General features: G+C 36.2%; 91 protein-coding genes (1 of these 91 only partly in view). 38 read left to right on the top strand and 53 right to left on the bottom strand.

Translation table 11 applies throughout. From position 1 onward, the window contains the following. Positions 1 to 365: 365 nt before the first annotated feature. The 4 genes from C9J51_RS13155 to C9J51_RS13140 all read right to left on the bottom strand — a co-directional run bounded on the left by C9J51_RS13155 (position 366) and on the right by C9J51_RS13140 (position 6,575). Positions 366 to 1,895, bottom strand: coding sequence for a cytochrome c peroxidase (locus C9J51_RS13155; protein WP_107275209.1), 1,530 nt, complete (start codon positions 1,893 to 1,895; stop codon positions 366 to 368). 311 nt (positions 1,896 to 2,206) lie between these two features. Further along, complete coding sequence (locus C9J51_RS13150; protein ID WP_045039883.1) at positions 2,207 to 3,574, bottom strand: sensor histidine kinase; 1,368 nt, start codon at positions 3,572 to 3,574, stop codon at positions 2,207 to 2,209. 39 nt (positions 3,575 to 3,613) lie between these two features. Beyond that, a complete protein-coding gene (locus C9J51_RS13145) occupies positions 3,614 to 4,279 on the bottom strand; it encodes a response regulator transcription factor (protein ID WP_045039882.1) in 666 nt (221 codons plus the stop codon). Between the two features lie 964 nt (positions 4,280 to 5,243). Next, positions 5,244 to 6,575 carry a S1 family peptidase gene (locus C9J51_RS13140; protein WP_045039881.1) on the bottom strand — a complete coding sequence of 444 codons (1,332 nt, stop codon included), beginning with the start codon at positions 6,573 to 6,575 and terminating at the stop codon, positions 5,244 to 5,246. Between the two features lie 340 nt (positions 6,576 to 6,915). Between C9J51_RS13140 and C9J51_RS13135 the strand changes: the two genes are divergently transcribed. After that, entirely contained in the window at positions 6,916 to 7,488 is a 573-nt protein-coding gene (locus tag C9J51_RS13135; protein ID WP_107237460.1) for a PhnA domain-containing protein, read from the top strand. 77 nt (positions 7,489 to 7,565) lie between these two features. On the opposite strand, the gene C9J51_RS13130 is transcribed toward C9J51_RS13135, so the two are convergent. From C9J51_RS13130 to C9J51_RS13095, 8 genes are all read right to left on the bottom strand, one after another. After that, positions 7,566 to 8,000: an RDD family protein gene (locus C9J51_RS13130; RefSeq protein ID WP_045039880.1), complete on the bottom strand. Its 435-nt coding sequence runs from the start codon at positions 7,998 to 8,000 to the stop codon at positions 7,566 to 7,568. Next, the gene (locus C9J51_RS13125) at positions 7,993 to 9,426 is read right to left on the bottom strand and encodes a coniferyl aldehyde dehydrogenase (RefSeq protein ID WP_107237459.1); all 1,434 of its coding nucleotides are present in this window, start codon (positions 9,424 to 9,426) and stop codon (positions 7,993 to 7,995) included. Before C9J51_RS13125 ends, C9J51_RS13130 begins: the two co-directional genes overlap by 8 nt. 84 nt (positions 9,427 to 9,510) lie before the next feature. Next, entirely contained in the window at positions 9,511 to 10,422 is a 912-nt protein-coding gene (locus C9J51_RS13120) for a helix-turn-helix domain-containing protein (RefSeq protein WP_045038091.1), read from the bottom strand. Positions 10,423 to 10,593: 171 nt separating this feature from the next. Continuing rightward, the gene (locus C9J51_RS13115; RefSeq protein ID WP_045039879.1) at positions 10,594 to 10,815 is read right to left on the bottom strand and encodes a hypothetical protein; all 222 of its coding nucleotides are present in this window, start codon (positions 10,813 to 10,815) and stop codon (positions 10,594 to 10,596) included. Beyond that, on the bottom strand, positions 10,805 to 12,013 hold the full coding sequence (locus tag C9J51_RS13110; protein WP_107275208.1) for an FMN-binding protein: 1,209 nt from the start codon (positions 12,011 to 12,013) through the stop codon (positions 10,805 to 10,807). The genes C9J51_RS13115 and C9J51_RS13110 overlap by 11 nt, the downstream gene beginning before the upstream one ends. 28 nt (positions 12,014 to 12,041) lie before the next feature. Beyond that, positions 12,042 to 13,193: a tetratricopeptide repeat protein gene (locus C9J51_RS13105; RefSeq protein ID WP_107250175.1), complete on the bottom strand. Its 1,152-nt coding sequence runs from the start codon at positions 13,191 to 13,193 to the stop codon at positions 12,042 to 12,044. A gap of 62 nt (positions 13,194 to 13,255) precedes the next feature. Next, positions 13,256 to 13,567: a hypothetical protein gene (locus C9J51_RS13100; protein ID WP_045038087.1), complete on the bottom strand. Its 312-nt coding sequence runs from the start codon at positions 13,565 to 13,567 to the stop codon at positions 13,256 to 13,258. Next, positions 13,567 to 15,111 (bottom strand): 4Fe-4S dicluster domain-containing protein, encoded by a 1,545-nt coding sequence (locus C9J51_RS13095; RefSeq protein WP_045038086.1) that lies wholly within the window; start codon positions 15,109 to 15,111, stop codon positions 13,567 to 13,569. The genes C9J51_RS13100 and C9J51_RS13095 overlap by 1 nt, the downstream gene beginning before the upstream one ends. A 214-nt stretch (positions 15,112 to 15,325) precedes the next feature. Between C9J51_RS13095 and C9J51_RS13090 the strand changes: the two genes are divergently transcribed. Continuing rightward, positions 15,326 to 15,985, top strand: coding sequence for a glutathione S-transferase (locus tag C9J51_RS13090; RefSeq protein WP_045038085.1), 660 nt, complete (start codon positions 15,326 to 15,328; stop codon positions 15,983 to 15,985). A gap of 66 nt (positions 15,986 to 16,051) precedes the next feature. Here the strand turns inward: C9J51_RS13090 and speG are convergent, their stop codons facing one another. Then, positions 16,052 to 16,576, bottom strand: coding sequence for a spermidine N1-acetyltransferase (gene speG / locus C9J51_RS13085; RefSeq protein WP_045038084.1), 525 nt, complete (start codon positions 16,574 to 16,576; stop codon positions 16,052 to 16,054). A 138-nt stretch (positions 16,577 to 16,714) separates the two neighbouring features. After that, positions 16,715 to 17,614, bottom strand: a complete 900-nt coding sequence (locus C9J51_RS13080; RefSeq protein WP_107237456.1) for a LysR family transcriptional regulator — start codon at positions 17,612 to 17,614, stop codon at positions 16,715 to 16,717. A 136-nt stretch (positions 17,615 to 17,750) separates the two neighbouring features. On the opposite strand from C9J51_RS13080, the gene C9J51_RS13075 reads away from it, so the two are divergent. Together C9J51_RS13075 and C9J51_RS13070 are read left to right on the top strand one after the other, a co-directional pair. Next, complete coding sequence (locus C9J51_RS13075) at positions 17,751 to 18,284, top strand: NADPH-dependent FMN reductase (RefSeq protein ID WP_045039875.1); 534 nt, start codon at positions 17,751 to 17,753, stop codon at positions 18,282 to 18,284. A gap of 164 nt (positions 18,285 to 18,448) precedes the next feature. Further along, entirely contained in the window at positions 18,449 to 19,831 is a 1,383-nt protein-coding gene (locus C9J51_RS13070) for an endonuclease/exonuclease/phosphatase family protein (RefSeq protein ID WP_107237455.1), read from the top strand. A gap of 66 nt (positions 19,832 to 19,897) precedes the next feature. Here the strand turns inward: C9J51_RS13070 and C9J51_RS13065 are convergent, their stop codons facing one another. Then, positions 19,898 to 20,227 (bottom strand): hypothetical protein, encoded by a 330-nt coding sequence (locus tag C9J51_RS13065; RefSeq protein ID WP_045038081.1) that lies wholly within the window; start codon positions 20,225 to 20,227, stop codon positions 19,898 to 19,900. A gap of 211 nt (positions 20,228 to 20,438) precedes the next feature. Between C9J51_RS13065 and C9J51_RS13060 the strand changes: the two genes are divergently transcribed. The 3 genes from C9J51_RS13060 to C9J51_RS13050 all read left to right on the top strand — a co-directional run bounded on the left by C9J51_RS13060 (position 20,439) and on the right by C9J51_RS13050 (position 23,358). Further along, positions 20,439 to 20,798, top strand: a complete 360-nt coding sequence (locus C9J51_RS13060; RefSeq protein ID WP_107237454.1) for a VanZ family protein — start codon at positions 20,439 to 20,441, stop codon at positions 20,796 to 20,798. A gap of 533 nt (positions 20,799 to 21,331) precedes the next feature. Continuing rightward, entirely contained in the window at positions 21,332 to 21,994 is a 663-nt protein-coding gene (locus tag C9J51_RS13055) for a potassium channel family protein (RefSeq protein ID WP_045039874.1), read from the top strand. Continuing rightward, complete coding sequence (locus C9J51_RS13050; RefSeq protein ID WP_045039873.1) at positions 21,991 to 23,358, top strand: TrkH family potassium uptake protein; 1,368 nt, start codon at positions 21,991 to 21,993, stop codon at positions 23,356 to 23,358. Before C9J51_RS13055 ends, C9J51_RS13050 begins: the two co-directional genes overlap by 4 nt. Positions 23,359 to 23,458: 100 nt before the next feature. On the opposite strand, the gene C9J51_RS13045 is transcribed toward C9J51_RS13050, so the two are convergent. The 5 genes from C9J51_RS13045 to C9J51_RS13025 all read right to left on the bottom strand — a co-directional run bounded on the left by C9J51_RS13045 (position 23,459) and on the right by C9J51_RS13025 (position 27,284). After that, positions 23,459 to 24,115, bottom strand: a complete 657-nt coding sequence (locus tag C9J51_RS13045) for a YdcF family protein (protein ID WP_045039872.1) — start codon at positions 24,113 to 24,115, stop codon at positions 23,459 to 23,461. Between the two features lie 331 nt (positions 24,116 to 24,446). Further along, a complete protein-coding gene (locus C9J51_RS13040) occupies positions 24,447 to 24,989 on the bottom strand; it encodes a YaeQ family protein (RefSeq protein ID WP_045038076.1) in 543 nt (180 codons plus the stop codon). 78 nt (positions 24,990 to 25,067) lie between these two features. Next, positions 25,068 to 25,355: a GIY-YIG nuclease family protein gene (locus C9J51_RS13035; RefSeq protein WP_045038101.1), complete on the bottom strand. Its 288-nt coding sequence runs from the start codon at positions 25,353 to 25,355 to the stop codon at positions 25,068 to 25,070. A gap of 113 nt (positions 25,356 to 25,468) precedes the next feature. Then, positions 25,469 to 26,128 (bottom strand): YceH family protein, encoded by a 660-nt coding sequence (locus C9J51_RS13030; protein ID WP_045039871.1) that lies wholly within the window; start codon positions 26,126 to 26,128, stop codon positions 25,469 to 25,471. 181 nt (positions 26,129 to 26,309) lie between these two features. Further along, positions 26,310 to 27,284 carry a GGDEF domain-containing response regulator gene (locus tag C9J51_RS13025; RefSeq protein WP_045038074.1) on the bottom strand — a complete coding sequence of 325 codons (975 nt, stop codon included), beginning with the start codon at positions 27,282 to 27,284 and terminating at the stop codon, positions 26,310 to 26,312. Between the two features lie 211 nt (positions 27,285 to 27,495). Here C9J51_RS13025 and C9J51_RS13020 point away from each other — a divergent pair, with 211 nt between their 5' ends. The 4 genes from C9J51_RS13020 (at position 27,496) to C9J51_RS13005 (ending at position 31,416) form a co-directional block, all read left to right on the top strand. Further along, a complete protein-coding gene (locus C9J51_RS13020; RefSeq protein ID WP_045038073.1) occupies positions 27,496 to 27,948 on the top strand; it encodes a DUF3069 domain-containing protein in 453 nt (150 codons plus the stop codon). A 406-nt stretch (positions 27,949 to 28,354) separates the two neighbouring features. Continuing rightward, a complete protein-coding gene (locus C9J51_RS13015; protein ID WP_107237449.1) occupies positions 28,355 to 29,608 on the top strand; it encodes a winged helix-turn-helix domain-containing protein in 1,254 nt (417 codons plus the stop codon). A 384-nt stretch (positions 29,609 to 29,992) separates the two neighbouring features. Next, positions 29,993 to 30,949 (top strand): SPFH domain-containing protein, encoded by a 957-nt coding sequence (locus tag C9J51_RS13010; protein WP_045039870.1) that lies wholly within the window; start codon positions 29,993 to 29,995, stop codon positions 30,947 to 30,949. A 14-nt stretch (positions 30,950 to 30,963) separates the two neighbouring features. Further along, positions 30,964 to 31,416: an NfeD family protein gene (locus C9J51_RS13005; protein WP_045038070.1), complete on the top strand. Its 453-nt coding sequence runs from the start codon at positions 30,964 to 30,966 to the stop codon at positions 31,414 to 31,416. An 87-nt stretch (positions 31,417 to 31,503) separates the two neighbouring features. Here C9J51_RS13005 and C9J51_RS13000 read toward each other — a convergent pair whose 3' ends face one another. Further along, positions 31,504 to 31,824, bottom strand: coding sequence for a hypothetical protein (locus tag C9J51_RS13000; RefSeq protein ID WP_045038069.1), 321 nt, complete (start codon positions 31,822 to 31,824; stop codon positions 31,504 to 31,506). A gap of 183 nt (positions 31,825 to 32,007) precedes the next feature. Between C9J51_RS13000 and C9J51_RS12995 the strand changes: the two genes are divergently transcribed. From C9J51_RS12995 to C9J51_RS12980, 4 genes are all read left to right on the top strand, one after another. Continuing rightward, on the top strand, positions 32,008 to 32,754 hold the full coding sequence (locus C9J51_RS12995) for a hypothetical protein (protein WP_107250180.1): 747 nt from the start codon (positions 32,008 to 32,010) through the stop codon (positions 32,752 to 32,754). A gap of 271 nt (positions 32,755 to 33,025) precedes the next feature. Next, complete coding sequence (locus C9J51_RS12990; protein ID WP_244907447.1) at positions 33,026 to 33,520, top strand: hypothetical protein; 495 nt, start codon at positions 33,026 to 33,028, stop codon at positions 33,518 to 33,520. A gap of 113 nt (positions 33,521 to 33,633) precedes the next feature. Further along, positions 33,634 to 34,353: a sulfite exporter TauE/SafE family protein gene (locus tag C9J51_RS12985; protein ID WP_045038066.1), complete on the top strand. Its 720-nt coding sequence runs from the start codon at positions 33,634 to 33,636 to the stop codon at positions 34,351 to 34,353. Positions 34,354 to 34,399: 46 nt separating this feature from the next. Next, positions 34,400 to 35,329 (top strand): LysR family transcriptional regulator, encoded by a 930-nt coding sequence (locus C9J51_RS12980; protein ID WP_107237445.1) that lies wholly within the window; start codon positions 34,400 to 34,402, stop codon positions 35,327 to 35,329. A 73-nt stretch (positions 35,330 to 35,402) separates the two neighbouring features. Here the strand turns inward: C9J51_RS12980 and C9J51_RS12975 are convergent, their stop codons facing one another. Next, positions 35,403 to 36,062 (bottom strand): nitroreductase family protein, encoded by a 660-nt coding sequence (locus C9J51_RS12975; RefSeq protein WP_107237444.1) that lies wholly within the window; start codon positions 36,060 to 36,062, stop codon positions 35,403 to 35,405. Positions 36,063 to 36,320: 258 nt separating this feature from the next. On the opposite strand from C9J51_RS12975, the gene C9J51_RS12970 reads away from it, so the two are divergent. Together C9J51_RS12970 and C9J51_RS12965 are read left to right on the top strand one after the other, a co-directional pair. Next, positions 36,321 to 38,435: an FUSC family membrane protein gene (locus C9J51_RS12970; protein WP_244907446.1), complete on the top strand. Its 2,115-nt coding sequence runs from the start codon at positions 36,321 to 36,323 to the stop codon at positions 38,433 to 38,435. Positions 38,436 to 38,573: 138 nt separating this feature from the next. Then, the gene (locus C9J51_RS12965) at positions 38,574 to 39,182 is read left to right on the top strand and encodes a DUF3157 family protein (RefSeq protein WP_107275207.1); all 609 of its coding nucleotides are present in this window, start codon (positions 38,574 to 38,576) and stop codon (positions 39,180 to 39,182) included. 79 nt (positions 39,183 to 39,261) lie between these two features. On the opposite strand, the gene C9J51_RS12960 is transcribed toward C9J51_RS12965, so the two are convergent. The 6 genes from C9J51_RS12960 to C9J51_RS12935 form a co-directional block, all read right to left on the bottom strand. Then, positions 39,262 to 40,074 (bottom strand): endonuclease/exonuclease/phosphatase family protein, encoded by an 813-nt coding sequence (locus C9J51_RS12960; RefSeq protein WP_045039865.1) that lies wholly within the window; start codon positions 40,072 to 40,074, stop codon positions 39,262 to 39,264. A gap of 90 nt (positions 40,075 to 40,164) precedes the next feature. Further along, on the bottom strand, positions 40,165 to 41,787 hold the full coding sequence (locus C9J51_RS12955; protein WP_045039864.1) for a PTS transporter subunit IIBC: 1,623 nt from the start codon (positions 41,785 to 41,787) through the stop codon (positions 40,165 to 40,167). Positions 41,788 to 41,846: 59 nt separating this feature from the next. Further along, the gene (locus C9J51_RS12950; RefSeq protein WP_045039863.1) at positions 41,847 to 43,580 is read right to left on the bottom strand and encodes an alpha-glucosidase; all 1,734 of its coding nucleotides are present in this window, start codon (positions 43,578 to 43,580) and stop codon (positions 41,847 to 41,849) included. A gap of 92 nt (positions 43,581 to 43,672) precedes the next feature. Then, a complete protein-coding gene (locus C9J51_RS12945) occupies positions 43,673 to 44,638 on the bottom strand; it encodes a LacI family DNA-binding transcriptional regulator (protein ID WP_045039862.1) in 966 nt (321 codons plus the stop codon). Between the two features lie 216 nt (positions 44,639 to 44,854). Then, positions 44,855 to 45,394, bottom strand: a complete 540-nt coding sequence (locus C9J51_RS12940; RefSeq protein ID WP_107275206.1) for a redoxin domain-containing protein — start codon at positions 45,392 to 45,394, stop codon at positions 44,855 to 44,857. Between the two features lie 203 nt (positions 45,395 to 45,597). Continuing rightward, positions 45,598 to 46,032 carry a DUF6789 family protein gene (locus C9J51_RS12935; protein ID WP_045038058.1) on the bottom strand — a complete coding sequence of 145 codons (435 nt, stop codon included), beginning with the start codon at positions 46,030 to 46,032 and terminating at the stop codon, positions 45,598 to 45,600. A gap of 886 nt (positions 46,033 to 46,918) precedes the next feature. Between C9J51_RS12935 and cyoA the strand changes: the two genes are divergently transcribed. The 8 genes from cyoA to C9J51_RS12895 are packed head-to-tail and all read left to right on the top strand — an operon-like array spanning position 46,919 to position 53,487. Next, positions 46,919 to 47,806, top strand: a complete 888-nt coding sequence (cyoA, locus tag C9J51_RS12930; protein ID WP_045039861.1) for a ubiquinol oxidase subunit II — start codon at positions 46,919 to 46,921, stop codon at positions 47,804 to 47,806. Continuing rightward, a complete protein-coding gene (gene cyoB, locus C9J51_RS12925; RefSeq protein ID WP_045039860.1) occupies positions 47,796 to 49,883 on the top strand; it encodes a cytochrome o ubiquinol oxidase subunit I in 2,088 nt (695 codons plus the stop codon). Before cyoA ends, cyoB begins: the two co-directional genes overlap by 11 nt. A gap of 15 nt (positions 49,884 to 49,898) precedes the next feature. Next, positions 49,899 to 50,543, top strand: coding sequence for a cytochrome o ubiquinol oxidase subunit III (cyoC, locus tag C9J51_RS12920; protein ID WP_107237493.1), 645 nt, complete (start codon positions 49,899 to 49,901; stop codon positions 50,541 to 50,543). Then, positions 50,543 to 50,911 carry a cytochrome o ubiquinol oxidase subunit IV gene (gene cyoD, locus C9J51_RS12915; protein ID WP_045039859.1) on the top strand — a complete coding sequence of 123 codons (369 nt, stop codon included), beginning with the start codon at positions 50,543 to 50,545 and terminating at the stop codon, positions 50,909 to 50,911. The genes cyoC and cyoD overlap by 1 nt, the downstream gene beginning before the upstream one ends. Positions 50,912 to 50,924: 13 nt before the next feature. Then, complete coding sequence (gene cyoE / locus C9J51_RS12910) at positions 50,925 to 51,842, top strand: heme o synthase (protein ID WP_045039858.1); 918 nt, start codon at positions 50,925 to 50,927, stop codon at positions 51,840 to 51,842. Continuing rightward, on the top strand, positions 51,839 to 52,459 hold the full coding sequence (locus C9J51_RS12905) for an SCO family protein (RefSeq protein WP_045039857.1): 621 nt from the start codon (positions 51,839 to 51,841) through the stop codon (positions 52,457 to 52,459). The genes cyoE and C9J51_RS12905 overlap by 4 nt, the downstream gene beginning before the upstream one ends. A gap of 9 nt (positions 52,460 to 52,468) precedes the next feature. After that, positions 52,469 to 52,972 (top strand): copper chaperone PCu(A)C, encoded by a 504-nt coding sequence (locus C9J51_RS12900; RefSeq protein WP_045039856.1) that lies wholly within the window; start codon positions 52,469 to 52,471, stop codon positions 52,970 to 52,972. Positions 52,973 to 52,986: 14 nt separating this feature from the next. Further along, entirely contained in the window at positions 52,987 to 53,487 is a 501-nt protein-coding gene (locus C9J51_RS12895; protein WP_045039855.1) for a hypothetical protein, read from the top strand. 111 nt (positions 53,488 to 53,598) lie between these two features. Here C9J51_RS12895 and C9J51_RS12890 read toward each other — a convergent pair whose 3' ends face one another. Continuing rightward, entirely contained in the window at positions 53,599 to 53,880 is a 282-nt protein-coding gene (locus tag C9J51_RS12890; RefSeq protein ID WP_045039854.1) for a hypothetical protein, read from the bottom strand. A 256-nt stretch (positions 53,881 to 54,136) separates the two neighbouring features. On the opposite strand from C9J51_RS12890, the gene C9J51_RS12885 reads away from it, so the two are divergent. Further along, a complete protein-coding gene (locus C9J51_RS12885) occupies positions 54,137 to 55,804 on the top strand; it encodes an RluA family pseudouridine synthase (RefSeq protein WP_045039853.1) in 1,668 nt (555 codons plus the stop codon). A gap of 444 nt (positions 55,805 to 56,248) precedes the next feature. Here C9J51_RS12885 and C9J51_RS12880 read toward each other — a convergent pair whose 3' ends face one another. The 4 genes from C9J51_RS12880 to murQ all read right to left on the bottom strand — a co-directional run bounded on the left by C9J51_RS12880 (position 56,249) and on the right by murQ (position 63,271). Next, positions 56,249 to 58,084 (bottom strand): DUF2357 domain-containing protein, encoded by a 1,836-nt coding sequence (locus C9J51_RS12880; protein ID WP_107275205.1) that lies wholly within the window; start codon positions 58,082 to 58,084, stop codon positions 56,249 to 56,251. 13 nt (positions 58,085 to 58,097) lie between these two features. After that, positions 58,098 to 60,575: an AAA family ATPase gene (locus C9J51_RS12875; RefSeq protein ID WP_107275204.1), complete on the bottom strand. Its 2,478-nt coding sequence runs from the start codon at positions 60,573 to 60,575 to the stop codon at positions 58,098 to 58,100. A 304-nt stretch (positions 60,576 to 60,879) separates the two neighbouring features. Next, the gene (gene murP, locus C9J51_RS12870) at positions 60,880 to 62,334 is read right to left on the bottom strand and encodes a PTS N-acetylmuramic acid transporter subunit IIBC (protein WP_045039852.1); all 1,455 of its coding nucleotides are present in this window, start codon (positions 62,332 to 62,334) and stop codon (positions 60,880 to 60,882) included. Positions 62,335 to 62,365: 31 nt separating this feature from the next. Next, positions 62,366 to 63,271, bottom strand: a complete 906-nt coding sequence (murQ, locus tag C9J51_RS12865; RefSeq protein ID WP_045039851.1) for an N-acetylmuramic acid 6-phosphate etherase — start codon at positions 63,269 to 63,271, stop codon at positions 62,366 to 62,368. Between the two features lie 251 nt (positions 63,272 to 63,522). Here murQ and C9J51_RS12860 point away from each other — a divergent pair, with 251 nt between their 5' ends. Next, positions 63,523 to 64,374, top strand: a complete 852-nt coding sequence (locus tag C9J51_RS12860; protein WP_107275203.1) for an SIS domain-containing protein — start codon at positions 63,523 to 63,525, stop codon at positions 64,372 to 64,374. 140 nt (positions 64,375 to 64,514) lie between these two features. Here the strand turns inward: C9J51_RS12860 and C9J51_RS12855 are convergent, their stop codons facing one another. The 4 genes from C9J51_RS12855 to C9J51_RS12830 form a co-directional block, all read right to left on the bottom strand. Beyond that, positions 64,515 to 64,715 (bottom strand): hypothetical protein, encoded by a 201-nt coding sequence (locus tag C9J51_RS12855; protein ID WP_107275202.1) that lies wholly within the window; start codon positions 64,713 to 64,715, stop codon positions 64,515 to 64,517. A gap of 1,418 nt (positions 64,716 to 66,133) precedes the next feature. After that, the gene (locus tag C9J51_RS12845; protein WP_146144927.1) at positions 66,134 to 66,457 is read right to left on the bottom strand and encodes a DDE-type integrase/transposase/recombinase; all 324 of its coding nucleotides are present in this window, start codon (positions 66,455 to 66,457) and stop codon (positions 66,134 to 66,136) included. Between the two features lie 473 nt (positions 66,458 to 66,930). Continuing rightward, positions 66,931 to 69,894 (bottom strand): transglutaminase-like domain-containing protein, encoded by a 2,964-nt coding sequence (locus tag C9J51_RS12835; RefSeq protein WP_045040942.1) that lies wholly within the window; start codon positions 69,892 to 69,894, stop codon positions 66,931 to 66,933. 13 nt (positions 69,895 to 69,907) lie between these two features. Next, positions 69,908 to 75,148 carry a choice-of-anchor A family protein gene (locus tag C9J51_RS12830; RefSeq protein ID WP_164838182.1) on the bottom strand — a complete coding sequence of 1,747 codons (5,241 nt, stop codon included), beginning with the start codon at positions 75,146 to 75,148 and terminating at the stop codon, positions 69,908 to 69,910. Between the two features lie 281 nt (positions 75,149 to 75,429). Here C9J51_RS12830 and C9J51_RS19735 point away from each other — a divergent pair, with 281 nt between their 5' ends. From C9J51_RS19735 to C9J51_RS12815, 3 genes are all read left to right on the top strand, one after another. After that, the gene (locus tag C9J51_RS19735) at positions 75,430 to 75,594 is read left to right on the top strand and encodes a tyrosine-type recombinase/integrase (protein ID WP_082301469.1); all 165 of its coding nucleotides are present in this window, start codon (positions 75,430 to 75,432) and stop codon (positions 75,592 to 75,594) included. A 577-nt stretch (positions 75,595 to 76,171) separates the two neighbouring features. Further along, complete coding sequence (locus C9J51_RS12820; protein WP_107275200.1) at positions 76,172 to 76,729, top strand: hypothetical protein; 558 nt, start codon at positions 76,172 to 76,174, stop codon at positions 76,727 to 76,729. Then, entirely contained in the window at positions 76,726 to 78,753 is a 2,028-nt protein-coding gene (locus C9J51_RS12815) for a DNA phosphorothioation-associated putative methyltransferase (protein ID WP_045039849.1), read from the top strand. Before C9J51_RS12820 ends, C9J51_RS12815 begins: the two co-directional genes overlap by 4 nt. 45 nt (positions 78,754 to 78,798) lie before the next feature. Here the strand turns inward: C9J51_RS12815 and C9J51_RS19665 are convergent, their stop codons facing one another. Genes C9J51_RS19665 through dndA form a run of 3 tightly spaced genes read right to left on the bottom strand, consistent with a single transcriptional unit; the run spans position 78,799 to position 80,691 of the window. After that, entirely contained in the window at positions 78,799 to 79,197 is a 399-nt protein-coding gene (locus C9J51_RS19665; RefSeq protein ID WP_280124441.1) for a restriction endonuclease, read from the bottom strand. Between the two features lie 21 nt (positions 79,198 to 79,218). Continuing rightward, complete coding sequence (locus C9J51_RS19660; RefSeq protein ID WP_244907444.1) at positions 79,219 to 79,560, bottom strand: winged helix-turn-helix domain-containing protein; 342 nt, start codon at positions 79,558 to 79,560, stop codon at positions 79,219 to 79,221. A gap of 6 nt (positions 79,561 to 79,566) precedes the next feature. After that, on the bottom strand, positions 79,567 to 80,691 hold the full coding sequence (gene dndA / locus C9J51_RS12805) for a cysteine desulfurase DndA (RefSeq protein WP_045039848.1): 1,125 nt from the start codon (positions 80,689 to 80,691) through the stop codon (positions 79,567 to 79,569). A 113-nt stretch (positions 80,692 to 80,804) separates the two neighbouring features. On the opposite strand from dndA, the gene dndB reads away from it, so the two are divergent. Genes dndB through dndE form a run of 4 tightly spaced genes read left to right on the top strand, consistent with a single transcriptional unit; the run spans position 80,805 to position 86,204 of the window. After that, positions 80,805 to 81,899, top strand: a complete 1,095-nt coding sequence (dndB, locus tag C9J51_RS12800) for a DNA sulfur modification protein DndB (protein WP_107275199.1) — start codon at positions 80,805 to 80,807, stop codon at positions 81,897 to 81,899. An 8-nt stretch (positions 81,900 to 81,907) separates the two neighbouring features. Then, positions 81,908 to 83,872: a DNA phosphorothioation system sulfurtransferase DndC gene (dndC, locus tag C9J51_RS12795; RefSeq protein WP_107275198.1), complete on the top strand. Its 1,965-nt coding sequence runs from the start codon at positions 81,908 to 81,910 to the stop codon at positions 83,870 to 83,872. Beyond that, on the top strand, positions 83,869 to 85,839 hold the full coding sequence (dndD, locus tag C9J51_RS12790; RefSeq protein WP_107275197.1) for a DNA sulfur modification protein DndD: 1,971 nt from the start codon (positions 83,869 to 83,871) through the stop codon (positions 85,837 to 85,839). The genes dndC and dndD overlap by 4 nt, the downstream gene beginning before the upstream one ends. Further along, entirely contained in the window at positions 85,836 to 86,204 is a 369-nt protein-coding gene (dndE, locus tag C9J51_RS12785) for a DNA sulfur modification protein DndE (protein WP_045039847.1), read from the top strand. Before dndD ends, dndE begins: the two co-directional genes overlap by 4 nt. A 12-nt stretch (positions 86,205 to 86,216) precedes the next feature. Here the strand turns inward: dndE and C9J51_RS12780 are convergent, their stop codons facing one another. The 8 genes from C9J51_RS12780 to C9J51_RS12745 form a co-directional block, all read right to left on the bottom strand. Beyond that, positions 86,217 to 87,497, bottom strand: coding sequence for a DNA sulfur modification protein DndB (locus C9J51_RS12780; RefSeq protein ID WP_107275196.1), 1,281 nt, complete (start codon positions 87,495 to 87,497; stop codon positions 86,217 to 86,219). Between the two features lie 24 nt (positions 87,498 to 87,521). Beyond that, positions 87,522 to 88,106 (bottom strand): hypothetical protein, encoded by a 585-nt coding sequence (locus C9J51_RS12775; RefSeq protein WP_045039846.1) that lies wholly within the window; start codon positions 88,104 to 88,106, stop codon positions 87,522 to 87,524. Between the two features lie 335 nt (positions 88,107 to 88,441). Next, positions 88,442 to 93,469, bottom strand: coding sequence for a DNA phosphorothioation-dependent restriction protein DptH (dptH, locus tag C9J51_RS12770; protein WP_107275195.1), 5,028 nt, complete (start codon positions 93,467 to 93,469; stop codon positions 88,442 to 88,444). Further along, complete coding sequence (gene dptG, locus C9J51_RS12765) at positions 93,450 to 94,763, bottom strand: DNA phosphorothioation-dependent restriction protein DptG (protein WP_107275194.1); 1,314 nt, start codon at positions 94,761 to 94,763, stop codon at positions 93,450 to 93,452. Before dptG ends, dptH begins: the two co-directional genes overlap by 20 nt. After that, a complete protein-coding gene (gene dptF / locus C9J51_RS12760; RefSeq protein WP_107275193.1) occupies positions 94,756 to 96,357 on the bottom strand; it encodes a DNA phosphorothioation-dependent restriction protein DptF in 1,602 nt (533 codons plus the stop codon). The genes dptG and dptF overlap by 8 nt, the downstream gene beginning before the upstream one ends. A gap of 390 nt (positions 96,358 to 96,747) precedes the next feature. Next, a complete protein-coding gene (locus C9J51_RS12755) occupies positions 96,748 to 99,006 on the bottom strand; it encodes an ankyrin repeat domain-containing protein (RefSeq protein WP_107275192.1) in 2,259 nt (752 codons plus the stop codon). 242 nt (positions 99,007 to 99,248) lie between these two features. Next, complete coding sequence (locus C9J51_RS19520; RefSeq protein WP_164838153.1) at positions 99,249 to 99,392, bottom strand: hypothetical protein; 144 nt, start codon at positions 99,390 to 99,392, stop codon at positions 99,249 to 99,251. Between the two features lie 104 nt (positions 99,393 to 99,496). Further along, positions 99,497 to 99,682, bottom strand: coding sequence for an AlpA family transcriptional regulator (locus C9J51_RS12745; RefSeq protein ID WP_045039843.1), 186 nt, complete (start codon positions 99,680 to 99,682; stop codon positions 99,497 to 99,499). 471 nt (positions 99,683 to 100,153) lie between these two features. On the opposite strand from C9J51_RS12745, the gene ylqF reads away from it, so the two are divergent. Next, complete coding sequence (gene ylqF / locus C9J51_RS12740) at positions 100,154 to 101,110, top strand: ribosome biogenesis GTPase YlqF (RefSeq protein ID WP_045039842.1); 957 nt, start codon at positions 100,154 to 100,156, stop codon at positions 101,108 to 101,110. A 558-nt stretch (positions 101,111 to 101,668) separates the two neighbouring features. After that, positions 101,669 to 102,829, top strand: a complete 1,161-nt coding sequence (locus C9J51_RS12735; RefSeq protein WP_197076365.1) for an MFS transporter — start codon at positions 101,669 to 101,671, stop codon at positions 102,827 to 102,829. 81 nt (positions 102,830 to 102,910) lie between these two features. On the opposite strand, the gene C9J51_RS12730 is transcribed toward C9J51_RS12735, so the two are convergent. Beyond that, the gene (locus C9J51_RS12730; RefSeq protein ID WP_045039841.1) at positions 102,911 to 103,816 is read right to left on the bottom strand and encodes an ROK family protein; all 906 of its coding nucleotides are present in this window, start codon (positions 103,814 to 103,816) and stop codon (positions 102,911 to 102,913) included. Between the two features lie 254 nt (positions 103,817 to 104,070). Between C9J51_RS12730 and rodA the strand changes: the two genes are divergently transcribed. Then, positions 104,071 to 105,162, top strand: a complete 1,092-nt coding sequence (gene rodA / locus C9J51_RS12725) for a rod shape-determining protein RodA (RefSeq protein WP_045037685.1) — start codon at positions 104,071 to 104,073, stop codon at positions 105,160 to 105,162. 144 nt (positions 105,163 to 105,306) lie between these two features. Here rodA and C9J51_RS12720 read toward each other — a convergent pair whose 3' ends face one another. The 4 genes from C9J51_RS12720 to C9J51_RS12705 all read right to left on the bottom strand — a co-directional run bounded on the left by C9J51_RS12720 (position 105,307) and on the right by C9J51_RS12705 (position 108,453). Continuing rightward, the gene (locus C9J51_RS12720; RefSeq protein ID WP_045039892.1) at positions 105,307 to 106,302 is read right to left on the bottom strand and encodes an outer membrane beta-barrel protein; all 996 of its coding nucleotides are present in this window, start codon (positions 106,300 to 106,302) and stop codon (positions 105,307 to 105,309) included. Positions 106,303 to 106,473: 171 nt separating this feature from the next. Continuing rightward, positions 106,474 to 106,710, bottom strand: coding sequence for a DUF3389 domain-containing protein (locus C9J51_RS12715; RefSeq protein ID WP_045039840.1), 237 nt, complete (start codon positions 106,708 to 106,710; stop codon positions 106,474 to 106,476). A 5-nt stretch (positions 106,711 to 106,715) separates the two neighbouring features. Next, positions 106,716 to 107,144, bottom strand: coding sequence for a hotdog fold thioesterase (locus C9J51_RS12710; protein ID WP_045037687.1), 429 nt, complete (start codon positions 107,142 to 107,144; stop codon positions 106,716 to 106,718). Between the two features lie 268 nt (positions 107,145 to 107,412). Then, positions 107,413 to 108,453, bottom strand: coding sequence for an OmpA family protein (locus C9J51_RS12705; protein ID WP_045039839.1), 1,041 nt, complete (start codon positions 108,451 to 108,453; stop codon positions 107,413 to 107,415). Positions 108,454 to 109,010: 557 nt separating this feature from the next. On the opposite strand from C9J51_RS12705, the gene C9J51_RS12700 reads away from it, so the two are divergent. Further along, positions 109,011 to 109,529 carry the 5' portion of an FAD-dependent oxidoreductase gene (locus C9J51_RS12700; RefSeq protein WP_407675586.1) on the top strand. The gene runs 972 nt beyond the window's last position, so the window shows 519 of its 1,491 coding nt (coding positions 1–519); its start codon is at positions 109,011 to 109,013; its stop codon lies beyond the right edge, outside the window.

Here is a 109,529-nt window from a genome sequence, read left to right as displayed (position 1 = left end):
TTACTATCCAACCGCGACGGTGCTGATAGTTTTTACCGTCATATGGATCATCCCCACATAAATATGCACGACGTACACAACGATTAATTACATGATAAAAAGGCGTAATTTGAGGCTCTATCAATTTTCGTCTTGAAATTGTCATTCGTTTCACCATAAGCAACGTGAAGCTTAAGTGTAGTTACTCATGGTTGATGTGCAAGGTTATGGCTGTCCTTGTAATTTTTTCGTCTATTGATGTGCAAAAATATGGCTGTCCATTGTTTGTTGTGGTTGTGATGTAAATACCTAATATTTAAAATCAGAAAACAAAAAAGCCGCCATATAACGTGGCGGCTATTATCAATCATCAGTCCACATTACATTTAGTTAAGCGACATTTCAGTAGGTAGCTTACGACCCGTCACTTGTTTCCAAACTTGATCTTTCGCGCTATTACACACTTGCTGACCATTCACATCATGGCAATTAGGGTTAGTTAATGTCTTACCCTGATACTCACCTGTCAGTGTTTTTAAATAAGCGACCATGGCTTGGGTTTCTTTTGGTGTAAAATCAGTATTACACTGATACTTCGCCATTGCATTAACCGCTTCAGATAACGTTGCCGCGCGACCGCCAGAGAAATAAGGCCCAGTTATCGCAATATTACGTAAATTAGGTACTTTAAAATAATGCATTTGCTTTTCATTATGAGTAACTAAATAACGTCCTTTATCACCCTCAATATGCTTACCTTTAAGATTATCAAAGAAGCTACTATAGACGCCCATCTTCTCGTATGACTGTCCACCCATACTTTGACCAACGTGACAAGTTTGACACCCTGTTTTTAAGAACAATTTAAAGCCTTCGATTTCTTTAGGCGTTAATGCACTTAAATTACCTTCTAAGTATTGGTCAAAACGGCTATTAGTGGTGATTAATGTTTTCTCATATTCGGCAATCGCATTGGTGATATTCGCCCCTGTCATGCCATCTTTATATGAAGCATCAAATAATTTAACTAACTGAGGATCTTGCTTAAGTTTAGCAATGATATTGCCCCAATTTTTTGATCCCATTTCAACGGGATTAAAAATAGGCCCTGCCGCTTGAGCCGCTAGATCTGCCGCACGACCATTCCAGAACTGACTCATATTAAAGGCAGAATCATAAACGGTTGGCGCATTCATAGGATCATCAAGATTATTGATACCTAAACTGGTTGGCAAATTATCTGTGCCACCGGTATGAATAGAGTGACAACTTGAACATGCATACTTATTATTAGCTGATAAGTGAATGTTATTGTAAAGCGATAACCCTAATGCAACTTTCGCTGGATCTGTTTTAAATACGGTATGAATTGGTTGAATGGCCAAATTCTTAAACTGTGGTGCTGCGGTTGGGTTCGGATAATATTGTTGGCGTTGATGCTTGATCCAATTTAACAACAACTGTCTATCTGCACTGTTGAGGTATGCTGATGGCCAGTGTATCGCTAAATATTTAGGAATTGGCATAGAGTTATTGTTAAGAACAAACTCTAATTTAGCAAGCGCGACTTGATTTACGGCTTGATGCTGCTCTACGGCCTGTACAACAGGTACAAGTTCAAACGATTGATTAGCCTTATCAATATCTGCTTGCATCGTTTGTTTCACACCAGGCACTTTGGCATAAAACGGCAGTGGACTGTTGGGCGTATGACAATCTGCACAGCCTTTTTCTGCTAACAAACGCATTGCTTGAGCCGAAAGATCATCAATATTATGCAGTGATAAAGCATCTAAGCGTTTATTTGCTAAAGCAACATCTTCTTTATGTATAATGTATACAATTGCACCATAGCCAACGATACCTAACGCTACAGCACTCACAATCGCTTTTTTTATATATTTCTTATTAATCATGATATTACTCTTTTGAAAACTTCCGCCTGCAATATATACCTATGCAGAATAATCAAAATAAATAAATCACAAAAAAACCAACTATCTTGATTTAAATCAATATCATATATCAATATATTTTATGTTGTTAATAAAAAACACACATCATAGAAATACAGTCTCAGTGTTTTTTTATGCCACCACCATTTATCGATCAAAAAGCACCCACATAATCGATAAAATAGATTAACAACCATATTTTTAATCTATTTTATCTTAAGTATAAGTTTTTCAATAGGATTCCATAAGCAATAATTATTGAATAAATATTCTTATTTATTCATTACTGGTAACAATAATTGAATTATCAATCCATGAGGCTGACGACTTTTCGCATTAACAGTGCCATTCATCACCGTCATTGCTTCTTTAACAATGGCTAAACCGAGCCCATAACCACCAGATTGTTTATCGCGCGCCCCTTCAATACGTGTAAAGGGATCAAAAATCCGTTTTAAATGTTGATCAGCAATACCATAACCGTCATCTTCTACACTTAATTGTACAAATTGTTGCCCTTCGATAACCACCAGCGCTGAATTAAGATTAATATGTGCATTTTCTCCCGCATATTTAATCGCATTGGTAAGTAAGTTATTCACAGCTCGCAAAATCAAACGAGAATCGCCCATGACGAATGGCATATTATTATCAATATCAAGCGTAAATGTTTGTTGCACACCCAATAATAGTTCGATATTAGGCACTGTCGTTAAGCACAAACTCTCAATATCAATGGGAATTAAATTAGCGTTGTCTGTTATATTTTGAAGCTGATTAAACTCTAAAATTTCACTAACCAATTGATTCATTTCTTCAGCTTCACGCTCTAGTCGATCAACGAGGTGTTGATGCTCAGACGCAACCCGTTTTCTTATTAAATGTAACGATAAATTATGCCGAGCTAATGGTGTACGTAGTTCATGTGATACATCACGAATTAAGCGTCGTTGACGTTCAGATAGCATTTGAATTTTTTCAGCCATGTCATCAAAGTCAGTCGCAAGCGATTTAAATTCAATGCTACTATCACTGATAGTATTAGCCACTCTTACGGAAAAATCACCATTTGCAAGACTGCGGCTTGCCTCACGCAAAGTATTTAACGGCCGTTGTAAATAACGCGCAATAAGAAATGAAAACATCAATAGAATTAATACTGCAATAACAACCTGAATTAAACCAAAATAGAATGAAAAATATTTGGCGGGATGTAATTGATATGGTAATTGCACCATTAATTGATTGCCCTCTTTTAACGGAATGGCAAATATAGGCTGATTAACACGAGAATCTAAAATGGAATTAATTCCACGAGCATAACTCAATTTGAAAGCAAAATGAGGATGCATTTTTCTATTCCCCATTTCATGTTGATCTTTATCAATTACAAATAAATAATACGGCTGTTGCTTTTCCCATTGACCCAATTGTTGTTTACTACCTGAATCAATTAACTGTTGCGCTTGCTCTGCCATCACGAGCATCTTGTGTTGAACGTTCTTTGGCACATGTAGCATCGTTTTAACTAATGCAATTTCAGCTAAATTTTGCAGTAATAATATTAATAACAAACTCACAGCAAAATACGAAAAAAGCCGTACAACTAAACCATGCTGTTGATAGGGCTTATACCACATTTTTCGTTGGGAAAAGCTTTCCACACGATGATCCTTTAATTAATGGTTAACACTTTCGCTATAGCTGTATCCTCGACCACGTACCGTTTTAATATGCAACTTAGACATCCCTGCTAAAACAATTTTACGGCGTATATTACTGATATGCATATCAAGGTTACGATCAAATGGACTTAACTCTTTTTTAAGCACTTGTTTTTGTAATTCCGCCTTTGACACCACAATTCCGTCATGCTTAATTAAATATTCTAATAATTCCGATTCCGTACTGGTTAATGGCAAACGTGACATCTCTGCCGCCATCTTTTCTTCACCTGAACGAATGGTATGGCGCTGACGCTCAAGCCCAACACGACGCAAAATAGCACTGATACGTGTCAATAATTCAGGCACTTTAAATGGCTTAGTAATAAAATGATCGGCTCCCGCTTGCAAACCATCAAGCATGGTTGCTTCATCACCCAATGCAGTTAACATTAAAATTGGGGTCGCAAACCGTTGACAAATACGACGTGCAACCTGCATACCATCAAGGTTAGGCAACATCACATCCAATAATACTAAATCGACACCTTTGTTTTGCAGAAACTCAATTGCTGACTCTCCACAATGGACACAACTGACATCATGGCCTTCATCTTCAAGTACTTCAGTCAATAATTCACACAACTGTATATCATCATCAACAACTAATATTTTTGACACAATCAATCATCCAAAAGAAAACCGTCGGCATAGTAATATGCTTAACATGTATATATCAACCATCTATCAACAACCACGTTATTCTCCACACCATTAGCCCACGTAAATAAGTGATTGTTGACTCAATTACGTCGGTTTTAACCACAATGTATTATTATTAGCGTTTTGTCGTAGAACTAAGGCTTCTTATAACCCCAATATTTAAACGCCAGAATCTATTGACTATCGGTCTAAAGCAGAAAGAATAAAATCACATCAGTAAATAGCACTTCTATTAATCTAGAAACAAACGTTCAACATATGAATTAGAATGACTTTTTTTTCATAGCTCAAAATTTTAAATATTAAACTTTATTTGAACACTGAATACATAAAACAAGCTTTCTGTTTGATCATTGAACTAAATCAATAAATTTATAATTATTAACAAATTTCAATTAAGTATATATTGACTTTACCAGAGGCTGCGCCAAATCTAGCTTTAGCGAATTTCCCACAGAGTTATGCACAGCTTCTGTGGATAAATATATTTTAGTGGATAAAATAATAAAACATGATGCTATTAGTTAATAACAGATTCTAAGTGACAAAATAAACCAATAACATATTGATATTAAATAAAAATAACAAAAAAAAGCGATACTGACAGATTTAAAGACTAAATAACTCAACTCTATTTTTATTTTATTTATCATTTGAAAAACCTGAAATGTTAAATATATGTAAGTTATACATTCATTTTTTATTTTTTCTTCAAACTTAGAATAACGGCATTAGTCTCTTTATTGAATCTTATAAAAACCCACCTTGAATCTTGTAAATTTAATCTATAAATAATTAATATACTGTTTAATATATAAAAAAAATGGAAGTTAGCTAAAAAAGCCAACTTCCATAACAATTATATTGCTATCTATAATTAGTACACCTTCAACATTAAATTGAATGGCTAATTATGATCAATTTAAGCTCTAAAACGTCTAATAAACGCACCGCCACAAAGCAATAATAAGCCGATAGCACCAAAACTACCGCCACCATCGCGATCTTTACCTATATTACAATTGTTCGCTGAAATGCTGTCATTGCACCCATCATCACCTGTGTCACCACCACCTGTGTCACCACCACCTGTGTCACCGCCACCTGTATCACCACCACCGGTATCACCACCACCTGTATCACCGCCACCAGTGTCACCACCACCTGTGTCACCGCCACCTGTGTCATCGCCATCTTGATCGCCGTATTTATCATTAAGAAAATCAGGAGGTGTTATAGGATATGTCGGCACTTTACTACTATTTTCAACAATCCAATCAGTATAGTTTCCTACACGAGCATAGAAACCTGGTCTAGTCATTGAACCGCAAACAGGGTTACCTGTCGTACCACCACTGACAATACCTACTTGTAACTGATTGCCCTCACTATCAATAACAAAAATAGGACCTCCGCTGTCACCATTACAAGCATCTGCACCAGTAAGATCGGCAATAACCACAGGAGGCAATGTACATAATTTAGTAATATTTGCTGGACTATCAATAATTAAGCCAGGATTATCATTAGACTCAATACGCTCATAACAAAGATTAATAGGGAAGAAACTCAACTTAGCCTGTTTAAGTGTTTTTGATGGTTTACTTCCCTCAATTGTCGTTGCTCCCCACCCTAAAACGGTAATATTTTCCGGACGATGGTCTGTAGGAATAGGATTATTGGCTTGTTCCCATTCTTGTTTTAGCTGTTCCTCAATCAACTGTGTTTGCGATAAGGTTGATAATGCAACTTTACCTAAACCAACAAACTTACGATTTACCCGAATTAGAGCAACATCGTTATCCAATGCCGAACTAACAATCTCAGTAATCACTTGATCATTAACTGTTGTCTCTTTTATCACAGCTACTGGACTATAAGCAGGGTGTATCACCACATGCGTAGCTGAAAATATATGTTTTTTTTGTGGATAGCTATTATTAAGTAACCCAGCAGTAATCGTAATATTAGACGGTGCTAATACTTCTGCGTTTTTATCACTTCCTGTTACCACGCAATGGGCTGCCGTTAATACCCACTGATCATTGATAATCGTCGCGCCACAAAAAGGGGTTTCTCCATCTTTATTATTGCGGAGTGATGCCATAAAATTTTCACTAACTGGAGTATTAGTATCAACATCACTACCACCAACGACGTAAGGTGAAACTGTTGTATCTGATGATGCACATACTGGCGTACTTATACTGGCGATAATGGCTAACATCAAAACACTATATTTATACTGGAACATCCTTTTCCCTTAAACTTAATAGTAATCGCGATAGTTTACTCTTAACATGTTGTAGGCAAAGATCGAAACAAGCACACTGCGATAAGCTTCATTTTTTCATGTAACTGTACAGAACATTACCTCATATATTATATAAGTCGTTGGCATTATCTTATGAATACCTCTGTGTCTATATTGTTAAATATGAAACAACAACCGTGTGGTTAGGTTAATAAAACAAAGCTAGCTGGATATTAAACAGTCTGTTGTACTATAAATTTCGTGATCAGGGACATGTTTGCTTTTCTTCTGTACAATAGAACGGCATAATATTGGCACAATAAATCAATGGACAATTCCCATGACTATCGAACAAGCATTAAAAACGCGTAGTGAATCAAAATGTGAGCTATGTTCTTCTGAAAATAATCTAGCGGTATACGCTGTTCCTGCTTCTGAAGACAAGAGCGCGGGTTGTTGCGTACTACTTTGTGATACTTGCCGTGGTCAGCTTGAAAATCCAGAAACAACTGACGAAAACCATTGGCGTGCTCTAAACGACACCATGTGGAGTCAAGTTCCTGCTGTTCAAGTTATGGTATATCGCCAGCTTAAACGTCTTTCAACTAAAACTGATTGGGCAATGGATCTCGTTGACATGATGTACTTAGAAGATAACGTTAAAGAGTGGGCTGAAAAAGGTCTTGTTGAAGAAGAACAAGCTTCAATTCCTACTCGCGATGCAAACGGTGCAATCCTTCAAGCTGGTGATAGCGTAACTATCATTAAAGATCTACCAGTTAAAGGTTCAAGCATGGTTATCAAGCGTGGTACGCCAGTACGTAACATCAGCTTGACTGATAACCCACTTCACATCCAAGGTCGTGCTGACGGTGTGCAAATGGTGATCATCTCAGCATTCACTAAGAAGTAATTCTTACTGTATTTGAGAATAAAGAAAGCCCCTGTTGATATTCTCAGCAGGGGCTTTCTTGTATTCTTAGTGTTCTTTTATTTCAGACAGTTAACGACAACGGTATTGGCTAATTTATCATGCCAGCCTTGCTTTCTTTTATCCCAGCCAACCCACATTAAACCAAGTCCGAACGGTATCGTTGAGACAAAATAGCCTAAATAACGTATTACCGATTGTTTAACACTGGGTTTATTACCCGTTTTAACATCAACAATCTGTGCTTTAATCACCATTTTCCCTGGCGTTGCTGATTTATAAACCCAAAATAAAATCACGCCGATAAAAGGCAATAAATAGTTAATAATGACATCCATCGGTCCAATAATGAACACATCGGTTTGTGGATGCATTTCACCATAAACAAGATACATTAATGGTGCACTAATCAACGCTACAATAGCAGTATCAATTAAGCTGGCTAACACTCGCTGCCAAAAACCCACATATATAGGCATCATTTCTTTATTCATATCGAGAAAATTTCCTATTTATAATAAAATTAATTAATCGTTTACCTATTTTCCCATAAGGTGCATACAGGTATTTAGTAGAACTTAACGCTGCTTGATGCATCACCGGACGCATTTTAGATAAGCGCTCAAATCCCTCTCGACCATGATAATGCCCCATTCCACTATGCCCTACACCGCCAAACGGTAAATCATCCTGCGCGACATGTAACATAACATCATTAATTGCAACCCCACCTGAACGTGTTTGGTCTAATACCTGCTGCTGCACCGCTTTATTATTACTGAATAAATACAGCGCTAATGGTCGTTCTCTGGCATTAATATAATCTAATGCTTGCTGTAAGGTTTTATAGGTGACAATTGGCAGTAATGGTCCAAATATTTCCCGCTGCATCACTATCATCGCATCGGTAGGCTGACAAACAAGTTGTAAGGGGAATTTACGTTGTTGCGGATCAAGCTTTGACTGAGGGATCAAATTAATGACCTTTGCGCCCTGTTCGATGGCATCTTTGACGGTATCGCATAAACGAGAAAAAGATGCATCATCAATAATCGAGGTATAATCAGGATGCTGAATATCACTAAATCGCTTTGCCATAATCGCTTGGGATTGGCGAATAACCTCATCTTCTAATGCTTGTGGGATCAACAAATAATCAGGAGCGACACAGGTTTGACCGCTGTTATAAACCTTACCACCTAAGATACGTGATAATGCCGTTTTTATATCATAATCATCCGCCAAGATAACCGGAGATTTACCGCCAAGTTCTAACGTCACAGGCACTAAATGGGTTGCAGCAGCAGCCATAACAGCCTTACCAGTGGTCGTTGAGCCCGTAAAAATAAGGTGATCGAATTTTAATTGTGAGAAAGCAATCCCTGTTTGTCCTTCTTCAGCAATAATACAAATCTGTTCATTACTAAAATCAACCTCAAATAATTGTTGTAATAGCTGACATAGATGTTGAGAATTTTCTGACATTTTAACCATGACTCGATTACCAGCAGCAAGTGCCGCTACCATTGGAGCAATAGTCAAAAAAAGTGGATAGTTCCACGGTACAATAATGCCCACAACCCCTAATGGCTGTGGAATAACCCTGTTTTTTGCGGGTTTGAACCATAAAGAAGTATGTCGACGTTGAGGCTTCATCCATGCCTTAACATGTTTAATCGCATCATTTATCGATTCTAAAGACGTAAATATTTCTAATAATGCGGTTTCACTTGCAGAGCGACAACCAAAATCAGCCGCAATCGCTTCGCAAATCTGAGCTTGATGCTGAATGATTAATTGTTTTACTTTTTTTAGGGCAGCGATACGATCTTCAACCATCGGCATCGGCTGCTGCATGAAAGCATCATATTGACGCTGACGATATTGTTCAAGTACCAATCTAGATTGATATTGGATCATATTAACTTACCATAAATAACAATCAAATAATGGTATTAATATACCTATTCCTTCTGGGTTTTACACGGAACTTAAAGAACACCATTAATAAAAAGCACGTCGAATAGTTGTTTTTTGTATTCGGCTCACACTGCGAAATTCTTTGGGTGATAATTGAGTATGTCGCTTAAAAAATTTAGCAAGATTTGTCGCTTCATCAAAACCTAAATATTCCGCCATCTCATTTATGGATATATTACTATAAGCTAACAATCGTTTAATCTCTAAAATAACCCGTGAATCAATTAACTCTTTAGCAGTAAAACCCGTTAATGCTTTACATATATGATTGATTTTTTTAGGTGTACACCCTAATGTATTCGTATAATCAGTCACTTGACGTGTTATTCGAAAATTCTCTTCTAATTGTTGTTTGAACTGTTTAATAATTATAAAATCTGGATGGTATTTTTCAGCTAATGTTGGATAAAATCGTACAATTTTTAGTAACAATACGCGTAATAAGCTCCGTAAAATTTCTTCTTTACATACGTCATCAGCAATGTTGTATTCTTGTATCAATAACTGCACATTAAGTATTAAATTTAATGCCTGTTGTTCAATTATATTGTCTACATTAAGTGACATTGTAACATGATTATGATTTTCAAATAATTGTGTGATAACAGTACGATATTGATCTTTATCATCTGAAAAAATGAGATTTTCTGTAAAGGTAAAAATATAACCATCACTCTCATTGTTTAGTTCAAAATAATGAACTTGTGAAGGTTCTAATATAAACACACTTCCAGCTTTATAATGATATTTTTTAAAATCAATATAATGGTACCCTTCACCTTCAGTTATAATAATTAACGAATAAAAATGTAATCGATGTGGAATAGTAACCGGGAGAATTTCTGTTTTTAAACATAAAGATTTTAATGTACATAAAGTAAATTCGATATCTGAATCATGATTTCCTTTAAATGCCAAATTATCAATAATTTTCATACCAATATCTATATAATAAAATAATCATACATTTTATATAAATAAAAGATTTTTCCTTTGATTGAAATTAATAAAATTACACTTATTTTAATTTTATCTCTAAGTTAACAATAATAGTAACGGTAGTAATAATATTTTTATTACTACCGTTATCTACTCATAACTGGTTACCTACCACCCTTCAGCTTTTGATGACGCTTCATTTAATTCAGCTAAACGCTTATAATCAATTTTAGCATCACTTTTCGGTAATCGTTTTTCATTACTAAACACCTGATAGTAAGGCTTATTCTGTAATGACATTTGAGATATTTCTGTCATATTTTGGTAAATATGACCAAGAATCAAACAACTAGCACTGATGTAAAACAATAGTGAAATATTAAGACGCATGGCGTTCACCTCGTTTTTTTTCTGTGAAACGAGTAGGCTTTACACTATTTTTAATCCATTTTTTCATAAATCGAATATATTCAATAAAGTGATGTACTGGACATAATGTTTGACACCATGGTTTATTAATAAATAAAGACGTTAGCACAATCAAAATAGTTAATACGAATATAAAATGCGTACCAATCATATTAAATGCCATTCCAAACGGTTCATAACTAAAAGAGGCCGAATTACGATAATATAAACCTAGAATTAAAGTAAACCATAATAGTCCCCTCGCAAACCAAATAAAGAAGTCATGTTTTGGTTTACATGCTTTTGCTTTATTCAATTTACCAATACATTCTTGCGTAGCACCGAAAGGACAAACAGTTGAACAATAAACATTTTTATTGGTTACTAATAAATAACCAATAGTTACCAACAACAACAATAAAGATGTATAACTGGCTATACCATCTAACCATACACCTGATAATACAAAACCAAGTGTATTTGCCCCATAAGGTGCCGCAGCATAGAACCCTAAAACAATGATCGAAACTCCCATCATAATACGTTTAGCAATAATTTTATGAGGAAAGGCGGGACGATTAATAACAATGGCAATGATAAAGATTAACAATGCGATACCATCAATAATTTGCGGTAATATCAATGTCGATTCGGGCAATGTTAAAGGTAGCTTAAATACATTTATACCAATATTTTTTGCCGCTTGTATGATCGAGTGATTAATCGCATTACTAGTCAATGTTGCACCTGTAATCCCATCGAGTTGCTTTAGTTTAGCGACATTTTGATCAATGAAATTATCAATTAATCCATTACTAATAACTTCTTTAAGATACGATGGTGTTTCAGCACTTTGAATAATCGCTATACCACTAATCTGCTGTTTCTCGTTAACTTGTATTATTGTTTGTAGCATACCACCATAGCCAACACTTTCAGCTCGCCCAACCCAAAGTAAATAGTCTGTTAAATTACTCTTTACAGCCGTTTTTTTAGGTTTGGCAGCCCAGACATCATGCTGTAATTCATTAAATAACATCGGTTGCTGAACGACTTGCATTAACTGTGTTGTGATATGATCTTGTTGCCGTAAACTGCCCAGCCCCCATGCTAATACAAGGCCTAATAGTGTCACTATCGCAAGTGTTTTTTCCAAGATATTCCGTTGTGATTTATTCATAAAACGCCCTTGTTTTATTTCACTTTAATTATAATTTCTGACAGCTTGGGATCTGTAAATGTTGTCGAATAGTATTCAATTCTTGCTCATAACGACTATAAGCAAGAGGATTAATTCCCACTAAGAAATAAAAACAACTTTCAGCCTCTCTATACCGTTGAAGTGCAAATAGCGCTTCAAATTTCAAACAGCAACACTCACTATCATAAGGTTCTATGGTATTCAAAAATTCAATATCGGCTAAAGCTAAGTCATAATTCTTTAACTTCATTAATACTTCAGCACGAACTTGATATAACTCAATCTCATTAGGCGTTTTATTTATTGCACTATTTAAATGATAAATAGCAGAATCATCATCACCCAGTTGTTTATAAATAATTCCGATTGTTTTATCTAATTCAGGGTGATTTTCGTGCAAAATTATTGCGTTTTTTAATGTTAATAATGCCGTTTGTGGCTGTTTAATCGCAAGATAACATTTACTGAGATTAATCCAACTACCTATATTATCAGGCGCAAGGATTGTTGCTTTTTCAAACAATGGGATAGCTTGTTCAAAATTTTCTAATTGATAATAAGTGATGCCTTTATTGTGCCATGCTCCAGGTAAATCAGGACGGCAAGCAATAGCATCATCAAACGCTTTTAGCGCTAATGCATGCTTGCCTAATTTCATATATTCATTGGCTAAATAAAAATAGGCTTGATGATCCTCTGTTGCAATTAACGCCACAGTTTGGAAACACTCAGCGGCAGCTTCTGGCATACCCATAGCTGACATCGCTAACCCACGAAGCAACATTAATTGGTTATCATCCTTACGTTGTTGCCCGCGTCCAATACACGATAATGCTGATTCAGCTAAGCCTAATTGAATCAAACCTCGAATAAATTGTTTTTGTTGGGCCATCGTAGAAAATTGATTACCTAATCCATTAATGTCATTCTCAGTGAGCCAATGATTAATCTCTGTTTGTAATGCTTGATGCTCTAACCAACTGAATAAATTAACATCTTGATGTACTTGAGATTCAAAGACACGAACGGATAATAATTGATCAGCGTGTAAGGCTACTGCTGCTACTACAGCAGCACCATCTAAAGGCTGTTTAAAAACCTCAAGACATAATTGACAGAGATCCATTATTTTTTGGTGTGTTTTGGGGGAAAGTTGCATAATTTTCTCAATATAAATAGCAAAAGAAGAGCGTTAACCACCCTCCTTTTTAAACACAATAACTATTGCACTTGACGATCACGCAGCCAAATTAAAAAAGCAGCAAGACTAAAGCCAATAATCACTAAACCTGTACCCACAACACCGAGAAAATACCAACCCGCATTGCCTTCATTTTCACCTAATAATGTGAATGCACCAGCAATGGTTAACAAGAAAGAAAACCACCAGCCAATGACGGCAGACCACTTCCAACCATTCATTTTTAATCGTAATGATTTCGCCCAATAACGCGCATTCCAAAACAAGAAAAGCTGTAACGCACCCAATCCCATCCAAAATAATGGATCTAAAATAGTTGCTTGTGGAAACATTAGAATCCCTCCCCATTACCATCGTATTGCCATGTTTTATCTACAGTAAAATAGTTTTCAGTCCGCATCCATTTGGGTGGTTGATGATAACTTGCAAGATGACCACCGTTCCAATCCCCGTGATACGCTTCAGCTTCGGGGTAATAAAACATATTATGTTGCATTGCTAATAACGCTTTACGTGTTAACCCTGTTTTATCGCGAGGATCAGCTTCACGGACAATGGTGTGGATCCAGTTATTTTTACGCGTATAAGGACAGACTGAAATACATGCTCGACATCCCATAGCCCCTGGTGTGGGGCCACTTTGCCACATTCGATAACAACTATCTTGATTGAAATCGTAACGTTTAAAACCACGAATCACCGTATCAGGATCATCGGATAATGAGATCGATCCTGAGGGACAACTGGTTGCACATATTTTACAATCACGACAAAAATGTTGCATACCAAGATCAACTGGCATATCAATCTCTAAATCAATTTCAGTAACAAGCGCAGCTAAACGGACATTAGTACCTAATTCAGGGGTCATCAATGTACCATTACGACTAGCTTCACCCAGTCCAGCCATAACGCCTAGAGGAGGGATTGTCATTTCATAATCATTACCAGGAACCTGACAACGAGAGGCATAACCTAATTCACCTAAAAATATTTGTAGTTTTCCAATCGCTAAACGACATTTATGATAAGCATCATAAGACGTTGAATAACCAATCGCGGAATACATCGGATCCCAGTTCATCGGAATACCAATAACAACAATTGACTTCCAGTGTTTAGGTATTTCATCGCCCCACGAGTCAACGCCACGCATCATATTTTTAAATATAAATTCTTCATGAACACCAGTAATACCCACGAGGCTAGCACCAAATTGATGTGCCATCGTTTTAATAAGTTCTGATGCATGTGTAGGCGATTTAAATTCCAGTTTTTTGCGTTCTTTATCTACAAAATAATAATCTGCGACTTCAGGTGGACCTTCAGGTTTAATGGGGAAATTAACCGGATGTTTATGGGTTCCGTATGCGGCTTTTTCATGTGCGGCATCATATGCCCAACCAATGGCTAATTGATCACGAATACGCTCAATGTTCTGTTCACGAATGTCGTTTTCTCTAAAAGCCCTTAACATCTCATCAAAGCGGTCAGGTATATCTTTGTAATACTCACGAATTCGCACATCAGGAAAGGTTTCAATCCCCATATCAGGGGTCCAACCAGAGATAAATGCATCACGGAAACACCCGGTTCGATTAAAAAGATGTGATGCCCACTCAGGGCGTTCAATTGTACCTACAACACGAAATGTTGGCGGATAATCAACCACAAAAGGCGTACGATCAAAAAACATATCTTTGCCTTCTTCGGTTCGTCCCCAACCTACATAACTATCAGGATCTCGTCCCAATTGAAAACCAGCACCCGCTGCGGCTCCAACAGATACCGTCGCAGCAGCAGCCCCTGTAAATTTAAGAAAATTACGTCGAGATAAGCTTTCCGGTGGAGGCGTATTTGAATGGTCATCTTTCATTAAGTAAACGTCCTAAGATATGTTGCAATTTATTGCTCTAGGATATTTATTAACTAAATGGTCAACAGGTTATTTATGGACAGAAACCGATACAAATGTGACGTTTCATAACCTAACATCACACTATTTAGATAAAAATGGTGCTAATTTATCATTTAGTCGAATTTGCACTAAACTTAATCACATTAAGGACGGAATTTTTCGGAGGGATAAAATGACGCTACCAATACTTTACACATTACGTCAATGCCCCTATGCCATTAGAGCGCGGTTAGGTCTACGCCTAGCCGAACAAGAGATAGACATACGTGACATTTCACTCACAGACAAACCCGCGGAGATGCTTAGCATTACCCCTAAAGGTACCGTTCCGCTATTAGTATTAAGTAATGGTGATTATATTGATGAAAGTTTATCTATTATGGTGTGGGCGTTAAATCAGCATGATCCGCACAATTTATTATTAGCCGATAGTACGCATTTGTTCACAGATATGATCAATCTTATTGCACGTAATGATTGTAAATACATTGCAGCATTAGAACATTACAAAGCCGATATTCGATATCATAATTCAGATAGTATGATCTACCGTAATTTATGTCAGTCGTTTCTTGATGATCTTGAACTAAGATTAAATAAACACCGCTTTTTTATGTGTGATCATCCCAGTTTAGCCGACTACGCTATTTTACCCTTTATTCGTCAATTTTCTCATGTTGAACGGCAGTGGTTTCGCCACGCGCCCTACCCTAAATTAAAAGCTTGGCTAGAGCAGCATTACCAAGATCCTATCTTTTCACAAGTCATGAAAAAGAAAACATTATGGCAATCAGAAGCTTCAACGCCATCATCTTATTACGAAACAGTATAACCTTACTAACATGCAACCATTAATATAAATCCCCCAGACAGCATTGCGATCTCTGGGGGATGAAAATTACTTATTACGACTTGAAAGGTACTCATCCTGAAGCATGTACATCCGTTTTACATCAGTATATTGGCCATCAATAAAGATCTCTTTAACTAAATGACCTTCTTCAATAAAACCACATTCTTCATATAAATAAATGGCTTTTTCATTTGCTGTTGCTACATGCAAATAGACTTTATGTAGATTCAAAATAGTAAAGGCGTAATTCAACGCACGATTAATTAGTGCGCGCGCATAACCATTACCTTGAAAATCAGGCGCAATAATAATCTGAAATTCTGCACTGCGGTGAATACTGTTAATTTCAACTAATTCAACCAGACCAATTGACTCTTTATCATTATTTTCAGCAATAAAACGTCGCTCAGTGCTGTCGTGAATATGCTTACGGTACAGCTCTTCTAGCTCATAAAATGACTCATACGGCTCTTCAAACCAATATGACATAATGGCGCGGTTATTGTTTAGTTGATGAATAAAACGTAAATCAGTTTGTTCTAAAGCACGAAGACGAATTTCATTATTCATTATGGTTATCCATTCCCTAAAATTTACTATTCTAAAATAATATACAGCTGAACTTATTAATAACTAGAAAATATCACTAAACCGTAAAAATAAAAGACGAAAAATGTAAAAGTTTACGTCAAAATATGGAAAACAAAGCTACTTACTCATTCTACGTTCTAATAAGTCAATGAATCGTCTCACCTTTGCTGATAAATGCTTACGGCTAGGATAAACCACATACACATTCACTAATGTCTTATCAAACTCAGGAAACAATATCGTTAACTCATCACGTTGTAACTGTGATTCGATATAAAACGTTGGTACATGGCAGATCCCCATGCCATCAACAGCCATCGCGACCGTCATCGGCGTATTGTTACATCGTAACTTTTGTTGAACATCAACATTAAAAACTTTATTTTCTGCATCTGTATATTGCCAACGATCGGCATGTTTTAAATTACTGTAGCAAAGACAATGATGGTGTTGTAATTCAGAAGGATGCTTTGGAAAACCATGTTGTCGTAAATATTCAGGCGATGCCACGGTATGAATATTACAACTAAATAACCGCTTACAAATTAAACTTGATTCCGCTAACGTCGCTGAAGCACGAATAACAAGATCATATCCATCAGCAACAACATCGACCGTCTTATCACTTAAATCAATATCTAACTGCATGTCTGGGTATAGCGTTAAATATTCACTAAATACCTGTTGTAAATATTGAGAACCCAACCACACCGGACAACTTATTTTAAGTAAACCTTTCGGATTCAAGCTATTTTGCGACATCAATCCAAGCGCTTGTTCTGCATCCATAACCAACTGCAAACACTCTTGGTAATACACGTCTCCTTCTGGGGTTAGCGCAACTGATCGTGTTGTACGATTCAACAACCGTACACCAAGTCGAGATTCAAGCTTATTAATCTCTTTGCTTATATAAGAATTCGAATGTCCTAAAACCTCAGCGGCGGCACCAAAACCACCGCTTTTGATAACTTGAACAAAAACGACGATACCATCAAATAGTTTATTATTAGTCATATGGAAATAGTTAAAACACTTTTAAGGCATTAATTATATTTAGTTATTAATATACACTTAATTCACGCAATCAAGGCATTTATTACTTTTTCTTAATTACCCATAAAAACGTAGCGTACGTTATAAAGGATCCCAAATGAAATTACTTACTTTTGCAGCAAGCAATAGCCGTCAATCAATTAATAAACACATTGCTACGTACGCTGCATCATTAGCAACAGGGGCTGATATTGATGTTTTAGATATTAACGATTTTGAAATGCCGCTTTATAGTATTGATCGTGAAACAGAAACAGGTATTCCCGCGCTAGCACAAGACTTCTTAAATCGTATTGCTCAAGCCGATGCTGTCATTATCTCTTTTGCAGAACATAATGGCTCATACACCGCCGCATATAAAAACCTGTTTGATTGGGCGTCACGCATCGAACCTAAAGTTTACCAAAACAAACCAATGCTATTACTTGCCACATCACCAGGCCCTGGTGGTGCGAGTAGTGTTTTAGCAACGGCGGTTAATTCAGCGCCTTACTTCAATGGCAATGTAAAGGCATCACTCTCTATTCCAAGTTTTTATGATAATTTTGATCTTGGTATTGGAAAAATAACCAATAGTGACATCAACACCGCATTAATAAATATCGTTAATAACTTAACCAATAATAAATAACACTTCATCTTATTTTGATCTTAGTTCCAGAGTTATTAATTATCTTATACTACATGCGTATTAATTGCAGGGAAGTGCTATAGCGATCACTATTATTAATAAATCCATCAGTATACTTCAAACCATTCAATGAACAGTTTGTTGCTAAATTACTGAGATTATTTATGAAATTAATTAAACGTCTTGCTGCGATTGCCATTACTTCAGCATTATTAGGTGGGTGTAATAGTCAAAATTCTAATGACATTACACCCATTGCCAACGATGTCACTATCGCAACATTTAATCTTTCGTTTGATCGTAACAGTTTTGAACAACTGGTTGATGAAATGCAAACATCACCAACAGAGCAACAAACATTAGTAGATGGTTTTAACGCCAAGACACTGAATAGTGCTCAAACAGAAAAAGCACTTAAAATCATTCAAATTCGTAATGTCGCTGCCATCATTCAAACAAAACGTCCTAATATTATTTTATTAGCTGAATTCAATAATGATGGAACAGGTGAAAATACAGCAGCACTTACTGGCTTCCAAGATAATTATTTATCCATTGGACAAAGTCCTAACAGCATTACTGGTGGCGATACATTAGAACCCATTAAGTACCCCTTCTTTGAAAGTTATGCCACTAACACTGGCTTAATGAGTGGATTAGACCTCAATAATGATGGCAAAGTAAATTCAGGTCCTAATGATGCTTGGGGCTTTGGAATATATCATGGCCAATATGGCTTCTCATTGATGTCTCAATATAAAATTGATACTGCAAAAACGCGTACATTCCAAACATTTAAGTGGAAAGATCTTCCGTCAGCTGAAAATCCTGTTATCACAAATTGTAATGATGCCAAAAACCCAATTCCAGAAGGTATGGCATGTGGTGATAAATGGTACACCGCTAATGAATGGGAACAACTGCGCTTATCATCAAAAAATCACGTAGATGCTCCTATCATTATTCCAACCGCTAATGGTGATCAAACTATTCATATTCTGATGTCACACCCGACACCGCCCGTGTTTGATACTGTGTCTCAAAATAATAAAATGAAGAACCGTGATGAAATTCAATTTTGGAATAATTACATCACCAATGGTGACTTCATTTATGATGATAAAGGCACAACGGGTGGCCTTGCGGAAGATGAGCAATTTGTGATTGTTGGCGATTTAAATGCAGACCCATATGCTGGTGACGGCTATCGTCAAACCATTGAAAGCTTATTAATGCATCATCGTGTTAACCAACAGGCAAGTGATGGCGCATTAACGCCAACAAGTTTAGGGGCTGAAACTTGCTATGCTGATAAAGAATGTCGCCAAGATAACCCCTATCCAAATCGTTTAACCAGTAACTTTGGTTTACAAGTCGATCATGCTATTCCTTCTCATAACCTACGTATCATTGACTCTGGCGTATATTGGCCTGCTAATGGTGAGCTAGGTCGCTTACTGGTAAACGACGAGCGAATTGGTAAAAAAGGCAAAGGAAAAGACGTTTCTTCTGATCACCGTATGGTATGGATAAAAGCAACGTTATAAATCTATCATTCTCTATGCAATAAAGTCACTCAGGCGCTTAATCTTTAGGGTTTAGCGTCTTTTTATTTAAAATAAACTTGGCTGAAAATTTTGTGTTGAAACCAACAGATCAATAGAACTAATCCCTTCACAATGAACAATCCATGCCATGTTGCTACGTGGAAACTCTTTTGCAATCGACTTCTTAAGTTGTTTCAGTAAGCTTGCTCTATTAAGGGTCAATGTTTGAGAATCAAAACCAAATTGCTTAAACACAAAATATTCTGCATCTTGTTTTAACACCACAATACCGCGATCTTTTTTAAATGTTCTCGCTTCTATTGCCTCACCAACCATCATAACGGACAGTGTGCGCTCAAAGGTATGAAATAATTGTGAAATAGGGACTTTAGCCATAATTAACATCATTTAAACTAACAATATGGATACATAATAGAATATTACTCTCCTCATTCTCTATTCAATTCTAATTAATACTGCTGTAAATAAATTTGATATAACGGTTATCCATTCCGTTTATGAAAAATTATCACGCCGTATTACAGTTGTTATCATTAATCAGCAACGATATAATTTACAGCTTATTTTCTCACGAGACTCATCAACTATGTCACGCATTAGCCGATTTTTTTATGACCATTGGACGCTCATTAGTATCTTGATCCTTGCCTTAATTACTGTCTTATCTTTAACCCCTCAAGCTGAATTACCTGTCGTATCAGGATCAGATAAAACCCACCACTTTATTGCTTATGCCACATTGATGTTTGCCGTTGCTTTTGTTAAACCGAAACAATGGCAATGGATCGCTGTCTTTTTCTTTTGTTGGAGTGGTGCGATTGAATTAATTCAACCTTATGTTAATCGCTATGGTGAATGGCTTGATCTTGCAGCCAATACCGGTGGGTTAATCAGTGGTTTTATTATCGCGAGAATCGCAGCGTATATTTGTCAAAAAACGAGTTAGTTGTTTATGTTTAGATGATTTTTTTATTCCCTGACTAACGGCTGACAAAATAATATGAGTTTACGTTTATTTTACTTAACACTAAATATAGCGCCCATTGATACTTCTTTAAACTAATCTAAACAATAAACGGTCGCATTATATAGGCTGATAATTCAGCATTTATTACGTAAAGATCATATTTAGAGCTAAATATAAGATTACTATTTTCAATGTTATTATTGATTATAATTTACAAAGCGAATGAAAAAACATTTTTAATCAAATAGTTACATAGTTTGCCTTGTTTTTATCCAATTAACTATAAACGAGACGAATAACTCATTAACTTGAATTACATAAAAAATACGAGCACTATCCAAAAATTATATCTAACCGGAATTTGATCTTTCTATGTGTATCGTCATAACAAAAATGACATAACGACAAGGACGCCCAGATAGCATAGTAATGACTAATTTGTTAACTTAATGTTCTTACAATCAACAACAAAACAAATAAAGCATTACACTAAAGTAATGTGGGGGAAAAAGATGAATCCTGAAGATAAACAGTTTGCTGTTATTGGTCTCGGTCGCTTTGGTATGTCTCTGTGTGCAGAGCTAAGTGAACGTGGAGCACAAGTATTAGCTATTGATATAAATGAAACCTGTGTCCGTCAAGCCGCAGATATTGCCACTCAAGCTGTCGTTGCTGACTGTTCAAATGAAGCAACAATAGCAGAGCTTAAACTTGACGATTATGATCTCGTCATGGTTGCGATTGGTGATGATATCAATGCCAACATATTAACAACCCTATTATTAAAAGATGCCGGTGTAAAAACTGTCTGGGTCAAAGCCAAAGATACCCCACATTGCAAAATCCTTTCGAAAATTGGCGCAGATAAAATCATAAGACCAGAGCTTGATATGGGTATTCGGATTGCACGAAACATGCTAGACAAACGTGTATTTGAATTTTCAGAACTAGGCAGTGGTATCTCATTAGCTGAAGTTGTTGTAACCGCTCGTAATATGGGTAAACCTATCGCTAAACATCCGTGTGCAAATAGCGATCAAACACAAGTATTAGCACTTAAACGTGGTCCTGAAGTACGTAAGGCTCCTGATATGGATATGGAAATGCAAGTTGGTGATATCCTTATTATTACAGGTCCTGAAGATGTACTATCAGAAACGTTAAGAAAGTTATGAGTTTTATCCCTAATCGGACAATGTATGTCCCAATAAAAACAAATAAGCGCGATAAACGGTGGTCTGAGCCAAAAATTATCATCTTTAGCTTTTTAGCTATATTGATCCCTGGCGCTATTTTATTAACGTTACCCGTTTTTTCTGTTTCTGGGTTAAGTTTTGTCGATGCACTTTTTACGGCTACATCTGCAATCAGTGTAACAGGACTTGGTGTTGTTGATACAGGTACTCACTTTTCCACGAGTGGTAAAGTGTTATTAATGATCTTAATGCAGATCGGTGGCCTTGGGCAGATGACCTTATCTGCTGTTTTGTTATATATGTTTGGCCTACGGGTTAGTCTACGCCAACAATCGCTAACAAAAGAGCAACTCGGGCAAGAAAAATTTATCAATATTCGCTTACTCGTCAAACACATCATTATCTTTGTGATTACCTGTGAGTTAATTGGTACCTTTTTTCTATCGTTACGTTGGGTGCCAATGATGGGATGGGATAAAGGGCTTTTTACGGCCGTTTTCCACTCAATCTCTGCCTTTAATAATGCTGGTTTTTCATTATTTTCTGATAATTTAACTCAGTATGTTGATGATCCTTTAGTGATTATTACTGTCGCTATGCTGTTTATCTTCGGTGGTTTAGGTTTTACGGTTATTTCAGATTTACACCGTAATTTACATCGTGGATTTCATTTTTTATCATTGCATTCAAAAATAATGATTATCGCAACACCGATATTATTATTATCAGGCACAGTAATGATTTGGTTGCTTGAGCACGATAACATGCAAACGCTTGGCAGCTTAAATACATCAGGTCAATGGCTTGCTGCATTCTTCCAATCAGCAACAGTGCGTACTGCGGGCTTTAATAGTGTCAATATTGGTGCTTTCACTGAACCCGGTTTACTAGTACTGATGCTATTAATGCTCATTGGTGCAGGCCCAACATCAACAGGTGGTGGTATTAAAGTGTCTACCTTTGTTGTCGCTATTTTAGCTACGTGGTCATTTTTAAAACAACGTGATCGAGTTGTACTTTTTAAGCGTACAATCTCAAATCAAACGGTAACAAAATCATTAGCCATTATTGTAGTGAGTGGCATTGTTTTATTAATCGCAATGTTTGCATTAATGCTAACAGAGAAAGCACCATTCTATGAGGTGATGTTTGAAACCATTTCCGCCTTTGCAACTGTTGGTGTTACTGCGGGTTTAACGGCAACGTTATCTGAGCCAGGTAAGTATATTATCATCGTAGTAATGATTATTGGTCGTCTTGGTCCACTAACACTGGCTTATATGTTAGCGCGTCCAAAACCAACATTACTGCGTTATCCTGAAGATAACGTGTTGACAGGTTGATCCATACCGCATAAGGGTTATTACCCGATAAAATCGGCCCTCAATAAAAAGGCGTGTTTCCTAATCAAAGAAACACGCCTTTTTATTTACTTATTATTCATTATCGAGAAATGTCTGCGACTAAATGATCATCAAATCCCGCGGCAACTAAGTACTCATAAGCTTGCCATACCTCCATTGGAACAACTTGCTCAGTTGAAAAACCTAATGCTGGATAGTAACGAATGCGCTGCAAATCCCCAACCATCACATTGACCATATCACCGTAGCTAATCACATCATTCGCAAACTCATCAAAGGTTAATGGCGGAGATGTTACTTGTGCCGTTTTACTTGGCCATAATTTTTCAAATGTGGCAAGAGTTCGACGTTCCATAAATGGCTTTTGAACCAAGATAAACCGTTGAGGATCAAGATTTTTTTCTATGAGCAATTCACGGGTTTTGATTATGTTATCGCCAGTATTCGTTGCGAGAGGTTCAATATAAATACAGGCATTCGGTACTCCCATTGCATGAGCAATATTGGCAAAATGCTCTGCTTCAGAACATGGAAACAATCCTTGTGTAATTTCACCAACATTACCAGAAAACACAATATAAGGTGCATAGCCCTTCAAAAAGAGTTGAGCAGCATATTCTGCGACTCGAATATCATTACTACACAATACTAATAAACAATCACTTTTTACGCAGGACTGATGCAATAAATGATAATCCCAAACAATTTTAGCTGAACGATAAATCCCTAAAGACATAAATAATCCTTTGTATCAATATATTACTTTAAAAATATATACGATTAAAATAACTGACCTATAAAATATAACGTTAAATACTGTCTTTCAATAACAAAAAATTAAAACAATAATTTGTAAATTGCTAATATGATAAATATTAATCTCATAATAAATCGTATTTTAATATACCTTAAACAACATACACCAATATATTACATATCAACAATGATAGTTTTTCAGAACACCATAAAAAAACAAAAAGCCATTTTAAAAATAAAAAAAGTGGAGCAAGTTTTCACTTACTCCACTCATTCGATGATCGCTATTTATATCGAGCTCTAGCTAGCAATTAACGCTGCCACCATTCAGGTAAAATCGCAATGCTCGTACCATGTTGGTCGCTTAACCACGCTTGTTCACTCTCAATCGTCAGCTGTAACTGCATTGAACGTTCAACCAATGTTTCTAAGCATTTCAGTTCTTCATCGCGAATAAAGACTACAGAGACATTCTTTAAAGCACTAATTTTAGTTTTATTTGCTTGCCACCATACAGGTGCAGCATGATCGCCATAAGCATATACAATCACTTTTTTAGCGCGATGCGATGCCTTACGAATACGTTTTTCATCGGGCAGACCCAACTCAACCCATAATTCAATTTCATCAACCAGATTTTTAGTCCATAAGTCTGGTTCTTCCGCAGAACTTACACCTTTAGTAAATTGTAAGTCTGTATCTGCATTTAATCCCCAAGCAAGCACTCGCAGCATAAAGCGTTGTAATGTCTCTGATGGATGACAAGCAACAGTATGCTGACCATCAAGATAAACATGGCGATCCATGTCTGCTACGTTCATGTTTACTTTATATATAGTGGCACTAATCGCCATCGGTAACCCTTTAAATTATTACTAAATAACCGTGTAGGCATATAGCCAACTTACCTACACAAAAATATTGATGTCACCTTAATCAGAAAATAATGTATATAACGATATATTTTGTTGAATAAGATCTTCTTTTTGTGCTTTTGTTAATCGTTTTTTAATTCGATATTCAAACTGCATCGCATCACGCTTACACTGCACTTGTTGTGACCACATTAGTGTTAAAGGACCTTTACCTTTCAGGTATTTAGCCCCTTTCTTACTGTATTGATGTTCTTCAAAACGACGAGCAACATCAATAGTAACGCCACAATAAAGCATTCCTTTATGAGTGCGAATAAGATAAACAAACCAAGGCGTGATTGACATAATAACAAGCCGTAAAATAAACAGGCCCAACATATAATGTTGAGCCTATATAAATAATGAAAGCAACTGCAATACTGGCAGAACAATCTACCAGTATTCATAAATAATAGAAACTATTCCGTTAATGATTCTAACATTAATTGTAATTCAATAACTTGTTGCTTTAATTGTTCAACATCTTGTTCTAATGCAATAATTCGTTCTTCATTAATAGCACTATTGGCTGTCATCGCTTTAGCGGGCGTATAATTATCAATATCAATCTCGCCACTAAGTAGATGCATATAACGACAATCACGTTTTCCTGATTCTTTAGGTAACTTAACAACATAAGGTCCCTTATCAGCCGATGCCAATAGCTCTAATACCGCTTCAGCTTCTTGTGTGTCAGAAAAATCACATAACCGGTTAGTTCGAGTGCGAATTTCACCAGCACTTTGTGGGCCTCGTAATAGCAATACGATAATAGCCGCTAGCTCTTGTTTGGTAAATTGCAATGAACCAAACTCGGTGTTACAGAAACGATGCTGAAACTTAGAGACACGACTACCAAAACTGGATACGTCACTCACCATCCGTTTTTCTTTAAGTTCTTCAAGTGTATCAAGCACTGTGGCTTCATCAAGCGCCATCACGGGTTCACGACTTGATTTTTGATTACATGCTGTCATCAACACATTAAGCGTTAATGGGTATTGATCTGGAGTAGTAATTTCTTTCTCAAGTAAGCAACCAATCACTCGAGCCTGTTGTTCTGTTAATTGCATATCCATGATCATCCTATTCATCTCACTTAATGGCTTTTTCATCAACGTAAGATCTCGACACTTATCACTCGAAAAGCCATTACTACAATACAGTGTCAAAATACTCTTAGCAGACTAGCACATTTATCTTTACCAGCAAGTAGTTAGGTTATCAAATATTTAATTTTTAACGACAGACAAGTAAAAATTAGTTTTCATTATGGCTCACTAAAGAATGTGGATATTCTGCGGTCACAAACTGATCTCGTCCATTTTCTTTTGCTTGATATAATAAGGTATCAACCGCTTGATATAAATTTTCAACTAATTCTAACCCAGTAGGTATCCATGAAATGGCTCCCTGACTTACAGTTAGTTGATCACTAATTAATGAATTATCATGTGGTATCGCCAACTTTTCAATCGCATCTTTTAAACGCTGACACTCTTTAGTTGCTTGTTTTTCATCGCAATTGCAGATTAATACAATAAATTCTTCACCACCATAACGACCACACACTTCCCCGGCTCTATTAAATGTTTTTTTCAATGTGGATGACAATAGTTTAAGGCAATGATCACCTTCTATATGTCCTTGATAATCATTAAATAGTTTAAAAAAATCAACATCAAGTAAAATAATAGTCAGTGGTAAATTGTTTCGTCCATGTAACGCAATAAATTCGGTCAACTTTTGATCAAGATAACGACGATTCGCAAGCTTAGTTAAAGGGTCGTTATTAGCTTGCTCTAACAGTAATTTATTTACTTTTTGTAACTGTACCGTGGTATGTTCTAACCGTTGTCTCATAACAGCAATACGGCTCATTGCTTGCATTTTAGCCGCTAAAATAATTGGATTTACAGGTTTAACCAAATAGTCATCCCCACCAACATCAATAGCTGTAGCGATAATATGAGGATCATCAAGTCCACTTAGAAAAATAACCGGTACCCACTCTGGATACTGATGTCGAATGGTATAGACCAGTTCAATACCATTTTGTTCTGGCATTTCAATATCAATTAATAACAAATCAGGTTGAAATGTTGAGTAACACTGCAATAACTCCGCACCTGATGATACTGACTTAACATGATGACCAAGGTTTGTTAAACATGCCGCTAAATATAATCGCTCACTGGCGACATCATCGGCAATTAAAATCCGCATCATTCCCATATTAAATCCCTTTGAATAACAGCATACAATATAAAACATAGTGCATTATTTATGCCATATGTTCTTTTTCTAAAAAAAAACTTAACATTGTGATTACACCATGACTATTCACTAAAATAAATTTTATTATTACTTTTATAATCATATATTGACATTTATCAGTAGGAATATAGGATTCCTCCTCTCAAAACACAATGCGTTAGGAAAAACTATGTCTGAAATTAATAACAACGAAGAGCAAATCATCGAAGAAACAGTATATACATTAGATGACTGTTCTCCAGAACTTCGCCAAGTAGTCACAGTTGAAGAAGTACCAGCAGAGTTGATTGATATGCTTGTTAACGTTTATAAGGTCTCAGAACCTACATCACGTGAAGCATGGAACGCATTACCAGCAAGCGCACAAAATGTTTTGGACAATTTTGAGCAATTTCACGCCTTAGTTGCATTAAGTCAAAGCTACTCTGGTGTTGATTTCCTTGGTGAGATGCAAGATACCAAATTCCCAGAAGACATGGGCGCAGAAGAACAAGCTGAATACAAAGCATCAATGCTTGATAAAGTTTTAGTTAACTGTGTAAAAGATATGTGTAAACAATTGAAAAAAGCACGTCGTAACCCGCCAATGAAACGCGAGTTTACTGAAATTTTTCAAAAATAAGCACTATTACTGCCAGTATTAATATAAAAAGAAAGAGTGTTCTGCTCTTTCTTTATTTTTTATAATTAACATTAATTATATTTATATATCCACAATTACATGCTTCCATTGTAAAAACCATGTCAGATACAATCAATTATTGATGAAAAACAATATCTAACAACATAAATAAGACTAAATTTAGTATATTACTGTTCATTGTTAATTTATAATTATATTATAGTTTGATACTTTTTTATTTATCAGGCAAATGACTAATAAATATAGGCACATTGTACTTTATCTCTATTGTTAATATCATTAACACAGCAATAAACATTAAATATGACTTTTAACACCTATAAGTTATATTATAACGTTTTTATGATAGAATTAAGAAATTAGTAAAAATATTTGAGGTTTATAGATGGCAAATACTGAGCAAATAAGATTTAAGACAAAAGTGTGCTTTATTGCAAGTCAAGGAGTACTTAAAACGTCTGAATCTACGCTCAAATTAAATTTGTCAGAACAATATATATTAAGTCACCTCATTGAGAACCACAGCACACCTGTAACTAAAGATGATCTACTTAAAGTTGGTTGGCCTGATCGTATTGTTACTGAAGCGTCATTATTTCAAGTCATTCGAGCATTACGTGTCAAACTCAATGAAAAAAACAAAGGTGATGTTATTGAAACATTACCTCGTGTGGGTTACCAAATTCGTGACTTTACGCGCGAAGACATCGATCTAAACGAAAAAAAAACAAATAACATTATTAGTAAAATCAATAAAAAAACCATTATTTCTCTCGGTGTTATTGCTACTGCCTTATTTAGTAGCTGTACATGGTATATGACACCATCACAAACAAAACCTACACGATTTTTAATTGAGCATGAAAATATTGGCTCAAATAATATTACTTTTATTACTAAAAATTTAGAGCAACAAGCTGATTTAAGAAGCAAGGCTAAAGCTATTTTTTCACCACAAATAAATAGCAATCAAAAAGTATATTTTTACAAATCTGATGATTTTTACTCTATTGCTTGGTGCCAAATAACATTAGACACAAATCAATGTAAACCGATGACTGATTTCAGCTATAAAATTGCACCTGATGCATGGAAACAATTCACGCATCGCATCATCAATAATAAAAAACTATTCCATGAAAATATAAATACTGAATCAGAGTTAATGCGTGAACCCTTATCTATTATCTACCGCTCATACATTGGTGATAATGGCATAATCTCGAAAATATCTAACTTGTATATCTCGCCAACAGATAAAAATAATGTCTTTGATTATTCAAAAATCAACTTCATTGCAGATAAAAAAACAGGACGCTATCAAGCTTTATCACTTTCAGCTGAATCATTAACAATGATAAAAAAAGATTCTCAATTTATTGCCACATTGAAAATAATGCCTAAAGTCTTTCATTGGACCTATCAAAATAATGCTAATTTAACGAGCAACAAAGCCGTTATTTTTTCAGATGATGATAATGAAACTGAAGTGTATAAAAATAACACACCTCATTATGATTATATTGTTGCGGCCCAAAAACGATTACAGTTAATCTTAAGTGAAAACTCTGGACTTTATTGGTTACATAGTACTAAAAATAGTCCTTTAACCTTGCTACCAGTAGAACATTATAAATAAGCGATGGTTAATTAATGAATCGATAATCCGTTCAACGCCCCTATTCAAGCGATTAAATCCAGTCAGATCCTATTGATAATAATCTTTTATTAACGTTAATCATCTCCTTTGATAAAAATGATTTGATATATGCCGTCATACGCCCATACTTAAGTCATTACATTTCTCTTCAATATCCATACCCTTCCTTTCGGTACACATCACGAATTCAATAACATATTATAAGCATAAAAAACAAGTGTGATAACATGTCACTTGTTCAATATATAAGCAATAAAAGACACACTATTGATAACTTCATTATTTTCATATTGATCTACTGCGTTTTAGTAGCACAACGCTTAAAGTGCTACTGGAAAGCTAATCAACAAAAGGAATATATAAATGCCACTCGATCTCATTACTAACTTACTCTCTAGCCCACAATTATACTTACTCATATTTATTGTTGTTACGCTTAAATTAAGTATTATTTTTGTACCTCAAAATGAAGCATGGCTTGTTGAACGTTTCGGAAAATACCGCTCCACCAAAGAAGCTGGTTTGAATTTTATTATTCCTTTTATTGACAGTATTGGCGCCAAACGAAGCCTAAAAGAAACCGCAGTCGATGTTCCTTCACAATCTGCGATCACAAAAGACAATATTAGCCTTGTTGTCGATGGCGTGCTGTATTTTCGAGTTCTAGAGCCTTATAAAGCAACCTATGGTGTTGATGATTATAAATTTGCCGTCACTCAACTTGCGCAAACCACGATGCGTTCTGAATTAGGTAAAATGGAATTAGATAAAACCTTTGAAGAGCGTGATTTACTAAATGCTAATATTGTTGCAGCTATAAATACCGCATCAGACCCTTGGGGTGTACAGGTACTTCGTTACGAAATTAAAGATATTGTGCCACCAAGCTCGGTTATGGAAGCCATGGAAGCACAAATGAAGGCAGAACGAGAGAAAAGAGCGCAAATCCTTGAATCTGAGGGTGATCGTCAATCAGCTATTAACGTCGCGGAAGGTAAAAAACAAGCTCAAGTATTAGCAGCAGAAGCAGATAAACAAGAACAGATCCTTAGAGCAGAAGGTGAAGCTGCTGCTATTTTAGCGGTTGCCGATGCACAAGCACGCGCATTACGCACAATAGGTGAAGCTGCGGATACTGAACAAGGCCAGAAAGCGATTCAACTAGAATTAGCCACCAAAGCCATTGAAGCTAAAAAAGCCATTGCTAAAGAATCATCAGTGGTTCTATTACCTGACGATTCGACCAGTGCGAGTGCAATGGTTGCACAAGGATTATCAATTATAAATTCAATTAATAAAGCTCAAAAGAATCACTCTTAGAGCTAAGGTATTGTATGTTTAACAATATTCCACAAACATTAGTGATATTAGGGTTACTGACTCTTATCATTGAAGTGTTAATACTAGGTTGTAGTACCTTTGTACTACTGTTTTTCGGCATTGCTATGTTGCTCACCAGTGGCTTAATTTACATGGGTATGATAGAGGCTAATTGGATAAGCACGATTTTAACCTTAGCCATTATAACCTTAGCATTAGCCATTGTACTTTGGAAACCATTGAAAAAATTACAAAACAAGCCTAGTAAAACCGATATCAAAAGTGATTTTGCCGTTATAACATTTAAACTAGAAAAAGATTTATCGCCATCAGAACGCTATACCTTTAATTATTCTGGTATTCAATGGCAGATTAAATCAGAAACACAAATAGAAAAAGGTGTCATGGTTGAGGTTATAAAAAAAGAAGTGGGTGTTTTATGGGTAAAACCAGTCGATAAGTCGTGAATTAACTTTTCGATTACATTTTCTCGTTATAAATAAGCCGCTAATATTATTGAGCGGCTTATTTTTTATCCAACATTATTATATCTATTAATCAACAAGATCTGTTTTTTCTAATAATTTACAAAACTGATGTTTTATTATTGTTTGACTAATATAAATCACATTGATTATGTCATTAAAATAGGTATAAGCTAACCGAAATACGGCATCTTTAGCGGCAACAATTTTATATTCATATATTTTCAAACCACCACACCGAAATTGTCTTGCTGTCTTTATTTTATCAGATCGATTAATAATCAAATAAGACAACCGCTCTCTTACATCCTGATAAATAACAGCTTGATATTGCATGTGCAAATGGAAAAATTTACGTAAATGCCTGTTTTCACTATAAGTAATATTCATAATAAATACATCTTTTTATTTTTATCATAGTATATGCCTGCATTAGAAAATATTACAGTTAGAGTAAATTAAATACTCAGTCAAAAAAAGTGAACATTATTCACAATATCGACAATCACACGGTGCATAAATCAATATCCTATACCACAATTAAACGGTACCTGCGATAAAAGGAATACGCTAATGAGTACAAGATTGAATGACACGATAAGTATTGAACTTCAGATTCAGGCTGCTGTTAGAGAAATAGTCACATTTACTGAATTAACAGCTCAATCAGCATCAGTGGATGATCGTCTGCATGAAGCTATTTTTCAAGGAAAGATTTTTTTTACGCTGTATTTAATGGTGCAATCACTCCACAGTGAGGCTAAAAACACCACCGCTCAAATATTATCACAACAACAGATTACCATCCCTGACGTTAATTTCGAAGCTGTGATCCAGCAGTGCTTTAATATGTTTTATGCATCAAATCATGATATTGCAATAAATAAAGTAAACACCTATGATCAAATCATGACAGTAACATCAAGTGATATATTGCGCTGGCAGCAATCCCCTACTTCTGAAAATCTTGAAAATATGATAGCAGCACTCGCAACTAAACACGTCAAATACCTTTCTTCATTATTCTCACAGGCCGAAGATATAGATAATGAACTATTATCTGTTTTTAGTCACGCGATGACAAATAACACTCTAGATTTAGGTATTAAATTGTCATCTAAAGCTGGAACATTATTATTGGAACAAGTGATCCACTCAAGAACAGGAATGGTATGCCTTATCTTTTTAAATATGACTAAAAATAGTGAGGAAAAACACGCCATCAGTCAATATTTAACAAATATCGATACTTTTTATAATACATTAACCTCTAATGGTTTACAGCAAGGCTTACTTTTTTTAGATAAATTATCGAAATGACTCTCTACTTTTAACTATTTACTATAAGCAGGTTATAAAAGTATTCATGAGTATATTATAACAAATAATATAAGTTACAGATAAAAAATAGGCACTATATATAAATAGCCACGCTTTGATCAATGCATTCTAGATGTATTATTCACAAAGATGATAGCAATTGATATTTTTATAATTTAAATTCCATTTCTATTACTTTTCGTTTAACTTAATATAAAATTGATAATTCATTACTATGATTAATAATCTATTATTTCTAGGATCGTCACGAGTGAAAAAACTTTCTTTGTATATAATGCCAGTACAGTTGTTTTTAGCTGCATTTTGGTTTAAAAATGGCTTTCTTGATAAAGTAGTGGGCATATCTTTAGGGATTTTACACCCTAAGACCGCATATTATGGCTTAACATGGGGAGGCTGGCATGATCATATTGTTAGCAATTGGGATAATAGCCGAATAGGGCATTTATTTTTCACACCCTTATTTGAATTTTTATTTCCAATTATTATTATTTTACAATGTTTACCAGTTTTATTTATATTGATGTCAATTATAAATAAAGAGTTTCTTGTTGGCCGTGCGCGTCCATGGTTAATGCGATCAGCAATCACATCATTTCTTGTTACAACAATAATGTTATTCAGTCAAACATTATCAAATGCCCGTGATGCTGAGTATTTATTAAACTTATTTAGTATCAGTATGATTTTAATTGTCTACCTCACAGTCGTTGATAAAATGATTGAAAAACAGCATAACAACTAACCATATTTTAATCAGCATGATTTATATCATGCTGATTAATTTCTTGATTGCATAAAAAAGCATGGTGCATAACAATAGCCACATTCTATGATTCTTAATGTGAGCACCTAATTATGACTATTGACCCAACAGCATTACTGGCAATGACAATGATCTTTTTAGGATCTTTTGTACAAACGGCTATTGGTTTTGGACTTGCTATCGTTTCAGCCCCGATTCTTATTATTATTGCACCCCAGTATGTCCCCGCCCCTATTTGTCTAGTTGCCCTCTTTATCTCATTACTTAATAGCTTAAAACATCGCAATAGTATTGAATTAGGCGGATTAAAAATGGCCATCTTAGGACGTATTCCAGGATCTATTGCAGGCGCAACACTACTCGTTTTTGTTTCAACACAAAGCTTATCATTATGGGTAGGTTTATTGGTATTACTTGCTGTCTTTATTAGTATAATGCCGTTTAGAATTGAGCCAACACCAAGAAGAATGGTTATTGCCGGATTTTTCTCAGGATTATTTGGCACTAGTTCAGCCATTGGTGGCCCACCGATGGCTATACTGTTACAGCACCAAGAAGCGAATCAATTACGGGGGAATTTGTCGGCTTTTTTTGTATTTAGTTCGATTATCTCTTTAATAACCTTAATTCCCGTTGGCTTTTTAAATATCGACAAATTATGGCTAACATTGCCTTTACTACCCGCAGCATGGGCGGGATATTGGTTAGCATTAAAAACGACCCAATCGTTGCCCAAACAAACGATTCGTTACGGTGCATTAACGCTATGCTTAATTTGTGGTTTTATTGCAATATACAAAAGTCTAGTATAGTTAATTTATTTACCCGCTTTTTCATTGGACATTGAAGGAATAAATAATGTCATTAACTACTCAATTATTATTGTTTGCTGATGTTGTTCATCAAGGTTCATTTTCAAAAGCAGCGGCTTTACATAATATGGATAATTCATCATTATCAAAAAAAATCAAAAAATTAGAACTAGAATTAGGCGTTCAGCTTTTAAACAGATCTACACGATCATTTTCATTGACATCTGCTGGTGAGAATATTCTCGAACAAACAATTAAACTTAACGATATCTTAGATGATATCCAACTTATTGCAAAGTCATACCAATCACAGCCCAAAGGTATTTTACGTATTACATCGCCAATTTACTTTGGACAAAACTACTTACAACCTGTCATTTCGTGTTTCATCAACAAATACCCTGACATTCAAATCATCCATTCACTTGATGATAGAAAAGCAGACATTATTTCAGAACAATTTGATATTGCATTTCGACTTGGAAAACTCACTGAATCTAATTTAATTGCCAAGAAAATAGCAGACACCCATTTTATTTTAATTGCTTCTTCTGCTTTTGTTCATCGTTATGGTCTTCCTCAATCACCACAACAACTAACTCAATTACCAGCTATTGTTTACAATAATATTGATGTGACGCTTGATCAATTACAGATCAAAGATAACATAGCAGATACCGATTTTATTACTTATAAAATGCAAGCTAAATATAAAGTCAGTGATGTGAAAACGATGATAAATGCAGCCAAAGATGGCTTAGGATATGCATTAATAGATTTGTCTAACTTAGAAGATTCACTTGAAAACTTAGACTTAGTACAGCTATTGCCAGAAATGACGATATCACGTTCAAACACAGCAATTTATGCCGTATATCCTCATAGAAAACAAACGATGTTGGTGAAAGAATTTATTCATGCCGTTCAAGAACACATTGGCACCCCACCAAGATGGGAAGCTTATTTACCTCAATAAGTAAGCTTATAAAAATGATAACGTTTGAATTTAGAGTCTATTCAAACGTTATCATCATGTTATGTTAGCAATATTAAATAACGGTAATAACATCAGCTTCAGCTAAACGCGCTTTTGGTAAACCAAAGTTATAATCTTGTCCTTCTAAAGGGTATCCCATAGCAAGAGCAACATCACAAACATAACCACCAAGTTCATCTTTAAAAGTTGAACCAATCAATTCTGAATCAACCCCTTCCATTGTTGTTGACGCAATACCCAAGCGAGCAAGAACATGCAATACGTTTCCTAATGCGATATAGCTTTGCGCTTTTGTCCAATGACCATTAAATCCATTTTCATCGGTATTTAATTCAGCAAAACCATAAGCGCCATCTAACATATCATTATATTTTTCTGCGGGTAAATGTCCTGATGACACCTCAACATCAACCACATGGCGGTAGTCATCTTTAGTATAAGAAGGGTTATATGCAAACAAAACAATATGTGATGCTTCTGTTGCATGGTGTTGATTGAATTGGAATTTATTTTCAAATGTTTGATAAAAGCGCTGTTTTGCCTCATCACTTTCAAGAACAATAAACTTCCATGGTTGAGAATTAATAGATGAAGCAGACAAACGAATGGCTTCTTTAATGACATCCATATTTTCAGCGCTAATTTTTTTAGTTTTATCATATTGCTTTGCAGTATAGCGGCTATTAAGATCGGTAATAATTTGATGTTGCATAATAATATCTCTATTAACTCATTGATGGCGCAATAATAAAGATAAACAGGACTTTAATAAATAGTCTATACAACCAAATATTATGGATATTTTTTACCATAATACAAACACAGTGATGGTACATTTAAGTTATACTTTTTTATGACGCTATTGCGATATATAAAAGTAAGAGAAAAAATCGGTCATCACACTAGAAAAACATACCAACAAGCGATAAATTAGAGCAATACGTGTTTCTTCTTAACTATCGTGCAGACAATGATTCAATCAAATGTTTTACTTCGTTACCCATCACTGCGAACTTTCTTTAATTTAAGAACCAATATTGCAGCGCTTAGCTTTGTAAGCTGCTCTATTCCATTATTTTTAATGGGCCATGTCACCATGGGGATTGCTTTCTCACTTGGTAGTATTAGCTGTGGCTTTGCTGATACTTCTAGCGTGACAAAATACCGCATTTTTGATTTTATGATCGCCTTGCCCCTCTTTTTCTTTATCAGTTTAGGCATCGAAGTTGTCTTTCCACATTCGTTATTATTTGTAACTTCATTGGCAATAGTCAGCTTTGCACTGTTTATGCTCGCAGTATTAACACCTCGGTTAGGGGCTATTGGGTTCTCTGCGATTCTATTGGCTATTTACGCGATGTTATTACACTTAGAAGGACGTCCAGTATGGCTAGTACCCCTTTGGCTAACAGGAGGTGCGATGTGGTATATTTTCTGGCAGGCATTAGCAATCTATTTTCTTCCAAATCAAGAATCAAAAGATATTTTATCGGACCTTTATCAAAAGTTAGCGAAAAAGCTGATGCTTCACGATCAAGCATTCATATTTGCTACAGATAAAAACCAGTTATTCATTAAATCAGCCCAGTTTCGCTCACAAATAGCGACTTTATCTCATACTCTTGAATACCGTATTCATCAGCAATTTTGTTGTGGTGAAGACAGCGCCAAGCTACAAGATATTTACCGGTTTTTAAAAATAGCAGAACGTATTAATGAACAAACACGTTTAATGTATTTCACTTCAACACCATTGTTAAAACAACATAGTCAACAATGGTTAGACAGTATTCACCATGCAGATCAACAAATTAGTCAGTATTTAGCGCAAGTTACTGTCAATAATGTACACCATTTACACCTGCCAGAAATTGACTTTAAAACATTACGCCAATATCAGGTAGCAGCAGAAGCACAAAGTGAAGCCATTACAGCACATTCATTTATTAATAAATTAGATATTATTTATCTTTTATTGCAAGAACTTAAAAACGAATCAACATCAGTAACGATAACAAATCAAATCATCTCTAAACCCATTGTTTTAACGTGGAAATGGAATGATATTGTTTCAAAACTCATCAGCCAAATGACACTGAAATCAAGTTACTTCCGTCACGCGCTGCGTGGAACATTGAGCCTTACTACTGGCCTTATTGTTGTTCGTTCGTTGAATCTTGATTTTGGCTTTTGGACATTAATGACCAGCTTATTAATATTACGTCCAAATTTATCCATGACATGGACGCGATTGTTACAGCGTCTTACCGGAACCATTTGTGGATTAATCATGGTCGGCGGTTTACTGCACTTTCAAGTATCAATGGATATTTTACCCTTTGTCTTCTGTATTGCCGCTGTCCTATTTTTTCATACTTCTGCGCGTCATTATGGGTTTGCGGTCTTCTTCGTTACCTTGTTTGTATTTGCGGGTTTCTCGCTTAATGGGCAGGGAGATAACATCATGCTGCCACGGTTAGATAACACCGTATTAGGGGTATTTATTCCTCTCATCTTTGTGTTTATTCTCACTCCTGGCTGGCAAAAGAAATCATTTCCGACTCAACTATCAGCCACTATCAAGGGTTATACTGATTACTTGATTAGCTTTCATCTTTACTTATCAAATAAAGATCCACAGCACAGCGAGAAATTACAACATCATTTCCAAGATTGTGTTGTCTACGATACCAACTTATTTGATCACTGGATGGGATATTTAGGCGAACCACAACGTAATTCACAAACCAGTGAACACATTCTTCTTTGTAGCCGTAGCTCAAATATTATTTTACGAATATTAACGCAAATCAATGAAAACAAAGAACAAATAACAATCAACAATCAAATAGAATCTGAAATAAAAAGTGCAACACATTCATTAATACAACTTCAACAACTATTACAACAAACATTAAATCATACTGAGTTATTCAAACATATTTCTAAACAAGAACAACTCATTTATCAATCATTTACTTACATTGAAGATGAAATATATCGGCTTGATAACAATCAGTTAATCGCATTACTAGCAAAAGAAATTGCCTTATTTCTTAATGCCATCGACCATCAAGCACAATAATAATTGTGGCGTCATTATTCATAATAACAGTATGTTATTTCGCTATTAAACCAGCCATAGTGCTGGTTTAATAGCGTTATTTAACGATAAGCTGTTAGAATTGCGCCCTTAATAGCATCAGAAGTTAAGGACAGAATAATGCTAAAAAAAACGCAACTGTGCGGTATTGTTATTGCTTTAATCGCTTCCAGTTCAGTATGGGCTGCGGATCAAACCATCACGCTTAAAGATGGACGCCAAGTTATTCTGCATGATAACTTTACTTGGCAATATAAAGCACAAACTAATAACTCAGTCACCAGCCCTACTCTCAAAACAACAACCGCAACAGCAACGGCAATTCCCGTTATCGCAACATCAGCGGTAGCGATTCCCATTATTAGCGCCCCCAAAGGTGTTGACGTTGAATTAGGAACCACAAAAGCCATTCAACAACTCAGTGACAGTGGTATGGATGTACTGTTAACGGCAGCACATTACGAAAATGGCACACTGATTATTCCAACCATGATGACAAACCAAAGTTCAAAATCAGTGGTTAATGTCACCATGAAAGTACGTTTAAGTAATAGTGACGGCCAAACAATAGCCACAGACGAGTTCACAGTATGGCGCTCAATTAACCGTATGCCAGATACCTATTTCCGTCCGAAGACACAACATCAAGGCAAACCGATCACCTTTGATGTACCTAAAGCTGAACGTTACTTTATTGATGCTGAAATCACTGATGTTGATATGAGATAACCATAAAATTACAATAAAAAGCTCAAATCATGGTTTAAATTTGAGCTTTTTAGTCACTAATTATGATATATCTGACAATCTATTCACTGCTAATGCTAATTTCAGTAATAATGCCAAAGTGATCTGACACCACATCATAAAAATCACCATTAAAGATCGTTTGATGCTGCTTTAATGAAACTTGTTGATTACTAAAGATATAATCTAACCGTAATAATTGGCTATTTTGCTGCCAGCCATCAATATTTTTAACAACGGTTATACCTGTATCTTTCGTTTTTGCCATGGTATAACAATCAAATAAGTGACGTTGTAACGCATAATCATAACCTTGATCGCGAAGATGACTAGGGTTATTAAAATCACCTAATAAGAAGCTCAATCGCGGTGATAACGTCGCTGTAATTCGATTTAAATGATCAGCAAACGAACCTTGTTCATCATTCCACCAGCCACAATGACAATTATAAAAATCCAACTCTTGTTGTTTGTAAGCCACTTTAATACGTACAGCGCGACGATGTTTCCAATTACTGACATCATAATGATCACTTAAATCGATCACTTGATGCTCAATAATAGGTAAGCGGGTTAAAAAAGCCAATCCTTCTTGATAAACGTCATAACTTTGATGAACAAAATCCCATGTTAGCTGATAATCATGCCCCAATTCGGCTAATTTTTGCTGTAATAAATAGCCATAATTATCGCTGTGTACGGGATGATTACTGCATATCTGTTCATTTACAACAGCGCTAAGATGGTGTTGGTTAACCTCTTGTAATGCAATAACATCACAATCTTGATCAATAATAGCTTGAGCGACAATGGCTAATTTTTGTAATTGATGTTGTTCTTGCCAACTGTGAGTATTTAATGTCAATAACTTCATAAATCATTCACTTACTAATGATGTATTGAGATAAAAAAGCGTAGCATTTCCACTACGCTTATCAATAATGTCATTTGTTACAACAACTCGTTAAGCCATCGCAAACTTATCAATTAATGCAGATTTAATCACATCAACACCTGGGCCATAAATAGCTTGAACCCCTTGATCTTTAATCACTAAGCCTAACGCTCCGGTTGATTTCCATAATGTATAATCAGCCACTAATGCTGGATCTTTAACTGTAATCCGTAGACGTGTCATACAAGCATCAATCTCTGCGATATTTTCACGACCACCTAAATTTTGAATAATGATTTCAAGCTTGTCGTCTTGTGACATCCCTTCTGCTTTTTCATCAATATAATTACCAGCACGTCCAGGGGTTGGTAGATTAAATTTAATAATAAGCAAACGGAATAACGCATAGTTGATCGAAAAGAAGGCAATACACACCATCACAAAGCTAATCAAGTCGCCACCAATGCCCGCAGAAATCATCATCGGAACACGTGTAATCAGTTCAATCAGACCAAAAGCATGCACACGTAAATCAATCAAATCCACCAGCGCAAAAGCCAATCCGGTTAATATCGCATGTGCTACATACAGTACGGGAGCAACAAACATGAACATAAATTCAATCGGCTCAGTGACACCCGTTAGCAATACAGCCAAACATGCTGAGAAGAACATTGGCTTATATTGCAGACGCTTATCACTATCAACACAATGGTACATCGCAAGACCAATACCAATTAAAGAAGACGCTGCAATGATCACTTGACCCGCTTTAAAGCGCGCAGGATGAACCGTCGCCAATAGATGTTGATAAACCGCTGGATCGGTTAATTTAAGGTTATTTAAATCACTCACCCATGCAAGCCATAATGGATCTTGACCATAAACACTTGAACCCGCACTTGGTCCGGTTAATAACTGATATGTTCCACCCAGTTCGGTATAATTCATAGGAATTGTTAACGTATGGTGTAAACCAAAAGGCAGCAATAAACGCTCTAAGGTGCCATAAACAAACGGAGCAACAATCGGTGCGCTATCTTTTGAATTTGCGATCCACTGTCCAAATTCATTTAATGCACCTTGTACTAATGGCCAGATAACCGCGAGAACAAACGCGATAATCACTGAATAAATAATCACCATAAAAGGAACAAAACGTTTGCCGTTAAAGAACGCTAATGCTTCTGGTAAACGCGAGTAATCATAGTAACGGTTATATAAATTAGCCCCAAGATATCCTGATATAATGCCAATAAATACGCCCATATTGAGTGTTGGCGCGCCTAAAATTGTTGTGAAAAATTGAGATACAGGCAACTCAGAACCAAATAGACTCATGACAGTAGCATGAGGATCATTCATCATGCCGCTACTTACACCGAAAATAACCCCCGTGGTGCGGTTAATCAGTATAAAAGCAATCACGGCTGCAAATGCACCACCCGCCCGCTCTTTAGCCCATGAACCACCAATCGCAACGGCAAATAACAGGTGTAAGTTAACAATCACGCCCCAGCCAATATTTTCCATGATATGGCCAATAGTTTCGATAGCACCAATGCCACCAGCATACATAGCAACCACTTTACCCAGCGAAATCATAATACCAGCGGCTGGCATTACGGCGATCACAACGATCAGTGATTTACCAAATCGTTGCCAAAAATCAAACGAAAGCAATTTACTCATAACGATGTCCTTGATTGAGAAGGCAGGTTAACGTCATCACTGACCTGCCATAAATATAACTATTGTTTTTTCACAAACACATAAGCTGCATAAGCTGGTGCTAATTGTGTCGCCATAAAGTCACTACGGGCGGTGTCATTATTTGGCGTTTGATTATCGAGAATGAGTTCCCCTAGCTGAGTAATATCAAGATCAACGTTGGTATCGTGATCACTTAAATTCGTAATAATCGTCCACGTTAGATCTGATTCAATACGTTGATAAGCATAAATATTGATATCGTTTTCTAGTAATAATTGATAACAACCTGTAATCAAACTTGGGTTATTTTTTCGAAGGGCGATTAACTGTTTATAAAACTGTAAAATCGAGTGCGGGTCGCGCTGTTGTTGTTCAACATTAATATCGGTGTAATTAGGGTTAACAACCAGCCATGGTGTCACCTCTGAAAACCCACCAAAAACACTACTATTCCACTGCATAGGTAAACGGCTATGATCACGCGAGACTTGATTTAGCAGATCTAATATTTGTTGATCTGTTTTTCCTTGCTGTTGTAATTTAATGATTAAATTTTTAGCCGACACATCATTAAAATCATCTAACGAAGTAAACGTATGATTAACAATGCCAATTTCTTGGCCTTGGTAAATAAATGGCGTGCCTTTCATTAGAAAATAACAGGCGGCTAATGCGGTGGCACTGCCATACCAATAATGAGGATTAGCAAACGTATTAATACTACGGGCTTGATCGTGATTTTCGAGATATAAAGCATTCCAGCCTTTACCTTCTAACGCATTTTGCCAGCGAGTTAAAATTTGCTTAAATTCCACCAAATCAAACTGCTTACCATTTTGCTCTTCCGACCACAACTTCATGTGTTCAAATTGGAAAATCATATTAAAGACACCACCTTTATCGTTTTCAGTGGGTTCAGCAACCCACGTTAACGCATCTTGTGCCGCTACCCCATTAGCTTCACCGACAGTGACAATATCAAAGGGAGCAAAAGCTTGGTCTCGCAGTTCATATAAGTGCTGCTCAATACCATCAACATTCATGTGGTAATCAAACGAAGACACATAATCATCACCATTAAGGTTAGGTAATGATGGTAGATTAGGTTGCTTTTGAATATGACTAATAGCATCTACTCGAAATCCATCAATGCCGCGTGCTAGCCACCAATGGATCATGCTAAATAGTGCTTGTTTTACTTCAGGATTTTGCCAATTAAGATCGGGCTGTTTTTTAGAAAATAAGTGCAAATAATATTGCGCAGTAGCAGCATCATATTGCCACGCACTGCCATGAAATATACTTTCCCAATTATTAGGATCATTGGTAGGACTTGTCGGAGTTGGAGCACTACCATCGCGCCAAATATACCAATCACGCTTAGGGTTCGTTTTATTTTGGCGTGATTCAATAAACCATGGATGCTCGTCACTGGTATGGTTAATCACTAAATCCATGATGATACGAATACCGCGCTCATGTGCAGCACTGATTAAACGATCAACATCGGCAAGGCTACCGAAATCTGGGTGAATAGCTTGGTAGTCACTAATATCGTAACCATTGTCATCATTAGGTGATTGATAAAATGGACAAATCCATACTAAATCAATACCAAGTTCAGCTAAGTAATCCAGTTTGGTAATAATGCCAGCAATATCACCAATACCATCTTGGTTGCTGTCAAAAAAACTACGAGGGTATATTTGATAAGCAGTCGCTGCTTTCCACCACGCAAGCGATGTTGCTGACGTATTATTGAGGTGATTCATCCATTTAACCTTACTAAACGTATACTGCATATTCGTATGTGTTACCGATAACACATACGGTAAGATCGAATGTAGTGATATGCAAAAGGTTTTTAAATGAATTGAGAGCTTTCTCTAATTTTTAACTCAAATTGACCTTCACAAGAACTTGAATCACGCTTGATTAGCTTCTTCACTGCCTGATAGCCCATTTGATAATAATTAAACGCTACCGTTGTTAAACTTGGCACTAATAAGTCGCTATAGTCATAGTCACCAATGCCTACAATCCAAATATCATGGCCTATTTTTAGGTGTTGTTCTTTTGCAAGACGATACAAACGAATAGCAATATTGTCAGTAGCGCAAAAATAAACTTGATTAGGTTGTAGTGTAACCGTTTGATAAGCTTCTTTTTGTTCAGAATCAGCTAATGCTTGTAAAGAAAGAGGTAAAGCTGGAGCAATATGATCAATCGTGGATTGCATCAGTTGGGTACGTAATGAAAGCATACGCGCATCGTAAATATAATGGATGGCCGTAAAGGGAGCTTGCTGTTGTTGTAACTGATGAATGGTGTGAGAGACAAGTGCCGTTATTGCCGCTTGTTCGGGATAATATAAGCAACAATGATCAGAAATTTGTTTTCCAATAAAGATTAAATTTTCTAGCCCCTTATAAAAAGGTTCTTCGATACTGTGCTTTGAAGCAATAACAATTGTCCCCAATGCATTAAGGCCATTGAACTCACTTACAGCTTGCCGCTCAGATTCATGACTAAATCCAGTAGCATGAAATAACATTCGAGCATTAGATTCATTTGCCGCCGCTAACGCCCCTTTAATCACTAAGCTCGTCGTGTAAGATTCAATGCGCGGTGCAATAAAACCAATAATATTTGATTGACTACGAATAGAGCGTGCAAATTTATTCGGGGTATAATGATTTTCTTTTACGATCGCATCAATTTTAATGCGATTTTCTTCTGACACATAGCCACCATTAAAATAACGTGACACTGTCATTTTAGAGATTCCAAGCTGTTTTGAAATATCAGCCATCGTCATTTTCTGAGCCATAACACTTTCACTACAATAATCAATATTATCGCTATAGTACACAATATATTGACAAAGAATACAGCACTAACGTTAATCTATTGAAAAGTAATAAAACTATGCTGAGTTCCATTCAATAACAACAGTAAAATTATAAAGATTTAGTAATATATCTATCCCCTTCTTTTGCTACCAATAGAAAAACACCAGCCTTTGCTGGGCTGGTGTTTTTTATTCTTAGTACTTAAACGTACCTCGAATAGGATAGTTATTGTCTGGATTACGGATCCATCCAATACCATTAACTAATGATTCTAATTCTGGTCGAACAAATGGATTATTCGATAGATCAACAATCTGCAATCCACCATTTTCATTAATGACAAATAGTGCAGGCTCAGAGAAATTATGATCGGTTTCCTGCTCTGAACGTGGAATCGAAATATATAATCCTAATGTTTGCATTTGTTGTTCAGTTAAACCATAAGCAATAGGGAAACTGATCGTTAATTTTTCAATATGTTCTTCTAACTGTTGTTTTGAGTCAGCAGACACAGCAATAATTTCAACACCCGAATCTAACAACTTTTGTTTATAGCTTTCTAATTCATTAAGGTATTTTGTACACAATGGACAATGTTTACCTCGATAAACAAATACAGCTTGCCATGTTGCATTACCTTGTGGCTTACCTAAAGTAACAGATGAACCATCCAGTAATGTCACTTGCATTTCTGGGAATAAATCACCCGTATTAAGTTTTATTGAAGTCGTCATATTGAATCCTCGTTAGAGATCATTAATATATGCACCATTTCTTTGTAACAAGCATGTTTATATATTCAAATGAAAATGGACATTATTAAACATGAACGCTAATAACAAAGATAATGATTTAATATTTATGTGAAAAAGAATAACCAGGCAAGTTGTTATTAATAATGGATATAATATTAATAACAACTGCTGCTGTTTATTAATTACTTTTTAGGTGTACCAACAACCAATCCTAAAATAAGACCGAAAACCATATGTCCCATTAAAGCAACCATTGACATAGGAACGCTATTAAAAAACATTCCTTTACCAGCCATTGGCATAACAACGGTCATTGCAATAAGATAAACTGGAATTAAAAATACAATACCACGTAACCAACCAGGACCTGGTAAATATTTATACCCAATGAGTAAGTAACCAATAGGAAATACAATTGTACCAACCATGAAATGCATCATCAGACCGATACTCTCAGACGTTCCTAGCATGTGGGCAATAATGGCAGCCACATCCATAGAGTGTCCAATAAGATGCGGCGCAACAAACTTACCCATTAAGGTAAAAGCTAGTGTACCAAGAAAACCACCAATTAAAGCTTTAACTACATTACTTGCATTAAAAATACTATTAGACATATCGCCTCCATTACTATGCTTAATTATCGTTGGGACTTGATAAGTATAATGACTTATTCAAGTTGAATCTCTATTAAACCAAGCATTTAATAACATTAAATTGATTGTTAAGATTTCATAAATATACTTTTGAGAATTAATTATAAAAACATTCTCAAAAGAATAAAAAACTAAATCTTAGCCATATCACATGAAAAAATCTTATTCTTTCTGCCAACGAGTAATCATTCTATTCATTATTTATAAATTAAACATAGAACCATAAATTACATTAAATAATAAGGTGTTAATAATATTTCTATAACGTCTTATATAATTAACGGACTAAAAAAATCAAATAGGACTGACTTATTACTGTCTTTATTAATAAAGAATACATAGCACCATAAACTCGAAAACAGAACTAAACTGTTCAGTTTAATTTAAAGCAAAAGGTAAGCCTTGTCAATAACTTTAAACTAAACGGTTCATTTTAGATTAAAGTCTCATTTCTGCTTAATTTTCAACCACAGTAAAACCAACTTGCCTAATAATCATAAAATTTATTCTTAAAAGTATAACTTACGTTCAATTTTTAACATTTTTAATACATTTTAATGAAATAAGCGTTTTATTACTTGCTTGATTTGATCAAGAATAGAGTAATTAAATTTACAACACAGCAACATTTTGTTCATTTAACATACTGAAGATGACAATAAAATAGCTCTTTGATACTTTTTTATGACTTAAATACAATAAAACATTATATATCAGAGCGGTATTTTTCATCATTTAGAATGATACAATGACTACAAATTAACAACTATCAGGTAACAAAAGAATTGTTATCCAGTAACAGTTATTACTTCGCTTTGTTATGAGTAATCAAGTTCACGGAGGAAAAATGAAAATAATCCGAAGTAAGAAGATGATCATCATCCTGCTTACATTACTCGCAGTATTACTTTTGGTGACTCTTTTTACCAGCAGTAACATGGTGCTGTTTGACTCAAAAGGCAGCATTGGTGAAGCTCAATCGTCATTAATTATCACATCCGTTCTTTTGATGGCAATTATTATCATACCCGTTTTATTTATGACGATTTACTTTCCTTATAAATACCGCCATAGCAACAAAAAAGCGGAATACACGCCAGAATGGGAACACTCAACCAAAATAGAGGTCATTGTATGGACTATCCCCTGCTTGATCGTTTTAGCATTAGGATGGATCACCTACCAAACCTCTTACTCACTTGACCCAAGAAAAGAGATTGTTTCCGATCAAGAACCATTAACCATTCAAGTGGTTGCTATGAATTGGAAATGGCTGTTTATTTATCCAGAACAACAAATTGCCACAGTCAATGAAATAGCACTACCGGTTAACCGCCCCGTTAAATTCTTAGTCACTTCAGATACCGCCATGAACTCCTTTTTTATTCCACAGCTCGGCAGCCAAGTTTACGCAATGGCAGGCATGGAAAACCGTTTAAATCTTATGGCTAAAGAAGAAGGCAGTTATCGAGGAATATCAGCCAATTATAGTGGTTATGGCTTTTCTAACATGCGATTTAAAGCCCATGCCGTTAAAGCTGCTGATTTTGAACAATGGATAAAAAAAGTCAAAACCTCTGAGAAAATTTTAAATAATAATAGTTACGATCAACTCACAGCCAATGCCAACGAGCAAATTACAACGCCACATCCAGTGACATACTTTGCTTCTGTTGCTCCGCTGAAATTTAAAGACATTATTGAGAAACACGCAGGAGTCCAAAATGGCCTATAAAGGCGATGTATACGCCGAAGCGGATCCGGTTTTCGGCAAATTAAATTGGGATGTCATTCCCTTTACCGATCCAGTTGTTTTTCCAGTCATGATGGCCGTAGTGCTTGGCGGATTAGGGCTATTAGGCTTAATTACCTATCAAAAAAAATGGCACTACTTATGGAGTGAATGGTTTACCTCTGTCGATCATAAAAAGATAGGTATTATGTACATCATCGTATCAATGGTGATGCTCGTACGGGGGTTTTCTGATGCGATATTAATGCGATCTCAACAGGCAGCATCTACCATTGATGCCAGTTATCTGCCACCAGAACACTATGACCAAGTCTTTACCGCTCATGGCGTGATCATGATTTTCTTCGTTGCGATGCCATTTGTAGTGGGTCTAATGAATATTATCGTGCCATTGCAGATAGGTGCTCGCGATGTTGCCTTCCCCTTTTTAAATTCCTTGAGTTTTTGGCTCTTCGTTGTTGGCGTTATTCTAATTAACATGTCCCTTTTTGTTGGTGAGTTTGCAGCAACAGGCTGGTTAGCCTACCCGCCACTTTCAGGTATGGATGCTAATCCTTGGGTCGGGGTTGATTATTGGTTATGGTCACTGCAAATATCAGGTATAGGTACACTACTAACGGGGATTAACTTTGTTGTTACCATCCTTCGCATGCGTGCACCTGGCATGAAAATGATGCAAATGCCCGTGTTTACATGGACATCACTGTGTGCCAACGCACTGATTGTACTTGCCTTCCCTATTTTAACGGTTACCTTAACTCTGCTAACACTCGATCGTTATGTTGGTACTCATTTCTTTACTACTGATATGGGTGGTAACCAAATGATGTACGTCAACCTAATCTGGGCATGGGGTCACCCTGAAGTTTATATTCTGGTGCTGCCTGCTTTCGGTATTTTCTCTGAAATTACAGCCACGTTCTCACGCAAACGTCTATTTGGTTACACATCATTGGTGTGGGCAACAATGGTAATTATGGTGTTGTCATTTATCGTTTGGCTGCATCACTTCTTTACCATGGGCGCAGGTGCAAGTGTTAACGCCTTCTTTGGTATCGCAACCATGATTATTTCAATTCCAACCGGAGTTAAAATCTTTAACTGGTTGTTTACCATGTATAAAGGACGAGTCGAGTTCAGTGCCAGCATGTGGTGGACAATTGCGTTTTTAATCACCTTTACTATTGGTGGTATGACGGGAGTAATGCTTGCAATCCCTGCGGCTAACTTTGTGCTACACAACAGCTTATTCGTTATTGCCCACTTCCATAACGTGATTATCGGTGGCGCGCTCTTTGGTTACTTTGCCGGACTTACTTACTGGTTCCCGAAAGCCACAGGATTCACCCTTGATGAACGTCTTGGTAAGATCTCATGTGCACTTTGGACCGTCGGTTTCTTCGTGGCCTTTATGCCTGTCTATGTGCTTGGTTTTAACGGCATGACTCGCCGTCTAAATGTCGCAGATAATCCAGAATGGGCACCTTATTTATGGGTAGCAGCCTTTGGTGTCTGTATTGTTGCAGCAGGTATTGCGGTTCAGTTCTACCAAATATTCGTCAGTATTCGTGATCGAAAACAGAACCTAGATCTTACTGGTGATCCATGGAATGGTCGTACATTAGAATGGGCGACATCATCCCCTCCGCCGTTTTATAACTTTGCATTACTGCCTAAGATTCATGATCGTGACGAGCATTATTACGCCAAAGAACATGGTTTAGCTTATCAAGAGCCTGAACGTTATAAGCGAATCCATATGCCTAAAAACACCTGGGCAGGTGTGGTTATCAGTATGTTCTCATTAATGTTTGGTTTTGCTTTCATTTGGCATATCTGGTGGATGGTCATTGCTGGAACCATTGGCATGATTGCTTCTTGGATCGTTTACAGCTTTCAGCGCAGTAAAGATTACTATGTTGAAGTCTCTGAAGTGGAAGCAATTGAACGTAAACATCTTGCTAAAGCACGCGGTGAGAAGACCGCTGAACACAAAGATGGTGAAGATGATGATGATTTCGATCCATCCGATCTAAAACCAGCTGATTCCATAGCATAAGGGGCGAGAGCAATGATGACTACAGAAGTAAAAGACACCTTCAATCTCAATGTTCCTGCTCAGTCTAATGACAGTCATGAACTCGTTGATCATGACCATCACGACTATGCTGGCGATACTATTTTTGGATTTTGGATTTACATCCTTAGTGACTGCTTATTATTCGGTACTTTATTTGCAGTTTACGCTGTTTATTCAAATAGCTTTGCTGGCTTAATTGAACCTAAGGAACTGTTCAATCTTGGTTTTGTATTAACAGAAACGGCACTGTTACTGTTTAGTAGTTTTACATTCGGCATGGCAATGCTCAAAGCCAACCATGAAGACATTAAAGGTATGTTCAAATGGTTAGCCATTACGTTTGGGCTTGGTTTGTCTTTTTTAATTATGGAACTGTATGAGTTCTATCATTTTACTAGTGAAGGCGCGACATTCCATAGTAGTGCCTACTGGTCAGCATTTTACGGTTTAGTTGCCACTCACGGACTCCACGTTTTTGCAGGCTTAATGTGGATGATTGTATTGGTGTTCCATTTTAAACGGGACGGATTTTCTACAGAGAATAAAACACGTTTAGCCTGTTTAAGTTTGTTCTGGCACTTCCTTGATGTTATCTGGATCTGTGTGTTCAGTGTGGTTTACTTAATGGGAGTATTGTAATGGGCAATTCAACTAACCAACACTCGACTAACGAACATTCAACCGCGCATGGTCAAGGCGGCCAAGCTCACGGCAGCGTAAAAGAATATGTTCGAGGGCTAGTATTCTCTATTATTTTAACCATTGTACCTTTTGCAATGGTGATGGCTGGCGTCGGTTCAACCCAATTTATTATTGGTGTGATCATGATGTTCGCTGTTGCACAGATATTAGTCCAGCTGGTGTTCTTCTTGCATATGAACACCTCATCGGAACAAATGTGGAATACGTCGTCAGCTGTATTCGTGGTCGTTATTGTGGCTATTATTCTTATTGGTTCGTTGTGGATCATGGATCACTTAAACCACAACATGCTAATGGGTCATTGATCAAGGAGGTTCTATGATTAAACCTTATCTGAAACTGACCAAACCGGGCATTATCGGTGGCAATCTCATTGCAGCCATCGGTGGTGTATTACTGGCATCTCAAGGCAATATTGATGGCGTATTACTCTTAGCTGTCTGTATTGGTACCACCTTGATTGTCGCATCAGGTTGCGTGTTCAATAATGTCATCGATATAGATATCGACAAATTAATGAAACGTACTTGTGAGCGTGAATTAGTCAAAAAAATTGTTCCCATCTCTTATGCATTAATTTGGGCAACAATATTATGCGTTGGCGGTTTTTTTACACTTTATAAATACACTTCCACCGTCGCCTTTCAGTTTGGTGTGCTTGGTTTTGTAGTTTACGTTGGCTTATATAGCCTCTATTTCAAACGTAAATCAATTCACGGTACCTTAATTGGCGGCTTATCAGGCGCTTGTCCTCCCGTTATCGGTTATTGCGCTGTAACAGGGCAATTTGATAGCGGTGCGGCAATACTGTTTATTACTTTTTGTTTATGGCAAATTCCGCACTCATACGCGATTGCGATTTACCGTTTCGATGATTATAAATCAGCCTCAATTCCTGTCTTACCTGTTGAAATCGGTATTGCTCGCGCACGTTACCATATCATTGGTTATATCATTGCCTTTGCGATGGCAGCATTAACACTAACTTACCTTGGCTATGTGGGTAGCTGGTATGCATTAGGAATGGGATTAGTGAGCTTACATTGGCTGTATATTGCCAAAGTGGGTTATCAAAAAGTCCCTAATGCTCAGTGGGGTAAAAAAATGCTGTTAAGCTCTATTTTTAACATCATGGTATTTTGCACCTTGATATCACTGGATTTTTCATCTGAAAGTCTTGACGAAAACTATCAAGTTAATGCACTTCCAGCTGTAATAATGGAGCAGCATTCATGACCAAAAATCCAACTAAAATAGTGCTTCTTTTTGGCGCTCTGTTTCTCGCTACCTTAATGGGAAGCTATATTTATAACACCACAACCCCTGTTGGTGAGAATGTAAAACCGCTAAAAGATCTTGGCGGTCCATTTGAACTAAACAGTATTAACGGCAATGTCAGCCTTGATCAATTTAAAGGCAATATTGTGGTGCTCTATTTTGGTTTTTTAAACTGTGCTGAAGTCTGTCCCTCTTCTATGGGAACATTATCAGCCGCTTTTTCACGCTTATTACCTGCAACCTATCAACATGTACAAGGATTATTCGTCAGTGTCGATCCCGAACGCGATAATTTAGTGTCATTAAATAAATTCGCTAAATACTTCGATGATCGTGTTATTGGCTTAACCGGTACCAACCAACAAATAGACGCTTTAACGAAACAATATGGTGTTTATTTTGACATTGTTGATATGGAATCATCTGAATTAAGCTATACCGTCGATCACTCTTCACGTTTCTACATTATTGATGACACAGGCAAGCTAGTGGGAGCGATGAGCCACAACACGACCCCAGTCGAATTAGCTGCGGGCATTGAACGTATTTATGAAAAAACCATTGCTAAAAAATAGGAGATAACAATGAAAAGAAGTGCCTTGTACCTTGCATTATTAATGAGTTGTTTTCATGCTACGGCTTTTGCAGCGGATGTAACTCATGCCGACAACCATGTTCAATCTCAGCAAAACTACACTGAGGTTCAAAAAGTAAATGCCGTACTAACGATTGAAAATGCAACCGCAAAAGCCACGATCCCAGGCGCGAGTGTTAGCGCTGGCTACATGAAGATCATCAATAATGGAGATACAGCAATCACTCTCGTTAGCGCAAGCACTGCCATTGCTAAACATACAGAATTTCACCGTATGTTTATGCGTGATAATACGATGGCAATGCGTAAAGTGGATAAACTTGAGATCCCTGCTAATGGCAACCTAATTCTTGCAAGCAAGGGATATCATCTAATGTTTATGGGTGTCAAACAAGATCTTAAACCAAATCAAGTGATCACCGTAACCATGCAACAAGACAATGGTAAACAGTTCGATGTACAGCTTTTAGTCGTGCCAATTAAAAAGTATTAATGTGGGGGTAGTGTATGAAAGGTGTACATATTTTAGTTGCCAGTTTCTGCTTATTAGCCAGTGTATTAATCGCGCCAGTTAATGCCAAAACATCAATGGACAATGTGGTAAAACATTTAAACAACCCTTGTTCGAGTGAATTAATACAATTAGCAGAAGTAACATTAAAGACAAATCCACATCGCATTTTATCTTATAATGATAAGCCTACTGATGTTCACCTCTTTAATGCGCTAGCAGTAACCAGCTATCGAGATCGTGATAGCCATGTCACCTTTCACGGTATAAAAAATATAGCGGGAGGTTGTGATACATCGGTCACTGAAAGTTACGTATTACAAACATCTTGTTCAGATGCACGCCACGAAGCATTCAGTAAATGGGATTTTCAAGGCAAACTCAATGACAGAACTTACGTTTTAAATAGTAAACGTATTAAAGGCAAACAGGCTTTTTTAACTGATCAATTACCTGATATTTGTTTAGTTACAACCCGTCAAGTAATCAATAATTAATCTGTATTCTCTTTTTATTTTAACAATTTTAATATTCTAAAATAACCAATTAATACATAATAAAAAAGGCTCAAATAAGAGCCTTTTCTTTATTCTTGTTCGCGCCACCTATTATTGGTGAGCCTCTTTCTTTTCAATTACTTTTGCAAAATGGAAAAATGCTTCTTTCATACACTCATCTAAATTTACATTATGAGCTTTAGCACTTACTTTATTAAACTCTTCTGTATCCATTTTTAAATCAACAGCATAACCTGTATCTTCTTTGATAATATCAACATGAATATGTTTAAATTCAGGATCGATAACCATCATTTCTTCGATATAACCAGCAACTGATGATTTAATTGAATCAGTTAATTCCATATGTTCACATTTGATTTTTAAGCTCATGATACGCCTCGGTAATTATCTTAAATATCTGGAATTGACTATAAGCCTAAAGTTTTAAAATGTCTCTATCATAAAAAAGTAATATTAATACTCAAATTTTGAGATTTAATATAATTCCACTCGCGAGGTATAAATTAAATATAAAAATATATTGTGCCTATGATTAAATACTCAATAAAATAGTTTACTGACGTTAACTCGAAATTTTACGTTAGAAATGCTAGAATCGCCGCCCTTGTTCGTAATAGATACCATCATGCACGCATCAGATCATCATTTTACTCGCTTCATTGCCGCTATTGATACGCTACCGCTACCTGAGCGTTTTACGTTTCCATTTTGCTACACACCTCATCCATTATGTGTGTTAGCGGCTCAAGAATTACAACAACATATCGCGACTCAAGATCAATGGCAGCATAATTTTGGATTAGACAATAATGATGCAATTGGCCATATGTTTGGGGTTTTATTAGTTCAAAACCAACAAGGTGAACTCGGTTATTTATCTGCATTTTCAGATAAAATTGCCAATCTTGCACACCAGCCCCATTTTGTTCCTCCGGTATTTGATGAGCAAAACATCGATCCTGCGATCAAGGCTCAACAAGTTTTGATTGATGAAGTGACGACTAAAATAACCGCAATTGAATCCAAACCAAGTTACATTCAGTTGCAGCATCAATATCAGGTCGCTCAAGATCACGCTGAATTAGCCTCTGAATCATTTCGCTTACAGATGATCGAACAGCGCAAACAACGTAAATTACAACGTAAAGCGGCAGAACAAAGTCACGATAGCGAATTTATGACCCAAGAATTCCATCGTTTAGCCCGTGAAAGTGCGTTTGATAAGCATCAACAAAAAGCCATTCGCCAGCAGTGGACACAAACACTCAGTGAGATTAGCGATAAATTACAATCTGATACCTCTGCACTTACCCTTCTAAAAGCAGAATATGAAACCTTAACCGCATTATTACAACAACACCGTTACGCACAATATCAATTCTTAAATCAAAATGGTGAAACAAAAGATCTCAATGCGTTGTTTAATGACCAAACGCCACCACAAGGTGCTGGCGATTGTGCCACGGTTAAATTACTCCAGTATGCTTTTAAGCAACATTTAACCCCGTTAGCAATGGCTAAATTTTGGTGGGGAGCCTCTCCTTCTGCGCAAATTCGCAAGCATAAATACTTTTATGAAGCCTGCAAAAACAAATGCGAACCGATTTTACAGCATATGCTAACAGGACTAGATATTGATGCTAATCCGCTCTTACAAAACCCAGCAGAAGGCAAAGAGCTAGAGATTGTGTATCAAGACGATGCGATGGTGGTTATCAATAAACCGGCAGAGTTTCTTTCAGTTCCTGGTAAAACCATCACCGATTCAGTTTATAGCCGCATGCAAGCGATGTTCCCTAACAGTAATAGCCCTTTAATTGTCCACCGTTTAGATATGGCGACATCAGGCCTAATTGTAATTGCATTAACTAAAGACGCCCATAAAGCACTACAACAACAGTTTATTAACCGTACCGCAGAAAAGCGTTATGTGGCATTATTAGATGGTATTGCAAAGCAGGATCATGGTGAGATTAACTTACCAATGCGGGTTGATTTAGACGATCGTCCACGCCAATTAGTCTGTTATGAACATGGCAAACCTGCACTCACAAAATGGCAGGTTCTCGAACGTAAAGACGGTAAAACTAAGGTCTATTATTACCCTAAAACAGGCAGAACTCACCAGCTACGCATTCACTCAGCCCACCAAAACGGTATGAACATGCCAATTGTCGGTGATGATTTATACGGTCAAAAAGCAAACCGCTTACATCTACATGCACAATACCTTGGCCTAAACCACCCTGTCACTGGCGAACCTATGGTGTTTGAGGTCGATGCCGATTTTTAAGTCGGTTTAGATAGCGCATATATAAAAAGCTAACAAACAATAAAGCGAATGTTAGCTTTTTTATTTGTTTTATCATGGCTGTTCTGAATATTTCTTAAAAATACAATTTGCACGTTATAAACCACAATTAAATACCACTCGATATATAGCATGACTTTTCTCTAAAAATAGCTGTATTTAACAGTATTCTTCTAACTCACACTTCACGATTAAAATTCATGATAATTCCTTTTAAAATAATGCAGTTATCCTAAAAAAGACACTTCAAATAAGCTTTAATATAACGTTGTGATTCATTAAATTATAAATTTGGTAGATATAACAGATGTTATGTGAAATGGATGGGGAAGTTCGTTGATATAGAGTACAGCTGATTGTGATGGAATTATTTAGTGATTTGATTTGGCAGCAAGAAGTGGTCAACAACTGTTAACCACATCTAATTTAAAATTCTTTTTCTATTTCTAACGAGGTATTTAAGCTCTGTTCATTAAGTGGTAATAAAGACTTTAGTAGTTTAGATAAAATTAATGTTAAATTATCTTTAGGTGTGTCTGATAGCTCTACCCCCAAGCATTGTAAAGATGGTGTTATAGGATTTAAGCTAAGAAGGTCATGTTCTTTGACATGAAAACTATTAAAAGAAGAAGATTGATCTGGGAATAAAATCGTCATCGAATCGACGACTGTTTTTCCGGTTCCTTTCTGGTGAATACCGTGTACGTACTTCATAGTACATTCAGGAAGCCTTTTCTCTGAAGCGATTAGTTCTGTAGTATATTTAGCATCAAGAACCGCTAATTTAAACTCTCCATTTAATTGCTTAACCTCGATAACTATATCTGGACACCTGTGTGAATATTTATGCGTATGGGATCTAGCTTTTACCTCTGTTTTGGTAACAGTTAACCCCTCAGAATTAATAAACCTACTATCAGAAATATTTTTATTTAGGGGCATCCAATAAGTTGGCTCTCTGATAAGAATAATTTCATTTCCATATTTATCTTGCCAGTAACTATTAACTCTATCATTTGTAAGAAGAATACTATTGAGCGCTTCAGCAACTCGATAATAACAATAAGATTCAAATAAAATAGGAATACTTTTTATCGCAAATAAATTCTCATATACAGACCAATCTGGTTTACTTTTTTCATACCAGTTAATAAATTCTATAAAAATCGTTCGATAAGAAAGATTTGATGAAGCTTTAGATGTAAGCATCGGTCTCTGTGTTAATACATGACTAACACTTAAATGATTTTCTAAATGAAACTTAAGATTAGTTGCTGAGTTTAAAAGAGTTTTACAACGATTGACTTGCTCACTTAAAAGACGTTTTTTAAATTTCTTCACTTGATCAAAAAAAGATACATAGCCATTTGGAGGGCAAGCAACCGTTGTTTGACTTTCATCAATAGTCTCATATGAATTTAATTGATTAGATATCTCAACTATCAATAACTGTATAAAACCATGTATAACTCTATTTTCATAAACATCAGTACTTTCTTTAAGCTCTGATATTTGAAGAGCATCGGCTCTATACATTCGATTTTCAAAATGTAAATGTGATTGATGAATATCATCACACTCATTTATAACGGAAAGGTTAGACATCAACCACCCTAATGACTCATCGTTAAAATCATGATGATCATTAGGATGGATTACCTTTTGTTCAGGAAGAAGTTTAGATATTGGTTTTCTTAGTACATTTGGAATTAATGATACAAGTAGTTTAAAGCTATACTCTAACCTTTCTAAGTTACTGATTGGAGTATGATTTCCCTCTTTAAATCCAGTATTATATTTTGTAGTTTGAAATAAAGAATGTAACTCATTATCATTTAATCTAGCCAGATATAGCAGCATTAAATCAACATTTTTTGCGTTAGCTTTTGATGCTAAAACTTCAATAGGTTGAAAGTTAATGTAAGTGTAGGTGCCATCTTGTTCTTGGAGCTTAATTGTAAGCTCTGCCAACCCAAAATAATTGAAAAAAAGGCATTCCTGCCTTCCTCCCCATTTTTTTTGTGGTAGCCATTTAAAGTAACAATTACTTTCATCATTATCATATGAGACAGAACTTACACCAATTTTATGATCATAAAGAATAAGTTCAGCATCAATATAATTACAGGGAACAGAAAAAGATAATTCAATTGCTTCATTTTCTTTTACCCATTGGGTGGGTGCTGTAGATGAAGTAATTGCAGGTAAAGAAAATTGATATCCGTCCCTTTCTCCCCTTAGAATTTTAATATTAAGCTTCATTTTTTATAACCAATTAAAAATAAGAGAAAGAGCTTGTAAATTCATTCCCACTTGCCAGAATTCGTTCTATCTGAGCTGTTGATCTAGGGTAAGAACGTCCAAGAATTGTTTGAAGGTTACCTAAGCGTTTTTTAAATCCTAAGCCATAGCCTTCAATATGCGGAAGTATATGCTGTTCGATTGCAAAATCTAAAGCAACTTCAGAGTCTAGTATTGAACCAACAACTGCACAATAATTTGTAATAGCATTTACTTTACGCTTACTTATGTAGATTGGATTTCCTAGTTTTGAATCACGCACTAACAATTGCTCAATAACCTGCCTCAAAACCAAAGAGTTTGCTTTAGATAACTCAGCTTCATCCGGGATAAAGAACTTTTTCATCAAATTTGAATGAACAGCTCCTTCAAGTTTCTTCCCCACAATATTAGGTGCAATTTCACTAGATATATCTAAGTTAATAATTGGAGCTCTATCTATCAAACGAGGAGACAAACGCTCCGTTGTTGCATCATTATTTATTGTTGCGATAAACCTCACTGATTCATCTAATTTAAGATACCTTAACTCTTCTTTAGGGATACCAGTATCAATAGGCCTCGAACCGTAGTCACTATCGCAATGCCCTATAAAATCAGACCAATAATGTTCCATTGATGAAAGGTTTGCTTCATCAAGCAAAATGAGCTTATTTGCTTGATTACTATCATGTTGTAGAAAATTGTAAAGTCCAGTTCTTGATTCTTGATATACACCTTTCAATGAATTATAAAAACCAAGAGTATCTCTGCTTGATACCCAACCTCGACCAACTGGCACAAATAAAAAATTCTTATCGCCTTGAGAACTACCTAGATGCAAAGCTTTTGCTAAACGAGTCGCTGTTGATGTTTTTCCTGTTCCGGGAGGCCCACTCAAAACTGTTAAGAAAGATTGATTTACAGAAACTAATAAATTAGTCATTTCTTCTTGAGAGAAAGCTCTTCCACCATCCTCAGAAAAATCATGACATAAGCTATCAATAAGATCCTCTGCAGTTTCAGGCTGGCTTTTAGCGAACACTATAGGCTTCGCTTCCAAAGAAGTTGTATCAAAATATGACTGACCACTTAAAACTTTATTAATTGCCTCCATTTCTCCAATTTTTTTTGCTAAATCTTGGTTAGGTGTTGTTTGCAAAATGGCAACAAAGCCACTAGCTGCAGATTCAAGCATTTTATTATGTTCTTCTAAATACGATTTCCTTTTATTAAGGTGAACAGTCTCATTGGAAATACCTAATACTTGGGATTGATTTTCTATATTATCCATAATGTTAGAAAGTTCTAACTTCGCTAATTCTATTTCTTTCGATAGTTCATGCTGTTGCTCTTCAAGACGTTTTTTAATAATTTCTTCTTTCTCTGCTTCTTTCTCCGCAATATCTTCTTCGATTTTTTTCTTTTTTAGCTCAATCTTTAATTCAAAATCATGTAATTGAGTTTCTTTTTGTAAAAATGAATCTGATAATTTTTGAAGTTTCAATCGTATCTCTTGCTCTTTTTCATCGGCTTCTTCTTTAACCTTTTCTAAATGCTCTTGCAGTAAAGATAATTTGTTCTCTTCAACGTAAGTTTGCAGGAAGCGTTGTCCCATAGACGAAGCAAGGTATTCTTTTATAAGAGAATAACCAAAATCAGCCTCCACCAAATATTTATCTAATAATTTTTTCAAACGCTCAACACGTTCATCTTGTTTGATTATTTGATTAGCTTTTTCACTTTCTGCAATAATCTGTTGTAACCTTTCAGCTTCTTTTTTAGCTAAAACTTTAGATTTTTTTCCAAAACCTTGAGCATTAACAACACGAATTAGTTGATCATCAGACAAATAATCAATGCTTGGATTTCCTGACTTATATTTCGATATAGCTTTAAAAGATGTGATGAACTTCTTCTCTACACCATTAATAAACACATCAACAATTGTATCTAACACCTCTGAATAGTTGAATTTCCCTAAATATCCTTTTCCAAAACTAAGTAAAGGATGCACAAAAGGTTCAACCATATACCTCTTATCATCAGTTTGAGTGCTAGACATCGGCCCATATATGTCTTCGTTGTCTAAAATAAAAAATGGCTGAGATGGAGGAATTACATCTAAAGGTAATAATCCTGCCTGTTTATCAGGAAGTTCTGCGATCAATATTGGTAAAAATGTATTTTGAGGAAGCTTTTCTACATCATTTAGGTGTGCTCTGTATTTCAAACCATCTTTAGTTTCATCCAAAGAATGATTAGATAGAATGAAAAGCTCATTCGTTTCATATTGCTCATGAATTGTAGGAAACCCTTTCGTTATCAATATATCACTAGGGTATTCTTCTCTATTTAAGTGTCGATAAACTCCATCCTCTTGCTCAGCTAAAAGAGGGATTACAAACCCTTGATTTTCGTTAAGAGCTGTTGATTTAACTACAATTAACTTTTCAGATATTTCTTGCTGCATTTTTTGTTCCTATCAAATTTTGAAATTTCACACGTATATTTCAAGGATTTAAATTCAATATTTGCATGTAATGCTACACTAGATATAGATGATAGTTATTGATTACGCGCACTAAAATAAGTTACATATGGCTGATTCTTCAGCTAGTACATCAAAGAATAATAATTATTTAAAAAACATAGGACAGCCATATCTTTACTTTGTAAATTACGCTGTGAATATCGAAATCAGGCCTTAAGCCACTAAACCGAAATGTCCAAGAATTAGGAATTGCTTATTAAATCGGCTTCTCAATAATGTGGTCTTAACTTAAATCAACATTTTTAGTACCGAAGAACCATGTCATCGCAAATCCCACAAGATATGAAATCAGCAAGCCAATTGTAAATATTGCCATACCCGCAAAAATACCTGAGCTTGATGTCATTAATGGCAAGGCAACAATACCTGATGGGCCAAATACCGTATTTAAACCAATTGGTAACCCCATGTAAGAGACTAATCCAATAAAGAAACCACCAGCAGAACCGCCAACACAAGCAGTAACAAAAGGTTTAACGCGCGGTAGCGTAACGCCGTAAATAAGCGGCTCGCCAATGCCTAGGAAACCCGGAATAATTGCGCCTTTGACTTGCGTTCGTAGCAACGAATCTTTTTTAGCTTTAGCATATAACGCTAATGCTGCCCCTACTTGTCCCGCTCCTGCCATCGCTAAAATGGGGAAAAGTGAATTAAAGCCCTGAGCATCAATCAAAGCAAAATACACAGGTACAAAACCTTGGTGAATACCAAACATTACTGAGATTAAGAATAATCCCGCTAAGATCGCACTGCCGAATGGATTACCATTAAGGTTGATGAATAACCATGACATACCTTTAAATAGCTCACCGCCAATCGGCATGATTATCACAAAGGTTACTGCTCCCATAATCAACAAGGTGATCATAGAGGTTAAAATCATATCTAGATTATCGGGAATAAATTGACGGACTTTTCTCTCAACACCAGCACCAATAATGGCGGCAATTAATACCCCAATAATATTGCCACGAGGATCAATACCATTACCAAAAAAATCCGTCATTCCTGAGTAAATGCCAGTGGTTACATCTGGGTTATAACCTAATACAAAAAAAGACGCTAAAATCGCACCATTAACGCCTGAACCACCAAATGCTTGCTGCGCATTATAACCAATTAGGATACTTAAAAAGCTAAACAACCCTTTACTAAAGACTTTCATATACGCAATTAAATCAAGTAAATGCGTATTAGGTGTTGCATGACCAAGCACAAAAAGTTGTTCTAATAATGTTGCTATACCGAGTAGCAAACCCGCGGCAATAAAACCTGGAATTAAAGGCGTAAAAATAGTCGCAAACTTACTTAGAAAACGCTGCGCTGCACTGGTTTGTTTTTTCTTTAATTGTTGCTTATGCGCAGAAGCAACATCTTTAAGATCAGTTTGCTGGTTTGATATATCCCTTGTCTCTCCCGGTTCTTTCTCAAGCATGCTATTCATCATTTCAGCCGCCGTTTGTGCTTTACCCGGCCCTAAAACAATTTGAAATTGATCATCACTCTCAACTAACCCCATTACTCCTGCAATGCGCTTAATTGAATCTCGATCAGCTAAGTTATCATCTTGTAATGTAAGACGTAATCGCGTCATACAGTTACCACATTTGATAACATTTCCCTTGCCACCGATTGCCGTGAGTATTTGTTGTATCATTGAAGCGGTTATTTTGGCCATCTTATGCTCCTTAATAAAACCTATTGTCTAATCATTCTTGGTCTAAAAGTGCATGACGAATAAAGCCATTATGTTTACTCAGTTTTGCTGCGGCCAACTCTGCATCAATATCAAGTAAAATCATTAAGATGGCGGTTTTACAGTGATTATTACATTGGGCTAATGCAGCCGCTGCCTGTGATTCTAAGCATCCCGTCGCTTCAACCACAATATTATGCTGACGCTGAATGAGCTTGGCGTTGGTTGCTTCAACATCAACCATTAGGTTTCCAAACACTTTTCCGGTACGAATCATTGCGCCAGTGGTTAACATATTCAGCACTAGCTTCTGTGCGGTACCCGCTTTCATTCTTGAAGAACCCGTTACGACTTCAGGTCCAACAATGGGCGTCAAATTAATATCTGCAATCTGCGTCATTGGACTATTGGCATTACAGCTTAATGTCGCAACCGTTGCACCAACGCTTGTTGCATAGTTCATCGCCCCGAGTACATAAGGCGTACGCCCACTTGCAGCAATCCCTACAAGTACATCTTTGTTATTAAAACCAATTTGTTGTAAATCCGCAGCACCAAGTTCAAGGTTATCTTCTGCGTTTTCAACGGCTTTTAAAATAGCTTGATGTCCACCCGCGATTAGACCAACCACTACGTCAGGGTTTGAGCCATATGTGGGAGGACATTCACTGGCATCTAAGATACCTAATCGACCTGACGTTCCAGCGCCTACGTAAATCAAGCGACCGCCAGATTGGAAAGCATTTGCAATAAGATCAACAACCTTCGCTATTTCAGGAATAATAGCTTCTACCGCTAAAGCCACTTTCTGATCTTCCTGGTTAATCACTTTCAACATATCAATTGTTGGAAGCATATCGATATTCTCACTCACTGCATTTCGGCTTTCGGTCACTAAGGTTGTTAGGTCGATCTTCATCATCAGCTCTCTCGCTTAACTATTAGGTTTGAGAGAAATCATATAGAATAAAAAATTCGATTAAGTGACAATAATCACAACTAAAATTATTCATTTTATGCCAACATTAGAGAATAAATAGGATTAGCAATATCTACACACAGATCGAGAAATGAAATTTATCCCTTTATTTTCAATAAGATAACAAAACATTACCAAAAGAATAATATTTATCCAATATTGAATAATTAATTCAAAAAAATGAGGAAATTATGAGTATTTTAGAGAAGATGCAAAACCAGAGAAGTTGTTTGTCGAGCAATGGTGTGAAAATATTAGACTTTATTCTTGAAGATCCAGCGTCATTAAGCGCTTACGTAAGCCAAGATTTAGCCGCCAAAGTTGGCGTTTCTCAATCAGGTGTCATCAAATTTGCCCAACGGCTTGGATTTAAAGGTTTTACGGCTCTTAAACTTGCCATTATTGAAGATCTTGCTCAACAAAAGGCCATTCTAGAGCCTAAAAGACCCATTCATAACAAAATTCATAGCGATGATTCTTCATTAACTATTGCTCAAAAGTTAATTCAAGAGAAAACCCACGCTATGATTGCAACAACCAATGCCATTAATTTTTCTGAGTTTGAGGCTATTGTTAAGCAGCTCAATCAAGCGCACCGTATTCAAATTGTCGGCATCGGTGGTTCCGCATTAACAGCGAAAGATCTTACTTTTAAACTATTAAAAATCGGGATTACAGCACTCAACGAACAAGATACGCATGTCCAAGTTGCCACAGCAAATACACTCACTAAAGACGATATACTCATCGCGATTTCATTTTCAGGCACACGTCGAGAAATACTTGTTGCGGCTCAATCTGCCCATGATAAAGGCGCAACAATTATTGCGTTAACCAATATTAAAAAAAGCCCCTTACGAAAATTAGCCCACTACACGATTGATACCATTGCTGATGAAAAACAATTTCGCAGTTCTTCTATTTCTTCTCGAACGGCACAAAATGTCATTACAGACCTACTTTTTATGACGTTATTACAACTGAAAAATGATAAAGCAAAACTATTACTCAACGAGATATCCTCCGCAGTAGAGAGGATCTGATTTATTTTTTATGTATAGCGTAGGTATAAAGGACATAGTATTTTTAATAAAACACTTAGTTTAAACATTTATATTAATATACAACGAGCTAAGCAAACTGCTGGAGATATCAAAAAGTAAACTTCATTAGCGTATGAAGATTATAATGATGGAAAAATAACAAAGTAAAAACCACCATAGAAAAAAATAAATGCTATAAAAGTAACCAAACCGGCAAAAAAATTTAGCTTATTATCATAATAACTAATCCAACCACCGGAAAAGAATATATTTTTTGTAGCTAACGCGTACACCACATTTAACAGCGAAATAACAAAAGCAATAAAAAATAATATTTCCATTACACACCTCATTTTCATAAATATATAACTAAGTAGATAAAGACATCTCGTACTAACTGGTTAGGTGAAATAAGTCATTAACTATATCTATCACCTCGAAAGCCGATACTAGATAGATAAAAATCACCGCCAAGAAGATCGCACGCTTATCTGATGAATTTGAGCTCCACTGCGCAATACGCTTTACAATACCGAAACCGACTAACACATATGACAATATTAGTAATGCACTTGCCAAGTAAACTAAAAAGATCGAATCACTAATCACGCATTTCCTCATCTCTATATTGGTGCAATTCTTTCATCGCACGGTAGGTTGCTGATTTGGACAGCGACTTCCTGTCAGTGATATCACCTCAAGCGCTCGGGACACAACTAAGCCTGTCATAATTCCTATACGCTAATGCAGGAAGTGGTATCATCTAATTGTTTACGAGTAATATTTCTTAATATCATGCCAAAAACATAGGACAGCCATATCTTTATTTTGTAAATTACGCTGTGAATAAATACCTTATAGCCCTCGCGAGATCATTCACTATAGGACATAACAATAACCAAGCTGGAAAAAATTTAACTTATTATCATAATAGTTAATCCAACCACCGGAAAAGAATATATTTTTTGTAACTAACGCGTACACTACATTTAATAACGAAATAACAAAAGCAATAAAAAACACGATTTCCATTACACACCTCATTTTCATAAATATATAACTAAGTAGATAAAGATATCTCGTATTAACTGGTTAGGATTAACTATATCGTTCAACCTTGGATAACCTTTCTTAGTTATTTCATATCTGTAACTACAACATTTAATATTTCATGTAGAGTTACATTTCCCTATCTACAGAATATTACCTTAATCAAGCATATTAATTATTCACAACATCTATATTTATCTACCAACGCAGCACTAACATTGAATGATAAAAATATAAATTACTTTATAATGTGTAAGCGCACCACAAACCCAAAGTCATTTGAGCAAACCAAAAAGCTAAAAACTCGCAAACAACAAGCAAATATTTTTTAAGCATTGCTGAATTATGGTTTGAGCGTAAAAAGGAGAACATCACGCCCAAATACGCTTATCGTGAATGGCGAACATTAGAAAAAGACGGTAAAAATTCAACCATTAAAAGAATATGCCAGAGTGTTAATCAGATAATGGATTTCGCGGTTTAATACATACCAACTCACTTGCAAAGATCATTAAAGTATTTCGAAAAATACCGTATTACACATGCAAACAATGCGGCCCTGAAGTGATCAAGTAAAACTGTACACCTTTATAGATATTTACATTAAGCGGCTGCTTCCATAATTACTGGCGATAAGTAGTTGTTATAACTATGGCCCCGCTTGGTGTTGTAATGCTGCAATATATATTTGAGCGTATCCTTTCTGCTTCTACAAAATTGTTATAGCACTATTTGGACTATCTGAGCATGCCCAACCCACAATTCTTCGAGCAAATGGGTCCATAACAGCGGCTAAATATAACCATTTATTACCAGCCCAAACGTATGTCACATCGCCGCACCAAACTTGATTTGATGCTTTAATATTAAATTTTCGATTTAATAAATTCGGAGCTATTTTAGAGACATCTTCTGATATTTTATCTTTATGTTTATTCGGCTGTTTACTTATAATACCGAGCTCTTGAATGCATTTTTGTTCTGGCGTCATAGCTTTTGAGGTTGGTGTTATTCCACCATGTTCCAGCTTCAATTGAGAGACTCAGCGACTCATTGCCGTGTATCCAACAGCATTACATGCTTCTTGTATTGTGTAGCCTTTATTTAGGACCAAATTAGCAGCATCGTGCGTGAATTCGACTGAATAGGTTGTTCGAGATTTTTGATCGCACGAAACAATGTACAGTCGATGATTCGGAGTATACAAAATTGAATAGCCTGTATAAATCTAATAGATACCTAATGTTACAAACCCGATTAGGAATCCAAATGAAACACCCCATACATCTGCGTTTGTTTCCAATTTTATAAACTTACCCCATATGTACTTATTCTCAATAATCACCAAGAGAGCAATGATTGGAACCAAACACATAAAAAGCACGGTTTTATCTAGTAAAAAATTAAATTTACCAAGCAATAGGCTGTGAAAATCATCGCACTGCCGGGCAAGCCAATAACCAACTACTGACCCTGCAATACTGGGAATTATACATCTCTTTGGTATCAAGCCAATAATCCCTCTTTGTTCTCTTTATAATTTCTATTAGTCAAATATGACTCGATAATCAAGCTAATCAGTATTGACTGCAATATTGCCAAAGTCACAAGTAGTAAACTGAGCATTATAACTGGGCCACCAACAACTAATCCAACACCAAGTGTAGAGACCAAGTAACTAGAAAGTGCATAAGAGCCAATAAAAGCAGCGGTATTTATAACTATCTGGCCGACTTTTTGACTAGTTGTTAGATCTGGATTTAGTATAGTGTCAATGATTGATATTGTTAAGCTTGCATTTCCAAACATCTTCGCTAAACGAGAATATAACGGAGAATTGCCTGGATTAAACCAATGATCTTTAAACTTCGATTGACCATCAAAGAAGCCTCCTATAGACGCGAAAATTGTGGACAACGCTCCGCCATTTGCTCCTCCTGAAATTTTATAAGCACCCGATCCCGTTTCAGGATCTATTTTGACGTACCCGTACCCACTCCAACCATTAACAGTGATAGGACTCTCATGAATTGTGACAGTATTTCCAACCTGAACCGCTTGATAAATTTCTTGTCGCACATCATTATGCAATGACAAATTTTCTACCAATGAGATATTGGCTTTGTCAAAGGTATATAGTTTTTGACCTTGCGAATTGGCTAATCCAATCAACTTAACTGCGCTGACACCACCATTGTTATCAGAAAAGAGCTTTTCAGGAATCGAATGTTCTAGATATGAGGCTGCTGCTCCTGAATTTCTGTTAAACGTCATCCACCTATCCCTACAATTGGATTTCGCTTCAGCATTGTCCGATAGACGATCTACATCCATGACAACGCCAGAGAACTCAATCTTACTCGGTAAACCAAATAAATAACTTACTGAAATAGAATTACTAAAAGTACCGAAGCTCGGCTGGCGATAGTGGACAACGCCGCTCTCGAGTGCGGCTAACTTACTCATCATATTGGATTCAACCATAAATGACTGAATGCCTGTTTGTAGTACCGCACCGATAGTGTTGTGGTTCGATACTTTTTCTGTAGCTCCCTGATCAAGATAAGACTTTGCCTCCGATGCTACATTGGCAATATCCTCGATTACTCTTTTGCTTACGCCATGACTATCAATACCAATGGCATGATATTCACCCGTGATGACGGGACTTTCTTCTAATTCCCAACCAAACCTAGGAGTCCAAAAACCTTTTCTTGAACTTAGCTCTTTGCCTAAAGGTATCGAGCCTCTCTCTAGGATAACGCTCTCGTCTATGGATATTCTAGCTTTTAAATTGATGAGCCCATACGGCAAGCTACTAGGCACACTCGAAGATGTGTAATCACTTGGTAGATAGTCGATTAAGGCATCGATATCTTGTTGAGTACTAGGCGCAAAGCTCATAGCAAGTCTGCTACTTAAAATCTCGGGTAGGGATACTACAAAGCTCAAAATCGTATTTGAGAACACACCAGAACCGTCATTGAGTTCATATTTAAACTTATGCCTCAAGTTATCCGGTAAAAATTTCAGTGACTGACTAGCCCTCACTTTCAAATAAGGTAACCTTGGGATTCTATCGCCTACAAGCTGAACAATATTTTTAGTACCAATCACCTCCCCCAATGTCACTGATTGGCTATTTATATATGATTCAGATTGAGATTGCATTTCTTGCAGCTGCAATATTAGGTTTTCTTGGTTCAGCCCTTTAACCCAACCATCCACTTCATCTACAACCAAACCCTCCACTATCTTTGATACAAACTTTTCACTATCAAAAGTCATAATACTGTTGATGTCTAAAGGAGTTGTATAGTCATACTGTTTAAAGCTTGGATCGGCAGCTACCCACTCTCCATTTTGATAAAATTCAACCCACACGTGCTCGATGTTGAATGAAACAGTGTCGCCGTTCGAACTTTTTACAATGATATTTGGTACACCACCTTGGCCAAGTAGATTCTGCGCAGCTTCTACTTCATTCACTCCTCCAACCCAATTCATAACGTTGCTTGGGTTGACATCTACTGAACCATAAACGTACCTTGAAGGCACACCAGAAGCGCGGAGAAGTGCAATCATTAAGCTTGCTTGGTCAAACGCATTCCCTCGCTCCGTTTGTACGGTATAGTCAGCGCCTTGAATCGAGCCAAATGCTGGTACGTATTCAATGTTGTTATAAACGTATTGGAAAATCTTCTGAGGGTTTCTTTCTAGCGTCTCAGCCAACTCTGTAAGTTCAAGTGTTTGAGCTGTATCTATATTAAACTGAAGATAATCATCTACCGAGATATTTCTAACAAAACTTGCGCGAGCTATTGCCGGTGAAATTTCAATGTCTAAACGTGTTAAAAGTGAGCTCATATCCTGAGAGGGGGTATAAGCTACGTTCGGTAGAGAACCAAATGGCATATTTTCGCTATCATACTTATGATGTTCTGGACCGATCTTAAATTGAGTCAACAACTGATAGAGGGCTTCCACAGACTCGATGTTCGTATCTTCACCTTTCAGTTGTTCATTCAAATTTCGGTCTATCATTGGCCAGTACTTATCGAATGAGGCTATTAATTGGCTCTGCATTTCCTTTACAGTTTCGCTCTCAACACTATCTAGTACATCCCAATAGCTTTCTAATTCCTTTCTTGTTCCTTTTGCATATTTTTGCAACTTAGAATCTAAAATAGAAAGATTATCCTCATAGCGCTCTAATACTTTGACCTTTTGCGGTTCATCCTTCGAATAAAAAAGAACTTCCCTTGTGATACGCTCAAGATTAACAAGTCCATCCATTAATTTTTCTGAACTTGTTTTCGGGACTTGTTTACTCTCTAACACATAATGCAATGCCAGCGCAGATGGAGAATAAAAAACAAACATAAAACAAGCTAGCAGACTATAAATGATAGACGATAATAACTTTTTATTTTGTCGTATATCATCAAGTTGAATATATTTAGTTGTCACTATGATTTCCTTTCTAGCGGCATTTTCTACGGTTAAACAAGCTTGGCGCAGTAACTGCAACCGAGTATTTTTGAAGATCGATTTTTCTTACTGAGTCACTCACTTCCAACACAACTTCGTACAAACCAATTTGTGTTTCGTTTGCCAACCATTGGATTAACCCGTTTTCACTGATAGTCATCCCTTCTGGTGCCATTATCAGTCGATATGTAATAGTGTCTCCATCACTATCGGCAGCAACTATCTGATAGGTATAAACTTCCTCAGTCTTTGCTTGACGTTTAGGCAAACTTGTTATCACCGGAGCTTCACTTTCACCTTGATATTTCACGGTTAAGTTGATTTTTTGAGTATCGGTATTACCTACTGCATCGATTACAGATATACTGACAAAATGATTTCCAACATCCGCTTCAGTTACTGCCCATGTACATAAGCCTGAATCATTGACCAACATTCCTTGCGGCCCTTCATCTATCTGATAGCGCAAAGGGTCATTATCGAAATCAACGACTTCTAATTGGTATATATAATTCATACCATTGTAGACTGATAGAACAGGGGTACTTATAATGGCGGGTTCGTTTCCGCTGTTTACACGAATGCTGTACATTTGCTCCGCATACGCACCGTAGTTATCGTAAACCTTTAAAGTAACGGGATTACTTCCCTTTTGATTGATTTCAGGAAGCCAGGTTACCGTCCCGTTTCCAGAGACAGTCATTCCTGCTGGCGCTTCAATTAAGCGATAAGTTAGAGCATCACCATCAGGATCCGCTGCAATAATAAGGTCCTGATAACTGGTCCCCACAAAGGCTTCAAGTAGAGGGACGGATGTAATGACAGGGTAAACATTGTTTAACACTTCACGAACAGTAACATTGAAGCTTTGTGTGCTTTGCATACCGAAAGGGTCTTCAGCAACAACAACAAAGGTGTGCGTACCCAACCGGGAAGCATTTGGTGTCCATTCGATTTCATTTGACGCGGTTAACACAGCCCCTTCAGGAGCCGTTGCCAACGAGAACGATACTGGGTCACCATTTGGATCCTTAGCAGACACCAAGTATTTGTAGGGGGTATTAATTGCTGCAATACCTGTTGGACTACTCGTAAACTCCGGTGCGGCGTTACTCGGATAGTAACTAAAGGTAAAGCTTTGCTCCGCAAAGACGCCCGACTGATCAGCGACTCGGATACGTACGCTGAACTTTCCGTCAAGTTGTGTACTGGCTAGCCATATGACTAAACCATCCGTGTCTATCACCATTCCAGCAGGTGCTTCCATCAACAGGTATGACAGCGATTCACCTTCTGGATCTGAAGCCAGCACCTGATAGTGCAAGTCCCCATTACTCTGAACTCGCCAACTTGGTTGGCTTGCAATGAGTGGTGGTTGATTTGCAGTTTCAACTACCTGTACATCGAAGCTCTGAGTTGTGACGAGTCCTCCGGCACTTCTCGCTGCAACCCTAACAGAATACGTCCCTGATTTACTCGGCTGCCACAATACCAAGTTGTTAGCATCAAGGGTCATTCCGTCCGGGAAAGCTTGCAGACTAACGTCTATCGGTTGTCCTAAGCTGTCCGATACCAACACTTGGTATGTAAACGTTTCGCCCAATTGCAGATACGTTGTAGGTGTGCTGGTAAACTCTGGAGCGTCTCCTGTGGTGACGGCAGAGATAACAAACGACTGGATGGCAGCTAAGTTTTTATCATCGATAACTTCGACGATAACGCTGTGTCCGCCATCTCCACTGACTTGATCCGGACGCCAGCTAATTTCACCCGTGTTTTCATCAATGATCATTCCTTCTGGTGACTCGATAAGCTGATAAACAAGAAGGACATTTCGATCGCTCTCTGCTACCACCTGGTAATAGTAACTCGCCCCTACCTGCGCTTTTAACAACGGTTCACTGATAATTATTGGTGCCCGTAGAAAATCGAGAACATCAAATGAAAGCAGTGTTGTCGACTGCAGACCCGCGAGATCTTGCACTGCAACTTCAGCCATCAGCTGCCCAACGTCAGATTGCGTTGGCTGCCACGAGACAACACCACTGGTCCCGTTGACACGCATGCCAGCAGGTGCATCAACAAGAGCGAATGAAAAATCATCCCCAACATTCGGATCTGAAACGTTCAACGCTAATTGGAATTTCTCACCAACCTCAAGCACAATTGGAGGGACTGGTTCAATGACCGGGGACTCATTGCTCTCCGCCACGTTAACCGCAAACCATTGTGTAGCTTCTGCCGCTTGACTATCCGTCACTTTAACTTTGGCAATCATGGCGCGCGTCTCATTGTTATCGGTCAGACACTCCTCATTGCTACTAACAACTATGGTTTCAATGTCATCACCCAAGGCGCTTTCTGGTATATCTTTTAATACCAATAGCTGGCTGCTTTCTGTAGCTATGTTTTGAACATCAACCTGCCCAATAAAAACACCTTGACTATAGAAAGCGACAGCGAAAGGATGCGTTGTGTCTGCCAGACCCCGGTTGTTCAGCGTCGCAGCTACATGTACTAATCCACTCTTGCTTTCTGAAAGCATTATCCGGTTAACTTGTAAGTCGGCCAGATAAATAGGAGGGAGTTGATCTATGATCTCCTTAATCTTAATATCAACAATCGCCTCAGAGAAAGACTTCGCTCTAAGTCCCCCACTTCGCAGGAAGTTAAGGTCCCAGGCTGCTCCCCCGCTTTCAATGGCCAAATTCACGTAATCTCTTATACTGGCGCCAGAACCGCTTACAGCCCTTGCCCCATTACAGGTGTAGTAACTGCCACTGCCATCGGCTACAAAGCCTATTCCTTCAGCAGTCATCCCCATTGCAGAACTGCCATCGTCACATCTGAACGATGAGTTAGTGACAGCATTGAGTAAGGTCCTGGTTGACTTGAGTTGCTCCAACATCTGTTGGTAAGACCAAGATAGGGTGACATCTCTATCTTCATCTGTAACAAGAATTAAGTTCTTCGCCGAGTCTGTTCTCAATGAGTAAGTGTCCAGCGTTCCTTTCATGGCACGATAACCATCTTCTGTACCGCCGTAGAGTCTTAACTGCGCTACTAAACGGCTAAAGCTGACTGACTCAACCATTTCCTCCCCATCAACCACCAGATAGCGGGACCCGCGTTCATATCCGACCAGACCATAAAGGTTCTTCGCTGTGCTTTCACCAACGCCCGCACCAACCAGACCTGCTTCCAACGACGGCACCAAGCCTTTAAGCCAATTGTGCTCTCCAGACATAGAGCCAGATTCATCCACTACGACAAAAACATCTGCACTACCACTCACGCGAGTTGTCGTGCTCTGAATGATTTTGCATTGCTGATTAGTTTGCTCAAATCCCTGAGGTGGCAATAAGACGTTCTGCCACTGCACCTCTCCGGTAATAGGGTCAATCGTTATGCTTTTATGACCATGCACCAGACTGAAATGCAGTTGTGTGTCCTTGTCATCCGTAGCTGTAACTTGGTAATGATAAGGCAGCTCTTTAGCAACCACTTCGACGGGTAGTGAGGTAATCTGTGGCGGTTCATTGGCCACAGAAACGACGGTAAGCTGGTATTGCTGATTATCGGTTAACCCCGGAGCATCTTTAACCTGAACACGCACTGTCGTCGGTGGATCTAAACTTTCCGGTTTCCAAGTAATAAGGCCAGTGTCCGCATCAATAACCATTCCCACTGGTGCGTCTAACAGTTCGAACGTCAGAGGATGCGATTCTTCATCTATCACGACGACCTGATAAAGGTAAAGCTCTTGCAGAACAGCCTCAGAAATTGGTGCGGAAACGATAACAGGAGCATTGTTACCCGGTGCAGTAACATTAACATTGAAGCTTTGGCTGTCTTCAGCTTTACTGTCGCTAACAACGACTTTAACAAGATGGCTACCTGTATCCCCGTTAGAAATATGCCATGTAATCAATCCTGTTTCAGCATCGATTAACATGTTTTGTGGCGCATTATCCAAATAGAATGAAAGCACATCCCCGTCTAAATCTATAGCGGAGATCATATAGCTATACAGAGCATCTATGGTGCTTTCTGTAATTGGCGTCGACGTGATTTCAGGGGCATAATTAGACGGAGCATCTAATCTCACAACAAAAACCTGGCTGTCAAACTCTCCTTTATCATCAGTCGCAATCACCTCTATTGGAAACTCACCAAAAGAAGAAGCGGTTATGTTGGTTGTAACCCAAGAAATCTCCCCGGTGATTGGATTGATCATCATACCATTGGGTGACTGCGTTAATGAATACGTAATCGGATCCTGATCAGGGTCTGTTGCCACGACAACATATTGATATTCATCGGGCCAAGTAACTTGAGTGATAGGCGTTGACTCAATAAAAGGAGGTTCATTGAAGCTTACTAAGGTGGACAAATCTCCTTTAAAGAGCTCCCCACCTAAATGCATTGATCCAACCCATTGGTTCGCTATCACTGTTCCCATCAAATCGCCATGTGGTGCGCTAATATTTGCATGAGGCGCCAAGACGTGACCTTCAATTCTTATTCCTGCAAAGTTCAGCTCACTAGAATCAGGAAAGTTAAAAAGCACTCTTTCTCTATGAACAGCAAGAGATGACATACTTTTACTCTGTACACTATTAAATTTCGTGCTGTCCCCAAGCATATTAATAATAATGGTCGCTTCTGGAGGAAGGCAGTTAAACTCAAAAGTATGAGCGGATTGGAATTGTACACCATCAATATTAAAGACTTGAACCGGAGAAACACAATCACCTTCGAGGTATAACCCGCCCCACTGATATTTTGACTCGCCTGTTACTTCAGCTTCAGCAAGTTGCTTTGATACTTCCTGATAGTATTCTTTCGACGAAAAAATAGAGTTTTCAAGAGCTATGTTTTCAATACTAACACCAACAGGAAAGCCGGTAATAACTGAGCTACTTATTCCGCTAGTGTCACCCTCAATACGAATCTTCCCTTTATAAAGTCGACCTAAACTAAAGTTGGCATCCCCTTCAACAAGTAAGCCAAAATCACTAAAGTCTTGGGGTAAGCCAGCACCAATAGAATATCCAACTATATCAAGGTTCCCACCTACAGCCAGTCCCCTCTGACTGTTACCCGACCCAGAGTTGAAATCATTAAATATATATCCACTAAAGTTAGTGGCAGGCCAAAGCAAATCATCTTTTCCAGCGTTAATTGAATGAGATGTTACAAAAGCTAATAATAGTAAGAGGAAATTCATCATCCTCATTAAAAAACCTTCCTTAGTTATTTCATGTCTATGACTACAAAGTTTAATATTTCATGTAGAGTTACATTTTCCTACCTGTGAAATGGTACATTAATCAGTCAACTTAATTATTCACAACATCTATATTTATCTACCAACGCAGCACTAACATTGAATGATAAAAATATAAATTACTTTGTAATGTGTAAGCGCACCATAAACTCAAAGTAATTTGAGTAAACCAAAAAGCTAGAAGCTCGCAAACAACAAGTAGATACATTTTTAACCATCGCTGAATACGCCCAGAACAACTGCCTGACCTTTTAGAACACTTAAACACATGCGCAAGAATACAAACTAAAACCAAATTACTCATTCTGTGGCAATTGCATACTATGACGAGACCCAAAGAAGCAGCTACAACTCGTTGGGCTGATATTGACTTAGAAAATCGAGAATGAGCAATTCCAGCTAAAAATATGAAGCGTGCTTATTACATACAAATGAAGTAAGAGCAAATTACAACTACTCTGATTATTTAGAACAGCGTAAAGATATTATGAGCTAGTGAAGCGCATATATAGAAGTCGCCGCACAAGGCAGCTTCTTCATAAATAAAGAATAGTTTTCATATCTTATTTGGAGAATGAAGCACTCGACGACCAATAACCAATCGACGATTAAATTAATTTTTGTTCCACGAGTAATTTACTGAAGATGGTATTTGAGGGCTTCCACCAGTAAAAATTTGTCAATATAAAAAGTCCATTTCAAAATCTTTACGTTCAAAAACATAACGTATAGAACGTTTGATTTTCTGAGAAATACAATCAACTGCTGTCATGTAACCTCTCAGATTAAAATGGTTTTAGTATGAAACTGATCGTTAATGACATAGTGACTTTATGTTATTTTAACAACATAATGAAAGTTATATTACTGCATCTCTAAAATTGAAATTAAAAACATAATTTACAACTAGCCTAAGTGCTAATACCAAAGATGAAAAATACTTAACTTTATTTGGAAGAAAATTCCATGAGTAATATAAATACATCAAACATTATTAACTGGTATCAACAACGTCATCCCGAGTGGCAATTAGCTAATAACAATAATCCAATTGCCAATGATACCCAAAAAGTAATTAATGATTATAAAGCACATATTCTGATGCCTATTGAACAATATTTTGGACTAACTACTATTACCTATGGCTTCACATCTTTTGAACTCTATAAAAAAGTACAAAAATCATCCCCTCAACATACCGCACCAACTTTAGATCAACACACAAATCATGAAGTGAATAGTCGAGGAAATCTTATCTGCAAACGTGGTGGTTTAGCTTGTGATTTTATCGTCGAGGGATTTGAAGAAAATATGGGCGTTATTGCAAAATATATCGTACAGAACTTACCTTTTGATCGCATTTACTTCTATGGCAATAATAAACCACTTCATGTCAGCATTGGTCCAAACAATAGCCAATTTATACAATACATGTTGCCATCACCAAAAACAGGCTTACGTTACCCAGGAAAAAGATATAATAAAGATAACTACTTAACTGCAGAATTTAAGGATGAAAGATGAATGCAACGCTATTTAAAGAGCTCATATCACAACTAAAAGTAGGCAAACAATTGCCTGATGCAGTATATCTTCATAAAGATGCCCTTATTGAAGCATCTGAATCATTACTGAATTTTATTCCGGCCGTTGCTCAAGCTGTTAAAGTTAACGAATGGGATCTTGTGAAGCTTTATAAGAAAGAATTTCGACTATCGCTGTTAAGTTACCCTACTTTTTATTCAGAATCTTACCCCGCCCTGCAACAAAGTGTAAATATCGATTTAGTTAAGCTCACACATAAGGTAACCGATTACAGTAACTCCGATAACCCACCGATTCTACACCGCAAAGAAAACATGATCACACCGAATAACCCACACTTTGAACATTTTAAAAATATTACCCAAGAAGGCGAAAATGCAGGATTATACGAAAATACTCGTATTATTGGTTTCAAACATTCTTGGCACAATATTATAGAAAGGCACGGTTATGAGTTAGTAGACGGGCGATTATTCAGATCCTCTGCTATTAATCCATCAACTGACGATCCAACTATAGATAGACATAAAACAGCGATTGTACGGCACGACCTTTCAGCACCGATGAAAACGTTAGTTAAGAATGATTATTTAAACGGTGAATATTCTATTTTTGACTATGGTTGCGGTCGAGGCGATGATCTCAGAGAGCTTGAAGCTCATGGACTAGATGCTATAGGCTGGGATCCTAACTTTCAGCCAGATAACGATAAAACACCGTCTGATATTGTTAACTTAGGCTTTGTACTTAATGTTATTGAAGATCAAGATGAACGTTTAGAAGCATTACTTGGCGCTTGGGATTTAGCTACTAACTTACTTGTAGTATCTGTAATGCTTGCTAATGATAGCTACATTGCACAATTTAAATCATACAAAGATGGTGTTATTACTTCTCGTAATACATTCCAAAAATATTATGCTCAATCAGAAATCAAAGCATATATTGAACGAAACCTGCAAGAAGAAGCAATCGCAGTTGCCCCTGGCATTTTTTATATTTTCAAAGATAAATTAGTAGAGCAAAGTTATCTTCAGCAAAAATATAAACGTCATCATTCATGGCAACAACTCACATCGCACCAACCAGTAGACTCCAAAGATAAAGCTAAATTACTCATCACGCAGCACCAACAACTCTTTGATGATTTCTGGCATACCTGCTTAGATATGGGTCGAATACCTGCTAATGAAGAATTTGAGCAATCTAGAAAAATTAGAGAGCTCATTGGCTCACACAAAAAGGTATTCAGTTTACTGCAAGATATGTTTGATACTGAAGAGTTTGAACAAGCAGAAAAAAACCGCAAAGAGGATTTGTTACTCTACTTTGTAATGGGGTTATTTGAAAAGCGTAAACCTTACACACAACAATCTGAAGCATTAAAAAGAGATATCAAAGCACTGTTTGGTGAATACAATACCGCTATTAATCTAGCAACAGATCTTTTATTCGCGATTGCTGATACTGAATTGATCAACACCCAATGTAAAAAAGCGCATAAAACTATGTCTGCCAGCTTATTGAATGACAGCCATTCTCTGATCTTTCATCGTGATTTTATTGATGAACTACCACTATTATTGCGTGTTTATGTTGGTGCAGCATTACAGATGTATGGTGAACTTGATGACGATATCGATCTAATTAAAATACATATTCGTTCAGGAAAGTTAACTCTTACCGCTTATGATGATTTTAATAAATCAGTGCCCTTTCTAGTTGAACGCATTAAGATAAAAATGGCAGAGCAAGATATCGACTTCTTTGATTATGTTGATGAAAGTCGTAGACCGCCTCTATTGAATAAACACTTCTACCTTTCACAACATAATGAAATATATAAAAAACAGCTTAGTTTTGATAAAAGACTTACTAAGCTGCTCCACTTTGATTGTGCAAGAGAAACTCAAATGCATAGAACAGAATTTGATCATCTATTAACTAAAAATAATAAAAGAATCAGCGGATATTTTATAAATACTCATAATTTAAAATTGTGATCAACTATAAATTAAATCAGCATCAAAATCATAGAGTTCAAAGTGCTACTTTTGTATTCCAATCCCTTTTTTAATCATAATTTCCGCCAACTGTTCGCCATCAATAAGAATTATTGGCACACAACCTGCTTTAAAAGACACGATCTCTGCTTCTTTTGTAAAAGAACTAGTAGTAATAAAAATACCTTGTTCGAACTCACCTGTAATATCACCTCTAAACTGAGATACATCAGGTCTACCAACTTTATTATGGGCTGCGTATCTTTTACATTGAGCGGCAACTCGCATTTCTGCAATACCAATTTTTAAAGCACCTTTAGCATCAATTCCACCATCCCGGCCAATCGATGTAACATTCATACTTTTAAAACCATAACGATTCAAAAAAAGTTCACTAAATTCTTCAAATTCTGATGCCGATAAAGAACGTAAATAAGCTAATATTTCTGCTTTACATCGCTCTTTTTACTGGGCCGCTAAATCAAAAATAAGTTTCGCACAACTATCACTCAGGATCTCTTCTGGAGAAGGTTCTTTGATCTCATAATTTGAGTTAGATTTATCTCGATGCTTTATTAATAACTCATACTCCCCATCAGCATGTTTATAGAAAAATCGGTCTTTATGCATCTGTGAAATATTTTTATTAGAGCAATGTCGATCTAACGTAACACGTAATGCTGATAGTGGCGTTTTAGACCCAAAATGATAGAAATCATTCTCAATAATGATTCTATAGATATCTCCCAATTTAACAGGCGCACCTGCGATACCTAAAGCGTTTACAGCTGCTTCATAAATTCTCATGGCTATTTATAAGTATTGCTTAATCTTTTCAATAAGTTCCGGTAATGGTAACTCTTTTGTTTGATAACACCAAGACATACGGATCGCATTATCGATACGATCTTCATTTAACCCCATCGCACTCAAAACATGACTAGGGGTATAACTAGAAGATGTACACGCTGAGCCATTCGAAACTGCAACAATTCCCTTTAAAGCGACCATTGCAGCCTCAGAATTTACCTCTGGAATAGAAAAATTAAGTACGTGTGGCGCAGTATTATCACCATTAACCATTATTCCAATTTCAGCAAAAGCACTAAGTACTTCATCTTTTAAAGTTTGACAATATTGAGACCACATTTCAGAATTTTTCTTAGCTAAAGAGCATGCTTCCCCTAAACCAGCAATCAATGCAACAGGGAGTGTACCTGGTCTTAAACCCCGTTCTTGACCACCACCGAACATTAAAGGCTTTAAAGGTGTTTTTTTAAAACCTCGACGCTTTACGATCAAAGAGCCAATACCCTTAGGTCCATATAGTTTATGTCCACTTACACTAATCATATCAATACGATTACAATTTAAAATTGCACTATACTTTCCAAAACCTTGTGCTGCATCTACATGAAAATAAGCTTCATGATCATTCAAAACATCACAATAACCTTCAATATCCTGAATAGAACCTGTTTCATTATTAATATGCATAATGCTAACTAAAAAAGTATCTTCTCTCAGTGCATTTAATAATAACTCTTTTGATACCACCCCTGACTCATCACAATCAAGATAGGTAACGTCAAAACCTTCAGACTCTAGAACCTCAATAGGCTCTAAAACCGCTTTATGCTCAATTTTAGTCGTTATTATATGTTTCTTATTGTGCTCTTTTGCCCACGCTTTAAGACCAAGAATTGCAAGATTATTACTTTCAGTTGCACCACTAGTAAATATCACTTCATTTTTCTCGACACCAACAACATCAGCAACTTGCTGTCTGGCAAGCTCTGTTGCCTTTTTAGCCCTCATACCAAATTCATGAGTTCTACTCCCTGAATTTCCATATTCATCAATCATATACTTCCAAACTATTTCAGCGACCTCAGGAGCCATTGGAGTCGTCGCGTTACAATCTAAATATATAGTCATTTTAAAGCCTTAACAAATTAGGAGACATTAATAAGCAACTAGCGTATATTACACCAACTGTTCGTACGAACAACAATAATTGTTCGTAAAGACACTGCACTTATGGATAAAATATGACTGATGTAATTTCTGGAACATCGTTCCCTGCCATAAAAGGCATACAAGCAGATACTGAATTTTACACAGTGATGTGCCCACTCAAAAGATTAAAACGAATATTTACATTTGATGAGAGTACATTACCAGTAAAAGATCGTGCACAAAGAATTTTAAATCTCGATCGTATACCTGAAATAAGTAACTATATCTTAGAAAATAGAGATAGTTATGTGTTTTCTGCATTGACCGCATGCATTGATGGTGAAACTGAATTTACACCAATTGGAAAAGGTAAACACCAACAAAAAATTGGTACTCTAACCATCGATGATGATGCAGAAGTTTACATTACTGATGGACAACATCGTAATGCAGCAATAAATGAAGCACTGAAACAAGATCCATCTCTTGGAGAGGAAAATATTTCAGTTGTATTTTTTGTTGGGAAGTCTTTACCAGAAAGACAAAAAATATTTAAAGACCTCAATTTATATCCGGTAAAAACTGATAGTTCTCTAAGTATCACTTACGATGGAAAACCAGACGCTCTTCTATCTAAGAATGTCGTCTTTGAAAGTAAAATTCTATCTAAATTGATACATATGGAAAATAGTAATCTAGGCAAACGTTCAAAAAAATTAGTTAGTCACAGCGCATTAAATAAAGCGACCAAAGAACTTTTTGATGTAATCAATGAGAACACATATAAAGAGCAAACTTTCATCGCTCGTGAATTTTGGGAACATCTTGTTGATGTAATTCCTGCTTGGCAGTTAGTTTATAAAGAACAAGTCTCTGGTGGCGAAATAAGAGAAGAATCAATTCATGCTTATTCTGTCACATTTCAAGCCCTAGGTATTGTCGGTTACTGGTTGCTAAAGAATGATCCGTCTTGGAAGAAAACGACTAAAGCATTAAAAGATATAGACTGGTCAAGAAATAACAAAGAAGATTGGGAAGGTAGATGTGTTGTCAATGGAGCCATGCGTAACTCGTCTGTTGCGATGAAGCTAACAGCAAATAGAATTAAACATTATCTCTCAATCCCCTTAAGCACGAAAGAAAAAATTGAAGAGACCAAATTCACACAAGCGAATCAGAGCAAGTAAAACTAATTATGACAGTAAAAACTCAACCAGTGCGTTACTCAGCCTTTAACGAACTTGGGTTCAAAGAAACAATTCAACATTTAGTAGCAAAAACAAAAGAACTTTACCTAAAAGATGATATTCCTTGGGTTATTGGCTACAGCGGTGGCAAAGATTCTACTGCGATTGTACAAATTATTTGGAATGCTGTTTCCGAACTCAAATCTGAAGGAAAAGCCACAAAACCAGTTCATGTTATCAGTACTGATACACTGGTTGAAAACCCTATCGTTGCTATTTGGGTTGACCGTTCGCTTAAACAAATGAAGAAAGCAGTTATTGAGCAAGATCTACCAATTCAGCCTCATAAACTAACCCCAAAAACAGAAAATCGCTTTTGGGTTAATTTAATAGGTAAAGGCTATCCTGCTCCACGTTATAAGTTTCGTTGGTGTACAGATCGTTTAAAAATAAGTCCATCAAACACATTCATTCAAGATGTAGTAAAAAAGAATGGTGAAGCTATTCTTGTTCTTGGTACACGTAAACACGAAAGTACCATACGAACAACTAGCATGGAAAATATTGAAAATCGTTCAGATAACACCCGTAAAAATGATGGTTTAAACGTCAATACACAACTAGATCGCGTCTGGGTGTATACACCAGTAGAAGATTGGACGAATGATGACGTTTGGTCGTTTCTTACACAACAAAAAAACCCTTGGGGTTATAAAAACACAGACTTACTTGGTATGTACCAAGGGGCTACCGATGGCGGAGAATGCCCCTTAGTTGTAGATCAATCAACACCAAGTTGTGGTGATAGTCGTTTTGGCTGCTATGTTTGCACCATGGTTGGTGAAGATAAATCTATGGCTGCAATGATTGCAAACGATGAAGAAAAAGAGTGGATGATACCACTACTGGCTCTTCGTAATGAAATTGATATCAATGATTCAAACAAAGACAAAAAAGCTAATAAAATAGCGAGAGATAAACATAACAGGGACTTTAGAAGAATGAATGGTAGCCTTACTGTTCATATCAGTATGAAGGAGTTCAGTGAACAAAAAGACTTAACTGATAGCGAAGATATTTTTGAGTTATTGGCACAATATGAAGATAATACAGATTTCAAATACGAGAATTTACCTGCAGATATTGTTCGTGGTCCATACAAACAAGCATTTAGAGAATCAATGCTACGAAAAGTACTTCAAGCACAAATAGAAGTCCGTAAATATGGTCCAACCGATGTAAAAAATCTTGAGCTATTAGCTCTAGAAGACTTAGAGGAAATCCGCCGTATATGGGTCGATGACAAAAATGAAGCTGAAGATAGTCTACCACTAATATATACAGAGATTACAGGGAAAAAATATCCAGGAGCCCAAAGAGCTTATAGCCCAGTGGTAAATCATAGTATTCTTAGCCAGTTGAAAAACTTTTGCATACAGTACAATGACCCAGATGAACTTAAGTATCAGCAACTTAGAAATCTTCTTTCTATAGAAGATAAATATAAACATCAGTTGAGAAGAGCTAAAATTTCTGATGAATTAGAAACAACTATCGATAAAGGTGCATTTGAAAGTATTGATAATGCTCGTCGTTTTGCTTTAGCTAAAGTGAAAAATGAGGCTATTGTAAAGTTAAATCGATTACAAGCCGTAGGGGAAGCAACCGATTTTCTACAAAATATTGTCAATAACTTACAAATACTAGATGCAAAAAAAGAACTTAGTAAGGTGAAAAAATATAGTGCTTATTATTCAGAAATTATAACTACTGACTATAAGCCAGATGAAATATTCTCATTAGAAAAAAAATTAGTTCATGGCTTAATTAAACTATACGAATACTATATATACCAAATAAATAAATCTTTTGCCCTACTCGATAAAAAAGCCACAGAAAAACAAGAAATTAATGATCGCAATGAAAAATTACTCGCGACAGACACTTTAATTGCAACAGGAAGCAACCAGTGATTTTTGAACAAGTAAAATTATACAATTTCGGTATTTATCAAGGTGAACATATTGTTGACCTTAATGTTACTGATTATAAAAAACCTGTTGTTTTATTTGGCGGTTTAAATGGAGGTGGTAAAACCACATTTCTAGATTCATTCCAATTAGCTCTATATGGGAAAAACGCTAAGTGCTCTAACCGTGGGAAATTATCTTATAGCGACTATTTAAAACAAGCAATCAATCGATACAGTGACGATAAAACAGCTTCTGTATCCTTGTCTTTCCGTCATACACAAAGAACTCAAACAAAAAGATACGAGGTTATCCGTTCTTGGGAAATGAATTCAAATAAAGAAATCACAGACAAGATCCAAGTTTTAATTAACGGAGAATTAGATAAATTTTTGACAGAAAACTGGACTGATTTTGTATCAGAATTTATCCCTCATAGCATGTCTGAATTATTCTTTTTTGATGGCGAAAAAATTGAAGATTTAGCAGATCCTATACGCTCAGCTCATTTTTTAAAAACAGGAATCGAGGCGTTATTAGGTCTTGAATTATTCTCTCAGCTATCAAAAGATCTAAATAATCAAAAACGTCGACGTCAAGAACGTAATTTAGATAAAACCGCGAGTGAAAAAGTTGAAGTCCTCAAAAATAAAAAAATGCTTCTAGAAGAAAACTTACTCACTATAGAAGCTAATATACAAAAAACATTAGATGAGCAAAATAAATTATCAACTGAACTAAAAGAAATCGAGATCCAAATGCAACATTCTGGCGCTAATTTATTAGATGATGTTGAAAAAATCAAATTAGAAAGAGAAGCTACAGAATCAAAACTAAAAGCCATTGATCACAACTTAATAAAACTCGCAGCAGGAGCACTACCATTAGCAATTGCTAATAGTTTAATGTATGAGACAAAAACACAGGCAATATTAGAAATAGAAGCAAAAAGCTTTGAAAATGCCCAACAGCATATAAAAATACAAAATAATGAGCTTTTAAATCGTCTATCGGAGTTACAAGGTAATGATATTACAAAGCAAGTAGAATCGCTGCTTGATTCCATCTACCAGAATTCAAGAAGTAACTTAGACCAAGAACAATACTTAAATATTAATCCAATCATTTTTGATTTTGCTGAAACTTCAATTGAATCAGAGAAGAGTGAAAGTTTAGTACTTTTAAGCCAAAAGCAAGATCTAAAAGAAACCCTTGCTCTATTAGATAAAAAACTAGATACCGTTCCTGATTCTGAATCGGTCAAAGAACAAATTAAAGCAAAAGGTCGAGTTGAGGCGACTATAGATCACTATAAAGCCTTATTAAATGATCTTATGGAAAATATGGCACAATGTAAATGTCAGCTTCATGACAATGAAGCTCGTTTAGATGCAACATTGATTCAACAAAATACTGAAGACTTCGAAAGCCAACGAAACAAACAGGTTGCAGAGCACTTAGTTGAAATGAAAGATATTATTGATGGGTTTAAAACTAAATTAATTCAAGAGAATATCTCAAAATTAGAAACACGAATAAGTAATAAATTTAGAGCATTAGGAAGAAAATCTGAACTCATATCTAAAATTAATATTCACCCAGTGTCATTTAAATTAACGCTTTTAGGTATTGATAGTAAAGAAATAGACTCCAAGCGACTATCTGCGGGTGAGCGTCAATTACTTTCAGTAGCAATTCTTTGGGCTCTTGCTGAATTGTCAGGTAAAGAAATACCAACAATCATTGATACGCCAATGGGACGTCTTGATGGACAGCATAGAACTAAGCTTATTGAAAATTATCTTCCAGAAGCAGCTGAACAAGTAATACTGCTATCAACCGATGAAGAGATTGCAGGGAAATACTACCAAAAATTAAAGCACTCTATCGCTAAGGAATATCATATCAGTTATGAAGAAAGTGCGAAGACATCGACAATTACTGAAGGCTACTTTGGGGAATCGGCATGAGTATTGAAACTGTTCGCTTATCGGAAAAAGCTAAAGGCCAATTAATTACCGTAAAGAAGAAAACTAAAATTGATAATTGGAATGTTCTTTGTCGATGGGCATTAATGCTTTCACTAAAAGAAGAAGGTATCCCACCACATGAGGATATTATCACCAACAGTAACGTAGAAATGACGTGGAAAGTCTTTGGTGGTGAATTTTCAGATATTTATTTAGCAGTGCTGCGACAACGAATAAAAAAAGATTATGGGATAATTGATGAAGGTGAACTTAATTATTATTTTAAGCTTCACCTTCATCGAGGGATTTCTTATTTATTAAGCAAATCAAAAAGTATTAATGAACTAATAAAACTAGCCCTCTAGGGCTAGTTTATTCTATACATTATCCTTTAAACCGTTTTCTAAATCATCTTGAGCAAATGTATATTGTTGATTTTTAATATCTAAATATAATTTACGCGTTCTTTTAATTTGTTGTTTACTATTCGGTGATATGTGCACTAATAATAACTCATTAAGTAGGTTTGAAAACTCTCGACTCGTTTGCATTTTTAACTTCCCATCATTAATAACACAAACACTAGACCATGGTGCATCACCTAACTTCCAAGAAAAAGATTTTAGTTTATCTAAAGCATCTTCCCAAGTAATTAATTCTTGGTCAATTAAATTACGAATTGATGTAGATACACATCTTTGAACAATACCTTTTAGAAAAGCCTCTTCAGCCCCTGGAGCTGCTTTATTTTTTCTTAAGCCTCTAATATCATCTAATTTTTCAACTTTGATAGGTAAGTTACCACACGCATCAAAAAATTGAATAATTCGCTCCGAAATGATCAGGTATGAATCTTCTAAATCATCGTCGGTAGGTCTTTTTGATAAGGATATTCCTTCTAAATTAGTTCCAAAAGAAAGCTCTTTAACCATCTCATAAAGCTGTTTTATTGATGTAACTGCTCTTTTATCATTATCTCGAACACTAGTAGCAAGAGACAACTCACCAAACTCTCCTTGCTTAGTAAATACAGATACTCGCCCATCTTGTTTAAAGAAATCATGATCACTAATCAAGCGGCGAGTTAAAATAGCAAAACCATCATCTTCATCCAATGCTAGATTTTCACTTTTCGTTGTACTCTTAGCATTTTTATTAATATTAGTAAATAAACGCCTTGTTTTTTCTTTTCCAAGTTCAGTATCATAATGACTCACTAAAATGACACTAATTTCTTCTGCGCCTAATTCTGGATCCTTTTTAATAGCATCTTTTATTGCTTTTAATCGATGCTGTCCATCTAATGCAAAATATTGCTGTCCGCCATCAAAAGTTAAGACCCCAAAACTATTATCTAAACCACGAAGGTAATCTTCACTATCTTCCATCCTAACAGGCATATATTGAGGATCCCCCCCATATGCAGCAACAATTAGAGACCCTAAAAATCGATGTTTTGAACGAAGTAAATAATCTGTAATTTCCTTAGTCCTTTCTGAAATGCCTCTCTGAATTAATGAGTTAAGATCATCATTACCACCAAGTTCATAAGCAAAATTGACTTCCTTCGCAACTTGTGCATATTTCATAATACAAATATAATAAACCCAATCGCCAACTTTTGCTTTTAATGCGGGTATTAATGTTTTATTTGACATTTTAATTCCTTATATTTTAAAATTTCATTCAAATGCAGGAGCAACTTTCTTTCGATCAATAGTTGCTCTAATAGGTGATTTAAAAGCTTGATTACCTGGTGGATTAAATAAACAAATTAATCTTTTCTCTATATCAAGAATCTGCTCACTTGATGCATCAACCATAGTGATATACCAATATTCTAGAGCCCCTAAATTAAGAATTTTTTTTAACCTACTTTCTCTATTTGATGGTCTAGCTTCTGTCCAATGGACACTAAAATTCTGATTTATTAATTTTTTATAGTCACTATTAAATCTTTTAAGAATACTACTCGACCCTTTTGCTGCAGAACCGATATAAACAACATAACGAAAATTTATAATCTCTTTATCATGTTCAATGGAAAATTCAGGTTTCCATATGAACATATAAATCCCTTTAGTATCAGGTATAGTTCCTGAAGAAGCAGCAGAAACTGCAGCTATTTTCTCCCAACCATCGCCACATAAAAGAATATCATCGCCAAGAGCATTACAAAACCTTAAATCTTGCAAAAACTCCATAGGGAAATACATTTCTAATGGGAAGCTTTCACTGGTTTTATATCTTGCTAACTCTTTTTCCATATATAACCACTTAATAAAAAATATCTAAAGGAATTAACTCTTATATAAAATAAGCACATAGTAACATTCATCTACTATCCACTATCTAAACAAATAAATTATTTGTGATTCAATTCTTACTTTTATTAATTTTATTTTGTAGTGAAAATAGAAGATAAGAAATACTACCTTATTTGAACCACATCACTTCAATAAAATAGTAAAAACATAACTCCAACACTTCAATAATCTGAAGTGTTGGAATAATTTTAATCATAGTAAGTACTAATAAATAGCTTATCAGATATCTTTAATTTCATATTTATAAAAATATCAGCAATCAAATTATATACTACTTAAATGCAAATTCTTGCACACTGTATCCTTATTAACTTACCTTCTGACTTAAGATAAGCATCTCCTTTACCATTCAGTACTTCAGCGCCTTGTTCATCTAAAATAACACGGCTTTCTGTGCCATTTTTAACTCGTAAGGCTAGCTGAGCAGGTAAATTAGAACGTAAATTTGTGCTAATTACATCACCACTAGGTTTTTGGGTGGCAATAATTAAGTGAATACCTGCAGCACGAGCTTTTTGTGCCAAACGTTTCAGTTCTGCTTCAATGTCTTTTTTCATTTCTTTATCAGACGTAAGATCTGCATATTCATCAAGAACTAATACCCACCAAGAAATACGTTCCTCCTTACTTACCTTTGCATTGTAATCAGGTAACGAGCGCACATTTTGGGCTTTAAACTGCTTGTATCGTGATTGCATTTCTTCGACAGCTTGTTTTAGTAGTTCTAATGCATCGTCATCATCAAAGCCAATACGTCCAATCAAATGCGGATAATGCTCAAAATCATTAAGTTCAGTCCCTTTAGGATCAATAAGCATTAACTTAAGCTCTTCAGCACTATAGTGTTCTACCATGCCATAAAGAATAGTATTCAAAGCTTCCGATTTACCACTACCTGTAGTACCACCAATAAGTAAATGAGGACAGTTTGATGATGAAAAATTTAGCTTAATTACTTCTCCAAACCGATCTTCACCTAATGGAACCTCAAGAGCGCCTTCTGGTCGCTCCCAGTTCGGCCAAATATCATTCTGATCGACAAAGTAACGCTGTTCTTGACTCTTAGGAACATCAATAGTTATACAACCTCTATCGATACCAAAGCCAATATCTTGCTCTTGCTCTAATTTCAATGCCAATTTTAAAGATTGAGATTTAGCAAAAACATTTTCTGGTTTATCACCTAAGTTTAAACCAACCCTGAACAATATCGACGCGGGTCCTTCAATAAATGGGTCTACATTATCGGGCTTGAGCAGCGTTATTTTATGACTGTAGTAACAATCAATAATTTGCTGATATATCGATTCTAACTCTTCAACTGACATTGTTTTTCTAGCTGACTTTACAATTTCACCTAATGATGGAACGTCATTAATGATAGCTATCCCATCTTCAATTTTAGGCCTACCGTCTAACTTCAAATCTTTATTATCACCCTCTTCAATGCTTTCAACTTGTTTTTCAGGCACATTTTTAACAGTAAGAGGCTGGACAGCACAATCATTTGGCAGAATATATCGTTTATCAATATAGTGAAGTTTAGCCTGAGTGAGTTCAGAGAAAAGAGTTCGCATTGGTGTTCTCACCCAATACCCTAAATTACCCATGGGTAACTCTACTTTAAGTATGTCATGAACTTTAGTAAACAATGCCTTACTAAAATTACTATCTTCAACGTTTACGAACAAAAATCCCGCAGGATAATCCACCAATTCTGCTAGTTGATAATTTCCTTGTAGCCAAAAAGCATTATCACTTTCAATACTATCAAAGTAACCTTTTTCATAAACGTTATATAACTTGTACTTATCTATTTGCATCAGTACCTGACGCATGAATAAACCACGGTAGAGATTTCCTGCCAAGTTCTGTTGTCCAAGCAATGACTCGAAGTATCGCTTTAACTCTTGTGCTTGTTCTACACCCTTACTATGAGTCTGTCTTTTACCTGCTTTCACTTCAACAGGCAGTAAGATCATTTGTTTATCTTTAAAGCCAACAAATAGAATATCATCTGAAATTACGCCTTTTTTAAAACCTTGAGCATGGCGTGATAAGTCACTATCAGACATATTTAGCCCTAGATTTCCGGCAACACGCACAATCTCAGCAATAGAAAGAGGCACCCAAGTAATATTTGAATCAGCAACTAAACAGTTAATAAACTTGTAGGCACAGATGATCCCACGCTTCTCTTTTCGTTCTTTATCGTTCGCAGTAACTAAATTAAGTAACCACTCACCATTGAATGCATTAAATTCTTCAATGATGCCACCTTCATCATTTTCTAATACTTTGTGGTATAGATCAGTTTGTTTAGTAACCGTTATCGCATCGTAATTAACTGAATTTGTATAATTATCTGAGTAATGGATTAAAACCATATTCTTTTGGTTTTCAAAAAACTCCAACGTCACTTTAGGGTCGATGATCGTAGTCCAAATAGAGTTTTCGTATGCCCGCTCTAATAGCACTTTAAAATTTTCAGTTACTACGAGTGCTTGCGATTTTGCATCGCCATACTCTTCATGTTGACGTTTAGCTGGTTTAACGAGCCCACCATACTTAGCAGCTAACTTTAACTGCGGCGCACTGTCTAAATCGACACCTTGCAATCCAAATGCAGTATAATAACTACCGTTCTTATTAGTAGCTGCTTCTCCCGGCATAAGTCCGTTACTGACCACTCCAGACGTTTGTTTTAAAACATCAACGTCTGTTGCCTGAACACGTTCGTTATTTTTGAAAAAACTCATATGAGCATAAGCTTGCTCTTTTTCACCATTTTCATGCTTATATTTACTATAAGTTAAACGTGTTCTCAATAGTTCAATAATACTATCAGCTTGCCCTTTAGCTGAACCTTTATTTAATTCGCATAAGTCTTTTAGTTCATCATACGTTTCGGCATCAGCAAACTTATCAAACCAGCTATCACTTTCTTCCTTGTCGTATAAATTAACGTGAATTTTAGTAACTTTGTCTTTTTGAATCTTTATGAAATCAATTAGACCTAAAAATATTTCTTTGTTTTCACTGTTATTTACTGAATTAACTATTAATGTAGTCTTACTGCCTGCAACAAATAAGTGATTAAAAGCTACGGAAAATTTACTAATTTTATCCTTCACTAAACTACGCACATAGTCATAGCAGCTATCTTTTTGTGGAATTAATTTCGACCAAAAGACATTTTCTTTTATTGTCTGGTTATATGAAAAATCATTAACAGGATCATAAACAAAAGGAAGTAAGCCTTGTGCAGTTAGTCTTTGAATCGTGACTGGCGGTAGTGTTACAAAACTCTTTACTGTATCTTTGTCCTCTTTTAAAATAGCAGCCAAATTTGCATTATAAGCTAGTACCAACGGATGATATGGCGTAATAAAAGTCTCTCCCTCAATACCAGCAAAGCCTATATTCATTAGTTGCTTATGCTTAATCTGCAGAGGAGCATAATATGGTATCTTATCTATCTCTGTTTGATAAATTGTAACTATTCGATTTACTAATTCTGTAAGTGTACTTCCCCAACTTGATAAACTAAGCAATGTTTTATCTTGTATCATAACCTCAAACAACTCGTTATAGGCATCAGAAAGTACTGGAAAATTCTCATATAAATCGGATATATGAAGGTTATCTCCAGTTTCACTAATTGCGAGAAGTCGATTATCAAGTAGCTTAGCTTCTTGCTGAAGTAACGATAGACGCTTCCCCTTTGGAGCGACTTCTTTATCATCAATAAGAACTTTTTCTTTAATTCGGTTATATCGTCCAAAGTAACCATCATCAAAAAGATATTTATGACGACTTTGATCTAACATTAAAGGTAATGATAATGAATCAGATGCAACCTCATCTTCTACATTAAAAATTAACTGACTATCCCCGCCTTTAACGATAAAACGAATATCATCAGAATCACGCGAAAGTGCTTTGAAATCGACTATTCCAGTAATTGTCGTATCAAATTCTTGATCATTCTCAGTCAGAATACTCCTATCTGACAAAGCGCTAATTCTTAAACTTAGTTCATCAGTTTGAAGAGTTAACCATTTGTTTTTTGAATCAATTAGATAGGTATGTCTAAAAGCATCTTCGTAAAAATCATTTTTACGAATAAGCAATACTCTAAATCTATGAGTTTCTTGTGGCTTGTCAGTTTTAACTTGGAAGGAAAAAAATCGCGCATAACCATCAAAAGAACTTGTAAGGATAGCTCGGCTACGAATACCTCCAAGATTTTTAATAGCTAATTTCACAGGAGGCTGTTTTGAATTATGTTGAATCTTACAAAAACTATCTCGTAACTTCCTATTTAAGAAACAAAGTTCCAATTCGAACTCATATTGTTCAGGCTCTAATAAAAATATGATGTGCCTTTCTCTAGAACCCGCCCCTTTTTCCGATTTAGATTTATTCAGAAACTCAGTGTAGGGCGCCTTAACACTTTCCAACTCTAACAAGTTTGTTCGATTTCTAGCTTGCTCAGCAAAACACTCACCAAGATCTAATTTTTCTTTATATTGTTCTATATTCTCATCAGGAAAGTGCTCTTTTATAAATTTCTCACTGAAATCTAAAGCAGCTAATTTATCTTGTAACTCATTAGAAAAATGGTGCGTTATAAACTCCAACTTCTCACTTAGCTCTTTATTATCCTTGAGGCGTTGAACTATTTGATCCCCTTCCCAATCCTCTTCTGAAAGCTGTTTATCCTTTAAAAGCCCAAGCTCGTTAAACTGTAGGTCACCATCTGCAATTGCAATATAAAGCTTTTCAAAACCAAACATCGTTGCATTATCATCTTTGATTTCATCAAAATGATAATTTAGTAAACATTCTGATATTTGAGTTTTTTCATCATGTTGGTCGATTTCGTCACGCAATAAATCTCTAATATTTTCCGGATGCCACACAAAGCCACTCTGAGCAACATCTTCAGTAGAATTACGTAGAGTATCCAACATCGAATTATGAATGATAAGCAATGCTGTTCCTTTTGCAGAGCCCTCCATTGTGGAGACTTCATCTCGCAAATGAGCGATATAGTTTTCAGTAAAGCTCTCACATTCACAAACAGGAATGAGCTCAATATTTCCATACTTAATGGTCTTTAGCTCTATACCTTTAATTTCAATATTACTATCCGCAATATCTAAAAAAGCACGGTATAAGTTCAGTCCCTTTTCATTATCAGGACAAGTAAACTGATAACGAAATCCAACTTTTAACTCAGCTTTTGCCCATTTACTAAAATGAGTAACCAAAAAATTATTAAACTGTTGGTCTGACATATACTGCATCTCCACTATCACTCATTCTCTCTACGCTGCCCATACGTTCATAAAAATCAACTAAGTTCTGCTGGCTTTGTTTATCAAAATATACTCCCCTCGCTTCAAACTCCTTAATCACCTCATGAAAGCGAAGTTTATCTTTTTCACCAATTGCGAGATTAGTCAGTAGTACAATATAATCCTGGTTGAATACTAATACGTTCCCTCCTCGCCTTCTATTTTGAATAAAAGGATTTAGAATATTTCGCAAAGTGCCTTTGACCGCTGTATTACTATAGTTAGCTAAACGACCTTTTTTTCTGTCAAACTGAGCATGAGCAACTTCAAGTAACTGACTCAATATCACATTTTTATCTTCACTACGTTGCCAAATTTGCTCTTGGTTATACCACTTCCGTCCTGTACGGTCGGTGATAAATTCTTCACCAAATTGATTTAAACCATCAATATGACTATCATTAATTTCTTCAAAAAGTTTCCATAACGGCTGTACTTTATTTTTATCTTGTAAGACTTCATTCATAAAAAGATATGGGTATAAATACTCCAAGTATCCATGAAGCTGATCGTAGCCATAATTTTTAACTTGCGTTCTTTCATTACTTGCTTTTTCATTATCTAAAATAAAAAAACAGGGCTTACTTTTGGGCTCACCATGAGCCCAATCCTTAATATTAATTGCCATCTGAGAAATATATAGGAACCCATACAATCGTATAACCGAGTTAAAGTTATTAAGAAGATAATGTGGCTTATTATTTAAAAACTGCAAATCTTTTTTAAAATATTCAGAAATAAAAGGAAGATAACTTATCGATTCTATAGGTTCTTCTTTTTTACCTGATACGTGAAACTTATCGAATTCTTTTTTTATAACTTTCTCTAGAAAATTAAGATTCGATACAGAAGAGCTTTCTAGCATAAATCCATTCAAAATTCCCGCGTACATATCGCCAAGCTTTTTACTATTCGTATCAAGCTCATCTTTAGTTGCTTTAAAAATAAGTAACTCTGGAGATATTTTAAATAACTCATCATTATGAAAGTACATACTCTCGATAACATCCCATAGAGCCATATCATCACTTTCCAAATTCTTTAAAAAGCTTTTTCTACATAATCCTTTAAACTCGTCAATATTCTTTGTAAAAAGAGATTTGTTATATAAAAGGTGAACAAAATAACCTAATAAAGAATCCCAACAAAATTTATAGTGTTTATCTTTAGTTCTTAATGGTAAAAATGAGCTAAATGCATTCTTGTTAGGAACAGTAAATTTTTCTTTAATCATTATGTAAGCCACTCACTTCATACTTGTCATCTTCATCATCAACCACCGTAATATGTTGGTTACCATTAATGATATGCAATGTGGTTTCTTGACTAGCTATTTTTGATATATTTTCAACAAGTTCATCCAATAGTACTATTGTATTTTTGTCATGTTTATTTGGTCGGTATCCATCGCCTATTCTTTTCATTATCTGTAATAAATTAATATTAACGGGTAAAGTTAAACTTTCACTCCCAACAGTAATACAAGCAGTAAAATAAGAAACTGAAGTCTGGAACTGTTTGGCCACATTTTTTAAATCTGGTTTGATATCTAATTTTGTGACGAGTTGATAACCATTCTTTTCAGAAATCAAATAGTGACCTTTCCGTAACTTAGGCGCATTACGGTTATTATATTTTCTAATTGCTGTTATTAATATTTTATTGTAAAAGTCTCTAATGATACTTCGACATTCATCACTATTATCATAGTCGCGATGTTTTTGATAAATAGTTATATATTCATCTATTAATGACTGACTGAAATCTTGAGAAAATTTCATGTGGTAATTATTAGAAAAATCTTCATTTTGTAATATATAGAACAACCTTAAATATGATTGACTGCTATTACTGTTGTTAACACCTTGCTCAGTTAGATGGCTTTTAAATTCTTCAAAATCAGAATCAAATAGCCCTAAATCATTAGCTAATATAAACCTATCAATTTTTTTTGTGCGCAAGTTAGCTGGATCGAATGCTACGATTTTATTAGCGAGCTCATTATCACCACCAGAAAAAAGATTATTGAACAAATAATCAGGACCTGCGATTAACATAAAAATGAAATCCAATAATGAACGAGCTGTCAAAAACTGCTCTTTCATCAAACGAGCTTTAAACAACAAGTCTATAACGGTACGTTGGGTTGCAGGTAAACTTAAGAGCTCATAGTTTGCTTGTATTCTTCGTGAATCGGGATCTGTGTATTCTAATCTATCTTTATCAAAAATCTGGCGTATTAAATTATCTTCATCAACGGTAAGCCGCTTTAATAACTTTTCTGCGAAAACAGACGTATAACCATTTTCATCAATAACAAACTTTGGATAACGTTCAAAATCTATAAAGTGTATTTCATGTCCATTATTACCAGTTTCTAAGTAATTTTTTATTGTAGTTCTAAATAATTCATTACAACCTTCTTCGGAATAGTTGCCCAACATTCCAGTGTTAATACCAACAACTAAAGGTTTTGATTGAGATAAAAACTCATCAAAAACTTTATCTAAAGTCTGAATCGCATTTTCACGAGGATCAAAACTATGTGTTGCATCTAAATGAAATTTTGCGCGTGTATTATATTTTTGTTTACAATCAGTAAGCAATTCAGACTTACCATCACCACTACTTCCGCAAAGAAATAACACCTCTGGTTTATTGGCAGAAAAACTTGAGATTAATTTCTCAACATCTTTTGCAATTGGCATATCTATATAAAGATAAGCTTTTATTTCGTCAAGTTTGCTTTTTTTTTGCTCTAGTCTCTCCGTCGATACAGCATAGGGAGATGACTTCGACAGCACACTCAATGCTTCTTTTAATCTCATAACTTACTCATATATCTAATCGCTCTACTTTGACAGTTTCATTATCTAAATGGGCTAATACCTGTTATTGCACAACACATTAAGGGGAAATTACCTAATATATTTTAAATAGAGATTACCCTTTTTATTCAAGTTCTTAAACTAAAAATCAAATATGTACAAATAAAACATTACTCAATAAATTGCTTTATATTCATAAAATATAAGAATTATAACGTCTAAATTCTAAGCTATAGTTAACTTTTTGTTGACTACTATGCATCGCATTATAATTTATGTATGAATAATAAGAAAAATGAATTTCAGTGAATATGATATTGCTCTCGTTTTATATTCAATACAAAAAAAGCTTGTGATTCACATCACAAGCTTTTTAAAAATCTACTTAAATCAGTAGAGAACCAACACCTTAAGTGCTTCTTTTGACTGCCATGCAACTGCAATTTCTCTTACGGTATAACGTCGATTTGTTTGAGGATCAAAGCATGTATCGTGAATGTTCCCTTTCTTGTTTGCATTTAGCATATATTTACACAATTCAGCTTCATCTAACTCTGCTGCGAGCATCAACGGTGTAAATCCTTTAAGGGCCATATCATGCTTAGCATTTACATCAGCACTTTGATCAATGAGATATTTGGCAATTTCACGGAAACCTTCAATCGACGTATTCTGTAAAATACTATCAATTTCAATCGCTTTAATCTTATCCATTATCGAATTATATGTAGCGTCGCTTTCTTTTTCACGAAGATATTGAATTAACCCTTCTTTATCATGTGGGACCAAACCAACGTTATTTGCCATAAGTGATCGTAAATTTAAATCACTAAATTTAGTCTTTTCAGCATGAATAGCAGCTGTTATTGGACGCTTATGATGAATCAACAACCCAATACATGTGAATAGTGGTGTTTCAAAACCAACATCGTGTCGTTGATCTATATCAGCCCCTAATTCAACAACTTTCTTTACGATATCTAATCGCCCAGTTTGAATCGCACATCCTAGCGCTGTTAGTTTTCGCTTAGCTGTGATTAAGTTTACTGTTTCTGAAGTATGTCGCTTTGCTGCGATAGCATTAAACATACGCTCTGATAAGTTTTTAATTGGGAATCTATTAACTTGCATCGCTTGCACAGCCATCAAGAGTGCACTCTCATTTGATGTTTTTGCTATTTTATCAACATGTGCGCCAGCTTCAATTAATGCATCAACAGAATCTTCATCTGCATTCCACGCATAATAAACTAACTGTGGCATTCGCTTAACTAAACCACCATCCATACCGACAGAAATAACTTTATCTGGATTTTTAATATCTAACTTATGTTGTTGATCATCAAGAACGACACCATAAGGTACTGCTGAAAAATCAGGGTATACCGCACCAGGAAAAAACGATTCTTTTGTAAAATATGAATTGAAGAATTGTGCATAGGCATCAATTTCCCAAGACTCAATGACTTCTGTTTTCTTCTTTTTAGGATTGGTAAACTCTGCAGGTAAAATTTCAAAATGAAATAATCCAGAGATATTACGTAATCGATTAATAAAAGCTTTATCTGGTATTGGTATTCTAGTCGCTATTAAAATCGCTTCTTTTACTATTTTTTGAGTCGCTTCATTATTTCTATATAAAACTTGTTCAAATGCTATCTTATACATTTTTAAAGCTTCATCTAATTCACCACAATGGAGCAAATAACGACCAGTCATCCAATAATAAAAATAACTCATTTCATTATCTTTATCGTATTCTGATAAATAATTATTCACTTTTTCAAGTAAGGTAATAATTATCTGCTTCTGTTCTTCAGAACGAGGATATCTAAGCGCCAGTAATCCAAATAGCTCTTGATATAAACAACAAAGATCAAAATGTCTCTCTGCAGACTTTTGATTTAATCGAACTAAATCATCTACTGTTGTTCCTGAAATATGTTCGAAATTAACATTTGACAAAAATTCTCTACTACATAATTCTGAATTAAAAAAGAAATAATCCCATATTCTTGCAGTCAAAAATAGTTGTTTAATATTAAACCAATAAGCTTTATTTTTATCATCACCTAATTCCGATATACTTAAAAGTGTCGGTAACTCACCTTTTCCCCACATCCTTATACGATCACGTTGTTCTTTATCTAACGTTTTTAGATATGATACCCATTCTTTATTATTACTTATATAATCAAATAAATAAGTTATTGCTGTTTTATTGGTTTTTGCCAACTCATTAGGGGCTATACCTATACTCGATAACATAGGGTCACAAATGCAAGCAACAGCACTTGCTAAAACTTGTTGATTAATGATCTGTTGAGAATCTTTAAAACATACACCATCTAAAGGAATTGCTGTTAATAAATCAAGATAATACTCAATAAACATCTCATCAAAACCATCTAATATATGTTCCGCATAATTTTTATTTATATAAAAACTCAAATTTTCATATATTAATTTTCGCTTAAAATATTCAAATCTAAATGGTGATATAACTAAATTAAGACAACTACTATCCAAATTTTTTTTTAACTTTACAAAATTTTCACTTTCTATTCCATTATCTTTATAACTAAGTCCAAGTGATTTAACAAACTCACGAAGTAATACTTGCAAGCTAAAGTACGGTGTTTTATTCATTTAAATTATCTCGTTAATTTCTGAATATCATTCAAAAAATTCTTATATGCTCGTCGATCACTAGGTGAAGTTGGAACAGTTATTCTTTTACCTTCAGGAGAATGTAACTTTCCATGTTTCCGACCTGAAGTATAAAGCCATTGATTACGTAATAAATTTATTATTAGCTTTTGAATATCTTTATTATTACTGTATTTTTTCATGATAAAAGTGGGCTATTGATAGCCCACTCCATTATGCTACTATTTATTATTGCCAGTTACTCCAGCCTTTTGAGCACGAGCAGCAAAGCTACCTTTAGACACTTGACCACCATTCGCTTTTGCTTGAGATGATTGAATACGTGATGCCGCAGCGGGTGTCATTGGTGTTTTAGACTTAGTCATTTTTTATCTTTTAACCTTGTTGTAAGAAGTATAGCTATCCTACCTAGTCATTTAAAATCAAAATACAACGTGATTGGCTAAAAAATTTTTATTTCATTATTTGTTTAAAAACTATGACGTCCTGACACTCTTTCCAGCATCCAATCTGTTATTTTACTCTCGACCCAAGCCACAGCTCTACCGCCTAACGATACCGTTTTAGGAAAGCACCCTTCTGCCATGTGGTTATAAATACTTGAACGTTCTAAACCTGTTACGTGCATGACTTCTTTTAAGCGGATAAATCTCATGATGAATTCCTTTAAGTTGTTTCATTCATCAAATTGGCGGTGTACGTATTTTTTAATTACGCCCACAAGACTTCATCACTCCGCTTTACCTCACTGCCCTTATAAATCCAAAATCAAAGAAATTTCAAATACATATCATCCTTGTGTAGAAGCCCATTAAGCATAAGGAATCAAGGCTATGCACAAACCAAACGACTATGTTATTCATACTCCTATGACAGCAGATCAAGTATTAGAAAAAGCTGCACAATAACTAACCATGCTTACAGCTCAGCAACGTTTAAATACATTAACGGGCAAGCATCCCCTAGCAGTTATGGTAAACTCAGTGATAAGTATTTGTATGTAAGCGATCGCAGCATTACCAGTGTGGATAGGAAATACCGTCCACCGTTATCGTTTACAGTAAATTTTAGTACCTCTGGTTGTACTCCATAGGTTAACTAGAAAAATAAAGAGTATAAAAATCAAATGAGTAGTCAAACAATTCAGTGGTTCCCGGGCCATATGCACAAAGCCCGTAAAGAAATTGAAGAGGCAATGCCAAAAGTCGATGTGATCATCGAAGTGTTAGATGCCCGTATTCCTTTTAGTAGTGAAAACCCACTGATCAAGTCGTTCCGTGAAACTAATGATGGTAAACCTGTTGTTAAAGTACTGAACAAGCGTGATTTAGCTGATCCGGAAATGACCCAATTATGGATCAATCACCTCGAAAAAGAACAAGGCGTAAAGGCAATTGCTATTACGACGGAAAACTTAAACGAAGTGAATCAAATTATGGATCTCTGCCGTAAGCTTGCGCCACAGCGTGAAGAAGCGGGTAAGAAAATTCGTACGATGATCATGGGTATTCCTAATGTGGGTAAATCAACCATCATTAATACCCTTGCGGGTCGTACTGTTGCAATTACAGGTAACCAACCTGCCGTAACGCGCCAGCAGCAACGTATTAATTTAGATAATGGTATTTTACTGTCTGATACTCCTGGGATTTTGTGGCCAAAAGTAGAAAACCCGCACAGTGGTTTCCGTTTAGCGGCAACCGGTGCGATTAAAGATACTGCCATGGATTATATCGATGTTGGCTTCTTTGCTATTGAATACTTAATTCAAGCCTACCCTGATTTGATCAAAGCACGTTACAACCTTGATGATGACTTACCTGAATCTGCAATTGAATTAATCGAGGAGATCGGTCGTAAGCGTGGTTGTTTAAAAGGCGGGGGTCGTGTTGATTTACACAAAGCCTCTGTTATTTTGATTAATGAATTACGTAATGGCACCTTAGGTAACATCACACTTGAACATCCAGACATGATCACTGAAGAATTGATCAATGTTGCGATTGCATCTGAACGTAAAATAGAAGAAAAGATTAAGAAAAAAGAAGAGCGTCGCAAGCGTTACCTTAAAAATAAACGCTAAGTAATAAAACAATATTTTTTTACACAAGTTTTAATAGTCACTTCTATCTGTTTATTAATTTATATCTGATAGAGTGACTTTTTTTATGCTTTTAATAAACCCAGATATAAAAGAAAAATTTTTATTGGTCAGCATTAATTTTTTTCGTATTAAATCTGAAATTACGACGCTTCAAACTCAATTACAACACTAATGATTTTATTGTTACTCATTGATTTATTCACGCAATAAATAAATCTAACCCATTCAATAATAAGTTCTTTTGTTGATTCATTATTCTATTGAAAGTATGTGATTAAATTCACCTCTAAGCATTTTTTCTATACAGATAAGATTATAAATAAAAGCATCATTTCGGATTAGTTTTTCTCATTTTACTCACGTCACCGTTACGTGAATAATCGCTTCGCTTTCAGTCGGAAGCAAACTTAAACAGCACTGTCTCTTCCTCCCTCCTGCCTTTTTCGGTCGGCGGGTTTTTGACTACTCTTTACAGGGTTACTCCTTTATATAAAGAGACAGATTATCTAAACCGAATTTAATGTGGAGAGTACGGTAGTGCAACAAACCACTACTTGTCATAAAAGTAACGGCATGCTTGTGCCCGTTGCGGGACTAACTGTATTTGCAATCGCTTCAGGCTACTTAATGAGCTTGATCCCACTATCATTAGCAAATTTTAATATTGATAGTAGTTATGCCAGTTGGTTAGCGAGTATCTATTATCTTGGTTTATTAATAGGGTCATTAATGATCGAACCTATTATTGCTAAAATAGGTCACCGCATTGCCTTTATTAGCTTTCTTACATTATTAGCGTCAACGGTTGCTGTATTACCTTTGTTTCCACATAAAGAACTATGGCTATTTTCACGTTTAATTGCAGGTATGGCTGTAGCTGGTATTTTTGTTGTTGTTGAATCATGGTTATTGATTGGCGACAGCGCAAAAGAACGAGCTAAACGTCTTGGTTTTTACATGACGTCATTGTACGGCGGTACAACTATCGGTCAGCTTGCTGTGGGTTACTTTGGTGTACAAGGTTTTGTACCTTTTATCGTGATCTTAGTCCTATTATTGATTGCTATTTTGCCACCCTTGTTTATTAAGCAAGGTCAGCCAGATAGCCACGGACACCAAGTGCTTTCACTTAAACAAATTTCACGTTTAAGTAAGCCAGCAATTATTGGTTGCATCACATCAGGTGTGGTGATGGGAAGTATTTATGGTTTGATGCCATTAGCGCTTAAAGCCAGCTCACTTTCTACCAATCAAGTGGGTGTATTAATGGCGGCGATTATTCTTGGCGGCATGGTTATTCAGCCAATTATTAGCAAGCTTTCTATTGTAATGAGCAAAACGTTATTACTTGCGTTAATGTCATTACTTGGCGTGTTTGCAATGGGTTTAACCTATTTGTCATCAGATTACATCATGCTAGTTAGTGCATTAGCGTTGTTAGGTATGTCAGCATTTGCGTTGTACCCAATTGCGATTACGCTAGCATGTGATAATTTAGATTCGTCTTACATTGTTGCTGCCACCCAAGTAATGCTATTTAGTTACAGTATTGGTTCAGCATTAGGTCCTATTGGTGCGAATAGCTTTATGGCGAAACAAAATGGTTTGATGAATTTTTTCTTTATCGTACTACTAGCAACCGCTATTTATATGCTATTTGCAAGTTTACAACGCAAGCCTCAAGTATTGGCAAGCTAATACACAGTATGCGTAAAAAGGGCACAATGGTTAATACCGTTGTGCCCTTTTTGTTATGTTTGTTAATTAGTTTGGTTGATCTTATTTTACCAATGCCGCAGCACCAAAGACACCTGCACTATCACCTAAATCTGGCTTCACAATCTGAGTGTTTAATTCACCATTAAATAAATGTGGCAATATGGCTTGCTGTGCTTGTTGGTATAAAGCATCGATGTTACCCACACCGCCGCCAATAACTATTACATCAGGATCAAGCACATTGATAATCTGTGCAGCAGCAATACCAAAGTAATGTGACATTCTGGCCAATGTTGCTTGAGCGTGAAGATCATTTCCAGCGGCGCGCTCCACTATTTCTGGTAATGGTAATTCGACGCCAGATTGTTCAAAGTAGAACCGTTCTAAGCCTTTACCTGAAATAACGGTTTCTAAACACCCTGATTGACCGCAATAACAAAGGGCGCCATTAGGCTCAATAACATTATGCCCCCACTCTCCTGCAATGCCATGGCAACCATATAAACCTTTGCCATTGACAACGATACCCGATCCAACACCGGTGCCCATGATGATACCAAACACAACTTCTGCATTTGGTTTTACACGTTTCGCCGCACCAAAATGCGCTTCGGCTAAGGCAAAACAATTCGCGTCATTCGCTAATATAACTTGTGCATCTAATAACAGAGAAAGATCTTTATCAAGCGGTTTGCCATTAAGCGCGGTTGAATTACAATTTTTCATTACGCCATGATGAGGATCTAACGTCCCTGGCGTACCAAAACCAACCGCTAAAGGTCGTTGACCTAATTGTTCAGCACATCGATCAATCAGTAATTTAATCTGATTTAAAATATGGGCATAGCCTTGATCGCTTTCTGTTGCTATACGTTCTCTGACAATACATTTATCGGTACTACGTTCAATCACTGCACATTCAATTTTAGTGCCGCCTAAATCAACACCCCAGTAATAACGATCCATTCCTACTCCACTGCGATTTTATTATTTTCAGTTATTATATTAAGCCATAGTATTAAATACTGCGACGCTGTCGAAAAAACACTCAATCACCATGCTTATTAGCCCTATTTAAGACAATAATTTGTGTATTTATTCGGTTAATGCAACAGAAACACATTTTATTGCAAAATATATCTTGTAGCGAAGCGATAATATTTTAAAGTAGCGGTAATTATCATCGATGCGCAATTACGCGTGGTTTACAGTAGTACTTAATGAATAAATACCGCCCTTATCTTGATGTACCACTTTGTATATCAATTCTCCTTTTGATCACTTTTAGTTCATTAACAGTATGGAGTGCAAGTAGCTTTAGTGTACCTATTATTGAACGTCATCTGGTTCGAGGTATGCTTGCAATTGGTGTATTGATTTTAATGTCAGCCATTCCTCCGGCAACCTATCAACGCTATGCACCTTATTTATTTATTGTTACTGTAATTTTCTTACTTGGTGTCTTTGTTCTTGGTGACAGTACTAATGGTTCTCGACGTTGGTTAGCCCTTGGCCCTATTCGTTTTCAACCCTCAGAGTTAGTTAAGATTGCTGTTCCATTAATGATTGCATGGGTATTAATTGCAGAAGCGGGACGTCCAACGCTCAAAAAAGTACTTATTTGCCTGATGATCACCGCTATTCCTGCGGGACTTATTTTTATTCAACCCGATCTTGATGGCGCTATTTTTACTATTTTGTATGCCTTATTTGTACTTTACTATGCAGGCATGAGCTGGAAGCTAATTTCGACAGTATTGGGGATTATTGGTGTCATCATACCGCTAGCGTGGTATTTCGTGATGGAGACTTACCAAAAAAAGCGTGTATTACAGTTTCTTGATCCTGAATCTGACCCTCTTGGTTCTGGTTATCAGATCATCCAATCAAAAATTGCCATTGGTTCTGGCGGCATACGCGGTAAAGGCTGGACAGATGCAACTCAAGGTAATTTAGGGTTCATTCCAGAAAGCCATACTGACTTTATTTTTTCAACCTTTGCTGAAGAATGGGGATATTGGGGTAGCGTCTTTTTATTGGGGATCTACGCCTTTATGACGTTTAGAGTGATTTGGTTAGCAAATCAATCAGAATCACCATTTTCACGCTTAGTCAGTGCCGCTTTCGCGTTAAGCTTCTTTCTTTATAGCTTCATTAATATCGGCATGGTGAGTGGCGTATTACCTGTAATGGGAAGCCCGCTGCCTTTCTTTAGTTATGGTGGTTCAGCCATTATTACGCAAGGGGCAATATTTGGCATGATCATGTCACTTTGTCTGCGTAAAAAGTCTATTTGCGCACCAGAGAAATAAATTCATTAACGCTCAAATTATAAAGTAAAAAAGGCCAGCGATGTTTATTTCAACATCACTGGCCTTTTTATTGCGCTGTTTTTATTACCACAATTTTTATTAAATAACAGGCTCTTCAATAACAGCCTGTTTTAATAGCATAGATTAACGCTCAGAAGCGGCTTCTGTTGCAATTTTCAGCGCTGGCGATGTAATTTCTACACGACGGTTTTGCGCACGACCTTCAGCCGTTGCATTGGTTGTGATTGGATGTTGTTCACCCATACCTTGTGCTGTCACTTGGGCAGGATTTGTCACGTATTTGGCTAACTCAGATGCCACAGCATGAGCACGCTTTTCAGACAAGGCTTGGTTATAAGCCGCAGTACCTGTATTTGAAGTATAACCTGTCACAACAATAGTGGCGCTAGGGTAACGCGTTAAGCGTTTAGCCATTGGCTGTAGTGCTCTTTCATTCGCTGCGGTTAATTTATACTGATTAACACCATAATCTAATGATAATGTTGAAGGCTCAATAGTCACTGTTTGCGCTATTGCAGGCGCGATCGTATCAACTACCGGTGCTGCACCCCAGTTGTAAACAAGGCTTAGACCATAGAAGTTAGTATCAAAGTTATACGCTAAATCAGTACCACGAGGCTTTGATGATAAGTCATGGTAATACTGATACTCTAAACGTGTTGATAGATGATCGGTTAATTGATATTCAACACCTGCACCAACAGTGCCCACAAGGTGATCATCAGTATCACTTACGCCATTGCCATGGTAAGCCGTTAACATATAACTACCACCCGCTTTCGCGAATAAGCCCCAGCTATCATTAACATGCCATGTTGCTTTACCTGTTAAATCAAACGCGTGTTGCTTAATATTTTGATGATTAACTTGTGCATCACCTAACCATGTATAGCCTGTCTCAACGGCGAACCATGGTGTAATGTTATAACCTGCAAAAATACCGGCACCAAGATCGTTTTGTTTTAAACCAAGATTAGAAGCATGGTTATTCTGTTCAAAATGAGAATAGTTAGCATCACCTAAACGAACACCAACATAATAAGGATTAGCAGGTGCCGCTTGAGCAACACCAGAAATAAGAACAGCAAGAGGTAACAGTGCAAAATATTTATTAAACATGCGATTTACTTTATAGTGATTAATATTAAATAAGTTATGAATGCAATTATCTGCAAACTTAGCTAATAATGCCAAAATAGTATTTCATTGTCATACGTAAATAAAAATAAAATCATCCAGTTACATTAAATATCACCATTCGCTCATTTAATATAAAAATAAGCCAACAACTTAATATTGGGTTATAGCAATACCTATTTCAGTCGCTATTTGTTGAAGTTGTTCGTCGGAGTCTAATTTCACAGACCAATTCAAACCACTGCCAACAGCCGTGATCACATTAGCGCCACCAATTAATGTCAGTTCATCGACTTGCGCTTGCATCATCATTCGACAACTGCCATCAATACGTATAACAACCTCATGTTGCGTTGCAATAATTTTACCTTGGGAAAAAGTGAGTATCATTTTATTTACTGCTTTTTATGTTTTAAAACGGCCATCGTTAAACGGCTCGTACACACTAAACGCTGACGTTCATCGCTAATTTCAATCTGCCATACTTGCGTTGTTGCGCCAATATGTAACGGTGTGGCTTTTCCTGTTACAAAACCACTGCGAACCGCACGAATATGGTTCGCATTAATATCTAAGCCCACACAATAATATTCACTGCTAACAGCAAAATTTGCGGCCAATGATCCCAATGTTTCCGCCAATACGACAGAAGCACCACCATGTAACATGCCTAACGGTTGGTGGGTGCGAGAGTCAACAGGCATCGTCGCTGATAATGACGAATCATCGACAGCAACGTATTCAATCCCTAAATGCTCAACTAATGTGTTTTTAGAAGTTTGATTAAAAAGTGCTAACGTAAACGGTCGTTGCCAAATCGCCATAATATTCTCCGCTTATTTATTATGTATACCAGTTACTATTTTATTTAATAACTATGATACCACTCTCAACATAAGTCAGAAAAAGGATACTTTATTATTGTTAAGCAGATATCACGAACAAATAAAAATTTTAAGCACAATAGCACTGACAACAGCTACTATTAAATATTTAAATTTCAATAGATTAAGGCATAAAAAAAGCGCCCATAAGGCGCTTTTTTGTAATACTATCGACAGTTATTTATCGATTAATATTGAATAAACAATATTATTGAGCAATAGCTTCTTCAGCTGCTTGTTCAATTTCAAAACCAGGAGTCGTTACATCAACACGACGGTTTTGAGCACGACCTTCAGAAGTATCGTTAGATGCTACTGGATCTAGTTCACCACGGCCTTCAGCAGATACACGGCTTGGGTCAATGTTGAAATGCTCAGTTAAGTACGTTGCAACTGTAAGTGCACGCTCTTCAGATAACTTCTGGTTGTATGCTTCTGCACCAGAGTTATCAGTGTGACCAATAACAACAAGTTGTGACTCAGGGAAGTTCACAAGACGCTGTGCAACTGGCTCAAGACGTTGCGTGTCTTGCTCAGATAGCTCGTTGCTATCAAATGCAAATAGCATTGCTGCAGAGATTGGCTCAAGTTGAACTGTTGATGCTTCAATAACTTCAGCGACTACAGGAACAACAGCTGCTGCTGCACCCCAACCGTAAACAAGGCTCACACCGTAGTAATGTGCATCCCAATCAAGTTTAGTATCGCCTGGTTTCACTTCCATATCGTGGTAGTACTGGTATTCAGCACGAGCAGAAAGGTCATTTGTGAAGTGATATTCAGCACCAAGACCCGCAGTAGCAATTAAGCTATCGTCACGATCTGAAATGTTGCTGTCTTTGTAACGAGAGAACTGCCATGCGCCACCAACTTTAGTATATACATCTAAAGAATTTGTAGCTTGGTAAGTAAATTTACCTACAAGATCAATTGCTTGTTGCTCAATTTTACCTTCGTCATGATGATCGTCATTCTTAAGAGTAACTTCACCTAACCAAGTGTAACCCGTTTCAATAGCAAACCATGATGTTACGTTGTAACCCATGAAGATACCGCCAGCAAAATCATCTTTATCAATTGAGATAGATTGATTTGGGTTTGTATTTAGGTTACCTGCTTTTGCATCAAAATCAGAATAATGAACACCACCAACACGAGCACCCGCATAGAATGGGTTTTCTGTTGCTGCGTTTACTGCACCTGAAACAAGAAGTGCAAGAGGTAAAACTACTAGATTAATTTTAGACATTATTTATCCTTTATTATATTTATTACCACTACTACTGCTGTTTTTCGATGTCTCAACATAAAAATATAATTCACGACCATATTTTTATGTTTAAGTTCAAAAAACAAAATTAAATTTAGCAAAAGAAAAAATAAAAATCCAGAATAAATAAATACTCATATCGAATATAAATCATAAATACATGATAATAAACGATTTAGTAAAAAATTGTTTTTCTGTATTTATTCAAAAAACACAAAATAAATTTTCAAAAGACATAATAAACATTATGACTACAACTGTAAAAAACACTAATCATACAAAAATAAAATAACAAAATAGACACAATAAATTTAAAAACTATCGCATACCTATAAAGAATTGAACATAGAATCAACAAAAACATTTCCTATAGCAATGCTATAAATAGTCTTTTAATCGGATTTTAATTCGTTGCTATTTCTCTTTATCTTATTACAACGTAAAATGACCCATCTTATTCATTCAAAAGATTTATTGTGCATGTCTTTTATTACATAAATCTTTTTGGTGTTTTTAGCTGATTTTCGTGTTCAGGTATGATGAATTTAATTGACAGTAAAACAACATCGCTACCCCACTCAGGTTTACCGACAACCGTAGGTATTATTGGTGGTGGTATAGCAGGATCAACTATTGCACTTCGATTAGCTGAACAAGGTATTCATGTTCAACTTTTTGAGGAAGGAAAAAGCTTAGTTAATGGTCCTCCAATTTGCCACTTACACGCAGGTGGTAATCTTTATCGTGAAATATCAGATCAACAATGTATAACGTTACTCAAGCAATCTATTGATACGTTGCGCGTTTATCGCCACACAACCAATATTAGACCCACCGTTATTGCGATCCCTTGTAATGATGCAGGTGATTCAAGTGACTTATTACCTCGCTTAACGTTATTACAACAAACTTACCAAACACTTGTCGAACAAGATCCTAAAAATGGTGTTCTTGGTGATCCAAAAGACTACTTTAAATTGTATCAACGCCATGATTTAGAGCGCCTTGCATTACACGATAATCCTGAGCATCCGCTAACACCCGATCAATGGATG

This window comes from Photobacterium iliopiscarium, assembly GCF_003026395.1.
In the GTDB taxonomy this organism is placed as follows: domain Bacteria; phylum Pseudomonadota; class Gammaproteobacteria; order Enterobacterales; family Vibrionaceae; genus Photobacterium; species Photobacterium iliopiscarium.
Note: the sequence above shows the minus strand (reverse complement) of the source record. Positions and strands in the feature narration are given on the sequence as shown.

What these genes read in the sequence shown, in the direction of transcription:
- C9J51_RS13155 (WP_107275209.1), bottom strand. Translation starts at nt 1,895, where the DNA reads ATGATTAATAAGAAATATATAAAAAAAGCGATTGTGAGTGCTGTAGCG.
- C9J51_RS13150 (WP_045039883.1), bottom strand. Translation starts at nt 3,574, where the DNA reads ATGTGGTATAAGCCCTATCAACAGCATGGTTTAGTTGTACGGCTTTTT.
- C9J51_RS13140 (WP_045039881.1), bottom strand. Translation starts at nt 6,575, where the DNA reads ATGTTCCAGTATAAATATAGTGTTTTGATGTTAGCCATTATCGCCAGT.
- C9J51_RS13135 (WP_107237460.1), top strand. Translation starts at nt 6,916, where the DNA reads ATGACTATCGAACAAGCATTAAAAACGCGTAGTGAATCAAAATGTGAG.
- C9J51_RS13130 (WP_045039880.1), bottom strand. Translation starts at nt 8,000, where the DNA reads ATGAATAAAGAAATGATGCCTATATATGTGGGTTTTTGGCAGCGAGTG.
- C9J51_RS13125 (WP_107237459.1), bottom strand. Translation starts at nt 9,426, where the DNA reads ATGATCCAATATCAATCTAGATTGGTACTTGAACAATATCGTCAGCGT.
- C9J51_RS13120 (WP_045038091.1), bottom strand. Translation starts at nt 10,422, where the DNA reads ATGAAAATTATTGATAATTTGGCATTTAAAGGAAATCATGATTCAGAT.
- C9J51_RS13115 (WP_045039879.1), bottom strand. Translation starts at nt 10,815, where the DNA reads ATGCGTCTTAATATTTCACTATTGTTTTACATCAGTGCTAGTTGTTTG.
- C9J51_RS13110 (WP_107275208.1), bottom strand. Translation starts at nt 12,013, where the DNA reads ATGAATAAATCACAACGGAATATCTTGGAAAAAACACTTGCGATAGTG.
- C9J51_RS13105 (WP_107250175.1), bottom strand. Translation starts at nt 13,193, where the DNA reads ATGCAACTTTCCCCCAAAACACACCAAAAAATAATGGATCTCTGTCAA.
- C9J51_RS13100 (WP_045038087.1), bottom strand. Translation starts at nt 13,567, where the DNA reads ATGTTTCCACAAGCAACTATTTTAGATCCATTATTTTGGATGGGATTG.
- C9J51_RS13095 (WP_045038086.1), bottom strand. Translation starts at nt 15,111, where the DNA reads ATGAAAGATGACCATTCAAATACGCCTCCACCGGAAAGCTTATCTCGA.
- C9J51_RS13090 (WP_045038085.1), top strand. Translation starts at nt 15,326, where the DNA reads ATGACGCTACCAATACTTTACACATTACGTCAATGCCCCTATGCCATT.
- speG (WP_045038084.1), bottom strand. Translation starts at nt 16,576, where the DNA reads ATGAATAATGAAATTCGTCTTCGTGCTTTAGAACAAACTGATTTACGT.
- C9J51_RS13080 (WP_107237456.1), bottom strand. Translation starts at nt 17,614, where the DNA reads ATGACTAATAATAAACTATTTGATGGTATCGTCGTTTTTGTTCAAGTT.
- C9J51_RS13075 (WP_045039875.1), top strand. Translation starts at nt 17,751, where the DNA reads ATGAAATTACTTACTTTTGCAGCAAGCAATAGCCGTCAATCAATTAAT.
- C9J51_RS13070 (WP_107237455.1), top strand. Translation starts at nt 18,449, where the DNA reads ATGAAATTAATTAAACGTCTTGCTGCGATTGCCATTACTTCAGCATTA.
- C9J51_RS13065 (WP_045038081.1), bottom strand. Translation starts at nt 20,227, where the DNA reads ATGGCTAAAGTCCCTATTTCACAATTATTTCATACCTTTGAGCGCACA.
- C9J51_RS13060 (WP_107237454.1), top strand. Translation starts at nt 20,439, where the DNA reads ATGTCACGCATTAGCCGATTTTTTTATGACCATTGGACGCTCATTAGT.
- C9J51_RS13055 (WP_045039874.1), top strand. Translation starts at nt 21,332, where the DNA reads ATGAATCCTGAAGATAAACAGTTTGCTGTTATTGGTCTCGGTCGCTTT.
- C9J51_RS13050 (WP_045039873.1), top strand. Translation starts at nt 21,991, where the DNA reads ATGAGTTTTATCCCTAATCGGACAATGTATGTCCCAATAAAAACAAAT.
- C9J51_RS13045 (WP_045039872.1), bottom strand. Translation starts at nt 24,115, where the DNA reads ATGTCTTTAGGGATTTATCGTTCAGCTAAAATTGTTTGGGATTATCAT.
- C9J51_RS13040 (WP_045038076.1), bottom strand. Translation starts at nt 24,989, where the DNA reads ATGGCGATTAGTGCCACTATATATAAAGTAAACATGAACGTAGCAGAC.
- C9J51_RS13035 (WP_045038101.1), bottom strand. Translation starts at nt 25,355, where the DNA reads ATGTCAATCACGCCTTGGTTTGTTTATCTTATTCGCACTCATAAAGGA.
- C9J51_RS13030 (WP_045039871.1), bottom strand. Translation starts at nt 26,128, where the DNA reads ATGGATATGCAATTAACAGAACAACAGGCTCGAGTGATTGGTTGCTTA.
- C9J51_RS13025 (WP_045038074.1), bottom strand. Translation starts at nt 27,284, where the DNA reads ATGGGAATGATGCGGATTTTAATTGCCGATGATGTCGCCAGTGAGCGA.
- C9J51_RS13020 (WP_045038073.1), top strand. Translation starts at nt 27,496, where the DNA reads ATGTCTGAAATTAATAACAACGAAGAGCAAATCATCGAAGAAACAGTA.
- C9J51_RS13015 (WP_107237449.1), top strand. Translation starts at nt 28,355, where the DNA reads ATGGCAAATACTGAGCAAATAAGATTTAAGACAAAAGTGTGCTTTATT.
- C9J51_RS13010 (WP_045039870.1), top strand. Translation starts at nt 29,993, where the DNA reads ATGCCACTCGATCTCATTACTAACTTACTCTCTAGCCCACAATTATAC.
- C9J51_RS13005 (WP_045038070.1), top strand. Translation starts at nt 30,964, where the DNA reads ATGTTTAACAATATTCCACAAACATTAGTGATATTAGGGTTACTGACT.
- C9J51_RS13000 (WP_045038069.1), bottom strand. Translation starts at nt 31,824, where the DNA reads ATGAATATTACTTATAGTGAAAACAGGCATTTACGTAAATTTTTCCAT.
- C9J51_RS12995 (WP_107250180.1), top strand. Translation starts at nt 32,008, where the DNA reads ATGAGTACAAGATTGAATGACACGATAAGTATTGAACTTCAGATTCAG.
- C9J51_RS12985 (WP_045038066.1), top strand. Translation starts at nt 33,634, where the DNA reads ATGACTATTGACCCAACAGCATTACTGGCAATGACAATGATCTTTTTA.
- C9J51_RS12980 (WP_107237445.1), top strand. Translation starts at nt 34,400, where the DNA reads ATGTCATTAACTACTCAATTATTATTGTTTGCTGATGTTGTTCATCAA.
- C9J51_RS12975 (WP_107237444.1), bottom strand. Translation starts at nt 36,062, where the DNA reads ATGCAACATCAAATTATTACCGATCTTAATAGCCGCTATACTGCAAAG.
- C9J51_RS12970 (WP_244907446.1), top strand. Translation starts at nt 36,321, where the DNA reads ATGATTCAATCAAATGTTTTACTTCGTTACCCATCACTGCGAACTTTC.
- C9J51_RS12965 (WP_107275207.1), top strand. Translation starts at nt 38,574, where the DNA reads ATGCTAAAAAAAACGCAACTGTGCGGTATTGTTATTGCTTTAATCGCT.
- C9J51_RS12960 (WP_045039865.1), bottom strand. Translation starts at nt 40,074, where the DNA reads ATGAAGTTATTGACATTAAATACTCACAGTTGGCAAGAACAACATCAA.
- C9J51_RS12955 (WP_045039864.1), bottom strand. Translation starts at nt 41,787, where the DNA reads ATGAGTAAATTGCTTTCGTTTGATTTTTGGCAACGATTTGGTAAATCA.
- C9J51_RS12950 (WP_045039863.1), bottom strand. Translation starts at nt 43,580, where the DNA reads ATGAATCACCTCAATAATACGTCAGCAACATCGCTTGCGTGGTGGAAA.
- C9J51_RS12945 (WP_045039862.1), bottom strand. Translation starts at nt 44,638, where the DNA reads ATGGCTCAGAAAATGACGATGGCTGATATTTCAAAACAGCTTGGAATC.
- C9J51_RS12940 (WP_107275206.1), bottom strand. Translation starts at nt 45,394, where the DNA reads ATGACGACTTCAATAAAACTTAATACGGGTGATTTATTCCCAGAAATG.
- C9J51_RS12935 (WP_045038058.1), bottom strand. Translation starts at nt 46,032, where the DNA reads ATGTCTAATAGTATTTTTAATGCAAGTAATGTAGTTAAAGCTTTAATT.
- cyoA (WP_045039861.1), top strand. Translation starts at nt 46,919, where the DNA reads ATGAAAATAATCCGAAGTAAGAAGATGATCATCATCCTGCTTACATTA.
- cyoB (WP_045039860.1), top strand. Translation starts at nt 47,796, where the DNA reads ATGGCCTATAAAGGCGATGTATACGCCGAAGCGGATCCGGTTTTCGGC.
- cyoC (WP_107237493.1), top strand. Translation starts at nt 49,899, where the DNA reads ATGACTACAGAAGTAAAAGACACCTTCAATCTCAATGTTCCTGCTCAG.
- cyoD (WP_045039859.1), top strand. Translation starts at nt 50,543, where the DNA reads ATGGGCAATTCAACTAACCAACACTCGACTAACGAACATTCAACCGCG.
- cyoE (WP_045039858.1), top strand. Translation starts at nt 50,925, where the DNA reads ATGATTAAACCTTATCTGAAACTGACCAAACCGGGCATTATCGGTGGC.
- C9J51_RS12905 (WP_045039857.1), top strand. Translation starts at nt 51,839, where the DNA reads ATGACCAAAAATCCAACTAAAATAGTGCTTCTTTTTGGCGCTCTGTTT.
- C9J51_RS12900 (WP_045039856.1), top strand. Translation starts at nt 52,469, where the DNA reads ATGAAAAGAAGTGCCTTGTACCTTGCATTATTAATGAGTTGTTTTCAT.
- C9J51_RS12895 (WP_045039855.1), top strand. Translation starts at nt 52,987, where the DNA reads ATGAAAGGTGTACATATTTTAGTTGCCAGTTTCTGCTTATTAGCCAGT.
- C9J51_RS12890 (WP_045039854.1), bottom strand. Translation starts at nt 53,880, where the DNA reads ATGAGCTTAAAAATCAAATGTGAACATATGGAATTAACTGATTCAATT.
- C9J51_RS12885 (WP_045039853.1), top strand. Translation starts at nt 54,137, where the DNA reads ATGCACGCATCAGATCATCATTTTACTCGCTTCATTGCCGCTATTGAT.
- C9J51_RS12880 (WP_107275205.1), bottom strand. Translation starts at nt 58,084, where the DNA reads ATGAAGCTTAATATTAAAATTCTAAGGGGAGAAAGGGACGGATATCAA.
- C9J51_RS12875 (WP_107275204.1), bottom strand. Translation starts at nt 60,575, where the DNA reads ATGCAGCAAGAAATATCTGAAAAGTTAATTGTAGTTAAATCAACAGCT.
- murP (WP_045039852.1), bottom strand. Translation starts at nt 62,334, where the DNA reads ATGGCCAAAATAACCGCTTCAATGATACAACAAATACTCACGGCAATC.
- murQ (WP_045039851.1), bottom strand. Translation starts at nt 63,271, where the DNA reads ATGAAGATCGACCTAACAACCTTAGTGACCGAAAGCCGAAATGCAGTG.
- C9J51_RS12860 (WP_107275203.1), top strand. Translation starts at nt 63,523, where the DNA reads ATGAGTATTTTAGAGAAGATGCAAAACCAGAGAAGTTGTTTGTCGAGC.
- C9J51_RS12855 (WP_107275202.1), bottom strand. Translation starts at nt 64,715, where the DNA reads ATGGAAATATTATTTTTTATTGCTTTTGTTATTTCGCTGTTAAATGTG.
- C9J51_RS12830 (WP_164838182.1), bottom strand. Translation starts at nt 75,148, where the DNA reads ATGATGAATTTCCTCTTACTATTATTAGCTTTTGTAACATCTCATTCA.
- C9J51_RS12820 (WP_107275200.1), top strand. Translation starts at nt 76,172, where the DNA reads ATGAGTAATATAAATACATCAAACATTATTAACTGGTATCAACAACGT.
- C9J51_RS12815 (WP_045039849.1), top strand. Translation starts at nt 76,726, where the DNA reads ATGAATGCAACGCTATTTAAAGAGCTCATATCACAACTAAAAGTAGGC.
- C9J51_RS19660 (WP_244907444.1), bottom strand. Translation starts at nt 79,560, where the DNA reads ATGAGAATTTATGAAGCAGCTGTAAACGCTTTAGGTATCGCAGGTGCG.
- dndA (WP_045039848.1), bottom strand. Translation starts at nt 80,691, where the DNA reads ATGACTATATATTTAGATTGTAACGCGACGACTCCAATGGCTCCTGAG.
- dndB (WP_107275199.1), top strand. Translation starts at nt 80,805, where the DNA reads ATGACTGATGTAATTTCTGGAACATCGTTCCCTGCCATAAAAGGCATA.
- dndC (WP_107275198.1), top strand. Translation starts at nt 81,908, where the DNA reads ATGACAGTAAAAACTCAACCAGTGCGTTACTCAGCCTTTAACGAACTT.
- dndE (WP_045039847.1), top strand. Translation starts at nt 85,836, where the DNA reads ATGAGTATTGAAACTGTTCGCTTATCGGAAAAAGCTAAAGGCCAATTA.
- C9J51_RS12780 (WP_107275196.1), bottom strand. Translation starts at nt 87,497, where the DNA reads ATGTCAAATAAAACATTAATACCCGCATTAAAAGCAAAAGTTGGCGAT.
- C9J51_RS12775 (WP_045039846.1), bottom strand. Translation starts at nt 88,106, where the DNA reads ATGGAAAAAGAGTTAGCAAGATATAAAACCAGTGAAAGCTTCCCATTA.
- dptH (WP_107275195.1), bottom strand. Translation starts at nt 93,469, where the DNA reads ATGTCAGACCAACAGTTTAATAATTTTTTGGTTACTCATTTTAGTAAA.
- dptG (WP_107275194.1), bottom strand. Translation starts at nt 94,763, where the DNA reads ATGATTAAAGAAAAATTTACTGTTCCTAACAAGAATGCATTTAGCTCA.
- dptF (WP_107275193.1), bottom strand. Translation starts at nt 96,357, where the DNA reads ATGAGATTAAAAGAAGCATTGAGTGTGCTGTCGAAGTCATCTCCCTAT.
- C9J51_RS12755 (WP_107275192.1), bottom strand. Translation starts at nt 99,006, where the DNA reads ATGAATAAAACACCGTACTTTAGCTTGCAAGTATTACTTCGTGAGTTT.
- C9J51_RS19520 (WP_164838153.1), bottom strand. Translation starts at nt 99,392, where the DNA reads ATGACTAAGTCTAAAACACCAATGACACCCGCTGCGGCATCACGTATT.
- C9J51_RS12745 (WP_045039843.1), bottom strand. Translation starts at nt 99,682, where the DNA reads ATGAGATTTATCCGCTTAAAAGAAGTCATGCACGTAACAGGTTTAGAA.
- ylqF (WP_045039842.1), top strand. Translation starts at nt 100,154, where the DNA reads ATGAGTAGTCAAACAATTCAGTGGTTCCCGGGCCATATGCACAAAGCC.
- C9J51_RS12730 (WP_045039841.1), bottom strand. Translation starts at nt 103,816, where the DNA reads ATGGATCGTTATTACTGGGGTGTTGATTTAGGCGGCACTAAAATTGAA.
- rodA (WP_045037685.1), top strand. Translation starts at nt 104,071, where the DNA reads ATGAATAAATACCGCCCTTATCTTGATGTACCACTTTGTATATCAATT.
- C9J51_RS12720 (WP_045039892.1), bottom strand. Translation starts at nt 106,302, where the DNA reads ATGTTTAATAAATATTTTGCACTGTTACCTCTTGCTGTTCTTATTTCT.
- C9J51_RS12715 (WP_045039840.1), bottom strand. Translation starts at nt 106,710, where the DNA reads ATGATACTCACTTTTTCCCAAGGTAAAATTATTGCAACGCAACATGAG.
- C9J51_RS12710 (WP_045037687.1), bottom strand. Translation starts at nt 107,144, where the DNA reads ATGGCGATTTGGCAACGACCGTTTACGTTAGCACTTTTTAATCAAACT.
- C9J51_RS12705 (WP_045039839.1), bottom strand. Translation starts at nt 108,453, where the DNA reads ATGTCTAAAATTAATCTAGTAGTTTTACCTCTTGCACTTCTTGTTTCA.